The 115,343-nt window shown below is 73.8% G+C and carries 82 protein-coding genes, 1 tRNA gene and 1 pseudogene (1 of these 84 running past the window's edge); 37 read left to right on the top strand and 47 right to left on the bottom strand.

Annotation, left to right across the window (positions count from 1 at the left end; genetic code table 11):
- Positions 1-300: 300 nt before the first annotated feature.
- Positions 301-3,624 carry a S8 family serine peptidase gene (locus ACIBNE_RS19125; protein ID WP_399272986.1) on the top strand — a complete coding sequence of 1,108 codons (3,324 nt, stop codon included), beginning with the start codon at positions 301-303 and terminating at the stop codon, positions 3,622-3,624.
- A gap of 69 nt (positions 3,625-3,693) precedes the next feature.
- Here the strand turns inward: ACIBNE_RS19125 and ACIBNE_RS19130 are convergent, their stop codons facing one another.
- On the bottom strand, positions 3,694-5,178 hold the full coding sequence (locus ACIBNE_RS19130) for a M28 family metallopeptidase (protein ID WP_399272988.1): 1,485 nt from the start codon (positions 5,176-5,178) through the stop codon (positions 3,694-3,696).
- Between the two features lie 237 nt (positions 5,179-5,415).
- Between ACIBNE_RS19130 and ACIBNE_RS19135 the strand changes: the two genes are divergently transcribed.
- Positions 5,416-7,467, top strand: coding sequence for a TerD family protein (locus ACIBNE_RS19135; protein ID WP_399272990.1), 2,052 nt, complete (start codon positions 5,416-5,418; stop codon positions 7,465-7,467).
- A gap of 134 nt (positions 7,468-7,601) precedes the next feature.
- The gene (locus ACIBNE_RS19140; RefSeq protein ID WP_399272992.1) at positions 7,602-8,621 is read left to right on the top strand and encodes an aspartate-semialdehyde dehydrogenase; all 1,020 of its coding nucleotides are present in this window, start codon (positions 7,602-7,604) and stop codon (positions 8,619-8,621) included.
- Positions 8,622-8,776: 155 nt separating this feature from the next.
- On the opposite strand, the gene ACIBNE_RS19145 is transcribed toward ACIBNE_RS19140, so the two are convergent.
- Complete coding sequence (locus tag ACIBNE_RS19145) at positions 8,777-9,313, bottom strand: DUF1203 domain-containing protein (RefSeq protein WP_399272994.1); 537 nt, start codon at positions 9,311-9,313, stop codon at positions 8,777-8,779.
- A complete protein-coding gene (locus ACIBNE_RS19150; protein ID WP_399272996.1) occupies positions 9,237-10,547 on the bottom strand; it encodes an MFS transporter in 1,311 nt (436 codons plus the stop codon). The genes ACIBNE_RS19145 and ACIBNE_RS19150 overlap by 77 nt, the downstream gene beginning before the upstream one ends.
- A 111-nt stretch (positions 10,548-10,658) precedes the next feature.
- Between ACIBNE_RS19150 and ACIBNE_RS19155 the strand changes: the two genes are divergently transcribed.
- Entirely contained in the window at positions 10,659-11,540 is an 882-nt protein-coding gene (locus ACIBNE_RS19155) for a LysR family transcriptional regulator (protein ID WP_399272998.1), read from the top strand.
- A 70-nt stretch (positions 11,541-11,610) separates the two neighbouring features.
- Entirely contained in the window at positions 11,611-14,178 is a 2,568-nt protein-coding gene (pepN, locus tag ACIBNE_RS19160) for an aminopeptidase N (RefSeq protein ID WP_399273000.1), read from the top strand.
- Between the two features lie 165 nt (positions 14,179-14,343).
- Here pepN and alc read toward each other — a convergent pair whose 3' ends face one another.
- The 5 genes from alc to ACIBNE_RS19185 form a co-directional block, all read right to left on the bottom strand.
- Entirely contained in the window at positions 14,344-15,477 is a 1,134-nt protein-coding gene (gene alc, locus ACIBNE_RS19165; protein ID WP_399273002.1) for an allantoicase, read from the bottom strand.
- A gap of 120 nt (positions 15,478-15,597) precedes the next feature.
- The gene (locus tag ACIBNE_RS19170; RefSeq protein WP_399273004.1) at positions 15,598-16,557 is read right to left on the bottom strand and encodes a LysR family transcriptional regulator; all 960 of its coding nucleotides are present in this window, start codon (positions 16,555-16,557) and stop codon (positions 15,598-15,600) included.
- Positions 16,558-16,566: 9 nt separating this feature from the next.
- A complete protein-coding gene (locus ACIBNE_RS19175) occupies positions 16,567-17,436 on the bottom strand; it encodes a phosphotransferase (RefSeq protein ID WP_399273006.1) in 870 nt (289 codons plus the stop codon).
- Complete coding sequence (locus ACIBNE_RS19180) at positions 17,433-18,401, bottom strand: DMT family transporter (RefSeq protein WP_399273008.1); 969 nt, start codon at positions 18,399-18,401, stop codon at positions 17,433-17,435. The genes ACIBNE_RS19175 and ACIBNE_RS19180 overlap by 4 nt, the downstream gene beginning before the upstream one ends.
- 48 nt (positions 18,402-18,449) lie before the next feature.
- Complete coding sequence (locus ACIBNE_RS19185) at positions 18,450-19,388, bottom strand: EamA family transporter (protein ID WP_399273010.1); 939 nt, start codon at positions 19,386-19,388, stop codon at positions 18,450-18,452.
- A 138-nt stretch (positions 19,389-19,526) separates the two neighbouring features.
- On the opposite strand from ACIBNE_RS19185, the gene ACIBNE_RS19190 reads away from it, so the two are divergent.
- Positions 19,527-20,048 carry a MarR family winged helix-turn-helix transcriptional regulator gene (locus tag ACIBNE_RS19190; protein WP_399273012.1) on the top strand — a complete coding sequence of 174 codons (522 nt, stop codon included), beginning with the start codon at positions 19,527-19,529 and terminating at the stop codon, positions 20,046-20,048.
- Positions 20,049-20,171: 123 nt separating this feature from the next.
- Here ACIBNE_RS19190 and ACIBNE_RS19195 read toward each other — a convergent pair whose 3' ends face one another.
- The 3 genes from ACIBNE_RS19195 to ACIBNE_RS19205 form a co-directional block, all read right to left on the bottom strand.
- Positions 20,172-20,399: a hypothetical protein gene (locus ACIBNE_RS19195; protein ID WP_399273014.1), complete on the bottom strand. Its 228-nt coding sequence runs from the start codon at positions 20,397-20,399 to the stop codon at positions 20,172-20,174.
- Positions 20,400-20,464: 65 nt separating this feature from the next.
- The gene (gene malQ / locus ACIBNE_RS19200; RefSeq protein WP_399273015.1) at positions 20,465-22,579 is read right to left on the bottom strand and encodes a 4-alpha-glucanotransferase; all 2,115 of its coding nucleotides are present in this window, start codon (positions 22,577-22,579) and stop codon (positions 20,465-20,467) included.
- A gap of 83 nt (positions 22,580-22,662) precedes the next feature.
- Positions 22,663-22,920 carry a hypothetical protein gene (locus tag ACIBNE_RS19205; protein WP_399273017.1) on the bottom strand — a complete coding sequence of 86 codons (258 nt, stop codon included), beginning with the start codon at positions 22,918-22,920 and terminating at the stop codon, positions 22,663-22,665.
- A 216-nt stretch (positions 22,921-23,136) separates the two neighbouring features.
- Here ACIBNE_RS19205 and ACIBNE_RS19210 point away from each other — a divergent pair, with 216 nt between their 5' ends.
- Positions 23,137-26,289 (top strand): beta-N-acetylglucosaminidase domain-containing protein, encoded by a 3,153-nt coding sequence (locus ACIBNE_RS19210; protein WP_399273019.1) that lies wholly within the window; start codon positions 23,137-23,139, stop codon positions 26,287-26,289.
- Here ACIBNE_RS19210 and ACIBNE_RS19215 read toward each other — a convergent pair whose 3' ends face one another.
- On the bottom strand, positions 26,290-26,826 hold the full coding sequence (locus ACIBNE_RS19215) for an HNH endonuclease (protein ID WP_399273021.1): 537 nt from the start codon (positions 26,824-26,826) through the stop codon (positions 26,290-26,292). It lies immediately after the preceding gene.
- A 254-nt stretch (positions 26,827-27,080) separates the two neighbouring features.
- Between ACIBNE_RS19215 and ACIBNE_RS19220 the strand changes: the two genes are divergently transcribed.
- From ACIBNE_RS19220 to ACIBNE_RS19290, 15 genes are all read left to right on the top strand, one after another.
- Entirely contained in the window at positions 27,081-28,172 is a 1,092-nt protein-coding gene (locus ACIBNE_RS19220) for a mechanosensitive ion channel family protein (protein WP_399273023.1), read from the top strand.
- A gap of 318 nt (positions 28,173-28,490) precedes the next feature.
- The gene (locus ACIBNE_RS19225; protein ID WP_399273025.1) at positions 28,491-29,702 is read left to right on the top strand and encodes an ROK family transcriptional regulator; all 1,212 of its coding nucleotides are present in this window, start codon (positions 28,491-28,493) and stop codon (positions 29,700-29,702) included.
- A 68-nt stretch (positions 29,703-29,770) separates the two neighbouring features.
- A complete protein-coding gene (locus ACIBNE_RS19230) occupies positions 29,771-31,108 on the top strand; it encodes an ABC transporter substrate-binding protein (RefSeq protein ID WP_399273027.1) in 1,338 nt (445 codons plus the stop codon).
- A gap of 7 nt (positions 31,109-31,115) precedes the next feature.
- Positions 31,116-32,057, top strand: coding sequence for a carbohydrate ABC transporter permease (locus ACIBNE_RS19235; RefSeq protein ID WP_399273029.1), 942 nt, complete (start codon positions 31,116-31,118; stop codon positions 32,055-32,057).
- Between the two features lie 5 nt (positions 32,058-32,062).
- A complete protein-coding gene (locus ACIBNE_RS19240) occupies positions 32,063-32,959 on the top strand; it encodes a carbohydrate ABC transporter permease (protein WP_399273031.1) in 897 nt (298 codons plus the stop codon).
- Between the two features lie 8 nt (positions 32,960-32,967).
- Positions 32,968-34,233, top strand: a complete 1,266-nt coding sequence (locus tag ACIBNE_RS19245) for a 6-phospho-beta-glucosidase (protein WP_399273034.1) — start codon at positions 32,968-32,970, stop codon at positions 34,231-34,233.
- On the top strand, positions 34,224-35,204 hold the full coding sequence (locus ACIBNE_RS19250; RefSeq protein ID WP_399273036.1) for an N-acetylglucosamine kinase: 981 nt from the start codon (positions 34,224-34,226) through the stop codon (positions 35,202-35,204). The genes ACIBNE_RS19245 and ACIBNE_RS19250 overlap by 10 nt, the downstream gene beginning before the upstream one ends.
- Before the next feature lie 307 nt (positions 35,205-35,511).
- The gene (locus tag ACIBNE_RS19255) at positions 35,512-36,861 is read left to right on the top strand and encodes a hypothetical protein (protein ID WP_399273038.1); all 1,350 of its coding nucleotides are present in this window, start codon (positions 35,512-35,514) and stop codon (positions 36,859-36,861) included.
- An 11-nt stretch (positions 36,862-36,872) separates the two neighbouring features.
- Positions 36,873-37,877, top strand: a complete 1,005-nt coding sequence (locus ACIBNE_RS19260) for a glutamate ABC transporter substrate-binding protein (protein ID WP_399273040.1) — start codon at positions 36,873-36,875, stop codon at positions 37,875-37,877.
- A 61-nt stretch (positions 37,878-37,938) separates the two neighbouring features.
- Positions 37,939-39,279 carry a hypothetical protein gene (locus ACIBNE_RS19265; protein WP_399273042.1) on the top strand — a complete coding sequence of 447 codons (1,341 nt, stop codon included), beginning with the start codon at positions 37,939-37,941 and terminating at the stop codon, positions 39,277-39,279.
- On the top strand, positions 39,276-42,020 hold the full coding sequence (locus ACIBNE_RS19270; protein ID WP_399273044.1) for a tetratricopeptide repeat protein: 2,745 nt from the start codon (positions 39,276-39,278) through the stop codon (positions 42,018-42,020). The genes ACIBNE_RS19265 and ACIBNE_RS19270 overlap by 4 nt, the downstream gene beginning before the upstream one ends.
- A 3-nt stretch (positions 42,021-42,023) precedes the next feature.
- Positions 42,024-43,466, top strand: coding sequence for a PP2C family serine/threonine-protein phosphatase (locus ACIBNE_RS19275; RefSeq protein WP_399273046.1), 1,443 nt, complete (start codon positions 42,024-42,026; stop codon positions 43,464-43,466).
- A 90-nt stretch (positions 43,467-43,556) separates the two neighbouring features.
- Positions 43,557-44,915: a VWA domain-containing protein gene (locus ACIBNE_RS19280; protein ID WP_399273047.1), complete on the top strand. Its 1,359-nt coding sequence runs from the start codon at positions 43,557-43,559 to the stop codon at positions 44,913-44,915.
- Positions 44,916-44,986: 71 nt separating this feature from the next.
- Entirely contained in the window at positions 44,987-46,843 is a 1,857-nt protein-coding gene (locus ACIBNE_RS19285; protein ID WP_399273048.1) for an FHA domain-containing protein, read from the top strand.
- Positions 46,844-46,964: 121 nt separating this feature from the next.
- On the top strand, positions 46,965-47,870 hold the full coding sequence (locus ACIBNE_RS19290) for an aminoglycoside phosphotransferase family protein (RefSeq protein WP_399273050.1): 906 nt from the start codon (positions 46,965-46,967) through the stop codon (positions 47,868-47,870).
- A gap of 101 nt (positions 47,871-47,971) precedes the next feature.
- Here ACIBNE_RS19290 and ACIBNE_RS19295 read toward each other — a convergent pair whose 3' ends face one another.
- The 4 genes from ACIBNE_RS19295 to ACIBNE_RS19310 all read right to left on the bottom strand — a co-directional run bounded on the left by ACIBNE_RS19295 (position 47,972) and on the right by ACIBNE_RS19310 (position 55,733).
- Positions 47,972-48,952 carry an ABC transporter ATP-binding protein gene (locus ACIBNE_RS19295; RefSeq protein WP_399273052.1) on the bottom strand — a complete coding sequence of 327 codons (981 nt, stop codon included), beginning with the start codon at positions 48,950-48,952 and terminating at the stop codon, positions 47,972-47,974.
- Positions 48,949-51,729, bottom strand: coding sequence for an FtsX-like permease family protein (locus tag ACIBNE_RS19300; RefSeq protein WP_399273054.1), 2,781 nt, complete (start codon positions 51,727-51,729; stop codon positions 48,949-48,951). Before ACIBNE_RS19300 ends, ACIBNE_RS19295 begins: the two co-directional genes overlap by 4 nt.
- Position 51,730: 1 nt before the next feature.
- Complete coding sequence (locus tag ACIBNE_RS19305) at positions 51,731-55,114, bottom strand: FtsX-like permease family protein (RefSeq protein ID WP_399273056.1); 3,384 nt, start codon at positions 55,112-55,114, stop codon at positions 51,731-51,733.
- A 214-nt stretch (positions 55,115-55,328) separates the two neighbouring features.
- Entirely contained in the window at positions 55,329-55,733 is a 405-nt protein-coding gene (locus ACIBNE_RS19310) for a globin (RefSeq protein ID WP_399273058.1), read from the bottom strand.
- A gap of 85 nt (positions 55,734-55,818) precedes the next feature.
- On the opposite strand from ACIBNE_RS19310, the gene ACIBNE_RS19315 reads away from it, so the two are divergent.
- Positions 55,819-56,811 carry a methyltransferase domain-containing protein gene (locus ACIBNE_RS19315; protein WP_399273060.1) on the top strand — a complete coding sequence of 331 codons (993 nt, stop codon included), beginning with the start codon at positions 55,819-55,821 and terminating at the stop codon, positions 56,809-56,811.
- A 104-nt stretch (positions 56,812-56,915) separates the two neighbouring features.
- On the opposite strand, the gene solA is transcribed toward ACIBNE_RS19315, so the two are convergent.
- The 8 genes and pseudogenes from solA to ACIBNE_RS19355 all read right to left on the bottom strand — a co-directional run bounded on the left by solA (position 56,916) and on the right by ACIBNE_RS19355 (position 67,289).
- A complete protein-coding gene (solA, locus tag ACIBNE_RS19320) occupies positions 56,916-58,076 on the bottom strand; it encodes an N-methyl-L-tryptophan oxidase (protein ID WP_399273061.1) in 1,161 nt (386 codons plus the stop codon).
- 84 nt (positions 58,077-58,160) lie between these two features.
- Positions 58,161-58,853, bottom strand: a complete 693-nt coding sequence (locus ACIBNE_RS19325) for a hypothetical protein (RefSeq protein WP_399273062.1) — start codon at positions 58,851-58,853, stop codon at positions 58,161-58,163.
- Positions 58,854-58,861: 8 nt separating this feature from the next.
- Positions 58,862-59,350, bottom strand: a complete 489-nt coding sequence (locus ACIBNE_RS19330; protein WP_399273063.1) for an acyl-CoA thioesterase — start codon at positions 59,348-59,350, stop codon at positions 58,862-58,864.
- A gap of 7 nt (positions 59,351-59,357) precedes the next feature.
- Positions 59,358-61,022, bottom strand: coding sequence for an energy-dependent translational throttle protein EttA (ettA, locus tag ACIBNE_RS19335; protein WP_399273065.1), 1,665 nt, complete (start codon positions 61,020-61,022; stop codon positions 59,358-59,360).
- Between the two features lie 147 nt (positions 61,023-61,169).
- On the bottom strand, positions 61,170-62,597 hold the full coding sequence (locus ACIBNE_RS19340) for an LAETG motif-containing sortase-dependent surface protein (protein WP_399273067.1): 1,428 nt from the start codon (positions 62,595-62,597) through the stop codon (positions 61,170-61,172).
- Between the two features lie 549 nt (positions 62,598-63,146).
- A pseudogene (locus tag ACIBNE_RS19345) lies at positions 63,147-63,527 on the bottom strand (single-stranded DNA-binding protein); the annotation flags it as partial.
- 112 nt (positions 63,528-63,639) lie between these two features.
- Complete coding sequence (locus tag ACIBNE_RS19350) at positions 63,640-65,640, bottom strand: GTPase (RefSeq protein ID WP_399273069.1); 2,001 nt, start codon at positions 65,638-65,640, stop codon at positions 63,640-63,642.
- On the bottom strand, positions 65,637-67,289 hold the full coding sequence (locus ACIBNE_RS19355) for an ATP-binding protein (protein ID WP_399273070.1): 1,653 nt from the start codon (positions 67,287-67,289) through the stop codon (positions 65,637-65,639). The genes ACIBNE_RS19350 and ACIBNE_RS19355 overlap by 4 nt, the downstream gene beginning before the upstream one ends.
- Positions 67,290-67,640: 351 nt before the next feature.
- On the opposite strand from ACIBNE_RS19355, the gene ACIBNE_RS19360 reads away from it, so the two are divergent.
- From ACIBNE_RS19360 to ACIBNE_RS19385, 6 genes are all read left to right on the top strand, one after another.
- Positions 67,641-67,713: transfer RNA gene (locus ACIBNE_RS19360), tRNA-Arg, on the top strand.
- 245 nt (positions 67,714-67,958) lie between these two features.
- Positions 67,959-69,875, top strand: coding sequence for a TerD family protein (locus ACIBNE_RS19365; protein ID WP_399273072.1), 1,917 nt, complete (start codon positions 67,959-67,961; stop codon positions 69,873-69,875).
- Between the two features lie 63 nt (positions 69,876-69,938).
- The gene (locus ACIBNE_RS19370) at positions 69,939-70,460 is read left to right on the top strand and encodes a hypothetical protein (RefSeq protein ID WP_399273074.1); all 522 of its coding nucleotides are present in this window, start codon (positions 69,939-69,941) and stop codon (positions 70,458-70,460) included.
- A 147-nt stretch (positions 70,461-70,607) separates the two neighbouring features.
- Complete coding sequence (locus ACIBNE_RS19375) at positions 70,608-71,144, top strand: two-component system response regulator (protein WP_399273076.1); 537 nt, start codon at positions 70,608-70,610, stop codon at positions 71,142-71,144.
- Between the two features lie 175 nt (positions 71,145-71,319).
- Positions 71,320-72,507: a CheR family methyltransferase gene (locus ACIBNE_RS19380; protein ID WP_399273078.1), complete on the top strand. Its 1,188-nt coding sequence runs from the start codon at positions 71,320-71,322 to the stop codon at positions 72,505-72,507.
- A 25-nt stretch (positions 72,508-72,532) separates the two neighbouring features.
- Complete coding sequence (locus ACIBNE_RS19385) at positions 72,533-73,393, top strand: GAF domain-containing protein (protein WP_399273080.1); 861 nt, start codon at positions 72,533-72,535, stop codon at positions 73,391-73,393.
- Positions 73,394-73,477: 84 nt separating this feature from the next.
- On the opposite strand, the gene ACIBNE_RS19390 is transcribed toward ACIBNE_RS19385, so the two are convergent.
- The 19 genes from ACIBNE_RS19390 to ACIBNE_RS19480 form a co-directional block, all read right to left on the bottom strand.
- The gene (locus ACIBNE_RS19390; protein WP_399273082.1) at positions 73,478-74,239 is read right to left on the bottom strand and encodes a thioesterase II family protein; all 762 of its coding nucleotides are present in this window, start codon (positions 74,237-74,239) and stop codon (positions 73,478-73,480) included.
- 17 nt (positions 74,240-74,256) lie between these two features.
- Positions 74,257-74,736, bottom strand: coding sequence for a YbaK/EbsC family protein (locus tag ACIBNE_RS19395; protein WP_399274225.1), 480 nt, complete (start codon positions 74,734-74,736; stop codon positions 74,257-74,259).
- A gap of 95 nt (positions 74,737-74,831) precedes the next feature.
- Positions 74,832-76,484, bottom strand: coding sequence for a phosphoglycerate dehydrogenase (gene serA, locus ACIBNE_RS19400; RefSeq protein WP_399273083.1), 1,653 nt, complete (start codon positions 76,482-76,484; stop codon positions 74,832-74,834).
- Positions 76,485-76,606: 122 nt separating this feature from the next.
- Positions 76,607-77,605, bottom strand: a complete 999-nt coding sequence (gene sbnA, locus ACIBNE_RS19405) for a 2,3-diaminopropionate biosynthesis protein SbnA (protein ID WP_399273085.1) — start codon at positions 77,603-77,605, stop codon at positions 76,607-76,609.
- A 27-nt stretch (positions 77,606-77,632) separates the two neighbouring features.
- Positions 77,633-78,679, bottom strand: coding sequence for a 2,3-diaminopropionate biosynthesis protein SbnB (gene sbnB / locus ACIBNE_RS19410; RefSeq protein WP_399273087.1), 1,047 nt, complete (start codon positions 78,677-78,679; stop codon positions 77,633-77,635).
- A 56-nt stretch (positions 78,680-78,735) separates the two neighbouring features.
- Positions 78,736-79,734, bottom strand: coding sequence for a TauD/TfdA family dioxygenase (locus ACIBNE_RS19415; protein ID WP_399273088.1), 999 nt, complete (start codon positions 79,732-79,734; stop codon positions 78,736-78,738).
- A gap of 16 nt (positions 79,735-79,750) precedes the next feature.
- Entirely contained in the window at positions 79,751-82,168 is a 2,418-nt protein-coding gene (locus tag ACIBNE_RS19420; RefSeq protein WP_399273090.1) for an amino acid adenylation domain-containing protein, read from the bottom strand.
- Positions 82,169-82,199: 31 nt separating this feature from the next.
- Positions 82,200-82,907, bottom strand: a complete 708-nt coding sequence (locus ACIBNE_RS19425; protein WP_399273092.1) for a 2-hydroxychromene-2-carboxylate isomerase — start codon at positions 82,905-82,907, stop codon at positions 82,200-82,202.
- Positions 82,904-83,647 (bottom strand): 3-oxoacyl-ACP reductase FabG, encoded by a 744-nt coding sequence (gene fabG / locus ACIBNE_RS19430; RefSeq protein ID WP_399273094.1) that lies wholly within the window; start codon positions 83,645-83,647, stop codon positions 82,904-82,906. The genes ACIBNE_RS19425 and fabG overlap by 4 nt, the downstream gene beginning before the upstream one ends.
- Entirely contained in the window at positions 83,644-84,246 is a 603-nt protein-coding gene (locus ACIBNE_RS19435) for a 3-hydroxyacyl-ACP dehydratase FabZ family protein (protein WP_399273096.1), read from the bottom strand. The genes fabG and ACIBNE_RS19435 overlap by 4 nt, the downstream gene beginning before the upstream one ends.
- A complete protein-coding gene (locus ACIBNE_RS19440) occupies positions 84,243-84,671 on the bottom strand; it encodes a 3-hydroxyacyl-ACP dehydratase FabZ family protein (protein WP_399273097.1) in 429 nt (142 codons plus the stop codon). Before ACIBNE_RS19440 ends, ACIBNE_RS19435 begins: the two co-directional genes overlap by 4 nt.
- Complete coding sequence (locus ACIBNE_RS19445; RefSeq protein ID WP_399273098.1) at positions 84,668-85,771, bottom strand: beta-ketoacyl synthase N-terminal-like domain-containing protein; 1,104 nt, start codon at positions 85,769-85,771, stop codon at positions 84,668-84,670. The genes ACIBNE_RS19440 and ACIBNE_RS19445 overlap by 4 nt, the downstream gene beginning before the upstream one ends.
- The gene (locus ACIBNE_RS19450) at positions 85,768-86,775 is read right to left on the bottom strand and encodes a hypothetical protein (protein ID WP_399273100.1); all 1,008 of its coding nucleotides are present in this window, start codon (positions 86,773-86,775) and stop codon (positions 85,768-85,770) included. The genes ACIBNE_RS19445 and ACIBNE_RS19450 overlap by 4 nt, the downstream gene beginning before the upstream one ends.
- A gap of 26 nt (positions 86,776-86,801) precedes the next feature.
- Positions 86,802-87,557: an alpha/beta fold hydrolase gene (locus ACIBNE_RS19455; protein WP_399273101.1), complete on the bottom strand. Its 756-nt coding sequence runs from the start codon at positions 87,555-87,557 to the stop codon at positions 86,802-86,804.
- Positions 87,554-88,456, bottom strand: a complete 903-nt coding sequence (locus tag ACIBNE_RS19460) for a beta-ketoacyl synthase N-terminal-like domain-containing protein (protein ID WP_399273103.1) — start codon at positions 88,454-88,456, stop codon at positions 87,554-87,556. Before ACIBNE_RS19460 ends, ACIBNE_RS19455 begins: the two co-directional genes overlap by 4 nt.
- Complete coding sequence (locus ACIBNE_RS19465) at positions 88,453-89,580, bottom strand: beta-ketoacyl synthase N-terminal-like domain-containing protein (protein ID WP_399273105.1); 1,128 nt, start codon at positions 89,578-89,580, stop codon at positions 88,453-88,455. The genes ACIBNE_RS19460 and ACIBNE_RS19465 overlap by 4 nt, the downstream gene beginning before the upstream one ends.
- On the bottom strand, positions 89,577-90,839 hold the full coding sequence (locus tag ACIBNE_RS19470) for a beta-ketoacyl-[acyl-carrier-protein] synthase family protein (RefSeq protein ID WP_399273108.1): 1,263 nt from the start codon (positions 90,837-90,839) through the stop codon (positions 89,577-89,579). The genes ACIBNE_RS19465 and ACIBNE_RS19470 overlap by 4 nt, the downstream gene beginning before the upstream one ends.
- A gap of 45 nt (positions 90,840-90,884) precedes the next feature.
- A complete protein-coding gene (locus tag ACIBNE_RS19475) occupies positions 90,885-91,139 on the bottom strand; it encodes an acyl carrier protein (protein ID WP_399273110.1) in 255 nt (84 codons plus the stop codon).
- 97 nt (positions 91,140-91,236) lie between these two features.
- Positions 91,237-91,455, bottom strand: coding sequence for an MbtH family protein (locus ACIBNE_RS19480; protein ID WP_399273111.1), 219 nt, complete (start codon positions 91,453-91,455; stop codon positions 91,237-91,239).
- Between the two features lie 370 nt (positions 91,456-91,825).
- On the opposite strand from ACIBNE_RS19480, the gene ACIBNE_RS19485 reads away from it, so the two are divergent.
- The gene (locus ACIBNE_RS19485) at positions 91,826-92,578 is read left to right on the top strand and encodes a thioesterase II family protein (protein ID WP_399273113.1); all 753 of its coding nucleotides are present in this window, start codon (positions 91,826-91,828) and stop codon (positions 92,576-92,578) included.
- 12 nt (positions 92,579-92,590) lie between these two features.
- Here ACIBNE_RS19485 and ACIBNE_RS19490 read toward each other — a convergent pair whose 3' ends face one another.
- Positions 92,591-93,127 carry a hypothetical protein gene (locus ACIBNE_RS19490; RefSeq protein WP_399273114.1) on the bottom strand — a complete coding sequence of 179 codons (537 nt, stop codon included), beginning with the start codon at positions 93,125-93,127 and terminating at the stop codon, positions 92,591-92,593.
- A gap of 247 nt (positions 93,128-93,374) precedes the next feature.
- On the opposite strand from ACIBNE_RS19490, the gene hppD reads away from it, so the two are divergent.
- The 7 genes from hppD (at position 93,375) to ACIBNE_RS19525 (ending at position 105,308) form a co-directional block, all read left to right on the top strand.
- Positions 93,375-94,406 carry a 4-hydroxyphenylpyruvate dioxygenase gene (gene hppD / locus ACIBNE_RS19495; protein ID WP_399273116.1) on the top strand — a complete coding sequence of 344 codons (1,032 nt, stop codon included), beginning with the start codon at positions 93,375-93,377 and terminating at the stop codon, positions 94,404-94,406.
- Positions 94,403-96,859 carry an aminotransferase class I/II-fold pyridoxal phosphate-dependent enzyme gene (locus ACIBNE_RS19500; RefSeq protein WP_399273117.1) on the top strand — a complete coding sequence of 819 codons (2,457 nt, stop codon included), beginning with the start codon at positions 94,403-94,405 and terminating at the stop codon, positions 96,857-96,859. The genes hppD and ACIBNE_RS19500 overlap by 4 nt, the downstream gene beginning before the upstream one ends.
- Positions 96,856-97,965: a prephenate dehydrogenase gene (locus ACIBNE_RS19505; protein WP_399273119.1), complete on the top strand. Its 1,110-nt coding sequence runs from the start codon at positions 96,856-96,858 to the stop codon at positions 97,963-97,965. Before ACIBNE_RS19500 ends, ACIBNE_RS19505 begins: the two co-directional genes overlap by 4 nt.
- An 82-nt stretch (positions 97,966-98,047) precedes the next feature.
- Positions 98,048-102,016: a PA14 domain-containing protein gene (locus tag ACIBNE_RS19510; protein ID WP_399273120.1), complete on the top strand. Its 3,969-nt coding sequence runs from the start codon at positions 98,048-98,050 to the stop codon at positions 102,014-102,016.
- A gap of 67 nt (positions 102,017-102,083) precedes the next feature.
- The gene (locus ACIBNE_RS19515; protein WP_399273121.1) at positions 102,084-103,301 is read left to right on the top strand and encodes a sensor histidine kinase; all 1,218 of its coding nucleotides are present in this window, start codon (positions 102,084-102,086) and stop codon (positions 103,299-103,301) included.
- A 199-nt stretch (positions 103,302-103,500) separates the two neighbouring features.
- The gene (locus ACIBNE_RS19520) at positions 103,501-104,439 is read left to right on the top strand and encodes an ATP-binding cassette domain-containing protein (protein ID WP_399273123.1); all 939 of its coding nucleotides are present in this window, start codon (positions 103,501-103,503) and stop codon (positions 104,437-104,439) included.
- A 14-nt stretch (positions 104,440-104,453) separates the two neighbouring features.
- Positions 104,454-105,308 (top strand): ABC transporter permease, encoded by an 855-nt coding sequence (locus ACIBNE_RS19525; protein ID WP_399273125.1) that lies wholly within the window; start codon positions 104,454-104,456, stop codon positions 105,306-105,308.
- 247 nt (positions 105,309-105,555) lie between these two features.
- Here the strand turns inward: ACIBNE_RS19525 and ACIBNE_RS19530 are convergent, their stop codons facing one another.
- From ACIBNE_RS19530 to ACIBNE_RS19540, 3 genes are all read right to left on the bottom strand, one after another.
- A complete protein-coding gene (locus ACIBNE_RS19530; RefSeq protein WP_399273126.1) occupies positions 105,556-106,665 on the bottom strand; it encodes an NYN domain-containing protein in 1,110 nt (369 codons plus the stop codon).
- Between the two features lie 200 nt (positions 106,666-106,865).
- A complete protein-coding gene (locus ACIBNE_RS19535) occupies positions 106,866-107,936 on the bottom strand; it encodes a hypothetical protein (protein ID WP_399273128.1) in 1,071 nt (356 codons plus the stop codon).
- 210 nt (positions 107,937-108,146) lie between these two features.
- Positions 108,147-115,343 carry the 3' portion of an amino acid adenylation domain-containing protein gene (locus ACIBNE_RS19540; RefSeq protein ID WP_399273130.1) on the bottom strand. It continues 7,710 nt past the right edge of the window, so 7,197 of the gene's 14,907 nt are visible here — the last part of the coding sequence; the start codon falls outside the window, past its right edge; its stop codon occupies positions 108,147-108,149.

The following is a 115,343-nucleotide window of genomic DNA, read 5'->3' on the forward strand; positions in this document are numbered from 1 at the left end:
GGGGGGGGGGGGGGCGGGGGCGGGGGCGGGGGGGGGGGGCCCCCCGGGGGGGGGGCCCCCCCCGGGGGGGGGGGGGGGGGGGGGGGGGGGGGGGGCCCCCCCCCCCCCCCCCCCACCGGCCACTGGACACGTCACGTTCACCCCATATCTCCCCCGTGGCGCACTCCCCGCAGTGGCGGATGTGCGCCACCGGCACATTCCGCCCCCCGGTAACCCTCCCCAAACACCCGTCCCTTGCGAAAAAGTGAGCGGTCATCCGGTAACGGATTCCGGACGCTTTCTTTCACGCAAGGGATGCCGATGACCCTCGAACCCCCCAACTCCATACCCGGGGCCATATCCGGGGCCAGACCCACGACCGCCCGTGTCGTGCGCACCGCCGCTGCCGCCGGTCTCGTCGCCGCGCTCGTCGCGGCGGGCGCCGCGCCCGCGTTCGCCGTCGACGGGCCGACCGACGTGCCGGGCAACGCCCCCGGCAAGGCCGTCGCCGCCGAGCAGAAGATCGGCGCCGCGGACGAGGCGCTGCTCGCCGAGGCCGAGGCGACCGGCGCCCCGACCGTCACCGTGATGGTCGCGACCGCGCCGGGCGCGACCGAGCAGGTCGCGGGCCAGCTCGACGCCGTCGCGGGCGCCGTCGTCGGCAAGGCCGACGACAAGCTCGGCTACGTCAGGGCCACGCTCCCGACGAAGCGCGCCGACGCCGCGCTGAAGGCCGCCGCCGCGCTGCCCTCCGTGCAGGGCATCGACCTCAAGCAGGAGATCGCGCTGGAGGACCCGACGCCCGGCTCGTCCGGCGCGTCGGACGGCGCGCGGGGCACCGCCGCGTACCCCGCGCCGAACGCCAAGACCCCCGCGAAGAACCCGTACAACCCGTCCTTCGAGACGGGCGCCGTCGACTTCGTGAAGAAGAACCCCAGGGCGGACGGCCGGGGCGTCACCATCGGCATCCTCGACTCGGGCATCGACCTGGGCCACCCCGCCCTCCAGAAGACCACCACAGGCGAGCGCAAGATCGTCGACTGGGTGACCGCCACGGACCCGGTCGGCGACGACGACGGCACCTGGCTGCGCCAGACGGCCGCCGCCCAGGGCCCGACGTTCACCTACCGGGGCCGTACGTACAGCGCGCCCGCGGGCTCCTACAAGGTCAGCCTGTTCGCCGAGGCCGCCACGCTCGGCGGCGACATGGCGGGCGACCTGAACCGCGACGGCGACACCACCGACGTCTGGGCCGTCCTCTACGACCAGGCCGCCGGTACCGTCCGGGTGGACCTGAACAACGACGCCGACTTCACGAACGACGCCGCCCTGAAGCCGTACAAGGACGGCTTCCAGATCGGCTACTTCGGGCAGGACGACCCGGCGACCGACGTCGTCGAGCGCATCCCGTTCGTCGTCGAGATCCGCAAGGACGTGCCGTACAACGCGTCGGGCGCCAAGGCCGACTACGTGTCGATCGGCGTCATCGAGGGCAGCCACGGCACCCACGTCGCGGGCATCACCGCCGCCAACGGCCTGTTCGGCGGGCGCATGAACGGCGCGGCGCCCGGCGCCAAGCTGGTCGCGTCCCGCGCCTGCACCTGGGACGGCGGCTGCACCAACGTCGCGCTCACCGAGGGCATGATCGACCTCGTCACCAAGCGCGGCGTCGACATCGTCAACATGTCGATCGGCGGCCTCCCGCCGCTCAACGACGGCGAGAACGTGCGCACCGCGCTCTACAACCGCCTCATCGACGAGTACGGCGTGCAGATCGTGATCTCCGCGGGCAACTCCGGCCCCGGCACGAACACCATCGGCGACCCGGCCGTCGCCTCCAAGGTCGTCTCGGTCGGCGCCTCGGTCTCCAAGGAGACCTGGGCCGCCAACTACGGCTCGGTCGTGACGAAGAAGTACGCGATGTTCCCGTTCTCCTCGCGCGGTCCGCGCGAGGACGGCGGCGCGACCCCGACGCTCTCCGCCCCGGGCGCGGCCATCAACACCACCCAGACCTGGTCGCCCGGCGGCCCGGTCAAGGAGGCGGGCTACTCCCTGCCGGCCGGCTACTCGATGCTCCAGGGCACCTCGATGGCCTCGCCGCAGGCGACCGGCGCCGCCGCGCTGCTCCTCTCGGCCGCCAAGCGCGAGGGCGTCGAGCTGACCCCGGCGAAGCTGCGCACCGCGCTGACCTCGACCGCGAAGAAGATCCGCGGCGTCCAGGCGCACGAGCAGGGCGCGGGCCTCATCGACATCGTCGACGCCTGGGAGTCCATCGAGGACGGCGCCACCGCCCACGAGTACGCGGTGAAGGCGCCGGTCGACACGGCGCTGGAGCAGGCCCTCAAGACGCCCGGCTTCGGCACCGGTCTGTACGACCGCGAGGGCGGCCTGAAGGCCGGCCAGCGCAAGACGTACGACGTGGTCGTCACCCGCACCACGGGCCCCAAGCGGACCGTCGAGCACGAGCTGGACTTCCGCAACGACGACGGCACGTTCCGCATCGTCGGCGACGACGAGGTCGACCTGCCGCTGAACCAGCCGGTCACCATCAAGGTGCAGGCCAGGCCGGGCACCGTCGGCGTGCACAGCGCGATCCTGGAGCTCGACGACGAGCGCACCGAGGGCGTCGACAAGCAGATCATGACGACCGTCGTGGTCGCCGAGGACGTGAAGGGCCCGGGGTACACGTACTCCGCGAAGGGCTCGGTGCAGCGCAACAGCACCAAGTCGTACTTCCTGAACGTCCCCAAGGGCGCGACGTCGCTTGAGGTGGCGCTGGGCGGGCTGGCCAAGGACAGCCAGACCCGGTTCATCTCGCTGCACCCGTACGGCGTGCCGCTGGACCCGACGGCGACGACCAACTGCTACCCGAACTACGAGAACCCGGCGAACACCTGCCGCCCCGACCTGCGTTCGTACGCGAACCCGCAGGCCGGCGTCTGGGAGATCGAGGTCGAGTCGCGCCGCACGTCGCCGCTGCTGAACAACCCGTACGCGCTGGACGTCACGCTGCTCGGCGCGGCCTTCGACCCGGCGGTGCTGACGCTCCCCGAGGCGAAGGTCGGCACCCCGGCCCCGGTGAAGTGGAACGTCACCAACAACTTCGCCGCGATCGAGGGCAAGCTCAAGGGCTCCTCGCTCGGCTCGGCCAAGACGGCGACGCCCACCATCAAGCAGGGCGAGTCGCAGACGACCACGGTCGTGCTCGGTGAGGGCGTGGAGCGCTTCGACGTCGCGATCGGTTCGCCGTCCGACAAGGGCGCCGACCTGGACCTGACGGTCTACCGGGACGGCAAGCAGGTCGGCCAGGCCGCCGACGGCGACTCCGAGGAGGCCGTCGCGCTGGTGAAGCCCGCCGCGGGCACGTACACGATCGTCGTGGACGGCTTCAAGGTGGACGCCGCCGGAGGCACGACCTACAACTACCGGGACGCCTTCTTCGCCCCGTCGCTCGGCCAGCTGAAGGTCGACGAGTCGAAGACCGTGAAGCTGGGCAACGGCGCGGGCGCGCAGCTCTCCGCCGACGTGCTGGTCGCGGGCCCGGCGCCCGAGGGACGGCAGTTCTTCGGCCAGGTGCGGCTGCTGAACGAGCGCGGCACGGTGGCCGGTTCGGGCAACGCGGTGATCTCGAAGGTCACCCCGTAGCGCTGTAGCGGTACGACGGAGGGGCGGCACCCGGCCGGGTGCCGCCCCTCTTGTCGTGCCTCTCGCCGATCAGTTCTTCAGCGAGCTGATGTCGTACGCGTAGGTGCCGACCGCGTGCGCGATGACGTCGACGTTGAGGTCGAAGATCTTCTTGTCGATGTTCTTCAGGTCGTCGCCCGCGCCGTGGTAGTTCGGGTCGTAGGCGACGCCCGCCTGGCCGCCGAACTTGGCGGCCTGAGCGGGGGTCTTGATGCCCTCGGCGCCGGTGAAGGTGCCGCCCGCCGGGATGCCGTTCTCGATGAACGGCCCGTAGTCGGAGCGGCCGTCGAAGTCGGTGCCCTCGTGCGGCTGGCCCTTCTTGTCGAGGAAGCCGTTGATCAGCTTCTCGATCTGCGCCGAACCGGCCGGACCCTCGCCCTCGCCCGTGTTGTCGGAGTTGTCGCCGTCGTAGACGAACTGCACCGGGTTGGGCGAGCCGATCATGTCGAAGTTGAGGTAGAGCTTGATCTGCTTCTTCTGCTTGTCGCTCAGCGACTTGACGTAGTGGTCGGAGCCGAGCAGGCCCAGCTCCTCGCCCGACCACCAGGCGAAGCGCACCTTGTTGGCGAGCTTCTTGCCCTTCTTGGTCTCCTTGGCGAGCTTCTCCGCGACCTCGATCAGACCGGCCGAGCCCGTGCCGTTGTCGTTGATGCCGGGGCCCTCGGCGACGGAGTCGAGGTGGGCGCCGAGCGCGACGACGCGGTCGGCGCTGCCGCCCCTGGTCTCCGCGATGACGTTGCGGGTCTGGTGCGGGACCGCCTGGGTGGCCACGTCGACGGTCGCCTTGACGTCGCCCTTGGCGACCTTGGCGGCCAGCGCCTCGCCGTCCGCCTTGGTGATGCCGACGGCCGGGATGTGCGCGTTGGCCGGGGCCTCGACGGTGCCCGCGACCGGCTTGTCGCCGGAGTGGTTGTAGAGGATCAGGCCGACGGCGCCGGCCTGGGCCGCCACCGCCTCCTTCTGCTGGAAGGTGCAGGTGCCGCGCTTCACCAGGGCGATCTTGCCGGTGAAGGTCTCGGACTTGTAGTCGTCCAGCTCGCAGCCCGGGGTGTCGTCGACCCGCGCGGCGGCGATGGAGGCGGTGATGCCGCCGGCGGGCGTCGACTTGGAGAACTCGAACGCCGTGGTCTTCAGCTCGGCGCCGTCCACGACCAGCTTCTCGCGCAGCGTCTTGGACTCGTGGATGGTGAATTCCTGGTACTTGACGTCGTACCCGGCCTTCTTGAGCTGGTTGTAGACGTAGGCCGCCGAGGCGTCGTAGCCGAGGGTGCCGGCGGCGCGGTTGCCGCCCGCGGAGTCGGCGATCTGCTGGAACTTCTGGAGGTGGCGGTAGGCGCTCTTGCCCGAGGCGTCCTTGACCAGCTCCTTCGCCAGCTTCTCGGCGCGGTGCCGGTCCTGGCGGACGTCGTGCTGCGGGTGCGCGCCCGCCGCGGGGGCGGCGGCGAGCAGGACCGGAACGGCCACTGCTGCGGTGGCGAGGGCGGATATCGCACGGCTGCGGCGGGTTGCGCGCACTGTGACCTTCTTTCGGCTGCGGACGTTCGAACGCGGCGCTCTTGGAGATCTTTTGGCTCTCGCGGAGCTTGTGGATCTTGGCGAGTTGTGACCGTAAACCGGATGGGGGTCCCGGCGGAACCCCTCTGCAGGGGCGGCAACAGTCACTTCACGCACTTGTCACGCCCCGAAGCGCCCCGCACATACCTGTGGCCTTCACATCGACTTCACACGCCCTTCACTGCCACCATGTGCCGCATGACGCACATCACCAAGGGCGCCAACACCCCTGTGCCCAGCGAGGTCCTGCGGATCGCGGTCTGTCGGCGGCACGTCCAGGGAGCACCGGCGGTCGACGCGTCGGCCCTGCTCCTCGGTGCGGACGGCCGCGTGCGCGGCGACGCCGACATGGTGTTCCACGACCAGCCGCACCATCCGTCGGGCGCGGTACGCCACTTGGGTGGCGGCGCGGGCGACGGGCAGCTCGCCGAGTGGCTGGAACTGGACCTGGCGCGCGTCGAGCCCGGCGTGGACCGCGTGGTGGTGGCGGCCGCCTGCGACGGCGGCACCTTCGGTGCGGTGCCCGGCCTGTACGTCCAGCTGCTCACCGGGGCGGGCGCGCGGGTCGCGCTGTACGCGGTGGACGGCGCGACGACCGAGACGGCGTTCGTGCTGGGCGAGGTGTACCGGCGGGGCGGGGGCTGGCGGTTCCGCGCGGTGGGCCAGGGGTACGCCTCCGGGCTCGCGGGGCTCGCGACGGACTTCGGGGTGGTGGTGGAGGGCGGACCGCAGCCGCCCGTACCCGTACGGCACGCGCCGCCCGTACCCGCACAGCCCGCGCCCGCGCCGCACGCCCCGGTGGTCCCCGCCGTGCCGCACGCCTTCGGGCCCGAGTTCCCGGCCTTCGTGCGCCGGGGGTACGGGAGCGACGTGCTCACCGTGGACGCCCCGGTGCCCGCGGGGCCCGTGATCGTCGAGGCGTGGCACGAGGACGACGGCTACTTCGCCGTCGAGACGCTGAACCACCGCAACAAGACCGAGGACCTGCTCTTCAACACCACGCAGACCGCCTTCAGGGGCCGCGCCCTCGTCCAGTACCCCGCCGACCGGCCGCTGCGGCTGAAGATCGAGGCGGACAACGACTGGACGCTGCTGGTGCAGCCGCTCTCCGTCGCGCGCCGCGCGGACGGCGGCGTCCGGGGGCGCGGCCCCGAAGTCCTGCTGTACGGCGGCCCGGTGGCCGACCTCGACGTCGTCCACGAGGGCGACGAGGACGGCGGCGGCTACTTCGGGCTGTGGAGCGCCGACCGGGCCGACCGCTTCGAGGACCGCCGCGACCTGCTCGTCAACGAGACGGACCGGTTCCGCCTGACGGTGCCGCTCCCGGACGGGCCGCTGGTGCTCGCCGTCGAGGCGGACGGCGGCTGGTCGCTGGCGCCCCGCCCGGTGCCGGGCGCGGCCCAGGGCTCCCCCGCCGCCGCGGCCCCCGTCGGCCCCGCCGCCGCCTCGGTGGTCGGCGGCCACCGGGGCGGCCCCGGCACGGTCACCCTCGTCAACCCGAACCCGGGCGTGCCCGCGCTGCTGGAGTACGCCGTGCGGGGGCACTGCCCCGTGTCCGGGTACGAGATCAAGCTGCTCGACGAGTACGACGACGAGGAACCGTTCCTGCGCGGCACGGACCACGGCTCCCGGGGCCGCACCCTCCTCTTCCGCAAGGGCGAGCCCGAGGCGCGGCTGCGCATCGAGGACGCCACCGACTGGGACCTCCAGCTCCTCACCGCCGACCGGATCCCGCCGCTCGCGCCGGTCCAGGGCAGCGGCAGCGCGGTGTTCCGGTACGCGGGGCCGCCCGCACTGCTGGGCCTCGGCCGCACCACGGCCGACGACGCCCCGCTGTCCACCCACACCGTCCAGCACGGCGGCAAGCGGGTGGTCTCCGCCGACACCCAGGGCAGGCGCCGCCCCGCCGTCGGACCGCTCTGGGTGTCGGGGGCGGGCTTCTGCTACGTCCAGGTCGGCGCGCCCGAGACCACCGGCTGGCAGCTCGCGCCGACCGACCTCGCGGCGGCGCCCGCCTTCGACGGGACCGTCTCGGGGCACGGCTACGGCGTCGTCCGCAACACCGGGCCCGAGGCTGAGATGATGCTCACCCACGAGCGCAGGGGCGCGCTCGACGTCCCGGTCGTCTGGGCCCTGGACGAGCGCCTGGAGCCGGTCAGACGGATCAGCGTCGGCTCCGGCCTGCACACCTTCCCCCACGGGTTCCTCCAGATCAGGACCGGCGGGCCGTGGAACTTCGAGGTCCGCTGAGCGCGTCTCGCGGTTCGGACTCCGGGCGTCTTGGGGTGCGAACAACGGATTGGACAAGGCGGCCGGGGACATACGCATCATGGATGCGGCATCCCGGCCGCACGGCCGCAGGCAGTACGTACAGAGGAGTCCTTGTGAAGGTCGGAATCGTCGGAGCCACCGGGCAGGTCGGCACTGTGATGCGCAAGATCCTGGCCGAGCGGGAGTTCCCGGTCGACGAGCTGCGCCTGTTCGCCTCGGCCCGGTCCGCGGGGACGGTTCTGGACGGCGTGACGGTCGAGGACGCGTCGACCGCCGACTACTCGGGCCTGGACATCGTGCTGTTCTCGGCGGGCGGCGCGACGTCGCGCGCGCTGGCCGAGAAGGTCGCGTCCCAGGGCGCCGTGGTGATCGACAACTCCTCCGCGTGGCGCGGCCACCCCGAGGTGCCGCTGGTGGTCTCCGAGGTGAACCCGCACGCGGTGGCGGACCGGCCGCTGGGCATCATCGCCAACCCGAACTGCACCACCATGGCCGCGATGCCGGTGCTGCGGCCGCTGCACGCGGAGGCCGGGCTGACCGCGCTGGTCGCCACGACCTACCAGGCCGTGTCCGGGTCCGGCCTCGCGGGCGTCGCCGAGCTGCACGGGCAGGCCTGCAAGGTCGCCGAGGCGGCGGACCAGCTGACCTTCGACGGGGAGGCCGTGGACTTCCCCGAGCCCGCGGTCTACAAGCGCCCCATCGCCTTCAACGTGCTGCCGCTCGCCGGGTCGATCGTCGACGACGGGTCGTTCGAGACGGACGAGGAGCAGAAGCTCCGCAACGAGTCGCGGAAGATCCTGGAGATCCCCGGCCTGAAGGTCTCCGGCACGTGCGTCCGCGTCCCGGTCTTCTCCGGGCACTCCCTCCAGGTCAACGCGCGCTTCGAGCGGCCGATCGGGGTGGAGCGGGCGTACGAGCTGCTGAAGGACGCGCCGGGCGTCGAGCTGTCGGAGATCCCGACGCCGCTGCAGGCCGCGGGCAAGGACGCGTCGTACGTGGGGCGGATCCGGGTGGACGAGACCGTGGAGAACGGTCTCGCCCTGTTCCTGTCGAACGACAACCTGCGCAAGGGCGCGGCGCTGAACGCGGTCCAGATCGCGGAGCTGGTCGCGGCGGAGCTGCGCGGCGCGTAGGCGCGGGGCGGGTCCGGGTCCGGGTCCGGGGTGGCGGGCCCGCCGGGCGCGGGTGGCCACCTGCCGACCGGTGGAGGCTTGCTCGCGCGGTTCCCCGCGCCCCTGAAGGGGCCCGGGGAACCGCGCGGTCTTCCGGCGCCCCGGGGGACGGCGCCCTACCTCCGTACCGCCCACTGGAAGCAGCCGTACTCCACCGCCCGTACGTGCACCCACTCCACCCCCTCCTGCGCGAACGCCTCGTCCAGCGCCGCGTCGAACCCCGCCGTCACGTCCTGCGGGATCTCCAGCAGGCGTCCCCCGACGATCCGCCCCTGGGCGTCGTAGCGCCGCAGCGTCCGCAGCGCGCCGACCCGGCCGAAGGGGTAACCGGCCCCCTCCGCACCGGCCGCGGGCCCTCCGCAGGGGGCCGCGTGGATGAAGAGCGGGCCCTGCTCGTCGTAGGCCCCCGGCTCCACCCCCGTCTCGCGGGCCCACCGCCGCAGCGGCGCGTACGAGACGAGCGCGATCCGCTCCCCCGCCTCCACGGCCCGCAGGCAGCACCGCAGCGGGCTGCCGCCCTCCGCCGCGACGAACGGCTCGCACGGCCGCCCCGCGTCGTCGGTGCGGCGCAGTTCCTCAAGGGCGGCCGGGTCGATGGGCAGCGCCCGGTACGCGGCGGCCCGGTCCGTCTTCACTTCGTACGTCGTCGTCATGACGCCAAGCCTCCGCCCCCGCCCGCCCCGCACGCTCGCGGTATTCGGACCTCGCGCTCGACGCCCCCCGAAATCCCGCGACGCCCGCCACGGCCCCCGCGAGCAGCGCCAGCGCCCCGCCCGTCCACAGCGCCCCCGCCGCCCCGTGCCCGTCGGACGCCCGGCCCCCCGCCAGCGCGCCCAGCGCGATCGCCGCGTTGAACACGCCCGCGAACAGCGCCGACGCCGCCTCCCGCGCGCCCGCGGGCGCCTCCGACAGCAGCCAGTTCTGGGCGCTGACCGACACCCCGCCGTACAGCAGCCCCCACGCCACGAGCAGCGCGGCCGACGCGAGCAGCGAACCGCCCGCGGGGACGGCCAGCAGCACCACGCTCCCCAGCCCCGCCGCGATCACCAGCAGCACCCTGCGGGGCCCGCGCGGGGCCAGCGCGCCGCCCGTGAAGTTGCCGACGATGCCCGCGACCCCGTACGCCAGCAGCAGCCCGCTGACCGTCGCGGGGCCCACTCCGTCCACCCGCTCCAGCACGGGCCTGACGTAGGTGTACGCGGCGAAGTGGCCCGTCACCAGCAGGGCGACGACCAGCAGCCCCCGGCGGACCGGGGCGAGCCCGGCGACCTCCCGCAGCGCCCCTGACGACCCGGGCTCGGGCCGCAGCCGCGGCAGCGTCGCCGCGAGGAGCGCGGCGACCGCCAGGGCCAGCGCCGCCATCGCGGCGAACGCCCAGCGCCAGCCCGCGAGCCCGCCCATGAAGGTGCCGGCGGGCACGCCGATGACCGACGCCACCGCGATCCCGCTGAAGACCACGGCGGTGGCCCGCCCCACCGTCTCCTCGCGCACCAGCCGCACCGCGAGTCCCGCCGCGATCGCCCAGACGCCGCCGATGCAGATCCCGACGACGACGCGCGCGGCGAGCAGCACGCCGAAGGAAGGGGCCAGCGCGGAGAGCGCGTTCGCCCCGGCCAGCAGGGCGAGCAGGGACACCAGCAGCACCCGCCGGTCCGCGCGGCGCGCGAGCAGCGGCAGCAGCGGGGCGCAGAGGGCCGCGACGATTCCGGGGAGCATGACGGTCAGACCGGCCGTGCCGTGGGTGACGTGCAGCCCGTCGCCGAGCGAGGTGAGCAGCCCGACGGGCAGCATCTCGGTGGTGACCACGGCGAAGGTCGCGGCGGCCAGGGCGAGGACGGAGGGGGGAAGGGCGGCCGAGGGGGGAAGGGTGGCGGAGGCACGTTTCATGGCTCCAGCCTTCGTCGCCGGGCCGCCGGGAACAACGCCGAAGATCTCATCCTTGTATGAGCGGGGCTCATCGATCTTCCGTGGGCCGTCGACCGGTGGAAGGGGCGGCGCGTGGAGCTGCGCGAGCTGGAGTGCTTCCTGGTGCTCGCCGACGAACTGCACTTCGGGCGGACCGGCGAGCGGCTGTACGTCTCGCAGAGCCGCGTCAGCCAATTGCTGCGCTCCCTGGAGGAGCGCGTCGGCGCGCGGCTCGTCGAGCGCACCAGCCGACGGGTGCGCCTGACCCCGCTCGGCGCCCGCTTCCACGCCGAACTCCGGCCCGCCTACGACGCGTTGAGCGCCACCGTCGAGGGCGCGAAGCAGGCGGCGCGCGGGGTGTCGGGGCGGCTGCGGATCGGTTTCCAGGGCACGGCGGACGCCCGGCTGATGTCGGCGATCACCGGCTTCCAGGAGCGGCACCCGGGGTGCGTGACGGAGATCGTGGAGATCCCGTTCGCGGACCCCTTCGGGGCCGTGCGCCACGGCGACGTCGACGCGGCGATCGTGCTGCTGCCGGTGGCGGAGCCGGACCTGGTGCTGGGGCCCGTCTTCTCGCGGCAGCCGCAGACGGTGGCGGTCTCGGTGCGGCACCCCTTCGCGGCGCGGACCTCGGTCGCGGCGGCCGAGTTGGCGGCGGCCCCGCTGATCTCCGCGGCGGCCCCGGCCCCCGCCTACTGGCGGGCCGCGCACGCCCCGTCCGACGCCCCAGGGCCCACGGTGCGCACGCTCCAGGAGGGGCTGACGCTGGTCGCGGCGGAGCGGGGCGCGATGCTGCTGTGCCGTCCGACGGCGGAGTACCACGGGCGGCGCGACGTGGTCTTCGTGCCGGTGGAGGGGGTGCCGGACTCCGTGCTCGGCCTCGTGTGGCACCGGGACGGGGAGACCGCGCGGGTGCGGGCCTTCGCGCGGGCGGTGGGCGGGGCGGTGCCCGGCCCCGGCGCGGAGGCCCCGTAATCCCATATCCCGCTTACCGCCCCCACGTGGAAGGATGGCCGGAAACGTCACATACCGAGGAGATGACCGCGTGCCCGGCACCAATCTGACCCGTGAAGAGGCGCAGCAGCGGGCGAAGCTGCTGACCGTGGATGCCTACGAGATCGAGCTCGACCTCACCGGCGCGCAGGAGGGCGGCACCTTCCGCTCCGTGACCACGGTCCGCTTCGACTCCGCCGAGGAGAACGCGGAGACCTTCATCGACCTGGTGGCGCCCGCCGTCCACGAGGCCGTGCTGAACGGGAAGTCGCTCGACGTCGCCGCCGTCTTCCGGGACTCGCGCATCGCGCTGAAGCACCTCAGGGCGGGCGCGAACGAGCTGAAGGTCGTCGCGGACTGCGCGTACACGAACTCGGGCGAGGGCCTGCACCGCTTCGTCGACCCGGTCGACCAGCAGGCGTACCTCTACACCCAGTTCGAGGTGCCGGACGCGCGCCGGGTGTTCGCCAACTTCGAGCAGCCCGACCTGAAGGCCTCGTTCCGGTTCACCGTGAAGGCCCCCGCCGGCTGGACCGTGATCTCGAACTCCCCGACGCCTGAGCCCGCGGACGACGTCTGGGCCTTCGAGCCGACGCCGCGCATCTCCACGTACATCACGGCCCTGATCGTCGGCCCGTACCACGCGGTGCACTCCGCCTACGAGGGCCCGAACGGGCAGGTCGTGCCGCTGGGCATCTACTGCCGCCCCTCGCTCGCGGAGTTCCTGGACGCGGACGCGATCTTCGCGGTCACCCGGCAGGGCTTCGACTGGTTCCAGGAGAAGTTCGACTTCCCCTACCCCTTCGCCAAGTACGACCAGCTCTTCGTGCCGGAGTTCAACGCGGGCGCGATGGAGAACGCGGGCGCGGTGACCTTCCGCGACCAGTACGTCTTCCGCTCGAAGGTGACGGACGCGGCGTACGAGATGCGCGCGGCGACCATCCTGCACGAGCTGGCCCACATGTGGTTCGGCAACCTCGTCACCATGGAGTGGTGGAACGACCTGTGGCTGAACGAGTCGTTCGCCACCTACGCCGAGGCCGCCTGCCAGGCGTACGCGCCCGACTCGAAGTGGCCGCACTCCTGGACGACCTTCGCCAACTCCATGAAGACGTGGGCGTACCGCCAGGACCAGCTGCCGTCCACGCACCCGATCATGGCCGACATCCGCGACCTGGACGACGTGCTGGTCAACTTCGACGGCATCACGTACGCCAAGGGCGCGTCCGTGCTCAAGCAGCTCGTGGCGTACGTCGGGCAGGACGAGTTCTTCCAGGGCGTCCAGGCGTACTTCAAGGCGCACGCCTTCGGCAACACCCGTCTCTCCGACCTGCTGGGCGCGCTGGAGAAGACCTCGGGCCGCGACCTGAAGACCTGGTCGAAGGCGTGGCTGGAGACGGCCGGCATCAACGTGCTGCGCCCGGTGATCGAGGTCGACGCGGACGGCGTGATCACCTCCTTCGCGGTCAAGCAGGAGGCGCCCGCGCTGCCCGAGGGCGCCAAGGGCGCCTCGACGCTGCGCCCGCACCGCATCGCGATCGGCCTGTACGAGCTCCAGGGCGGCGCGCTCGTGCGCACCGACCGCATCGAGCTGGACGTCGACGGCGAGCTGACCCCGGTCGACGCGCTGGTCGGCCGGGCCCGCCCCGCGGTGGTCCTGCTGAACGACGACGACCTGTCGTACGCCAAGGTGCGCCTCGACGAGGAGTCCCTGAAGACGGTCACCGAGCACCTCGGCGACTTCACCGAGTCCCTGCCGCGCGCGCTGTGCTGGGCCTCGGCCTGGGACATGACCCGCGACGGCGAGCTGGCGGCGCGGGACTACCTGGCGCTGGTGCTGTCGGGCGTCACCAAGGAGTCGGACATCGGCGTCGTGCAGTCGCTGCACCGCCAGGTGAAGCTCGCCGTCGACCTGTACGCCGACCCGGCGTGGCGCGAGGCCGGGCTCACCCAGTGGACGGACGCGACGCTGGCGCAGCTGCGCGCGGCCGACGCGGGCAGCGACCACCAGCTGGCGTGGGCGCGGGCGTTCGCCGCCACGGCCCGCACGCCGGTCCAGCTCGACCTGCTCCAGGCGCTCCTCGAGGGCACCGAGACCGTCGAGGGCCTGGCCGTCGACACCGAGCTGCGCTGGGCGTTCGTGGAGCGGCTGGCGGCGGTCGGCCGGTTCGACGAGGACGAGATCGCGGCGGAGTACGAGCGGGACAGGACGGCGGCGGGCGAGCGGCACGCGGCGACCGCGCGGGCGGCGCGGCCGACCGAGGCGGCGAAGGCCGAGGCGTGGGCGTCGGTCGTGGAGTCCGACAAGCTGCCCAACTCCCTCCAGGAGGCGGTCATCGCGGGCTTCGTCCAGACCGACCAGCGCGAGCTGCTGGCCCCGTACACCGAGAAGTTCTTCGCGTCGGTCAAGGACGTGTGGGAGTCCCGCTCGCACGAGATGGCACAGCAGGTCGCGGTGGGCCTCTACCCCTCGCTCCAGGTGACCCGGGAGACGCTGGACACGACGGACGCGTGGCTGGCGTCGGCCGAGCCGAACGCCGCGCTGCGGCGGCTGGTCTCGGAGTCGCGCTCGGGCGTGGAGCGGGCGCTGAGGGCGCAGGCGGCGGACGCGGCGAAGTAGCCGGTACGGCTGGTACGTCCGCTGCGTACGGAGAAGGGGCACCCCGTGTCGGCGAGGTGCCCCTTCTCCGTGCCCCCCCGGGCACTCCCCCCTTGTTTCCGCCCGGCGGACGGGCGCGGACCGCTGCCGTCCGCCGGGCGGTGGCCGTGGTGGCTGCGGTGGTGGTTACTCGGCGGCGCCGAAGCGGGCCTTGAGGTCCGCCCTGCCCTCCTCGGTGAGGACGCCGTGCAGCCGCATGCGGGCGACGCCGCCGTCGGGGAAGGCGTCGAGGCGCACGTGGGTGGCGACCGCCTGGGCGGGCAGCTTGAAGCGGTGCAGGGTGTCGGGCTGGAGGCGGGTGCGCGGGATGATCTCGAACCAGTCGCCGGTGTCGCCGTTGCGCCCCTGGAGGGCGATCCATCCGGCGGAGTTGCCCTTGAGGTACGCGGTGTCTATCTCCACGGCGCGTATCGCGCCCTGCGCGACGAGGCGGAAGCGGACCCAGTCGTTGGTGTCGCGCACCCGGCGGCGGCGGTTCTCCCAGCCGTCGTCCATCTTCTGCGAGGTGCCGGGCAGGATGATCTGGGTGGGCGACGAGTAGAACTTGTCGGACGCGTCTTCGTACACACCCCCGTTGAGTACGGAGACGAGGTCGACGGTCCCGAGGAGGTCGAGCCACTCGGGTTCGGGCAGCACCTCGCCGTGGACCCGGAGGCGGGCGATGCCGCCGTCGGGGTGCTGGCACAGGCGCAGGTGCGTGAAGCGGCGCCCGCTGGTGATCGTGAAGCCGTTCTCGGCGTGGCCCCTGACGGGGGTCGGCGGAACCAGCTCCTCCCACTTCACGTCGTCGGCGAGCAGCTGCTCGGGGCTGGGCGAGCCCGCGACGGCGGTGGCCTGGACGCTGACGCGCTGCGGGTAGTTGCCGCGGAAGTGGGCGGTGTCCACGACGATGCCGCGGACGAGGCCGGGGGCGCCGAGACGGACGATCGCCCAGTCGTGGTCCTCGGGCGCGGGGAACACGTTCTGCGCGTCCGCGCCCCTCCTGCGGCGGGTCTCCCAGCCGTCCATGATCTTGCCCTTGTGCCCGAAGTGCTCGGGGTCGAAGACCGCGGGGTGGCGGAGGAGGAGGTTCTCGCGCTCGGCGAAGAACTCGTCGTTCGCGGCGACGACGGCGCCGCCGAGACGGCGGTCGGCCAGGTCCACGAGGTCGGTGAAGCCGAAGTCCCCACGACGGTAGTCGGCGTAGGGGTCGCCGCCGGGGTAGGGGGCGGCGTCGTTGGCGTGCGGGTCTTCCCGGGAGGGCGTCGTCGTGGTGGTCATGGCCTCGACTCTCGCGGTCGCGGACCGCGCACGTCCATGGAAAGTTTCCGCACGGCATGTTCAGCTGAACTTAACGGTCGGGGCCGGGCACCCCGTGGCGCCCCCTCACCCCCACGCCCCTCACCCCCGTACCCCTGCCGCCCCCCGCAACGCGTCCAGCACGCGCCCCACCCCCCGCGCGCCCTCCGCGCCCCGCCGCACCGCCGCCACCACGTGCCGCCTGGGCTGGTCCGCCTCCAGCACCCGCATCACCACACCGCCCTCCGCGGGGACCGCACCCCCCGTACCCGCCGCGCCCCCCGCACCCGCCACGGTGCCCCGCACCATGCGGGGCACCAGCGCCACCCCCATACCCGCCTCCACCATCGCGAGGATCGCCGTCCAGCCGGACGCCGAGTGGGCCTGTTCCGGGACGAACCCCGCCGCCTCGCACGCGGTCAGCGTGATCTGGGACCAGGGCCCGCTGCCCCCGAAGATCCACGGCTCCCCGGAGAGGTCGGCGAGCCGCAGGCCGGGCAGCGCCGCCAGCGGGTGCCCGGCGGGCAGGGCCACGTCCAGGGGGTCGACCAGCAGGGGGACCCGCGTGAACCGGGGGTCCCGCGCCGGAGGCGCGTGCGCCGCGAGGGACAGCGCGAGGTCCACCTCCCCCGCCGCCAGCAGCTCGTACGCCTCCGCCGCCTCCGCCTCCCGCACCCGCACCTCGAGAGAGGGGTGCGCCGCGCGCAGCTCCCGCACCGCGGGGACGACCAGCGCGGGGACGGCCGTCGAGAAGGCGCCGACCCTGACCTCGCCCGCCTCCCCCTGGAGGTACCCCGCGAGGTCCGCGTCGGCGCGCTCCAGCTGGGCGAAGACGACCTCGGCGTGGCGCAGCACGAGGTGCGCGGCGTCCGTGAGCCGCACCCGCCTGCCGTGCGCCTCCAGTAGCCGTACGCCCAGCTGCTTGGCCAGGTTGGAGAGCTGCTGGGACACCGCGGACGGGGTCATCAGGAGCGCGTCGGCCGTCGCGGTGACGGTCCCGCGCTCGCTGAGGGTGCGCAGGATCTGGAGCTTCTTGATGTCCCAGTCGGTGGTGGTCGCCATGGCCGCAACCTAGCAACGCAGCGCGTGGAAGGCCTTGACCTGGTCGTCAGTGTACGCGAGCTGCTCGGCGTCGAGCACGGCGCCCCTGGTGTGCGCGGCCCGCGCGTAGCTGATCTCGGAGCGGAGGTGTTCGCGCACGAGGCCGCGCAGCGTGGCGTCGTCCACGGCCGTGCCGTACGCGGCGAGGAACTCCCGTGCCCCCTCCAGCCCTTCGTACAGGCAGTCGCCCCACTCCCACGCGGCGTGCACGGCCTCGCGCAGCGCGGAGCCCTGGTGGGCCTCGTCCCAGTCGAGTACGGCGACGACCGCGCCGACCGGGTCGAGCAGCACGTTCTCCACGTGGAAGTCGCCGTGCACGGGCTGCCGCTCGGCGCCGGGCCCGGCGTCGAACCCGGCGAGCCAGCGGTCGAGTTCGGGGTCGGCCACGTCCGGCGCGTCGGGCCGCGCGGGGCGCCGCGCGGGCCGCTCGCCGAGCGCCGGGGCGGCGCGCAGCGCGCGGTGCGTCCGCGCCAGGACCCGGGCGGCCGCGGCCCGGTGCACGGGGTCCTCCTCGTCGCCCCACTGCCCCGCGACGTACGGCCAGACGCTGACGAGCAGGCCGTCGGCGGGGATCGCGGTGCGCCCGTCGCGCGCGGCGAGCGGCGCGTTCGCCTCGGGCACCGTGCGGTGCGCTGCGGTCGCGACGGCGTGGCACCACTCGGCGTCGGCGGCGTCCCGCCCCGCGCCCCCGATCCGCACCACCGCGTCCCCGAGGCGGTAGGCGGCGGACTCCTCGCCCCCGGCCAGCCGTTCGGGGGCGGCGTCGGTCGGCATCTCGTAGTGGGCGTGCAGGAGTTGGCGTACGGACGGGGTGAAGGGGAGGGTCGCGTGGGTCGTCACCGTGCCAACGTAGCCGCACGCCGTCCTCGTCCGTGCGGGCGGTCCCCGCGTCCCGCGCCCAGGACCACGCCGCCCAGGATCAGGGCCGTGCACAGCAGGTCGGCCGGGCCCGTCGTCTCGCCGAGCACCGGGTGGGCGAGGAGGGCGACGCAGACGGGCTGGAGGTAGTAGACGGCCCCGGCGCGGGCCGCGCCGACGAGGGCGACGGCGCGGTTCCAGGCGAAGAAGGCGACGGCGGAGGAGAGGACGCCGACGTACAGGAGCGGGCCGACGGTGCCGGGGGTGGGCGCGAAGCCGCCCTGGAGCGCGAGGCTGAGGGCGTACGCGGGGGCCAGCATCAGCGCGCCGAGCGCGAAGGTGGCGAGGAGGAAGGGCAGCGGCTCGATCGCGGCGGGCTTGCGGCGCAGCAGCGCGCTGTACGAGGCGAAGGCGAGCGCGGCGGCGAGCATCCACAGGTCGCCGGTGGTGAGGTCGTCGGGTACGGGCGAGCCCTTGCCGACGAGGAGCAGGACCCCGGTGCAGGCGATCGCGACGCCGAGTGCGCGACGGCCGCCGACGCGGGCCCCGCCGAGGCGTTCGTAGCCGGTCATGAACACCGGCGAGGCCGCCATGATCATGCCCATGTTCCCGGCGGACGTGGTGAGTCCGGCCTGGTGGACGAGGGTGTTGTAGAGGGCGATGCCGAGGAACGCGGCGAGCGCGGTGTACGGGAGGTGGCGGCGCAGCAGGTGCCGCTGCCGCCAGGCCGGGCGGAGCGCGAAGGGGGCGACGGCCGCGACGGCGACGATCCAGCGCCAGAACACGGCCTGGACCGGGGGGACGGTGTCGTGCAGGGCCCGGGTCGCGACGAAGCTCCCGGACCAGACGACCGTCGCGACGGCCGCGAGGGCGATGCCGGGCCAGGTGGCCGGCTTCGCCCTCGCGGTGCTTCGCGCTGTCGTACGGATGGGGTCCAGGAGTGCCACGGTGGCGCCCGCCTTCCTCCCCGTCGCCGGGGGTCTCGGTCACGGGCCCTACCGTCGCACCGCTCCATTCACCAGGTCCATCGAAACGTTCTGACCGTTCTTTGTAGTAATGCTGAACGTTTCGAGCTTCTTGGCGCGCGGCGCCCACTGGCCGAAGAGCGTGGCCCCGAAGGCGATCCCCATGCCGAGCAGCTGCACGGGGCCGAGCGCCTGGCCGAGCGCGATCCAGCCGATGACGGCGGCGGTGATCGGCGAGAGCGGGCCGAGCAGGGTGACCGAGGTGGCCGAGAGCCGGCCGATGCCGCGGAACCAGAGCCAGTAGCCGATGGCGGTGTTGGCGACGGCGAGGTAGAGGTAGCCGAGCAGGTTCCGGCCGTCCAGCGCGGGCGGCGCGCCCTCGACCAGGAAGGCGATCGGGGCGATCAGCAGGCCGCCCGCGGTGAGCTGCCAGCCGGTCATGGCCAGCGGTCCGACGCCCTCGGGGCGGCCCCAGCGCTTGGTGAGCACGGTGCCGGCGGCCATCGAGCCGGACCCGGCGAGCCCGGCGAGCACGCCGAGCAGATCGAACCCGGCCCCCGCCTTGAGCACCACCAGGCTGACTCCCAGCGCCGCGGTGACGGCGGTCAGCACGGCCCGCACGGTGGGCCGTTCGCTCAGCAGCAGCGCCGCGAGGCCGATCACGAAGAGCGGGCCGACCGAGCCGACGACCGCCGCGATGCCGCCGGGCAGCCGGTAGGCGGCGAGGAAGAGGAGCGGGAAGAAGGCGCCGATGTTGAGCGCGCCGAGGACCGCCGACTTCCACCACCAGTCGCCGCGCGGCAGCGTCCTGGTGATGCCGAGCAGCAGGAGTCCGGCGGGCAGGGCGCGCATCAGGCCGGTGAAGAGCGGCCGGTCGGGCGGCAGGAACTCGGTGGTGACGGCGTAGGTGGAGCCCCAGGAGATCGGGGCGAGCGCGGTGAGTGCGACGACTGCGGCTTTGCGGGACATGGCAGGTCTCCCGGGGTGGAGGGGAAGCGGCTCGACTTGCTCGATGGAAAGTAGCTTACCTCTAAGCTACTTTTCGTCAAGCAACTTACTCGCATGCAAGTTACTTGCGTGCGGTCGGTTCGCTGGGATACTTGCGCCATGACCGAAGCGCAGGGCAGCCCCCAGGACCCCGTCGACGCGATCACCGCACAGTGGTTCGCCGTCCGGCCCGACCTCGAAACCGGCCCCATGGCCGTGTTCGGCCGCATCTGGCGCATCGAGACCGCGATGGCCGCGCGCATGGAGAAGACCTACGGGCGGTACGGGCTCTCGCGCGGCGAGTTCGACGTGCTGGCCACGCTCCGGCGCGCCGGAGAGCCGTACACCCTCTCACCGCGCCGCCTCGCGACCACGATGATGCTGACGACCGGCGGCATGACCGGACGGCTGGACAAGCTGGAGAAGGCCGGACTGCTGCACCGCAGCCCCGACCCGGACGACCGGCGCGCGCTGCGCGTCACGCTCGCCGAGCGCGGCATCCGGCTGATCGACGAGGCCGTGGCGGCGGGCCTCGAAGTGCAGGCCGAGGTGATCGGCGCCGCGCTCGACGAGGAGCAGGTGCGGCAGCTCAACGACCTGCTGCGGCCGCTGCTGCTCGGGGCGACCGGCCAGACGCCCTGAGAGCCGGCGTCAGAACCCGTTCGCGGGCAGCACGAAGGGCGCCCCGGCGTCGCGGTACGTCCGTACCGCGCGCGGGGCGCCCTTCGTGTGAACGAGCGGGTCGGCGCTCCGGAGAGCTCCGGGTCAGACCTTCTTGGACTTGTCCAGCACCATCACCAGGCCCGCGATCACCGCGAACAGGGCGATCGGCGCCACGACGAACAGCCCCAGCGTCTCCATCACGCTCAGGCGGGGGGCCGGGTCGTCACCGTCGTCGGCGACCGCGGCGAGCGCGGGGGACGACATGAGCAGCATCATCAGCGTCGTACCGGCCGCGACGGCGCCGGCGCGCAGGGCGTTCTTCTTGTCCACGGAGCAAACGTAGCGAACGCCCGAGGAGGCCGCGCGCCCGGGGTGCCCATACGAGTGCGTCCCCATCACCGGAACCCCCCGCCCGCCTCCTGGAACACCGCCATCAGCGCGTGCAGCCGGGGCGAAGCGGCCAGCTCCTCCAGCGTCACGGGGCGGCCCAGCGCATCGGCCACCGGCAGCCGCCAGTTGGGGTACTGGTTCCAGGTGCCCGGCAGGTTCTGCGGGCGCCTGTCCCCCACCGCGTCCGGCAGCCAGACCCCGACCAGCCGGGCGGGCGTGCTCAGCAGGAAGCGGTAGACCGCGCGGATCCCGCCCTCCTCGTCGCCCTCGCCCTCCGGGAGCAGCCCGAGCCGCGCCAGCGCGCCCAGCCACTCGTGGACGTCGGCCGCGTCCGCCGCCTGTTCCTCCGGCAGCGGGCGGGCCAGCAGCCCGAGCCGGTACCGCAGCTCCACGTGCCCGCCGGTCAGCCGCGCCGCCGTCGACGGCAGGTCGTGGGTGGTCGCGGTGGCCAGGCAGCCCGTGCGCCAGGCGGCGGGCGCCAGCGGCCGGCCCGTCCCCGTCCAGTCCCGCTCGAACCAGAACACCGAGGTGCCCAGCACCCCGCGCCGCTCCAGCGCCTCGCGCACCCCGGGCTCGACCGTCCCCAGGTCCTCCCCGATGACGACCGCGCCCGCCCGCTCCGCCTCCAGGGCCAGCACCGCGAGCATCGCCTCCGCGTCGTGGCGCACGTACGTGCCCTCGGCGGGCGCGTGGCCCTCGGGCACCCACCAGAGCCGGAAGAGCCCCATCACGTGGTCGACGCGGAGCGCGCCCGCGTGCCGCAGCAGCGTGCGCAGCAGTCCCCGGTACGGGGCGTAGCCGCGGGCCGCAAGTTCGTCGGGGCGCCACGGCGGCAGCCCCCAGTCCTGGCCGTGCGCGTTGAAGGCGTCGGGCGGCGCCCCCACCGAGATGCCGTCGGCGAGCGTGCCGCGCTGCGCCCAGGCGTCGGCGCCGCCCGGGTGGACGCCCACCGCCAGGTCGTGGACGAGGCCCAGCGGCATGCCCGCGTCGCGCGCGGCGCGCTGGGCGGCGGCCAGCTGCTCGTCGGTGAGCCAGGCGAGCCAGGTGTGGAAGTCGACGCGCTCCATCAGCTCGCGCCTGGCCCGTGCGACGCGCTCGGAGCGGGGGTCGCGCAGCTCCTCGGGCCAGCGGTGCCAGTCGGAGCCGTAGACCTCGGCGAGCGCGCACCAGGTGGCGTGGTCCTCCAGCGCTTGGCCCTGGTCGGCGATGAAGTCGCAGTAGGCGGCGCGGCGGCCGGGGCTCTGCGGCACGGCGCGGACGGCTTCGAGCGCCTCGCGCTTGAGCGCCCACACCGCGTCCCTGTCGATCAACCGGCCGCCGGTGAGGACCCCTTGGCGCAGCGTCTCGGCCCGTTTGCGGTACTCGTCGAGGGCGGCGTACGCGCTCTCGGGCACCGCTTCGACGCGTAAGTGGACCGGATCGGGGAAGCGGCGCGAGGACGGCCGGTAGGGCGAGGGGTCGGTCGGTTCGCCGGGCACCGCCGCGTGCAGCGGGTTGACCTGGACGAAGCCGCAGCCGAGCGTCCGGCCCGACCAGGCGGCGAGTTCGGCCAGGTCGGCGAGGTCCCCCATGCCCCAGGAGCGTTCGGAGAGCAGCGAGTAGAGCTGGACGAGGAAGCCGTGCGCTCTGCCCTGCGGCTGCGGGACGCGGGCGGGGGCGACGACGAGCCAGGCCGCGGTCTCGCGGCCGTCGGGCGTGCGGGCGTGCAGCCGGTGCACGCCGTGCGGCAGCGCGTCGAGGCCGTGGGCGCCCTCGCCGGGACGCGGACCGTCCGGGGGCCGTACCTCCGAGTGCCGTACGGCCTGGGGCCTCGCGTCCAGGGGCTGTTCGTCGCCCTGTTCGGTCTCCACGCGCAGCGACGTTCCTTCGGGGAGCCCGGTGAGGGACTCGGGCGGCGGTGCGCCCGCCCAGTGGACCACCGTCGGCGGCAGCACCCGCGCGGTGGCGGCCGCGCGGGCGGCGGCGAGCGCGTCGCGCACCGCCCCCGGGGTCCCCGCGTCGACGCCGAGCGCGGCCAGCACGGCGACGACCGTGGCGTCGGGGACCGTGAGCATGACGCCCGGGGACGGGGAGTAGGAGGTGGCGACGCCGTGCAGGGCTGCGAGCCGGACGAGGCTCATGCTGGCTCCTTGGGGGCTTCCTGGACCCTGGGGCTCCCGGCTGCTCCCGGGACGCCCCTGGCCGCTCCTTCGCGGGTTCCGCCTCAGGTTCCCGGGTGGCCGAGGCCGCCCGCCGCGCCGGTCGCGGTCTGTTCGCTGGTCAGGGGCGCGGTCCCGGCGAGCGGCGGCTCACTGGTCAGCGGGGCCGTGCCGAGCAGCGGCGGCTCACTGGTCAGCGGCGCGGTGCCGAGCAGCGGCGGCTCGCTCGTGAGCGGGGCCTGGGGGGCCTGCGGGGCCGAAGTGCGCTGCTGCGGCACCTGTTTGGAGAGGAGCGGGGCGGATGCGGTCACGGTGACTCCCATGCGGAGGGACTGCGGGGTGTACGGGACACAGCAGCCCTACCCAGCCCGAGCGGACACACGCAGGACTCGGCGAGAAGCCGCCGGAGCGCCCCCGTGGGCCCCGCCACGCCCTTCCCGGCATTTCGGGCGCAACGGCCACCCTCATTGACACGCGTGCGCCGGGGTGGTGGGCTCGCCCCGATCGTTTCGAACGGGCGGCTGAGCAGGAGGGCACGCGTGCGGCTCGGGCACGGAAAGCGGGCTGCGGCCGTCGCCGCCGCCGTCGTCGGCGGGCTGCTCGGCCCCGTGGCCCCCGGCGCGTCGGCCGCCCCCGGCGCACCCCCTGGCCCCGACGGCGCCCCGCCCCGCGCGGCCGCCGCGGCACCCCGTACGGCCGCCGCCCCGCCCGCCGTGTGGCCCAGGCCCCAGTCGCTGACGTCCGCGGGCCGCGCCGTGCCGCTCACCTCCGAGGTCACGCTCGACGTGGCGCCAGGCGCCGACCCGTACGCCGTCGCCGTCGTCCGGGACGTGCTGCGCGGCGCCGGGGTGCGCACGGTCCACACCCGGCTGCCGGGCCGCGGCCCGCTCGTCGCCGTCGGCGGGCCCCGGGCCGACGCCGCGCTGCGCGCCCTGCGCGCCGCCGGGCTCGGCGACCTGCCGTCCGGCGGCTACCGCCTGGCGGCGGGCCCGGTCGCGGGCCGCGCCACGGTCGCGTTCGACGGGACGGGCCCCGACGGCCTGTTCCACGCCGCGCAGACCCTGCGCCGCCTGGTCGGCGACGGCCGTGCGGTGCCCGGCGTCCTCGTACGCGACTGGCCCGGCTCGGCCGTACGCGGCATGACGGAGGGTTTCTACGGCCGGCCCTGGACGCACCGACAGCGCCTCGCGCAGCTCGACTTCATGGGCCGTACGAAACAGAACCGCTACCTGTACGCGGCGGGCGACGACCCGTACCGCCAGGCCCGCTGGCGCGACCCCTACCCGGCCGCGCAGCGCGCCGACTTCCGCGCGCTGGCCGGGCGGGCCCGCGCCAACCACGTGACGCTCGCCTGGGCGGTCGCGCCCGGCCAGTCGATGTGCCTGGCGTCGGACGGCGACGTCGAGGCGCTGAAGCGGAAGGTCGACGCGATGTGGGCGCTGGGGGTGCGCGCCTTCCAGCTCCAGTTCCAGGACGTCAGTTACAGCGAGTGGCACTGCGGGAAGGACTCCGACACCTTCGGCCGGGGCCCACGGGCCGCCGCCCGCGCGCAGGCCCGCGTCGCGAACGCGCTCGACCGGCACCTCGCCGAGCGCCACCCGCAGGCGGGCCCGCTCTCGCTGATGCCGACCGAGTACTACCAGGACGGCGACACGGAGTACCGCGCGAAGCTCGCCGACGAGCTGGACGCGCGGGTGCAGGTCGCGTGGACCGGCGTCGGGGTCGTGCCGAGGACCATCACCGGGCGCGAACTGGCCAGGACCCGCGACACGTTCGAGCACCCGCTGGTCACCATGGACAACTACCCGGTCAACGACTGGGCGCAGGACCGGCTCTTCCTCGGCCCCTACACCGGCCGCCAGCCCGCCGTCGCGATCGGCTCGGCCGCGCTGCTGGCCAACGCGATGGAGCAGCCCGCCGCCTCCCGCGTCGCGCTCTTCACCACGGCCGACTACGCCTGGAACCCCCGGGACTACCGCCCCGGGGAGTCCTGGCGCGCCGCGCTCGACGACCTCGCGGACGGCGACGCGGCGGCCCGCGAGGCGCTGGGCGTGCTGGCGGGGAACGGCGCCTCGTCGGTGCTCGGCGGGGCCGAGTCGGCGTACCTGCGGCCGCTCGTCGCGGAGTTCTGGCAGTCCCGTACGGGCCCGGACGCGGCGGCCCGCGACCGGGCGGCGCGGGCGCTGCGGGCCGCGTTCACCGCGATGCGCCTGGCGCCCGACCGGCTCGCGACCCCGGCCGACGGGCAGCTCGCCGACGAAGTGCGGCCCTGGAGCGATCAGTTGGCGCGCTACGGCCGCGCCGGAGAGCTGGCCGTCGACCTGTTGCAGGCCCAGGCGAGGGGCGAGGGGTCCGCCGCCTGGCGCGCCTCGCTGGCCCTGGAACCGCTGCGGGCCGCCGCGAAGGAGAGCAGGGCGACGGTCGGCAAGGGCGTGCTCGGGCCGTTCCTGGACCGGGTGCGCGCGGAGGCCGACGCCTGGACGGGCGCGGCGCACCGCACCGGCCTGGCGTCCCGCGAGCCGGACCGCTTCACGCTGCGCCTGGACCGGCCGCGCCCCCTCGACGCGGTCACCGTGATGACCGGCCCGGACCCCGACCCCACCGCCGCCGAGCGCCCGGGGGCGGTGCTCCAGGCGCACGTGCCGGGCGCGGGCTGGCGTCCGCTCGGCCCCCTCTCCCCCACCGGCTGGACCCAGGTCGCGGCGCGCGGCCTGCGGGCGGACGCGCTGCGCGTGGCGTGGCCCGCGTCCGACACGGCCCGGCAGGTGCACGGCACGGCCAGGCAGGTGCACGGCGTGGTCCCCTGGTACGGCGACGGCCCGGCGGCCCGCTTCGACCTGGCGCGCGCCGAGCTGGACGCGGAGATCGGCGGGGCGCCGCAGCGGGCGCAGGCGCGGCTGGCCGCGAGCAGGCCGGGCGAGGTGCGCGGCGCGCTCACCGCGAAGGCCCCCGCGGGCATCCGGGTCGCGGTGCCGAAGCGGACGACGGTGCCGCGCGGCTCGCTGCGCACGGACGTGCCGGTCGAGGTGAGCGTCCCGGCGGGCACGCCCGCGGGCACGTACGAGGTGCCGCTGGTCTTCGCGGGCGAGGAGCGCGTGCTGACCGTGCGGGCCTATCCGCGCACGTCGGGCGCCGATCTGGTGCGCGGCGCCGCCGTGTCCTCGTCGGGCGACGAGACCGCGGACTTCCCGGCCCCGGCCGCGGCCGACGGCGACCCGGCGACCCGCTGGTCGTCGCCCGCGGCGGACGGCCAGTGGTGGCAGGCGGAGCTGACGGAGCCGGTGCGGCTCGGCCAGGTCGTGCTGCGCTGGCAGGAGGCGTACGCGGCGAAGTACCGCGTCCAGGTGTCGTCGGACGGCGGCGCGTGGCGGACGGCGGCGACGGTCCGCGACGGGCGCGGTGGACGCGAGGCGGTCCGGATGGACGCGAAGGACGTGCGGTACGTGCGGGTGCGGGGGGACGAGCGGGCGACGCGGTTCGGGTACTCGCTGTGGTCGGTGGAGGCCTACGCGGTGGCACCGGCGGCGCCGGAGAAGGGAGCGCCGAAGAAGGAGGCGCCGAAGGCCCCGGGAAAGGGGGCTCCGGAGAAGTCCGGGCCCGGCTCCCCGCCCCAGGACTCCCCTGACCAGGGCTCCCCCGCCCTCCCCGACCTCCCCGACGACGCCCCGGACAAGCAGAAGCCCGGATCGTAGTCAGGCGGTGATGCCGTCGATCCGGGCCAGGGCGTCGTCCGCGCCGAAGGGTTGGAGGTACGGGAGCCAGCGCGGGTCCCGGTGGCCCGTACCGATGATCCGCCAGGCGAGTCCGGAGGGCGGCGCGGGCTGGTGCCGCAGCCGCCAGCCCAGCTCCAGGAGGTGCCGGTCGGCCTTGACGTGGTTGCAGCGGCGGCACGCCGCCACCACGTTCTCCCAGGCGTGCTGTCCGCCGCGGCTGCGCGGGATGACGTGGTCGACGCTGGTCGCCACGCCGCCGCAGTACATGCAGCGCCCGCCGTCGCGGGCGAAGAGCGCCTTGCGGGTCAGCGGAACGGGCCCCCGGTAGGGGACCCGCACGAAGCGCTTGAGCCGTACGACGCTGGGCGCGGCGATCGCGCGGGTCGCACTGTGCATGAAGGAGCCGGACTCCTCCAGACAGATCGCCTTGTTCTCCAGGACGAGGACGAGCGCGCGGCGGAGCGGTACGACGCCGAGGGGCTCGTACGACGCGTTGAGGACCAGGACGTGCGGCACGGGTGCCTCCTTGTGCGTCGGCGGCGCGTGGCTCGCGCCGGGACGATCTGCTCTCAGTCTCTCCTCAGGGCTGGTCGAAGCGCCACCAGGTCCGCGTAACGGGCTGGAAGTGTTTTCGACCACACCCTCTTCATCCCCGGGTGAGGCTCGTCTCTCCCTCGAACAGGACAACGGACCACGGACCCCGCCCCGTTAGTGTGGAAGCTTCGCTACCGCATTGCCCGTACTGCCCGTTCTTGCTGGAGGTCCTTGTCGTGTCCGGTCGTTGGTCGTCCGTCCTTGGGGCCGCCGATCCCTCACCGTCCTCGAACGAACCGCCGGTGGTCACGCTGGACGAAGCCGCCAAGCAGGCGGGGGACGCCGCCGGATGGGTGGAGGAGAACTGGTCCACCTGGCTCAACACGAGCCTGCGGATCCTGCTGATCGTCGCGATCGCGGTGACCCTGCGGATCCTGGTGCGCCGCACCATCACCAAGCTCATAGAGCGGATGAACCGCTCGGCGCAGGCCGTGGAGGGCACCGCGCTGGGGGGTCTGCTGGTCAACGCCGAGCGGCGCAGGCAGCGCTCGGAGGCGATCGGCTCGGTGATGCGGTCGGTGGCGTCGTTCCTGATCCTGGGGACGGCGGGGCTGATGGTGCTGGGCGCGTTCCAGATCAACCTGGCGCCGTTGCTGGCGTCGGCGGGCGTGGCGGGCGTGGCGCTCGGCTTCGGCGCCCGGAACCTGGTGACGGACTTCCTCTCCGGCGTCTTCATGATCCTGGAGGACCAGTACGGGGTCGGCGACTCGATCGACGCGGGCGTGGCGTCGGGCGAGGTCATAGAGGTGGGCCTGCGGGTCACGAAGCTGCGCGGCGACAACGGCGAGATCTGGTACGTGCGCAACGGCGAGGTCAAGCGCATCGGCAACCTGAGCCAGGGCTGGGCGACGGCGACGGTCGACGTCCTGGTCCGCCCGACGGAGGACCTGGACAAGGTCCGCGAGGTCATCGGACAGGCGGCGGACGCGATGTCCAAGGAGGACCCCTGGAACGAGCGCCTGTGGGGCCCGGTGGAGATCCTGGGCCTGGACGAGGTGCTGCTCGACTCCATGACGGTCCGCATCTCGGCGAAGACGATGCCGGGCAAGGCGCTGGGCGTGGAGCGCGAGCTGCGCTGGCGCGTCAAGCGGGCGTTCGACGCGGCGGGCATCCGCATCGTGGGCGGCCTCCCGCTGGCGGTGGAGGACGCCGCGTCCCCCGACCCGACGGCCGGCATGTCGGCCCCCTCGGCCTTCGCCTCGGCCACGTCCCCCCAGTCCCTGGCGACGACCCCGATACCGCCGTCGAACCCGAACCTGGCGAAGTAGCCCCGTACACCTGCGGAAACGGCCCGCGCCCCTCGGGGCGCGGGCCTTCGCACATCCGGGCGGGCGCACCCTGGTCGACACCGGGGAATGAGCCAGCCGCTTCCCGGAGGAGGGGAGCGGGGCCGAGCGTCGCGCCGGGGCGGGACGGATCGGATGGCACCATGGCCGGAGCGGAATCCATAACTCTTTGACAGTTCTCCGCCCGGCGCCCATTGACGGCTTCCTGCCGTACGCCCTACGTTCCTCTCACAGAATAGGAAACTTTCCTAACAGTACAGCTCGGGCGAGCGACAGCCGAAGGGCAGGTGCACAGGCTCCATGGCCGGAAACACCCCGGGGACACCGGGCACCCCGCGCGTGCTGCGCGCCATGAACGACCGGGCGGCCCTGGACCTGCTGCTGGAGCACGGGCCGCTGTCGCGCACCCGCATCGGCAAGCTCACCGGGCTCTCCAAGCCCACCGCGTCCCAGCTGCTGGCCCGGCTCGAAGCCGCCGGGCTCGTCGTCGCCACCGGGACCACCGAGGGACGCCCCGGGCCCAACGCCCAGCTGTACGCGGTCAACGCGCGCGCCGCGCACGTCGCCGCGCTCGACGTGACGCCCGACCGGATCCTCGCCGCGGTCGCCGACGTGACGGGCGCCGTCGTCGGACGGTTCGAGCTGGTCACCCCCGGGCGGCGCGCCGAGTCCGCGGTGCGCCGGGTGACCGAGGCGCTGGACGGGGCCGTGAAGGCCGCCGGGCTGGTGCGCACCGACGTGCACCGCGTCGTGATCGGCACGCCGGGCGCCTTCGACCCGGGCACCGGACGGCTGCGGTACGCCTCCCACCTGCCCGGCTGGCACGCGCCCTCGCTCCTGGACGAGCTGGCGGCCGAGCTGCCGATGCCCGTGGAGTACGAGAACGACGTGAACCTCGTCGCCGTCGCCGAGCAGCGGCTGGGCGCGGCGCGCGGCCACGAGGACTTCGTCCTGCTGTGGAACGAGGAGGGCCTGGGCGCCGCCCTCGTCATCGGCGGCCGGCTGCACCGCGGCTGGACCGGCGGCGCGGGCGAGGTCGGGTTCATGCCCGTGCCGGGCGCGCCGCTCGTGCGCCAGGTCACCAAGGTCAACTCCGGCGGCTTCCAGGAGCTCGCGGGCAGCCAGGTCGTCACCAAGACCGCCCGCAAGCTGGGCATCCCCGTGCCCCCCGCCCCCGGGTACGTGGAGGAGGCCGTCGCCCTGCTGGGCGCGGCGGGCGCGGCGGACGGCGGACCCGAGCGCGAGCTGCTCGAACGGTTCGCCACCGGCCTCGCGACCGGCCTCGCCTCGATGGTCGCCCTGCTCGACCCCGAGCTGATCGTGCTCACCGGATGCGTGCTCGCCGCAGGAGGAGAGCCCCTGCGCGAGCTGGTCCAGGCGGAACTCGCCGAGCTCGCCGCGCCCCGCCCCCGGCTCGTCGTCGGAGCCGTACAGGAACAGCCCGTGCTGCGCGGGGCGCTGGAGAGCGCCCTCGCCGCCACACGGGACGAAGTGTTCGACACCTCCCGCTGAGCCTCCCGCTGAGCGAGCAACACCCCCCTTCCTCCCCCGTTCCCCTGCCGACACCAGGAGAGACCGCCATGCCCGAAGCCCGTCGCACCGGGGTCGTCGCGCTCGCCGCGACCGCCGCGCTTTCCCTGCTCGCCACCGCCTGTACGGGCTCCAGCGAGAACAGTGCCGACGACGACCCGAACGCCAACACCACCATCACCTTCTGGCACGGCTGGAACGCGCCCAGCGAGGTGAAGGCGATCAAGGACAACGTCGCCCGCTTCGAGGCCGCCCACAAGAACATCAAGGTGAAGGTCGTCGGCAACATGACCGACGCGAAGATCAACCAGGGCCTGCGGGCGGGCGGTTCCAACTCCCCCGACGTCGTCTCCTCGTTCTCCACCGACAGCGTCGGCAAGTTCTGCGCGTCCGGCGCCTTCGTCGACCTCGGCCCCTTCCTGAAGAAGGCGGACGTCGACCCGGCGAAGGTCTTCCACAAGCCGCTGCTGGACTACACCCGCTTCGAGGGCAACCAGTGCTCTCTGCCGCTGCTCAACGACGCGTACGGGCTGTACTACAACAAGGACGCCTTCGCGAAGGCCGGGATCACCGAGGTCCCCAAGACCTGGAGCGAGTTCGCGGAGGTCGCCGAGAAGCTCACCAAGGAGAAGGGCGACTCCTACGAGCGGCTGGGCTTCATGCCCAACTACCACGGCTACGAGACCACTCCTGGGCACTACGTCTCGCAGTGGGGCCCGACCTACTTCGACGCCGACGGCAAGTCCAACATCGCCAAGGACCCGGCGTTCGCGAACATGATGACGTACCAGAAGGGCCTGGTCGACAAGCTCGGCGGCTTCGCCAAGCTGGAGAAGTACCGCAACACCTTCGGCGACGAGTTCGGCGCCAAGCACCCCTTCCACACCGGCCAGGTCGCCATGCAGCTCGACGGCGAGTGGCGGCTTCAGATGGCCAAGGACGCCGGGGTGAAGTTCGAGATCGGCACCGCCCCGCTGCCCGTCGCCGACGACCAGAAGGCCGACCACGGCAAGGGCTACCTGTCCGGCACGATCATGGGCATCGCCGCCACCAGCAAGAAGCAGAACGCCGCGTGGGAACTGGTGAAGTACATGACGACCGACACCGAAGCGGTCGTCGCCTTCGCCAACGACATCCACAACGTGCCCTCCACGATCGCGGCGCTCGAATCCCCGAAGCTCAAGATCGACCCGGCGTTCAAGACGTTCATCGACATCGCCAAGCACCCCAAGTCCAACACCACGCCCGCCCACGTCGACGGCGGCACCTACCAGATCACCCTCCAGGACCTCGGCTACCGCTACGAGGCGGGCAAGGTGAAGGACCTGAAGGCCGGTCTGGAAGAGACCGCGAAGCAGATCGACACGGACATCGCGAAGGCGAAGTAGACCGGCCATGACCACGCACACCCTGCGGGCGAAGCGCCGCCGCTCGGCACTGCGCACGGCCGCCTTCATGTCGCCCTGGCTGATCGGCTTCGGCGTCTTCTTCGCCTACCCGCTGGTCTCCACCGTCTACTTCTCCTTCATGGACTACGACGGCTTCCGGCCGCCGGAGTTCAACGGCCTGGAGAACTGGTCGTACGTCTTCGGCGAGTACCCGCTGTTCTGGCCCGCGATGCGCAACACGCTGTGGCTGGTCGTCGTCATGGTGACCTGCCGGGTCGTCTTCGGCCTCGGCATAGGCCTGCTGATCACCAAGATCAAGACGGCTACGGGGGTCTTCCGCACCCTCTTCTACCTGCCCTACCTGGTGCCGCCCGTCGCCGCGACGCTCGCCTTCGTCTTCCTGCTCAACCCCGGTACGGGACCGGTCAACTCGATCCTCGAATCGATCGGGGTGCCCGCCCCCGCCTGGTTCACCGACCCCGCCTGGTCCAAGCCCGCGCTCACCGCGCTGGCCCTGTGGGGCATCGGCGACCTCATGGTGATCTTCATGGCGGCGCTCCTCGACGTGCCGACCGAGCAGTACGAGGCCGCCGAGCTGGACGGGGCGTCGGCCTGGCAGAAGTTCCGCTTCGTGACGCTGCCGAACATCTCGCCCATCGTGCTGTTCGCCGTCGTCACCGGCGTCATCCAGACGATGCAGTACTACGCCCAGCCGCTGGTGGCCGGGAAGGTCGCCTCCGGCATCCTCGGCAACAGCGGGCAGCAGCTCGAACCCGGCTACCCGGAGAAGTCGACGCTGACGCTGCCCCAGCTCGTCTACAACCTCGGCTTCCAGCGCTTCGACTACGGCTCGGCCGCCGTCATCGCGCTCGTCCTGTTCGTGCTCTCCATGGCCTTCACCGCCCTCCTGATGCGGCGGCGCGGGGGCCTCATCCAGGCGGGTGACTGACTGCCATGACCGACGTACTCGACAAGCCCGCACCGGTGGCGTCCGCGCCCCGGCCCCCCGCCGAGCGCACCGCGCGCCGCAAGGCGGCACTGCACTGGATCGCCGTGCACTCGCTGGGGATCGCCGCCGCGCTCTTCTTCGTCCTGCCGATCGTCTTCGTGGTCCTCACCTCGCTGATGAGCGACAACCAGGCGATGACCAGGGACCTCGTCCCCACGACCTGGGAGTGGGGCAACTACTCCCAGGTCCTGCACACCGACGGCTTCCTGACCTGGTGGCGCAACACCCTGCTGTACGCGGGTCTTGGCACCGTCCTGACCCTGCTGTCGTCGATCCCGGTGGCGTACGCGCTGGCGAAGTTCCGCTTCAAGGGGCAGCGGCTCGCCCTGATGCTGGTCGTCTCGATGATGATGCTGCCGCCGCAGGTCGTCATCATCCCGATGTACCTGTTCTGGGCCAAGCAGATGGACCTCGCGGGCACGCTGTGGCCGCTGATCATCCCGATGGCGTTCGGCGACGCGTTCTCCATCTTCCTGCTGCGCCAGTTCCTGCTGACCATCCCGAACGAGTACATCGACGCGGCGAAGGTCGACGGCTGCGGCGAGTTCAAGGCGCTGGTGCGGGTCGTGCTGCCGATGGCCAGGCCCGGCATCGCCGCCGTCGCGCTCTTCCAGTTCTTCTACGCCTGGAACGACTACTTCGGGCCGCAGATCTACGCCTCGGAGAACCCGGCCGCCTGGACGCTCAGCTACGGCCTGGAGTCCTTCAAGAGCGCCCACCACACCAACTGGAACCTCACCATGGCGGCGACCGTGATGGTCATGGCGCCGGTGATCATCCTGTTCTTCTTCGCCCAGAAGGCATTCGTCGAGGGCGTCACACTGACCGGAGTGAAGGGGTAGTGACAAGCATGAAGCTCGCTGTCGTGGGGGGCGGTTCCACCTACACGCCCGAACTCATCGACGGATTCGCCCGATTGCGCGACACGCTGCCCATCGAGGAACTGGTCCTCGTCGACCCGGCGGCCGACCGCCTGGAACTGGTCGGCGGACTCGCCCGGCGGATCTTCGCCAAGCAGGGCCACCCGGGCAGGATCGTCACCACGTCCGACGTGGACGCCGGGGTCGCGGACGCCGACGCCGTCCTGCTCCAGCTGCGCGTCGGCGGCCAGGCCGCCCGTCTGAACGACGAGACCTGGCCGCTGGAGTGCGGCTGCGTCGGCCAGGAGACCACCGGCGCCGGCGGCCTCGCCAAGGCGCTGCGGACCGTGCCCGTCGTGCTGGACATCGCCGAGCGGGTGCGCCGCACCAACCCCGACGCGTGGATCATCGACTTCACCAACCCGGTCGGCATCGTGACCCGCGCCCTGCTGAACGCCGGGCACAAGGCCGTCGGGCTGTGCAACGTGGCCATCGGCTTCCAGCGCAAGTTCGCGAAGCTGCTCGACGTCACGCCGGGCGAGGTCCACCTCGACCACGTCGGCCTCAACCACCTGACGTGGGAGCTGGGCGTGCGCGTCGGCGGCCCCGAGGGCGAGGACGTCCTGCCGCGGCTGCTCGCCGAGCACGGCGACGCCATCGCCGCCGACCTGCGCATGCCGCGCGAGATCGTCGACCGGCTCGGCTCGGTGCCCTCGTACTACCTGCGCTACTTCTACCAGCACGACGAGGTCGTGCGGGAGCTGCGCACCAAGCCCTCGCGGGCCGCGGAAGTCGCCGAGATGGAGCGGCAGTTGCTGGCGATGTACGGCGACCCGGCGCTGGACAAGAAGCCGGAGCTGCTGGCCAAGCGCGGCGGCGCCTTCTACTCGGAGGCGGCGGTCGACCTCGCGGCGGCCCTGCTGGGCGGCTCGGGCTCGCGGCACCAGGTCGTCAACACGTACAACAACGGCACGCTGCCCTTCCTCCCCGACGACGCGGTGATCGAGGTCCAGGCGAAGGTGGACGGCAAGGGCGCGACCCCGCTGCCCGTGCGGCGCTTCGACGCGCTGTACGCGGGGCTCATCGCCAACGTCACCGCGTACGAGCACCTGGCCCTCGAAGCGGCCCTCCAGGGCGGCCGGGAGCGGGTCTTCAAGGCGCTGCTCGCCCACCCGCTGATCGGGCAGTACGAGTACGCCGAGAAGCTCACGGACCAGCTGGTCTCGCACAACCGGGAGCACCTCGCGTGGGCGTGACTCCTTCGGTCCTCGCCGTCGACGCGGGCAACAGCAAGACCGACGTGGCCGTGATCGCACCGGACGGCACCGTCGTCGGCACCGCGCGAGGGGGCGGCTTCCAGCCCCCGGTGGTCGGAGTGCGGGCCGCGGTCGACGCGCTGGCCGAGATCGTGGCGCGGGCGCTCGCCGAGGCCGGGGCCGACCGCGTCGAGCAGGTGGCCGCCTGCCTGGCCAACGCCGACCTGCCGGTGGAGGAGGAGCAGTTGGCCGCCGCCGTCGCGGAGCGCGGCTGGGGCGACGCCGTCGACGTGCGCAACGACACCTTCGCGATCCTGCGGGCCGGGCTGCCGCAGGGCGCCGAGCCGCGCGGCGTGGCCGTGGTGTGCGGCGCGGGCATCAACTGCGTGGGCATGCTGCCGGACGGCCGCGCCGCCCGCTTCCCCGCCATCGGCCGGATATCCGGCGACTGGGGCGGGGGCGGCGGACTCGCCGACGAGGCGCTGTGGTTCGCCGCGCGGGCCGAGGACGGGCGCGGCGAGCCGACCGGGCTGGCCGAGGCGCTGCCCGCGCACTTCGGCCTCTCCACGATGTACGGGCTGATCGAGGCCCTGCACCTGGGGCGCGTACCGCTGGTGCGCAAGCACGAACTCACCCCGGTGCTCTTCGCGGTGGCCGCCGCGGGCGACGCCGTGGCGCGCGGCCTGGTCGAGCGGCAGGCCGACGAGGTCGTGGCGCTGGCGTCGGTCGCGCTCGGCAGGCTGGACCTGCTGGCCGACGAGACGCCGGTGGTGCTCGGCGGCAGCGTGCTGGCCGCCCGCCACCCGCTGCTCGACGACCGGATCCACGAACGCCTCGCGGCGCGCGCCCCCAAGGCCGTGGTGCGGGTCGTGACGGAGCCTCCGGTGCTGGGCGCCGCGCTGCTCGGCCTGGACCGGGCGACGGGCGCCGACCCGGGCGCCGAACTGCGGCTGCGGGCGCACTACGCCTGATCCGCGGCCCCCGGCCGCACTGCCGCCGCCGCCCGCGCCCGGGTTGCCCCGGGCGCGGGCGGCGGCTTCGGCGTGCCCGGGGCCCGGCGGGTTCTTCGGCCGGTGAGGGCACGGCGACGACCGGGAACCGAACGGGCGTGCAAGACGTGTTCCAGTTGGGGAGATCGGCACCGCGCGGGAACGTCGTGCACATGATCCAGGCAATCGTGGTGTGGATGTCAGCCCCTGCGGCCATACTGCTGGCCGGGCAGTAGTTCTCCGTACCGTCGGGGAACGGGCCACCGTCAGTGACCGAGGGGGAGGTCAAGTGACACACGCGCCGAGCGAGCCGTCCGCGCCGCCCGCCGTGCCGCGCCGGGGGGCGTGGGACGTGGGCAGGGAGCGGCTGCGGACGGCCGCGACGACCGAACCCGGCAGACTCCGGATCATCGGAGCCGTCGTGGCCGCCCTGGTCGTGGTGTTCGGGGCCGTCACGGCCTTCGAGGTCGCGGACCGCGCCTCGTCGGCCGACGACGTGGTGAACCGCAGCCAGCCGCTGAGCGCCGACGCGGCGAGCATCTACCGCTCGCTCGCCGACGCCGACACCACCGCCGCGAACGGCTTCCTCGCCGGGGCGACCGAGCCCCGCGCCATCACCGACCGCTACGACCTGGACATCAGACAGGCCGCCCAGCTGCTGGTGAAGGCCGCGGCCACCACCGACGGATCGTCCACGTCGGGGCAGCAGATCACCCTCCTCAACGAACAACTCCCCCGCTACACGGGGCTGATCGAGCGGGCCCGCGCCAACAACCGCCAGGGGCTGCCGCTGGGCGGCGCCTACCTGCGGTACGCCAACCAGGTCATGAGCAAGGAACTGCTCCCGGCCGCCGAGAAGCTGTACGCGGCCGAGACCGCCCGGCTGGACGAGGACCACGACGCGACCCGCGCCTGGCCCCTGCTGTCCCTCGCCGCGGGACTCGTCGCGCTCGGCGCGCTCGGCTGGGCGCAGCGGCGCAACTACCGGCGCACGAACCGGGTCCTCAACCACGGGCTGCTCGCCGCGACGGCCGCGACGACCGTCGTGCTGCTCTGGCTGGCCGTGGGCCACACGGTCGCGCGGGCCGACCTGCGGGACGCGAAGGTGCACGGACAGGAGTCGCTGGACGTGCTCAACAAGGCGCGCATCGACTCGCTGAAGGCGCGCGCCAACGAGAACCTGACCCTGGTCGCGCGGGGCGCGGTGCTCACCAAGGGCGGCGAGGACCTGTACGAGACCCAGTACGCCAAGGGCATGTCCTCCCTCGTCGAGGAGCTGGCGCGGGCGAAGGACCGCGCGGACGACTCTCCGGGGAGGGATCCGGTGGCCGCCGCCCTGTCCGGGGTGACCAGGTGGCAGGCGCTGCACACCGACGCCCGAGCCACCGACGACGCGGGCAACTACGAGGGCGCGCTGAAGCTGGTGACCGGCGCCGAGCAGTCGACGGGCAGTGCGTTCTCGAAGGTCGACAAGGCACTGGCCGATGCGATAGCCCATGAGCAGCAGGAGTTCACCCGGGCTGCGGAGGACGGGCGCGGGGCGTTCGACGGACTGTCGATCGGCGCCGCCATCCTCGCGGTACTGGGCGCGGTCGGCACGGTCCTCGGCATCAACCGCAGGCTCTCGGAGTACCGGTGAGAGGGGGAGCGATGGGTTCCAGGCTTCGCGGCTGGGGCGGCGTGGGCGCCATGGCCGTCGCCTGCGCGGCGAGCGCCGCGCTCCTGCTGCCGCTCGGCGGCAGCGACGGCGGCGGCTCCGACGGGGCACCGCGCGGCGGACCCGGCGCGGGCAGCGCGCTGCCCGCGGTGGCCGACGACTGCGCGACCCCCGAGGCGAGCCTGCGGCCGGGCGGGGCCGAGGGCGCGGCGATCAAGCGGATCAAGGACCGGGGCAAGCTCGTCGCCGGCGTCGACCAGAACAGCTACCGCTGGGGGTACCGCAACCCGCAGAACGGCGAGCTGGAGGGCTTCGACATCGACCTGGTGCGGGCGATAGCCAAGGACGTGCTCGGCGACGAGAACGCGGTGATATTCCGGGCGATCCCCACCAACCAGCGGATCCAGGCGCTCCAGAGCGGCAAGGTCGACATCGTGGCGCGCACCATGTCGATCAGCTGCAAGCGCCTCAAGGACGTCTCCTTCTCCACCGCCTACTTCCAGACGGGCCAGCAGCTCCTGGTGCCCAGGGCCGTGCCGAAGAAGGAACTCAGCGGCTACGACCGGACGTTGAAGGGCAAGCGGGTCTGCTCGGCGGAGGGCTCCACCGCGTACGACAAGCTGGCGTCGAAGTCCTACGGCGCGGTCTTCCAGGACGAGCACGACGGCACCGACCTCGACCCGGACCTGATCACCGTCCCCAACCAGCTGGACTGCCTGGTGCGGCTCCAGCTCGGCGAGGTCGACGCGGTGGTCACCGACAGCGCGCTGGCCGCCAGCCAGGCGGCCCAGGACCCGGCGGTGGAGCTGCGCGGGGCGCCCTTCACCACCGAGTACTACGGCGTCGCCACCAAGCTCGGCAGCGACGACCTGGTGCGCCGGATCAACCGGGTGCTGGACGACTACCGCAAGAGCGCCTGGATGAAGTCGTACGAGAAGTGGCTGGAGAAGGGGCTGCCGGGGATCACCGCCCCGCCCGCCCCCAAGTACCGCGACTGACGCGGGAGCACGGCACTACAGGCACGCGGCGGACGCGACAGCAACCACGGAGAGGTGATCGATGAGCGTCACGGGTCCCACCGGTCCCGTCATGGACCGGGACGAGGTGGACCGTGCGCTGGCGCGCCTCGGCGCGGAGCACGAGGCGATCGAGACCTCGCTCCTGGCCCTCCAGGACCACGCGGGGCGCAGGTTGCTGGAAGGCGCGAGCCTCACCGGCGTGACCAAGGAGCGCTGGACCGCGGTCGAGCCCACGATCACCCTGCTCTGGGAGTACTTCGACGCGTACTCCGCCGCGCTCGACCGGGCGCGCGAGCTGCGCGCCAGGCGCCGCTGGCCGGGGGAGAGCGAGCTGGCCGAGCTGACCGAGCGGCTGCGCGGCCGGTCGGTCGCCATCGCGGGCGCCGTCGTCCGGCCCGCCGCCCTGACGGGCCCCGCGAAGCTCTCCGAGCGGTACTCGCTGGAGGAGCTGGTGGCCCGGATGAACGAGCTGTACGCCCGCTCGCTGGACCTCGTCGTCACCGCGGACACCGTCTGGTCGGCGCTGCCCGCCCGGATAGACCTGCTCGCGGCGGAGCTCGGCCGGGTCCGCTCGCTCGCCCACTCGGTGGGCGTGCGCCCCGGCGAGCACCCCGCGGGCGACGAACTCGAATCGATCACGCACGAGTTGGCGACGCTCCGCGCCCAGGTGGTCTCCGACCCGCTCGCCTTCTGGCGCCCAGGCGTCGGCTCGTCCGCGCCGGGCGGCGGCCGCCCCGACACCGAGCGGTACGACAGGGCGGCGCTGGGCCTGGAGGACATCCGCCGCGAGATCGAGGCGGTGCTCGGGGTCAGGCAGGACGCCGAGCAGCGGCTCGTACGGCTGCGGGACGTGCTGCTGCGCGCGGACCGCACGCTCACCGAGGCCCGCTCGGCGCGCGGCGAGGTCCTGGCGAAGATAGCCGCGTCCGAGGTGCCCGTGGTGAGCGGCCCGCCGACCGCGCTCCAGGAGCGCCTCCAGGCCGCCGCCGAGTACCGCAGGCACGCCCAGTGGCACCGGCTCTCGCCGCTCCTGGAGTCGCTGGAGCGGGAGGCCGAGCTGGAGCTGGAGCGGGCGCGGGCCTCGCTGACGGCGGTCACCGCGCCGCTCGCGGTCCGCGCGGAGCTGCGCGGCCGCCTCGACGCGTACAAGGCGAAGGTCGCCCGGCACGGTCTGGCGGAGGACCCGCTGCTGATGGAGCGGTACGACGCGGCGCGCCGGATGCTGTGGAGCGCGCCCTGCGACCTGCGGGTCGCCGAGCAGGCGGTGCTGCGCTACCAGCGGGCGGCGGCCGAGGCGTTCGCCCAGGGCCGCCCGGACGCCGCGGGGCACGCAGGACAGGCAGGGCCCGTAGGACCCGAGGACCGCAGGGGGGATTCATGAGCGAGTCGAAGAAGTGCCAACGCCCCGGCTGCGAGGGGGCGTACGAGGACATGGGCGGCGGCGAGCTGTACTGCGACACCTGCGGCCTGGCGCCCGTGGTGGCGCCGGACGGCCTGCTCGGCTCGCCGCCCACCGGCATCGCGGGCGGCGGGCGCGGCTCGCGCGGCTCGGGCAGCGCGCGGGGGTCGAACAGCTCGTCCGTGCGCAGCGGCAGCGCCCGTACGTCCACCGGCTCGTCCCGCTCCTCGACGTCCAGGCGTTCGGTGTCGGGCCGACTGTCCCGCTCGCTGTCCGGCGCGGCGTCCGCCCGCTCGGTCTCCGTGCGGGCCACCGGCTCGTCGACCGCCTCGTCGGGCCGGGGCAGGCTGGGCGCGGGCCTGGTCGTCGTCCCCGACGTGCCGCGCCCCGACCCGCGCGTCGCGGTGATGGAGAACCCGGAGGTGCCCGAGCGCAAGCGGTTCTGCTCGCGCTCCGACTGCGGGGCGCAGGTGGGCCGGGCGCGCGGCGACCGCCCGGGGCGCACCGAGGGCTTCTGCACCAAGTGCGGCCACCCCTACTCGTTCGTGCCGAAGCTGCACGGCGGCGACATCGTGCGCGGGCAGTACGAGGTGGTGGGCTGTCTGGCGCACGGCGGCCTCGGCTGGATCTACCTCGCCGTCGACCGGGCCGTGTCCGACCGCTGGGTGGTCCTCAAGGGCCTGCTGGACACGGGCGACCAGGACGCGATGGCCGCGGCCATCATGGAGCGCCGCTTCCTCGCGGAGATCGAGCACTCGAACATCGTCCGCATCTACAACTTCGTGGAGCACCTGGACCAGCGGACCGGCTCCATGGACGGCTACATCGTCATGGAGTACGTCGGCGGCAAGTCCCTCAAGGAGATCGCCAACGACCGCCGCACGCCCGCAGGCAAGCGCGACCCGCTGCCGGTCGAGCAGGCCTGCGCGTACGGCATCGAGGCGCTGGAGGCACTGGGGCACCTGCACAGCCGCAACCTGCTGTACTGCGACTTCAAGGTCGACAACGCGATCCAGACGGAAGACCAGCTGAAGCTGATCGACATGGGCGCGGTGCGCCGCATGGACGACGACGAGTCGGCGATCTACGGCACGGTGGGGTACCAGGCGCCCGAGGTCGCCGAGGCGGGGCCTTCGGTCGCCTCCGACCTGTACACGGTGGCGCGGACGCTGGCCGTGCTGACGTTCGACTTCCAGGGGTACACGAACGTCTTCGTGGACTCGCTGCCCGATCCGGACAACATCGAGGTGTTCCGGCAGTACGAGTCGTTCTACCGCTTCCTCGTGCGGGCCACCGACCCCGATCCGGCGCGGCGGTTCGCCTCGGCGCAGGAGATGGCGGAGCAGCTGACGGGGGTGCTGCGGGAGGTGGTCGCGCTCCAGACGGGCTGCCCGCGGCCGTCGCTCTCCACGCTGTTCGGCGCGGAACTGCGGGTGACGGACACGGAGCTGTTCGGCGAGCCGACGGGTGAGGTGTCGCGCCTGGGGGTGCGGAGCGAGGCGGACGCGGGGGCCGCGGGCGGTCTCGTCGGACGCCTGTTCGGCAACGGGCGGCACGCCGGGGGTACGGCTCCCGCCGCGGCCGCGATCGGCTCGGGCACGGTGCCCGGTGCGGGCGCGGTGCCCGGTGCGGGCGGTACGGGCGGTGCGGGCGGGGGCGGTGCGCTCGTGGAGGTGGGCGGGAACACCAACGCGGGCGCCGGGAACACCAACTCGGGTACCGGGGACGCCCCGCACGGTGACCACGGGGGCGGTGCCCCGGAGCACGGTCCCGGCCTCGCCGCGCTGGACGCCCGTACGGCCGCACTCGCGCTGCCCGTCCCCCGGGTCGATCCCGGCGACCCCAACGCGGGCTTCCTCGCCGGCCTCCTCACCTCCGCGCCCGCCGAGCTGATCGCCGCACTCCGGGCGGGCCCGGCCGGCTCCGTCGAAACGCGGCTGCGCGAGCTCCGCGCCCGCCTGGAGATGGACGAACCGGCCGCGGCCGCCGAGGCGTTGACCGCCCTTGAGCTGGACCACTCGGACGACTGGCGCGTCGTCTGGTACCGCGGCCTCTCCTCGCTCGCCTCGGGCGACAACGAGACCGCCGCGCTCTCCTTCGACGCGATCTACGACGCGTTCCCCGGCGAGCCGACCCCCAAGCTGGCGCTCGGCGTCTGCGCCGAGGTGCTGGGCCAGTTGGACAACGCCGCCGAGTACTACCGCCTCGTCTGGGCGACCGACCCCAGTTACGTCAGCGCCGCGTTCGGCCTGGCCCGCGTGCAGGTCGCGGCCGGTGACCGGGGCGGAGCCGTACGCACCCTGGAGTCCGTACCGGAGTCGTCGATCCACTACACGGCTGCGCGGGTCGCGGCCGTACGGGCGCGGCTGCGCGGCCGGTCCCCGCGGGAGCCGCTGCTGGACGACCTGTCCGCCGCGGCCGGGCAGGTCACGGCGCTCCAGCAGTTCGGCCTCGACCCGGTGCGCCGGGCCCGGTTGTCGACCGAGGTACTCGGTACGGCGCTGGACTGGGTACTCTCCGGAAGTCCCGGAGCCGTACCGCCGCAGACCGCGGCCCCGGCCACGGCGAAGCCCGCCCTGCTCGGCAGCGAGCTGGACGAGCGCGGGCTGCGCTTCGGCCTGGAGCGCTCGTTCCGGGTGCTCGCCCGGCTCGCGCAGCATGGCGAGGAGAGGATCGACCTGGTGGAGCGGGCCAACCGCCTCCGCCCCCGGACGTGGGTGTGATTGATGTCCCAGATGGACCAGTTGTCCGCCTGTCCCCGCTGCGACGAGCCCCTGGAAGCGGGGGACTTGTTCTGCGGTGACTGCGGGTACGACCTGTCGACCGCCCCCGCGGCCGGGCCCGGCTCGGACCAGGGCGACCACCCCACGGTCGTGATGGGCACCGCCGTGCCCGCGCCGCCCGCGCCGGACGGCGCGCCCCTGGACGTCGACTGGCCCGAGGCCGCGCCCGGCAGCACCGGCTCCCAGGCCCGCACGCTGCGCCCCGGCGACGTGCCGGGCACGGACTCCACGGGCGACCCGCTGTCCGGCAACACCGGCCACCACCCCGTCCCCGGGGCCCAGGCCGCTGCCGGACCGCACGCCGCCCCCGGCGCGCGCCCCGTCGGTGAAACCGCCGCCGGGAACGGCGACTTCGAGCTGGCCGCCCCCGACCCCCGGATGGCCGCCGCCCCTTCCCCGGCCGCGGCCCCCGCCTCTGCGCCCGCACCCGCCACGCCCCCCGCCGGCACCAGGCTCTGCGTCGCCTGCCGCGCGGGCCACGTCGCCCCCGACGGCTACTGCGAGAACTGCGGCCACGCCCAGCCCCGCGAGCGCGACCACATGGAGCGCGAACTGGACGCGGTCGCCGCCGTGAGCGACAAGGGCCTGCGCCACCACCGCAACGAGGACGCGTTCGCGATCTCCACCACCGCGCTGCCCGACGGCTCCCCCGCCGTCGTGGCGATCGTCTGCGACGGCGTCTCCTCCGCGACCCGCCCCGACGAGGCGTCCGCCGCCGCGGCCGCCGCGGCCAACGAGTCGCTGCTGGCCGCCCTGCCGCGCGGCACGCACCCGCAGACCGCGCTGCACGAGGCGATCGTCGCCGCCGCCGACGCCGTCAACGCGCTGGCCGACGCGCCCGCCGGCGCACAGGAGCACGACCCGCACCGCCACCACCACCAGAACGCACCCGCCTGCACCATCGTCGGCTCGGTCGTCGCGGGCGGCCTGCTGGTCGTCGGCTGGATCGGCGACAGCCGCGCCTACTGGGTGCCCGACGACCGCAGCGGCCCGCCCGCCCGGCTCACCGAGGACGACTCCTGGGCCGCCCAGATGGTCGCGGCGGGCCTGATGAACGAGGCGGAGGCGTACGCGGACGAGCGCGCCCACGCCATCACGGGCTGGCTCGGCGCGGACGCGTACGAAATCGACCCGCACACCGCTTCCTTCAAACCCGACAGGCCGGGTGTAGTGGTGGTGTGCACCGACGGCCTGTGGAACTACGCGGAGGCCGCGGAGGAGATGGCCGCGGCGATCCCGGCCGACGCCGCGCTGCGCCCGCTGCACAGCGCCCGGGTGCTCGTGGGCCACGCCCTGGACGGCGGCGGGCACGACAACGTAACAGTGGCCGTGGTGCCGTTCGCGCTTCCGCCGCGAGGGGCAGGATCGGCCTACGGCGAGGCGTGAGCCCGGCCGGAACGCGCTGCCCGACCCACCGTGCCGCACCGATCCCGTGCCGCCTTCATCCGTTGTGTGGAGCATTGAGGAGCCGACCACATGGCTAATTTCTCCAAGTCGAACGTGCCGCAGTTCTCCGTCGACGTCTACCAGAACGAGTACCTGCCGGAGGGCGGCCGCGAGGTCAGCGCGATCGTCACGGTCACCTCGACCGGCGGCGGCACCACCGGCGGCGCACCCCTGACCGGGGCCTCCGCGTCACCGTCCGGCATACCGGCGCGGGGCGCGAACGCCGCCGTCGTGATCATGGTCGACTGCTCGGGCTCCATGGACTACCCGCCCACCAAGATGCGCAACGCCCGCGACGCCACCGCCGCCGCGATCGACACCCTGCGCGACGGCACGCTGTTCGGGATCGTCGACGGCACGCACGTGGCGCGCGAGGTCTACCCGGGCAACGGCCGCCTCGCCACGGCGGGCGCCGCCACCCGTGCGCAGGCCAAGGAGGCGCTGCGCAGGCTGAAGGTCGGCGGCGGCACCGCGATCGGCACCTGGCTGCGGCTGGCCGACCGGCTCCTCGCGGACGCCGACGTGGCCATCAGGCACGGCATCCTGCTGACCGACGGCCGCAACGAGCACGAGTCGCCGGACGCCCTGCGGGCCACCCTCGACGCCTGCGCGGGGCGCTTCACCTGCGACGCGCGCGGCGTCGGCACCGACTGGGAGGTGAAGGAGGTCACCGGCATCGCCTCCGCGCTCCTGGGCACCGCCGACATCGTCGCCGACCCGTCCGGACTCGCCGCGGACTTCACGCAGATGATGGAGACCGCGATGGGCAAGGAGGTCGCGGACGTCGCGCTGCGGCTGTGGACACCGGTCGGCGTGGAGATCCAGTTCGTGAAGCAGGTGGCCCCCACCGTCGAGGACCTGACCGCCCGGCGCACCGAGGCGGGCCCCAGGGCCGGGGACTACCCGACCGGCTCGTGGGGCGACGAGTCGCGGGACTACCACGTGTCCGTACGGGTCCCCGAGGCGGGCATCGGCCGGGAGATGCTGGCCGCCCGGGTCTCGCTGATCCTGCCCGACGCCGCGGGCGGCGCCCCGCAGACCCTCTCGCAGGGGCTGGTGCGGGCGGTCTGGACGGACGACATGGCGGCCTCCACGCGCATCAACCCGCAGGTCGCCCACTACACGGGCCAGGCGGAGCTGGCCCAGGTCATCCAGCAGGGCCTGGACGCCCGCAAAGCGGGTGATTTCGACGGGGCGACGGCCAAACTGGGGCGCGCCGTGCAACTCGCGTCGGCCTCCGGGAACGCCGATACGGCGAAACTCCTTTCGAAGGTGGTAGACGTCGTCGATGCCGCGACGGGTACTGTGCGATTGAAGGCGAAGGTCGCGGAGGCGGACGAGATGACGCTCGAAACCCGCTCCACCAAGACGGTTCGCGTGAAGAAGTGACAGCTCGTACCGATTTGTCGCTGTAGTACAGCAAAGCACCGCCGAAGAACGATGAAGGGGGACGCGTCTCCATGCCGACCTGCCCGAACGGACACCAGTCGGACTCCGACGACTGGTGCGAGGTCTGCGGCCACCGCATGGCCGGGGCGGGCGCGCCCGCGGGTGCCGTGCCGCCGCCTCCCCCGCCGCCGGCGGCCCCCGGGTACGGCTATCCGCCGTCCGGCGACCCGAACGCGACCGCCCAGGCGGAGCTGTGCCCGCAGTGCCGTACGCCGCGCGAGGCGAACGCTCCCTTCTGCGAGGAGTGTCGCTGGAACTACCTGACGAACATGGCGACGTCGTACACCCCGCTGGCCCCGCGCCACCCCCTGCCGGGGAGCCCGGGAGCGGGTGGCCCCGGCGGGCCCGGCGGACAGCGGGGTCCTGGTGGGCCCGGCGGTCCTGGTGGGCCTGGCGGTCCTGGTGGGCCTGGCGGTCCTGGTGGGCAGGGCGGCTTCAACGGTCCTGGTGCGCCCGGGGGCCCCGGCCCGAACGGACCCGGCGGCTTCAACGGCCCCGGCGGCCAGGGTGGGCCCGGCGGCCCCGGCGGCTTCAACGCTCCTGGTGGGCCCGGCGGCCCGGGTGGACCGGGTGAACCCGGCGCGTTCAACGGCCCGAACGGCCCCGGCGGCTTCAACAACCCCGGCGGACCGAACGGACCCGGAAACTTCGACGGACCCGGCGGCCCCGGCGGCCCCGGCCCGCACGCTCCCGGCGGCTTCAACGGCCCCGACGGACCCGGCGGCTTCGACGGGCCCGGCAGTCCCGGCTACAACGGCCCCCGCACCCCGGTCAGCCCCAACGCCCCCGGCGGCTTCAACGGACCGGGACCGAACGGCCCCGGTGGCTTCAACGGCCCCGGCGGACCGAACGGACCCGGCGCGTTCAACAACCCCGGCGGTCCCGAGGGCCCCGGCGGCTTCAACGGCCCGAACGGCCCCGGCGGACCCGGCGGCTTCGACGGCCCCGGCGGGCCGAACGGACCCGGCGGCCCCGAAGGGCCCGGCGCGCCCGGCCCCTCCGTACCCGGGCTCCCGCTTCCCCCCGGTTTCCAGTCCCAGCAGCCCGGCGGCGGCCTCGCCCAGGGCCCGCAGGGGCAGTCGCCCACGTCCGGCGACTCGTTCGACTACCAGAGTTCGAGCCCGTCCCGGATGAACCGGGGCGCCGAGCCGCTCGCCCCCGAGCAGTCCGCGCCGCCCGCCCCGCCCGCCTCGCAGCAGGCTCCCCAGCAGACCCCGCCGCAGGGCCCGCCGCCCCCGCCCGCCTTCCCGCAGCCGCAGCCGCAGGGGACGCCCGGCGGCGGCGAGGACGACTGGATGCTGCCGCCGCCCTCGCAGCAGCACCCCCAGTCGGCCCCCCAGCAGGCTCCCCCGCAGGCGCCGCACCCCTCGCAGGCACCCCACCAGCAGCACGGGGTCCCGCAGCACCAGCAGGAGCACCAGCACCAGCCGCCCCAGGCCCCGCAGCCGTACCCGTCGCCCTCCGCGGGCTGGACCGCGGTCGTCGGGCCCGACAGGGAGTACTTCCTGGCGATGATGCAGCGCAGCGGCCCCGAGGCCTCGGGCCTCAACCTGCCCGCGTACTCCCCCGAGCAGCACCTGCCGCTCCAGGGGAACCAGGTGACGATCGGCCGCCGCAGGCACTCCACGGGCGAGTCCCCCGACATCGACCTGTCGGTGCCGCCGGAGGACCCGGGCGTCTCGCACCAGCACGCGGTGCTCGTGCAGCAGCCGGACGGCTCCTGGGCGGTCGTCGACCAGAACTCGACGAACGGCACCACGGTGAACGGCGCCGAGGAGCCGATCCAGCCCTACGTCCCCGTACACCTCCAGGACGGCGACCGGGTGCACGTCGGCGCCTGGACGACGATCACGCTCCGCCGGGGCTGACCCGTACGGAACCGGACACCCGCGACGCCGCCGCCTCCCTGGACCCGGGGGCGGCGGCGTCGCACCGCCGTCCCCCGGAAACTCGCTGGCCTCCCGCGCCCCCGGCGTCCAGACTTCCGTCGTGACGCTCCACCAGAACGAGATCCACTCGGACGAGGCACTCGTCGGATCGCTCGTGAGAACACAGTGCCCCCAGTGGTCCGACCTGCCGTTGTCCTTCGCGGGCGCGGGGACGGACAACACCATGTACCGGTTGGGTGACGAGCTGCTCGTACGGCTTCCGCGGACCGCCGACACGGCACGGTCGCTCCGGAAGGAACAGGAGTGGCTGCCCCGCCTGGCGCCCCACCTCACGCGCCGCGTCCCCGAGCCCGTCCACGCCGGGACGCCGACCGGCGCCTTCCCGCTCCCCTGGTCGGTCTACCGCTGGATCGACGGCGACGTGCCGGGACCCGGCACCGTCGCCGACTGGGCCGCCTTCGGGGCGGACCTCGCGACGGCCGTGCGCGAGTTCCACGGCATCGACCTGATGGGCGCGGTCCGCGCGGACGACCTCAGCTGGTACCGCGGGGGCGACCTGAGCGAGTGCGACCCGTGGGTGGGCGACCGCCTCGACGAGTGCCGCGCCCTGGTGGGCCACGAACTCGACGTGGACGCCCTGGCGGAGATGTGGCGGGCCGCACGCGCCCTGCCCGCGTCCACCGCGCCCCACGTGTGGCTCCACGGCGACCTCAAGCCCACCAACCTCCTGGTGCGGGAGGGCGGGCTGCACGCGGTCATCGACTTCGGCTGCCTCTCGGTCGGCCTGCCCGACGCCGAGCACTCCACGGTCTGGGACCTGCCGCCCGAGGCGCGGCGGGCCTACTGGAACGCGCTGGACCTGGACACCGCGACCTGGTCCCGCGCTCGGGCCTGGGCGATCGCGGTGGGCGTCAACGGACTCACGTACTACTGGCACACCTACCCGGCCTTCGTGGCCGACTGCCGAGCCCGCCTCCAAGCGGTCCTCACCACCCCGACCGGCTGAGGGCCTGGGTCCGGACCTGGGTCGGATCGGCGCGGCCCCCAGGTCCGGACACAGGCTCTGGGGCTCCCCGCTCCCCTCGCCCCTCGTCGATCGCCGCGGCCTCAGCCGCCGTTGCCCGCGGGCCCGTCCGCTCCGTCCGGCCACACGCCGATGTGGTCCTGTTCCAGTTCCAGCATGACCCGGTCCCGCATGCCCAGCGTCTGGGTGTACTCCGCGGGGAGCTGGAGGCGGCCCGCCCGGTCGAGCATGGCGTACTCGCGGGCCACCAGGGACTCCTGGCCGGTCGTCGCGTCGACCTCGGTGCGGCGCAGGACCTCGGACGAGGTGCGGCCGTCGCGGATGGCGACCGTGCGGCGCACCTCGTCGGCGACCGCCTGGTCGTGGGTGACGATCACGATCGTCGTGCCCAGCTCCTCGTTCGCGCGGCGGAACGCGGCGAAGATCTGCTCGCCGGTCGCCGAGTCCAGCTCGCCGGTCGGTTCGTCGGCGAGCAGCACGGAGGGCGCGTTGGCCAGTGCGACGGCGATCGCGACCCGCTGCTGCTGGCCGCCGGACAGCTGCTGGGGGCGGCGGTCGCGGCAGTCCGCGATGTCCATCATCCGCAGCAGTTCCTCGGCCCGGTCGGCCCGGTCCGCCTTCTTCACCGCGCCGCCGCCACCGCTCTTGCCGCGCAGTTGCATCGGCAGCATGACGTTCTGGACCGCCGTCATGTACGGCAGCAGGTTGCGCGCCGTCTGCTGCCAGACGAAACCCACCACGTCCCGCCGGTAGCGCAGCCGTTCCTTCGCGCCCATGGCGAGCAGGTCGCAGCCCCCGACCTTCGCCGCGCCCGCCGTGGGGACGTCGAGCCCGGCCAGGATGTTCATCAGGGTCGACTTGCCGCTACCGGACGCGCCGACCAGGGCCATCAACTCGCCCTCCCTGACGAGGAGGTCCAGGCCCTGGAGCGCCTGCACCTCCACTCCGTCCGCGCTGAAGATCCGGACCAGCCGGTCACAGGTGATCAGCGCGTCGTGCCCGAAGGAAGGTCGGTCCCGCCGCTCGGCGGCCCGCTGCTCAAGCTCGGCCAGCGTCGTCATCATCGGTTGTCTCCCGCCCTCAGTTCATTGATGGGGCCGCGCCGTCCGGTCCACCAGGCCTGCCCCGCGGCCACCGCGGCCGCGAGCACCAGCAGGCCCAGTGCGGGCAGGCCGAGTGACCAGGCGTCGGTGCGCAGCGAGGCGTCCGCCAGCAGTTCGGTGGTCGCGCCCGGCGCCTGGGACAGGGCCAGCCGGCCCAGGTCGATTCCGGGGTCGAGCAGGGCGATGGTCGCCCAGCCGACCAGGACGCCGCCGACCGCCGCGAGGAGCGCCTGCGGCAGCGCCTCGTAGATCAGCAGTCGTCGGCTCTGTCCGCCGGTCAGGCCCATGGTGCGCAGCCTGGCCAGCAGGGTGGTGCGCTCGCCCGCGGTCTGGAGCAGGGAGAGCAGCAGGGCCAGTACGGCGTAGCCCGCGCCGGCCCCGATGGCCGCGGTGTAGATGCGGCGGGCGCCCGACTGCATCTGCGAGTCGCGGTACTGGGCGCGTTCCTCTGCGCGTGCCAGGACCTTGAAGCCCTTGGCCGCGGCGCGCAGGGCGGCCGGGTCGGCGCCGGGGCCGGAGACCAGCAGCGTGGTGGTCTGCCGGTGGACCAGGCCCGCGGTGTTGACGACGAGGAAGCTGCGGTCGCGCACGGCCGCGGTGCGGTGGCGGACGGCCACCACGCGCACGGTGAAGTCGCCCGCCCGGGTGAGGAGTTTGCGCGGTGCCGTGCCGAGCCGCCGGGCGACGTCGGGCGAGGCGATCGCGGTGAGCGTCCGGTCGGCGGCGTCGCCGTTCGGCTTGCCCGCCGCGCTGCCGGTGGCGGTCAGTTCGCGCGCGGGGACCGGGCCGATGTCGGCGTCGCGGGAGATCCGCTCGTACGACGTCGGCTCGACGCCCACGAGGGTCAGGCTGGCGCCGTCGGTGGACTGGTCCTCGGTGAGCACCGGGACGCCGTACTCGATCAGTACTGGCGCCACGGCCCGTACGCCCGCGGTGCCGCGGACCTCGTCGACGGCGGCGGGCGGGATCTCCAGGAGGTCGGCGGGGCCGGAGATCCGGGCGTCGGCGCCGGTGGTGAGCGTCGCGGTGCGGTCCCGTGCCTGGTCGATCCCGGCGAGCACGGCGCCGCCGAACGCGGCCGTGGTGAGCGCGGTGAGCAGGGCGAGCAGCGGGAGCGCGCCGTTGCCCGCCGGGGCGCGGCCCGCCCTGGCCAGCGAGAGGAAGCCGACGGCTCCCCTGGTCCTGGCGGAGGGGCGGGCGGCGAGCCGCAGCGGCAGCGGGTAGAGGCGGACCAGGACGAGGGCGGCGATCAGGCCGACCAGGACGGGGGCTGTGCTGACCAGCAGGTCGGTGGAGCCGCCCGTGCCGCGTCGGCGCAGTGCGGCGACGGCGCCGACGGCGAGGACCAGCAGGGCGAGTTCGGCGACGGTGCGGCGCTTGGAGGGGCGGGCGGAGACGACGTCCTCGCGGCCGCCGTGGGACTGCGGCCTGCGGTGGGCGAACACGGCGCGCAGCGGCAGGGCGAGACAGCCGACCAGGGCGAAGGCGCCCGCGCCGACGAGCGAGGGGCCGGTCCTGCCGTCGCCGACGGTGAGCAGCGCGAGGAGCAGGCCGAGTGCGGCGGCGGGCAGGACGACGACGGAGGTCTCGGCGAGCAGCCGGCCGCCGATGCCGCGCAGGGAGCCGCCGCGCGAGCGCAGCAGGGCCAGTTCGGCGCGGCGGCGGGCCGCGGCGAGGCCGCCCGCCATGGCGATGACGATGGCGGCGACGGCGCCGACTCCGCTGGCGGCGACGGCGATGATCGGGGTGAGCGCGCCGCGCGTGTCGTCGAAGGCGTTCAGCCGGTCGTCGAGGTCGGTGGCGAGGTCCGCGTTGTCGCCGCCCGCCTCGCGCACGGCGACGAGTCCCGGCCCGGATTCGAGGGCGGCGACGCGCTCCTTGAGCAGGCCGATGTCGGTGGCCCGCACGCGGCGCGCGTCGGGCACGTAGTCCCAGTACATCTCGACGGAGCCCTGGAAGCGGTTGAGCCGCAGCACGGCGGGGCCCGCCTCGGGGGGCAGCAGCAGGGCGCCGGTCCAGAAGTAGAGGGGTGGCGGCTTGGGCGTGGCCTTGGGGGCGAGGGTCGGGGTGTGCAGCAGCGGGTCGACGGACCAGTAGGGGCTGCCGGGGTCGACGGGGTCGACGATGCCGGTGATCCGTACGGCCAGGCCGTCGGCGACGCCGAGGTTGACCACGGAGCCGGTCTTGATGTGCAGGGCCTTGGCGGTGGCGGAGGTGAGGGTGCCCTCGATCTCCCGGGTGCCCTCGCCGACGGCGCCCTTGACGACGGGCCAGCGGCCTTCGCGGAGCTTGGCGTGCTCGCGCAGGCCCGAGCGGGCGTGGAGGGTCAGCTCGGGGTCGACCCGGTCGGGGCGCGGCAGGTAGGGGTCGGGGGAGGCGACGGCGTGGGTGTTGCGCGTGCCGTGGGCGGACTGGGCGGGGTCGATGGCGAGGGGCGCGTCGAAGAGGGCGCGCAGCTTCTCGTCGCGTTCGGCCAGTTCGGGGGCGCGCAGGAGCTGGTCGGCGTTGCTGGGGTCCTGGCCCGCCTGGTAGGGCGGGTTGCTGACGCGCAGGACGCTGCGCATGGGGAAGGCGTCGATGTCGGCGCGCAGTGCCTTGGTCTCGTAGCTGTCGACGGCCCTGGGCAGGGCGGCGGCGAGGAAGCTGCTGAGCAGGACGAGCAGGGCCAGGGCGAGGGCGGCGCCCGGCGCGGTGCGCAGCCTGGTGCGTACCCAGGGTGCGGCGGCTGGGTTCTTCATGTCAGTTGCTCCCCTGGCGCAGCGTGACGACGGGATCGGTGCGGCGCAGTGCGATCGCGGCGACGATCAGCAGCGGTGCCAGGGTCACTCCGGCGATGAGCAGGGCGACCTGCCCGACGGGGAGTTCGACGAGGACTTCGGGGACGGGCTTGGTGGCCTGTCCGGTGAGGACGATGAGCGGGACGACGGCCCGGGTGAGTACGGCTCCGATGGCGAGGCCGACGAGGGAGCCGATGGCGATCAGCACGGTCTGTTCGGCGGCGATCATCCGGGCGAGCTGCCTGCCGGGGGCGCCGATGGCGCGCAGGACGGCGAATTCGGCGCCGCGTTCGCGGCGGCTGCCCACCGCGCTGACGCCGAAGCCGACGGCGGCGAGCGCGGCGGCGACCACGGCGACGGCGAGCAGCGCGGAGCGCGGTCCGGCGCCGAGCGGGTCGCTGGTCAGTGCTTCGGCGGCCCGGTCGCGGACGTGGACCTGGCTGGGCTCCTGGTCGGGGCGGGCGAGCACGGCGGCGGCGGCTTCGGCGGACTTGCCGGGGGCGGCGCTCAGCCACCATTCGCCGGGGAAGAGGCCTGCGGTGTCGCTCCGGGCGAACAGCTGGTTGAGGGCGCGCAGGTCGAACAGGAGCGCCCCGCCGTCGCGTTTGGCGGCCTCCCCGGTGCTGTCGGGCGGTGGTCCTCCGGCGGCGGGTCCCGTGGTGGGCAGGTGCCGTACGGACTTCACGAGGGTCGCGTTGACGCTCTCGCCGTTGAGGGTGACCGTGATGCGCTGGCCGACCTTGGCGCCCGCCGCCTTGAGGTAGGTGTCGGTGGCGACGGCCTTGAGCACGGTGGGCGTCTTGGGGCGCTGGGCCTTGACGACGACGTTGACGGTGGCGGGTTCGACCCATTCGAACTCGTTGGGGTCGGGGGCGTTGCCGGTGTCGTAGGAGACGGAGAGCGGGGTGCTTCCGGTGCCGACGGTGGTCAGCGGGGCGACGTCGTCCCCCCTGCTGGTGCTCTGCTCGCCGCGCCAGGTGCCGGTGGCGGCGGACGTCAGGGGGACGGGGCGCACCGCGCCGTCGGTGCCGACCGCCCGTATCGCCTCGATCGTCAGCTGCTGGCGTTCGGCGGTGCCCACGGGCTCCAGTTGGTCGACCTCGAAGCCGGTGAGGGCGAGGCCGCCCTGGGGGCCGACGTCGAGCGGGAAGGTGTGGCGGCGGCCGTCGGCGGGGACGGGGCCCAGGAGGACGCGGTACGGGATGCCGTAGCGGTCTTCGAGTGCGACGGTCACCAGGGGTTCGGCCCGGGAGGGCGAGACGCCGCGCGGCGCGCCCTGGACGGCGATGCGCAGGTCGATGCCGAGCTGCCGGGTCTTCTCGGGGATCCGCAGTCCGGCGCGGGGCGCTTCGGCAGGCGCGACGGCGGCGAGGACGTCGCGGGCGGTGTCGTCGCTGAGGTCGTCGCGCAGGAGCAGTCCGTCGGCGGCGTTCGCGGTGTCGACGGCGAGGAGGGTGGTCTGGCGGTTGCCGGACAGTTCCTCGGTGGTGCGGTAGGCGGGGGCGGCGGCCCTGACGCCGGGGACCGCGGTGAACTCGCCCGCGTGGGCGATGTCGCCGATGTGGCCGCCGGTGACGCGGATGTCGGCGCCGGAGGCGAAGTCGGCCTGGTCCTGCTGCGAGCGGTCCCAGGAGGCGGCCTGGCCGATGGCCAGCATGCCCATCGCGACGGCGAGGACCAGCAGCAGGACGGGGCCCGCGCCGCGCAGCGGGCGGCGGCTGAACTGCCATCCGGCGAGCGCGGCGGGCAGTCCGCGGCCGCCGGCGGCGCGCCGTTCGGCGAGCTTGGCGGCGGGCGGCAGCAGCCGCAGGGTCAGTACGGTGCCGGCGAGCAGTGCCAGGGCGGGCGCGGCGACCAGCAGCGGGTCGATGCCGAGGCTGCCGGAGCGGTCGCCGCTGAGCGCGCCGCCGCCAAAGTCGCCGGTCTGCCGGTCGAGCTGCCAGTAGGCGACGCCCGCGATGGCCAGCAGCGCGATGTCGGCGCCCGCGCGCACGGGTCCCGGCAGCGTCGCGGTGCGTCCCGCGCGGGCGGACGTGGCGGTGAGGGCGGGGGCGACGACGGCGAGCGCGCAGCCGAGCGCGGTGCCGACGGCGACGAGCCAGACGGTGGCGGTGTCGCCGCCGCCGATGCGCAGCCCGAGGTCGGTCAGGCCGCCCCGGTCGGCGAGGAGTTCGGTGAGGGGGCCGGCCAGGAGCGGGGCGCCGAGGGCGGCGGGCGCGGCGATGAGCAGGGCCTCGATCGCGGCGAGCGCGGTGATGCGGCCGCGCGAGCCGCCGCGGGCGCGCAGCAGGTCGGTCTCGCCCGCGCGTTCGGTGGACAGCAGGCGGGCGACGAGGAGCAGCGCGTAGGCGGCGAGCAGGACGAGCTGGACGGCGACGATGGTCAGCGTCGAGCGGGACACCAGCAGGGCGCGCTCGGCCTGGTCGAGGACGTTGGGGAGTTCGGTGCGGGCGGTGACGGCGCCCTGGTAGTCCTTGGTGCTGGTGAGGGCCGCTGCGGTGCTCTTGGCCGCGGCGCGCAGGGAGTCGATGCGGTCGGTGGTGAGGGTGCGGAAGTCGGCGGTGGCGATCCAGGACCGGCTGCCGTCGGTAACGCGGCGCGCGTCGAGCACGGAGGGGTCGGTGAGCAGCGGCCCGTAGGTGGTGAAGGTGAGGGAGCGCATGCCGCGCCCGCCGAGGTCGTCGAGCTGCCAGTACGGGTCGGTGCGGTCGACGGGCTCGTAGATGCCGGTGAGGCGGACCTTGACGGTGGCGTTCGGGCCGCCGACGCGGTCGGTGAGCGGGAAGGCTGCGCCGGGCTTGAGCGCGAGGCGCTGGGCGGCGGCGCGGGGCAGGGCGACCTCGACGGTGTCGCCCGTGGGCTTCTTCGGCCAGGTGCCCGAGGTGAGGCGGACGCGGCTGCGGTCGACGGCGGCGAAGTGGGTGAGGTCGGGGTCGCCGGCCTTCTCGCCCTTCTTGTCCGTGCCGCTCCGCGCGCCGGGTTTCGTCCCCGGTTCCGTTCCGTCCTTCGCGTCGGTCCTCTGCAGGCCGCGCGGCAGCGCGTACGGCCCCGAGACGGCGAACTCGCGCAGGGCGACGGGCAGTCCGTCGAACGCCCGGGGCGCCTTTTCGGCCACGTCCTTCTTCGCCCGCGCGGCCAGCTCGGGGTCGCTGAGGTGGGCGCCGACGACGAGCGTGGCCTCGGCGGCGGCGCGGTGGGTGAGCGTGTGGCGCAGGGCCGCGTCGCCGATGGAGCCGGAGAAGGCGGTGAGCGCGGCGAGCACCGCCGTGGTCAGGAGGACCGCGAGCACCGCCGCGGCCAGCAAGAGCCGGTGCGCCCTCGCGCGCAGGAATACGAACCCCGTCACCGGTCCCCCTACAAACAGCTGGTCTTCGCCCCCGCGCCCCCCGGCGTTCCGGGGATACTTTCAGAGGGCATTGGCCGAAGGAAACCGTTTGCGGACCGACCTTGATGGGATTGTGACCGTTATTCGATAACGGACCACCGAATTCCGTACATGCGGCGCTACACAGCGTTTTGAACGGAACGCAGCGCGGCGGTCCGTGACACCGCGTGACGCGTCAGCCCGCGGTGTTCACCATGGAAGCGGCCGCGTACGTCAGGTAGTTCCAGAGCGTCCGCTCGTGCTCCTCGTCGAGCCCCAGCTCGTCGACGGCCGCCCGCATGTGCTTCAGCCAGGCGTCGTGCGCGGCCCGGTCGACCTGGAACGGCGCGTGCCGCATGCGCAGCCGCGGGTGGCCCCGGTGGTCGCTGTAGGTGCGCGGCCCGCCCCAGTACTGCATGAGGAAGAGCACGAGCCGTTCCTCGGCGGGGCCCAGGTCCTCCTCCGGGTACATCGGCTTCAGCAGCGGGTCTTCGGCGACCCCCTGGTAGAAGCGGTGCACCAGGCGTCGGAAGGTCTCCTCGCCGCCGACCTGCTCGTAGAAGGTCTGCTCCTGAAGCGTGTCGCGCGGATTCTCAGTCACCCCTCCATGGTCTCAGACCACCCGGCCGAGTACCCGAGGCGTAGGACCACTCGCTTCCTGGGCTCCGGAGCAGCACAGTGGGTGCATGGGTGCGCCGCAGCGGGATCCGTACGCCGAGTCGGCAGCCGACGCGCGGTGGCAGCTGGTCCGGGCGATCGCGGCGGGCGGGACGCTGGAGGACCGGGCCTGGCGCACCGCGTTCGAAGAGGTGCCCCGCCACCTCTTCGTGCCGTACTACTTCGTGAGCAGGCCGGGCGGGTACGAGCGGCTGTGGTGCGACGACCCCGATCCGGTGCGCCGCGCGCGCTGGCTGCGCGGCGCGTACTCCGACGGGCCGCTCGCGACGCGGGTGCGGGACGGCGAGCTGGTCTCCTCCAGCAGCCAGCCCTCCCTGATGGCCCGGATGCTCCAGGCCCTTGAGGTGCGGGACGGGGACGCCGTCCTGGAGATCGGCGCGGGCACGGGCTACAACGCGGCGCTCCTGTCGCACCGGCTCGGCGACGACCTGGTCACCACGGTGGACCTCGACCCGGAGATCGCCGAGGCGGCCAGGCGGCACCTGGCGGCGGCCGGGTACCACCCGGCGGTCGTGACCGGGGACGGCGCCCGGGGGTGCCCGGCGCGCGGCCCCTACGACCGGATCGTCGCGACGTGCACGCTGCCGTCGGTGCCGCCCGCGTGGCTGGCGCAGTGCGGAGAGGGCGCCCGGGTGCTCGCGCCCCTGGCGAACGGGCTGATCGCGCTGACCGTGACGGTGGACGCGGCGGGCGCGCGGCGGGCCGAGGGCCGGTTCCTGCCCACCCCGGCCTACTTCGTGCCCCTGCGCGGCGGGGCGGCGGCGCTGTGGCCGGGGGTGCCGCACGTGGGGGGCCTGCCGCGGCGCGCGGTGGAGGACGAGCTGTTCCGCTTCCTGCTGGCGCTCACCGCGGGGCGCCTGGATCCGCACGAGGCACTGTCCCTGTGGCAGGGCGAGGCGCGCCCGGCACGCGAACGCTTCGGGGTGACGGTCACCGAAGCGGGCGCCCAATGGGCCTGGCTGGACGACCCGGAGGGCCCGTACCTCTGGCCGTTGGGGTGAGGGGCGCCGAGGCGAACGGGCGCCGCGGTGAGGGGCGCCGAGGTGAACGGGCGTCGCGGTGAGGGGCGTCGCGGTGAGGGGGGCGCCCGCGTCGGACGGTCCGCTCACCCCGGGCCCTGCGGCGGGAACCGCCCCGCCGCGAACAGGCCGACGGGATGCCCCGTGGCCCCCTCAAGCGCGAGGTCCGCCAGGATCTCCCCCACGACGGTCACGAACTTGAAGCCGTGCCCGGAGAACCCGCACGCGACCGAGACCCGGTCGGGGCAGGCCGGATGCCGGTCGATCACGAAGTGCTCGTCGGGGGTGTTGGAGTACATGCAGGTCACCGCCCGCAGGAACGTCCCGGGCAGCCCGGGGACGAACCGCGCGGCGTGCCGCGCCACCGCGGCGACCTCCTCCGCGCGGACCGTCCGGTCGACGGTCTCGGGCGTGCAGGGGCTCCCGCCCTCGCGGAAGAACGCGACCTTGACGCCGCCGTCCGGCCCGTCGATGGCGGGGAAGCCGTAGGACTGCACGCCGTCGGAGTCCTCCCAGATGTGGATCGGCTGCCGGTCGGGCGTGTAGGCGGCGGTGCCGCCGCGCGGCTCGAACCAGTACGTGACCTGCCGCTGCGCCACGATCGGCACCCCGACGTCGGCGAGCAGCGCGGGCGCCCACGCACCGGGGCAGACCACCAACTGCCCTGCCGTGTAGGCCGCTTCGGCGGTGCGGACGCGGACCCCGTCCCCGTACGGCTCCCAGCCGGTCGCCGGTTCCTGGAAGTGCAGCGCGGCGCCGTGCCGCGCGGCCAGCGCGAGGTGGGCCGACACGGTGTTCTCGGGGCGCAGGAAGCCCGCGCGCGGCTCGAAGAGCCCGACCTCGTCGGCGGCGGGGGCGAGCGTCGGGAAGCGGCGCCCGATCTCCTTGGCGTCGAGCAGTTCGTGCGGCAGGTCCCACTGCCGGGCGGAGAGCAGGGAGCCCGCGACGGTCCGCGCGTCGGGCCGGCCCGCCATCAGCCCGCCGCACAGCGTGACGACGTCGCGGCCCGTGTCGCGCTCCAGCCGCTCGTACAGCTCGAAGGCGCGCAGCAGCAGCGGTACGTAGTCGGGGCCCTCGAAGTAGGACTGGCGCGTGGCCCGGGAGCCGCCGTGGCTGGACCCCCGGTCGTGCGCGGGGCCGTACCGCTCCAGGCCGAGCACCCGGGCGCCGCGCTCCGCGAGGTGGGCCGCGGCGGCACTGCCCATGCCGCCGAGGCCCAGGACGATCACGTCGTACGCGCGTGCCATGCGTCCTCCCGGCCGGCCGCGGACTCTCCCTGGCCCCGCCATGGTGGAAAGACCCGGGCGCCCCGTCAAGGGCCGCGCACCGGGTCAGACGGGGGTGAGGCCCAGCCTGCGCGCGTCGCCGATCCCCGCCGTGCGCAGCGCGACGGAGCCGAAGGGCGTACGGAGCCGGAGCCAGGAGCCCGCGCCGAGCAGCGCGACGGGCACGCCGGGGCGGAGGAAGCCCAGCGACTGCGCGGCGTGCACCGCGCGCAGCGGCAGTCCGGTGGACCCCAGCTCGCGCGACCAGATCTCGCGCCCGATGAGGTCCCGTTCGGCGCGGGTGCGCCGCTCGTCGGGCAGCGCCTCGTCGCGGGCGCGGAACTCGCTCACGGCGGCGGCGACGGCCGCCCGCATGTCGTCGGCGCCGGGCAGCCCGGCGACCTCCTGCCAGCCGCCGCGCGGCGGGAGCACCCCGGCCCACGGCGGCCCGGTGACGGCCTGGGGGACGCCGAACTCCCGCTCGTCCCCGATGCCTTCGAGCAGTTCCCCGGCGGAGACCGTGCGGTCGAAGACCGCCGCGTCCCCTCCGGGGCCCGACGCGTCCGCGTCGAGCCGTACCGCGCGGACGGCCAGCACCTCGAAGGAGGGCGGCCGTCCGAACACGGCCAGCGCGCCGCCCAGGCCCTGCAGCCTGACGGCCGCCGCCCGGTCGTAGTGGATCAGGCGGCCGAGGAAGGCGGCGAGGTCCGCCGCCTCCCCGGCATCCGCGAACCGCAGGGTCTGTACGGGCGCTGTCATCGTCTTCCTTACGCCGCGAGGGCGCCCCGGCCCCGGCCGGACCCGGCGGTGGCGTCGCCGTCACCTTCGGCCCCGCCGACACCGTCGGCCCCGTTGTCCAGGTAGGCCTGGAGGAAGCTGCGCTCCTCCGCGGAGATCCTGCGGGGCCTGGCCGCTTCCAGGTCGTAGGGCACGACCACGGTCGACGCGGCCACGTAGACCTGGTCGGCGTCCTTGATCTCGTAGGCGATGGTCAGGGACGCCGCGCCTATCTTCGTGACCCAGGACTCGACGGTCACCGGCTCGTGCCGGTGGACCAGCGGCCGCTTGTAGTCGATCTCGTGGCGGGCCACGACGGACCCGCCGGAGAACGACGGCGAGCCGTCCCCCGGCGCGAGCCGGAACATGAAGTCGATCCGCGCCTCTTCCAGGTACCGCAGGAAGACGACGTTGTTGACGTGCCCGAAGGCGTCCATGTCCGACCAGCGCAGGGGGCAGCTGTAGATGTGCCGGGCCATCGTCGCCTCAGCCCCGGGTGAGCTTCTTGTACGTGGCGCGGTGCGGACGGGCCGCGTCGGCGCCCAGGCGCTCGATCTTGTTCTTCTCGTACGACTCGAAGTTGCCCTCGAACCAGTACCACTTCGACTCGCCCTCGTACGCGAGGATGTGCGTCGCCACCCGGTCCAGGAACCAGCGGTCGTGGGAGATGACCACGGCGCAGCCGGGGAACTCCAGGAGCGCGTTCTCCAGGGACGACAGGGTCTCGACGTCGAGGTCGTTGGTCGGCTCGTCGAGGAGCAGCAGGTTGCCGCCCTCCTTGAGCGTCAGGGCGAGGTTGAGGCGGTTGCGCTCACCGCCGGACAGCACGCCCGCGGGCTTCTGCTGGTCCGGGCCCTTGAAGCCGAAGGCGCTGACGTAGGCGCGGGACGGCATCTCGACCTGGCCGACGTTGATGTAGTCCAGCTCGTCGGAGACGACGGCCCACAGCGTCTTCTTGGGGTCGATGTTGGCGCGGCCCTGGTCGACGTAGCTGATCTTGACGGTCTCGCCGATCTTGATGTTGCCGGAGTCCGGCGTCTCCAGACCCTGGATCATCTTGAACAGCGTGGTCTTGCCCGCACCGTTGGGGCCGATGATGCCGACGATGCCGTTGCGCGGCAGGGTGAAGCTGAGGTCGTCGATGAGGACCTTGTCGCCGAAGGCCTTGGAGAGGTTCTCGACCTCGACGACGATGGAGCCCAGGCGCGGGCCCGGCGGGATCTGGATCTCCTCGAAGTCCAGCTTCCGCATCTTCTCGGCCTCGGCCGCCATCTCCTCGTACCGGGCGAGACGGGCCTTGGACTTGGTCTGCCGCCCCTTGGCGTTGGACCGCACCCACTCCAGCTCTTCCTTGAGGCGCTTGGCGCGCTTCTCGTCCTTCTTGCCCTCGACCTTGAGGCGGGCGGCCTTCTTGTCGAGGTACGTGGAGTAGTTGCCCTCGTAGGGGATGGCCCGGCCGCGGTCGAGCTCCAGGATCCACTCGGCGACGTTGTTCAGGAAGTACCGGTCGTGGGTGACCGCGACGACGGCGCCCGGGTACTTCGAGAGGTGCTGCTCCAGCCAGTTCACCGACTCGGCGTCGAGGTGGTTGGTGGGCTCGTCGAGGAGGAGCAGGTCCGGGGCCTCGATGAGGAGCTTGCAGAGCGCGACGCGGCGCTTCTCGCCACCGGAGAGGTTGGTGACGGGCCAGTCGCCGGGCGGGCAGCCCAGGGCGTCCATGGCCTGCTCCAGCTGACCGTCGAGGTCCCACGCGTTGGCGTGGTCCAGGTCCTCCTGGAGCTTGCCCATCTCCTCCATCAGCTCGTCGCTGTAGTCGGTCGCCATCAGCTCGGCGACCTCGTTGAAGCGCTTGAGCTTGCCCATCAGCTCGGCCGCGCCGTCCTGCACGTTCTCCAGGACGGTCTTCGACTCGTCGAGCTTCGGCTCCTGCATGAGGATGCCGACGCTGTAGCCGGGCGAGAGGAAGGCGTCGCCGTTGGACGGCTGCTCGATGCCCGCCATGATCTTGAGGACGGTGGACTTACCGGCGCCGTTCGGGCCGACCACACCGATCTTCGCGCCGGGCAGGAAGTTCAGGAAGACGTCATCCAGAATCACCTTGTCGCCGTGCGCCTTGCGCGTCTTGCGCATGGTGTAGATGTACTCAGCCAAGAGAAACCGTCCGGCAGATCGTGGGGTGGGCAGATCCATCCCATTCTGCCGCACCCGTGCCCCCGGACGGAAACGGCCCCCGTGCTCCCCCGACGGAAACGGCCCCGGCGCACGGGCACACCGGGGCCACTCTCCGCTCACGCGCGGTTACTCACCGCCGTCGTTCTCCTTCTTCCTGCGGGTCAGCACGACCGCCGCGCCGCCGACCAGCAGGAGCGCGATCGCCGCCGCCGCGATCATCGGGGTGGTGCTGGAGCCGCCGGTCTCCGCGAGGTTCTCGCCGCCGCTGCGGACCGCCGGGAGGCCCGCCGCCTCGCCGGGCGCGCTCTGCCGCGTCAGCTGAGCGGACATGCCGCCGGCGGGGCTGCCGCTGGTGCGGCAGTCGAGCACGCCCTCGAAGTTCCTGGACAGGCCGCCGGGCCCGGTGATCGTGAAGTCGTACGCCTGGTCCTCGCGCACCGGGACGGTGGCCGTCCGCGTCAGGCCGGCCGGGATGGCGTGCTCGGTGTCCAGCAGCTCGAAGGTGAAGGGCTGGTCGCCCTTGTTGACCGCGGTGATGTCGACGCCGCCGTCGGCGCAGTTCTTCCTGGCCGTCAGCGCCGGGATGGCGCCCTCCTTGGCCCAGGTGGCGGAGGCCCGCGCGGTGACCGTGGACTGGCTCGACCCGGCCAGGATCTGGGTCTGGCTCTTGGTGAGCCCGGCGAAGACGCGGCCCACCGGCACGGAGGCGGTGGCCTGGACGGCGAGCGACGCGGTGCCGTCCACGGCGGTGGAGGGGACGTCGAAGAAGAGCTGCGCGCCGTTGGCCGCGGCCTTGACCGGCCTGCCCTTCTTGTCGACGACCCGGATGCCGTTGGCCGCGGCGTCGGCGGGCGGGGCGACCGCGACGCGGCGCGCGGTGGTGCGGACGGTGACGGGGCCGAGGCGGTGGCCGGACTTCCCGGAGACGGCGGCGGGCTCCAGGGTGAGGGACGCGCGGGGCTCCTGGGCGGTGCGCGCCTTCTTCTGGAGCCAGTCGGCGAGCTTCTCGGCCTGCGGGTCCAGGGCCTCGACCGCGGCGTTGTCGGAGTACCGCCAGACGGCGACCTGGGTTCCGGCGGCGGCTGTCTTCTCGCTGAGCGGCCCCGTGCCGGCCTCCTTGGCGAGGCCCACGAGGTCGTCGACCTGCGGGTAGGAGTGCTGGAGGATCCAGCGGATCTTCCCGGCGTTCTTGTTCGCGCCGAGCGAGGTCTGCGCCCAGGGGGTCTCCAGGTACTTGGCCTGGTCCTGGGTGGGGTTGTGGACGTCGATGCCGTACGTCTTGAGCTTGCCGCCGCCGTCGACGGTCATCTCGAAGAGTCCGGCGGGCAGTTCCGTGACCTTGGCGGGGGCACCGTTCTCGGCCGGTGTGCGGAGCACGGCCCTGTCGTAGGTCTTCAGCCCGTCCAGGGTGGCGACCGCGCCGCTCTGGTCGTCGGGCGCGTCCAGGGCTGCCGCGGCGCCCGCCCCGGATATCGCACCCGCCGCCACCAGGCCGGTGACGAGGACCGCTGCGGACAGTCGGCGGGCCAGGCCCCGCCCCCGTTGAGCAAACAACAGACTTCCCCTCCGGGCGAGGCCCTAGCGCGTGGTGCGCACGTGGGGAGTGCCTCGCCAGCAGACTCAAGTGCCCCATGAGTACCCGGGAATCCTATGAAGGACGTTGATCACCGACCCCCAAACCTACAGTCAGATAACCATTCCGAATCGGAATCGTTATCAGTGAAGTCGCCGCGCCCCTTGCTTTCTTCACAGTGCCTGCACCTCTCGTGAACGCTGCGTAATTCCCGCGGTCCGCGCGGCCGCCGCGGCCTTTCGGGGGCCGCGCGCTTCGCCGTTGTCCGGCGCGGCCCGGCCGCCGCTTCCGCCGCCGACCGGGTCGCGCGTTCCGACCGGGTCGCGCGTTCCGGCCGGTTCACGTGTTCCGGCCTGGTGCGAGGCGCCGCCCTGGTCCTCGCCTCCGCCCGGGTGCTCGCCTCCGCCCGGGTGTCGGGTCCCGCCCGTCTCGCGGGTCCCGTACGCCTTCCTGGCCTCGTACGCCTCCCTCGCCGCGAGCGCCTCGCGGACCGAGTACGCCTCCCTGCCCGCGTACACCTCCCTGCCGCCGCGCTCGGTCAAGGCCGGATCCGCCTTCGACACGCGGCGGAACGCGGCCGTGCCGCGCGACAGGTCGTGGCCCACCGCGAACGCCTCGATGTCGACGAACGTCCTGCGCTGCCCGTCCCGCTCCTCCTCGCGCACCTTCAACCTGCCGTGCACCACGAGCGGTTCGCCGACCGTGACCGAACCCGCGAGATTGGCCGCGAGGGAACGCCAGGCGAACACCGTGTAGAAATTGGTGTGTCCGTCGGCCCAGAGCTGTTTCTCGCGGTCCCAGCGGCGCGCCGTCGCCGCGAACCTGAATCGTGCCATCGAGCCCGTCGCCGTCTCGCGGAACTCCACGTTCGTGGCCACGTTCCCCACCACGGTCACCATCGTCTCGGACACAGGTCTCCCCCTTCCACGGACCGGGCCCCGCCCGGAATCCGGCCCCGGCCCCCCGTCGGTTCCGGTGATTCCATGGTGGGCCCGGTCCGCGCGTCCCGCCGCGGCCTGTGGACTACCGGCCGGTTGTGGACAACCCCGTCACCGTCGCGTACTGCTCGCGCACCTCCCGGTACCGCAGCAGCTCCGCCGCGACCGGGTCGAGCACCTTCGCCCGCCCGCACCCGGCCGCCGCCTCCCGCAACCGCCGCTCGGCGTCCTGCCCGTACCTGCGCGCCGGCCCCCGCGCCGCCACCGCGCACGACCACTCCACCAGCGGCCCCCCGACGATCCCCGCGAGCATCACCAACGCGGGCGCGGCAAGACCCGGTTCGAGCACCCCGATGATCTGGCCCGCGAGCCACAGCGCGCCGAAGACCTGCAACAGCGTCATCGCGGCCTGCGTCAGCACCGCGGCGGGCCACCACGCGGGCCGCGGCGGTCTGGCCCCCACCCTCCCGACCGCCCCCACACCCGTCTCCCCCGTCTCCCCCATCTCCTCCGTCTCCCCCGCCGCCTTCCCGACCGCCCTTCCGACCGCCCTCCCGACCGTCTTACCGCCAGGCCTCCCGCCCTGCCTCCCGCCCTGCCTGCCGCCCGACGCCGCCTCCCGCTCCGCGAGTTCGTCCAGCGCCTCCGGCAGGCCCTCGGCCCCGCGCACCGCCGCCTCGTGCACCGCCGCCGCCCACGGCGCGGGCAGCCCGCGCGACGCGTCGTCCGCGACCTGGCGCACCGCCTGCTCGACACGCTGACGCGCCGTCAACTCGTCCTCCACGGGAGCCGCGGCCCGGGGCGAGACGTCGGCGCCCGGGGTGCGCGTCCGCTCGTACCACCGCCAGAGCCGCAGCCAGGGCGTGCCGCACGCCTTCCCCGCGTTCCTGCGCCACTCGCGCTCCGCCGCCTGCCCGGCCGCCGCCGCGCCCACCGCGGCCGCCAGCCGGTCGCCGAACTCCTCGCGGGCCCGCTCGTCGAGCCCCGGCCGCCCCTCGGCGACGTACACGGGACGCAGCCCGGCCGCCGCCGCGTCCACGTCGGCGGCGAGCCTGCGGGCCGCCGCCGTGCGCTCCCGTACGAAACCGCCCAGCAGTTCGCGCAGTTCGCCGAGCCCTTCGCCGGTGAGCGCGGAGAGCGCGAGCACCGTGGCGCCCGGTTCGCCGTGCTCGCCGAGCGCCATGCCGTCCTCGTCCAGGAGCCGCCGCAGGTCGTCCAGGACCTGGTCGGCCGCGTCGCCCGGCAGCCGGTCGATCTGGTTGAGCACCACGAACGTCACTTCGGCGTGCCCGGCCAGCGGCCTCAAGTACCGCTCGTGCAGCGCCGCGTCCGCGTACTTCTCCGGGTCGACGACCCAGATCACCGCGTCGACCAGTGCCAGCACCCGGTCCACCTGGTCGCGGTGCGCGGTGACGGCGGAGTCGTGGTCGGGCAGGTCGACCAGGACCAGGCCGTCGAGCCCTTCCAGTCCTTCGACGGTCTGAAGGGGCCTGCGCCGCAGTCGTCCCGGGATCGCGAGCCGGTCCAGCAGTCCGGCGGCGCCGTCCGTCCAGCTGCACGCGATGGGCGCGGCGGTGGTGGGGCGCTTCAGTCCGGTCTCCGAGATCGACGATCCGGCCAGTGCGTTGAAGAGCGTCGACTTGCCGCTGCCCGTGGCGCCCGCGACGGCGACGACGGTGTGCCGGGAGGAGAGCCGCTGCCGCGCGGCCGCCTCGTCGAGCACCCGTCCGGCCTCGGCGAGGGTCGCGCCCTCCAGCCGGTTCCTGGAGAGGCCGACCAGCTCGCGCAGCGCGTCCAGCCGGGGCCGCAGGGCGGTGCCGCAGGGCAGGGCGCTGTCCACCGGGGCGTCGCGGTGCTGTTCGGCGGTGATGTCCCGGACGGGGGGCAGCTGGGTGGCCCTGCGCCGGATGATCCCGTCGTCCCAGCGCGCGTCGCCCTTGCCGGGCGGGGCGCTCTTGTCGTGCGCCGCGCCCTTGTCGGGCGTTTCGGTCGGGGCACCGTCGCGCCCCTCCTCCCCGGCCCTCTCCGCCCTCTCGGCCCTCTCAGCCTTCTCCATGTTCTCGGTCCGGCCGGTCACGGCAGTCATCGCTGCCACCTCTCCTTCTGAAGTACGGACAGCGCGGCGATCAGTTCGGCCTGGGGTTCGGGGCTGACGTCGAGGGCGTCGACGGGGGCGAGCCGCCGGTCGCGCTCGCCGTTCAGCACGCGTTCGATGTACGCGGCGACCAGGGCGCCGCCCTTGTCACGGAGCCTGAGCGCGCCCTGGACACCGATCCGTTCGGCGAGCTGTTCGCCCGCCGCACGGGCCCGGCGTCCGCCGAGCAGGGCGGCGGCGAGGAGAGCGGCGACGGTCTCGGCGTCCGGCAGGGTGCCGCGCTCCGCGTCCCGCACCTCCTCCTCGGCCAGCTCTTCCAGTACGCGCCGCCAGCGCCGTACGGCGAGCCCGATGCGCCCACCGGCATCACCGGCCTTCCCCCCGACCCTTCCCCCTTCTCCATCCCCGCCCCCGTCCCCGTCCGCTTCCGGGAAGGTCAGCCCGGCGGCGGCCGGGTCGCGCGCCCAGTTCCCCCGTACGGCCTCGTCGGCGGCGGCCACCGCGCACACCAGCAGGGCGGCCAGGCTCTCGGCGAGCGAGTCGAGGAGTTCACCGGCCGAACTGTCGAGCGGATAGCCGCGCCACCGGGTCCTGGCGTCGCCGGAGAGCACGGCGCCGCTCCGCAACTGCCGCTCCACGCGTTCGCCCTCCCTTTCGTACGCCTCTTCCACCGCACTGTTCAGCCGTACGGCGGCGGCGTGCTGTGCGGCGACGGCGGCGGCGAGTTCGGGCATGCGGCTGTTCAGCGAATCGACGACCCCCGCGGCGGTGCGCCCGACGGCCTGCTGCCGGGCGGCGGGGTCCTGTGCGCGGTGGGCGAGCCACGCGTACAGCGGGGCGACGGCGGTGGTGGGCAGCAGCCCGCTGCCGCCGCCCGCGGATTCGGGGAGTTCGGGGATGGTGAAACGGGGTACGTCCCCGAGTCCGGCCCGGGTGAGCAGCGCCCCGTACTGCTGCGAGACCTCGGCGACGAACTGGTGGGGCACCCGATCGAGGACGGTCACGAGCGAGGCGTCGTACTCCTTGGCGGTACGGAGCAGGTGCCACGGGACGGCGTCCGCGTACCGCGATCCGGTGGTCACCATCACCCATACGTCGGCGGCGCAGAGCAGTTCGGCGGCGAGCAGTCGGTTGTCGGCGACGAGGGAGTCGATGTCGGGGGCGTCGAGGAGGGCGAGTCCGCGGGGCAGCGATTCGGCGGTCTCGACGCGCAGGGTGCTGTCGCGGCCGTCCTCTTCGCCGTCCCCCTCCTCGGCCTCCACCCCGGGCCTGGGCAGCCAGACCCGGGTGAGCTGCGGCAGCACGCGGGGGCCCGCGAACCAGTGGTGGTCGTCGGGGTGGCACACCAGTACGGGGACGCGGGTCGTGGGCCGGAGCACCCCGGCCTCGCTGACGCACCGCCCCACCAGCGAGTTGACGAGCGTCGACTTCCCGGCCCCGGTGGACCCGCCGACGACCGCGAGCAGCGGCGCTTCGGGGTCCTTGAGCCGGGGCACCAGATAGTCGTCGAGCTGCGCGAGCAGTTCGACCCGCGTCTGGCGCGCGCGTGGCGCACCCGGAAGAGGAAGGGGGAGGCGCACGGCGGCGACCCGGTCACGCAGGGCGGAGAGTGCGTCGATCAGCTGAGGCCGTACATCCATGGTCACCACATGCGAAGAATGCCCAATTTTGGCGCCTTTTTGAAGCGTATGGGCACCCTCTGCGCGCCGGTCGGATACCGGGAACAGACGGGACGAGTGGGGCGCAGGCATAACGAGTGCACAACACCCGTGGCCTGAGACGCAAAAAGCGCTGCGGGAATCGCACTCGCCTGCGATTATCGGTTCGCTTCACCGAACCTCCACATCGTGCCACGCAGGTGAAGCAACCGGGTCAAGGCGATCGGAGCCCTATCCTTGTCCCGGCAAGGTCACGGACACGGGTCACGCACCACGACCCACCCCGCCGACCTGCCCAGCCCGGGGCTCCCGGCCACCGCGGCCACCATCCCGGCCCCCGTAGCTCAGTGGATAGAGCAGGCGCCTTCTAAGCGCTTGGCCGCAGGTTCGAGTCCTGCCGGGGGCGCACGATCGGACCCTCCTTCGGGAGGGTCCTTTTTGCTGGTCGGGAAGCCTAGCGGGGCGCGCGTAGCGGCCGCGTAAACGCCGCGGCTCACCGGCGCCGGTGCGGGCGGCGGGCTCCGCGCCCGCTCTTCCGGCAGCCGTTCAGCGGGCCCGGGGCGGTGGATGTGGTGGGCTTGGGGAAAATGTGGGTGGGGAAAATGGGGATTCGGTTGATGGAGCGGGGGGTTCCGCAACATCCTTGCCCGCATGAGTCTCGTCAGTGCGGCTGTCGGTCTGCCCGACATGCGGGAGTACGCCCATGAGTGGGCCCTGGTGGATGTGGAGACCTCCGGGCTCGTCGCTCGGCGCGATCGGGTGCTGTCCGTTGCCGTGGTGACGCTCGGGGCCGACGGGGAGCAGACCGGGGAGTTCAGCACCCTGCTCGATCCGGGGTGCGATCCCGGGCCCGTCGAGGTGCACGGGCTGACCGCCGAACGCCTGCGCGGGGCGCCCGGGTTCGGGGCGGTCGCCGGGCGGATCGCGGCGCTGCTCGAAGGGCGGGTGCTCGTCGCGCACAACGCCCAGTTCGACTACGACTTCCTCGCCCACGAGTTCGCCCGCGCCCGCACGCCCCTGCCCGTGACCCGGCGGCTGTGCACCCTCGCGCTCAACCGGCAGATGGACCCGCCCACGGAGGACCTGAAGCTCGGCACGCTCGCCGCCCACTACGGCGTACCGCAGACCCGTGCGCACGACGCGCTCGACGACACCCGGGTGCTCACCGGGATCCTGCGGGCCTCCCTGCGCGAGGCCGCGCGCCTCGGGCTGCCGCTGCCGTTCGTCTCCTGCCCGCCCCGGCAGGACGTGCGGTTCGCTCCCCGGGCGCCCAAGACCCCCTGCCCGTACCGCAATCCGGGGCGCATGGCCCCCGGCGGGCCGTTGCTCCAGGGCATGAAGGTCGCCGTAACCGGCAGCACCGACCTCTCCCGCGCCGACCTCGTCGAACGCGCCGTCGCCGCCGGGCTCAACGTGGTGTCGTCCGTCAGCCGGCACACCAGCGTGCTCGTGACCAACGAGCCCGCCTCCACCTCCGCCAAGGCCCGGCGCGCCGCCGCCGAGGGCGTGCCCGTCCTCGACGAGGCCGCGTTCCTGCGCCTGTTGGCTGAGGTCGGGGGCGGGGAGCGCCACGGGGAGAGCGGTGGGGCGAGCGTTGGGGAGGGTGTTGGGGAGGGTGGGCCGGAGAGCCGTGGGGCGAGTGGGCCAAAGAGCGGTCGGGAGGGCAGTGGGGGGCTTCCTGCTCCTCGGGGGCCTCTGGATCAGGCTCCGGTTCCGGCCCAGGTCCAGACTCCGGCACCGGCCCCGGCCTCGGCCCCGGCCCGCACTTCCCCCGCCGACCGTCCCCTCCACCGCCGCCGCGTCCTCGTGCTCGGCGGTACGCACCCCGTGGCCGTCGCCGCCCGTACGCGCGTCGTCGAGCTCGGCGGGTCCGCCGCCGTCAACCTCTCCGCCAGCGTCACCGACGTCGTGCTCCTGGCCGACGGCGAGCGCGACCGCCGCATGCGCCGGATCACCGCACTCGAAATCCCCGTGCACGACACGGACTGGCTCGACGCGCCCACTCCCGTCGCCCCCACCGCCTGGGCGGCCGTCGCGCGGGCGAGCGAGCCCCAGGTGCTACCGCGCGGCGGCGTCGTCGACCTGCCCCCTGGGCAGTGGCACGTCACCGCGGGCTGGGTGCCGCCCGTCGGCTGCGAGATCGACGTGGTGGCGTTCGCGCTCGACGGGGACGAACAGGTCCCGTTCGACGAGGACTTCGTCTTCTACGGCGCCCCCGAGAACCCTTCGGGGACCGTACGGCTCCTCACCGACGGGCCCGCCGAGCAGACCGTCGTCGTCGACCTCCCCTCCCTCGCCCCCTCGGTGCGCAAGCTCGTCGTCGCGGCGGCCGTCGACGGGCCCGCCACCTTCGGGGACGTCGGCGCGGTCCAGGTGGCCGCCGCCCCGGGCACCGGATCCGCGCCGCTGGCCCGCGCCACCCTGGACGCCGCCACCACCGAACGCACCCTGCTCCTCGGCGAGTTGTACCGGCGCGGGCCCCTGTGGCGGTTCCGGGCGGTCGGGCAGGGGTACGACCACGGGCTCGCGGACCTCGCCCGGGGGTACGGGGTCGACATCGCCGAGTGAAGGCGGCGCCACATGGCGCCATCATGGGTTGTAGTGGCGTCACACTGGTGCCATGATGGCGCTATGGACCTCACGCCCCATGTCGACCGCCTCAGGCAGGAACTCGTCCTCGCCGCGGAGGCGCGCGGCGAGGACGCCCGCGACCTGGCCGAACGGCTCGCCGCTCCACTGGAGTCGGCCGTCCGGCTCACCCTCCTCGACGCGCTCTCCGCGGCCATGAGCGAGGTCACCCGCGAGCTCGCGCCCGGCTCGGTCGACGTGCGACTGCGGGGCCTCGCACCGGAGTTCGTGGTGACACCACCGCCCCGGGACAGACCGTACGAGAACGCCCCCGCGGCCCCGACCCCGGCCGCCACCACCGCCACCACCGCCACCACCGCCGCCATGGATGACGACGGAAGTGTCGCGCGCGTCAACTTCCGGCTCCCCGGGCACCTCAAGTCCCGCGTCGAGAGCGCCGCGAGCCGGGAGGGCCTGTCGGTCAACGCCTGGCTCGTTCGGGCCGCCGCCGTCGCCCTGGAACCGGGCGGTGCCGCTCCCGCACACCGCGCCGACGCGGACGGCCTCACCTGGTGGGCCCGCTGAATCCCCGCCCCGGGGCCGGAACCGGTGCCGGTGCCGCGTCCGGCGCCCGCACCGCACGCCCGGGAATCGGGGAGCATCGGAGCGCGCGGAGCCGTGCAACGGGCGCCGGGCCCGGGTAGGGGAGATGACAGAGGCAAGGGGAACGCGATGGCGGGCACCGGCAGCATCCTTCTGGTGGACGACCAGGAGGACAACCTCTTCGCTCTGCACAGCGTGCTGGAGACGCTCGGCAGGCCCATCGTCCGGGCGTCGGACGGCGAAGAGGCGCTGCGCGTCGCCCTGCGCCAGGAGATCTCGGTCGCGGTCCTCGACGTGATCATGCCGCTGATGGACGGGGTGGAGGTGCTCCGCTACCTCAAGCGCCTCGAACCCACCCAGCACATCCCCGTCGTGCTCCTCACCGGCATCGGCCGCGACGACACGCTCGCCGCCAAGGCGTACGAGTACGGCGTCGCCGACTACCTGGTCAAGCCGATCGACCCCTGGTCGCTGCGGGCCGAGGTGCGCGCGCTCGCCGACCTCTGCGACCGTACGGCCGAACTCGCCAGGGAGAACCGGCAGTTGCGGGAACAGGTCTCCCACCTGGTCGCCGTGCCGCGCCAGCCCACCCCCGCCGAACGCGCCAGGCTCACCGAGGAACTGCTCCGCTCGGGCCACCTCGCCCCCGGGCACCGCACCTCCTGACCTCCCCCTCCTCCCCTCCCCCACCCCTCTCCCGACGGGTCCGAAGGGCACGGGAATTCACCGGGCATGCCCCACGCGGCTCTGGGTACGGGCGCAGTGGGCCTCGTACTGCCTCTGGAGGAGATCGCGGAGGTGATCCGCGGACTTCTGGGCACCAAGAGGTCTTGGGGGACCGATGAGTGAGCCGTTGGAGGCGCGGGGCGCACGGAACGCACGGGATGCGCGGGATGCGCGGGATGCGCAAGGTGCGCGGGACGCGCCGGGCTCCGGGGCCGACGAGGATCTCGACGACCTTCTCGGATTCCTCCGGGACGCCCGGGGGTTCGACCCCGCGCGCCGCGACCGCCAGCTCCTCGGGCGGCGCCTGCGCGGGCGCATGGTCCACGCCGGCACCGCCGCCTACGCGGACTACCGGGCCCGACTCGCGGCGGATCCGGCCGAGTTGAGCGCCCTCGTCGGCGCGCTCCTGGCCGGGCCCGCCGTCTTCTTCCACGACCCCGGCACCTGGGACCTCCTCCGGCGCGAAGTGGTGCCCGCGGTGCTGGAAGGGCCCGACTGCCGCGATGAGGTGCGGGTGTGGAGCGCGGGCTGCGCCGGGGGCGAGGAGGCGTACGCGCTCGCGATCGTGTTCGCGCAGGCGCTGGGCGTCGGGGAGAGCCTGCGCCGCGTCAGGATCCGCGGCACGGACGTCGACGAGGGGGCGCTGCTGCGCGCCCGCACCGGGCTGTACGCGGCCGGGGCCCTGGCGCCGCTCGACGCCGGGCTGCGCGACGAGTACTTCGCGCGGGACGGCGCCCGCTTCCGCTTCCGCGCCGACCTGCGCCACCAGGTGGTCTTCGAGCGGCACGACCTGACGCGGGACGCCCCGCCCTCCGGGCTCGACCTGCTGGTCTGCCGCGACACGCTGGTGTACTTCGACGCCGGGGCGCAGGGCCGGATCATGGGCCGGTTCCACCGCGCGCTGCGCGAGGGCGGTCTGCTCTTCCTCGGCGGGGCCGGGCGGCCGCTTGCCGGCGCGGAGCGGTTCGAGGCGTCCGACGCGCACGAGAGGTTCTTCCGCCGACCCCACGAGCACTCACGGGGCCGTTCCCGCGAGCGCCACGGAGAGCGTCACGGCGAGACGGGGACCGACGCGGAGGCCGACGCGCTCAGGGCCCGGATCGCACGCGTCCGGGAGGACCTGGAGAGGGTGTACGGAGAGCTGTGGACAGCCAGGAGCGAGGAGGACAAGGGTGAACTCCGGACCGTGATCGAGCAGTTGGAGATCCTTGACAAGGAACTCCATTTCACCGGGGAGGAGTTGGAGGAGACCAGAAGGGACGTCCGACTGCTGGAGGAGGGCCGGAGCGACGGTCCGGGATGACCCCGGCGGGCGTACGCTGTCGGGCATGGAGCCCAGCGAGAGCCGCGCGGCCCGTGCCGCGGTCGCGTGGGCCCGCGCCGAGCGGGCCCAGGCGCGGGCGCGGCGCTGCGAGGAGACCGCCGAGCAGCACGAACGGCTGGCCGCCGAGACCGGGCTCGACGCCCATCTGGACCTGGCGCGGCTGCACAGACGGGCGGCCGCCTGCCACCTGTCGTCGGCCGCGATCCAGGAGGCGTACGCCCGCCGCATGACGCGATGGGCAGAGGGCGACGGAGTGCGGCCGCTCTTCATGAGCGGGGTCGCGGAGGCGTGCGGCACGCCGAGCGCGGCACTCACCCTCGTCGGCGCGGACCGCAGCCAGCTGGCCTTCGCCGCGTCCGACCGACCGGCCCACCGGGCGCAGGACTTGGAGTACACGCTGGGCGAGGGCCCGGCGGTCGACGCGGCCGCCGAACGGCGGGGGCTGTACCTGGCGCGGGCCGAGTTCGAGGCACGCTGGCCGGGCTACGGGCCCGCGCTCACCTCGCTCGGCATCGCCCGCGTCGCCGCGACGCCACTGCTGGCGGGCGACGAACCGGGGCCGTGCCTGGGCGCGTTGGCCGTGTTCGACCCGGAGCCTGGCGTGGTGGAGTCGGGGGCCTTCGCCAGGGTCGCGGCGGCCCTGGTCCGCACGGTCCTCGTCGGGCTCGACGCCGAGCCCGAGCTGTACGGGGGCGTCGACCACCGCGACGTCGTGCACCAGGCTGCCGGGGTGCTGTCCGTGCAGTTGGAGTGCACGGTCGCGGACGCGCTGGCGCGCATCAAGGCCCGCGCCTTCGCGGAGGGCACGACCTCCGACGCGCTGGCCCTGCGCGTCGTCTCGGGGGAACTGCGCATCGGCCGCTGAACCCCTCGGGTCCGGCGGCCGACGGCATGGGCACGGCACGGGCACGGCATGAGCCCGGCACGGGCAGGGGACCGCGCGCGGCGCTCAGCCGCTCGCGCGCACCGCCCAGCTCTCGGCGATCGCGGACGTCACGGCGTCCTGCTGCTCCACCAGGTAGAAGTGGTGGCCCGGCAGGACCGTCAGCCGGAAGCCGCCGGGTGCCACGTCCTCCCAGGCGGCCATCTCGTCGGGCGGCGTCGACTGGTCGGCGTCGCCGATGTACGCGTACACGGGGCAGCCGACGGGCGCGGCGTCGCGCGGCCCGTAGGTGCCCACGATCGTGAAGTCCGCCCGGATCGCGGGCAGCACTATCTCCCTGAGGTCGGGGTCGTCGAAGAGGATCCCGTCGGTGCCGCCGAGCCGGCGGACCTCGGCGATCAGGGCGTCGTCGCCCTGGAGGTGCAGGGTGCGCGGGACCAGGCGGTGCGGCGCCCTGCGGCTCGACACGTGGAGCGCGGCGGGGGTCGTCCCGTGCCGCTGCTCCAGGCGCAGTGCCACCTCGTAGGCGAGGGAAGCGCCCATGCTGTGTCCGAAGAGGGTGACCGGGACGTCCAGGAAGGGCAGCAGCGCCTCGGTGACGTTGTCGGCCAGCTCCTCCATGCTCTCGACGCAGGGGTCGGTCAGCCGGTCGTGCCGCCCGGGGTAGCGGGCCACCAGCACTTCCGTCGCGCTGTCGAAGGCGGTGCCCCAGGTGTGGAAGAAGCTCGCGCTGCCGCCCGCGTGCGGCAGGACCACCAGTCGGCGGGCGGGCGACGCCGTCACGGCGTACTTGCGGAACCAGCGGTTGCTGTCGATGGCTGTGCTCATCCTCGGGGCACCTCGTGTCAGATTCGGGTGGAGACGGGAATCCGCCGGGCGACGGGCTCCACCCGCGGATCGGCCAGGGTCAGGTAGTCGGCCGTGGCCAGGGCGACCGACCGGTCCAGCCTGGCCGCGTTGAAGTAGATCACGTCGTGGGACAGCAGGCCGGGGTCGGCCACCAGCTCCAGGTCGGGGTGGAACGCGAACGGCATGACCGATCCGCTCACGCTCCCCGCGAGGTCCTCGGCGACCGCGCGCGTCGCGAACGACGCCTCCGTACCCGAGTACAGCTCGCACAGCCCGTCCAGGTCCACCTGGCGGTTGCCCGGGACCACGGCGAGGACGTAGCGGCGGGCGCGGCGGCCCAGCGCCACCCGGACCACGATGCACTTGGCGGCCTGGGACAGGGAGTGGCGGCGCAGCAGGCTGGCGTGCTCGGTGCGGCCCTCGGCGGGGTGGTCGATGAGCCGGTAGCTGGCGCCCGCCCCGTCCAGGAGGTCCATGAGCCTGTCGTACGCGCTCGTGGCCGTGCTCGTGCCGGTACCGGTACCGGTGTTGATGCCTGTGCCTGTGCCGGGCGCGATGCTCGTGTCGATGGTCATCGGGGCAGCTCCAGGGACCAGGACGCGGTGGCCCCGATCCGGTCGGCGGCGTCGGCCAGCACCTCGGGGGCGACCGGGCCCGCCAGGCCCAGCGCCACCAGGACCTCGCCGGGCCTGGCGGGGTCGCGGCCGATCTGGAGGGCGCCGATGGCGACGCCCGCCGCGCCGAGCGTCTCGCTGACCCCGCCGATCACCCCGGCGCCCTCGGGCGCCCTGAGGAACGCGGTGCTGCCGCTGAGCGGCAGGTCGAGACCGAACCCGCAGACCTCCACGAGCCGTTCGCCGCCGCCCAGCGCGGTCAGCGTGCCGGAGACCGAGACCTCCGTGCCGCCCGGCAGCGTGCCGGACACGGAGACCAGCCCGGGGTGCGCGGACCCGGCGGACACCGCGGACCCCGCAGGCACCGCGGACTCGGCGGGCACGTCGGACTCGGCAGGCGCGTCGGACTCGACGACCAGTTCCGTGGCCAGCCCGCGCTCCTGGGCGATCAGCGGCGCGTTGACGTAGCTGGCCGACTCGACGACGCCGCCGAGCACCCCGGTGAGGGCGGCCAGTTCCAGCGGGGCCGCGTCCAGGCGGCCGATCCCGCCCGTGACCCGCACCCTGATGCGGCCGGGCAGGCCGTCGGCTGACGCGGTGAACAGCCGTCCGACCCGCTCGGTCAGGGTGAGCCAGGGGTCCAGTCCGTCGTCGACCCGGCCCATCCGGACGTTGACCGCCTCGGGTACGAACCGCCCGGCGAGCGCCTGGCGGACGGAGCGGGCCACCGAGACCCCGGCGCGCTCCTGGGCCTCGGCCGTGCCGGCCCCCAGGTGCGGGGTGACGACCACGTTGGCCAGCTCGAACAGGGGCGAGTCGGTGCACGGCTCGCTGGCGAAGACGTCGATGCCCGCGCCCGCGACCCGGCCCTCCTTGAGGGCCGCGTACAGCTCGGCCTCGTCCACGATGCCGCCCCTGGCCGCGTTGACGATGCGGACCGTGGGCTTGACCTTGTGCAGCGCCTCGAAGCCCAGCAGGCCCGCGGTCTCCGGGGTCTTGGGCAGGTGGACCGTCAGGAAGTCGGCCCGGGTGAGGAGTTCGTCGAGTTCGACGACCTCGACGCCGAGCCGGGCCGCGTACTCCGGCTGCACGTAGGGGTCGTAGGCGAGCAGCCGCATGCCGAACGCCTCCATGCGGCGGGCGACCAGCGAGCCGATGCGGCCGAGGCCGACGATGCCCAGCGTCTTGTCGGCGAGTTCCACGCCGGTGAACTGGCCGCGCTTCCACTGGCCGCCCTTGAGCGCGGCGTCGGCCTGCGGGATGTTGCGGGCCACGGAGAGCAGCAGTCCGACGGTGAGTTCGGCGGCGCTGACCACGTTGGAGGTCGGCGCGTTGACCACCATGACCCCGGCACGGGAGGCGGCGGCCACGTCCACGTTGTCCAGGCCGACCCCGGCCCGGCCGATCACCTTGAGGCGGTCGGCCGCGGCCAGGGCCTCGGCGTCCATGCGGGTGGCGCTGCGCACCAGGACCGCGTCGGCCCCGGGAAGCGCCGCGAGCAGGGCCCGCCGGTCGGCGCCCGCGCAGTGCCGGACCTCGATGTCCGGACCGAGGGCGTCGACCGTGGCGGGTGAGAGCTCCTCGGCGATGAGTACGACAGGTTTGTCCATGACTCGCTTCCTTGCTTCACGGGGCGGTCGGAAGGGGCGGGGGGCGAGGGGCGGGATGCGCCGCGCGGGCGACGGCCGCGCGGGCGGTGCCGTGCGGCCGTCGCCGGTGACGGCCGCACGGCTCAGCCGCTGGTGACCAGCCGGTCCGGGGCCACGGCCCCGCCGTCCCAGGTCTCGGGGGCGCCGAAGTGCTCCTTCACCCACTCGGGGTCGTACAGGGAGTCGAGGTAGCGGTCCCCCTGGTCGGGCGAGAGGGCCACCGCGGTCAGCCGCTCCCCCTCCGGCCTGGCGGCGAGCCAGCGCAGGGCGCCGCTGACGACGGTCCCGGTGGAACCGCCGAACAGGAAGCCCTGCCTGGCCATGACGTGGCAGCTCTCCAGGGTGTCGCGCTCGGTCACCATGACCACGTCGTCGACGAGGCCCTCGTCGAGCATCTGCGGCCGCACGCCCGCGCCGAGGCCCGGGATGTGCCGGGTCAGCGCGGGACCGCCGAAGGTCACCGAGCCCACGCTGTCGACGGCGACGATCTTCACGTCGCGCTCCTGCTCCCGGAAGTAGCGGGCGCAGCCCATCAGCGTTCCCGTGGTGCCCGCCCCGACGAACAGCACGTCCAGTTCGGGGAACTGGGCGGCGACCGCGGGGGCCGTGGTGCGGTAGTGGGAGAGCCAGTTGTGCGGGTTGACGTACTGGTTGAGCCAGACGTAGTTGGGGTCGAAGTCGCACAGGCGCCGTACGTAGGCGATGCGCGCGCCGAGCAGTCCGTGCTCCTTGTCGGGGCGCGAGATGACCAGCACGCGGGCGCCGAAGGACTCCATGAGGCGGCGGCTCGCCGGGTTGCAGCGGGAATCGGTGACGCAGACGAACCCGTAGCCCCGGTGGGCCGCGATCATGCTGAGGGCGATGCCGAGGTTGCCCGACGAGGACTCGACGAGGACGTCTCCCGGGGAGAGGATGCCGTCGCGCTCGGCGGCCGTGACCATGGAGAGCGCGGCCTTGAGCTTGACCGATCCGGCGAGGTTGAGCCCCTCGTACTTGAGGTAGAGCGGTACGTCGAACACGGACTTGAGGTCGACGAAGACGTCGTCCGTGTTGATCTCGTACGGGGCGGTTATGACCGTCACTTCATCACCGATTTCGTGTCCGTGCCGCTATTTGGCGTTGGTGCGCCCGTAGCGGTCCAGTTCGTGGAAGAAGCCGTCGACCACTCCGAGGCGACCGGCGTCGCGGAGCTGGTCGTGGACGTAACGGCCGAGCGCGATGTCCAGCACGCCGAGGCCGAAGGGGGAGAAGACGACCGGTCGGTCGTCGGGGAGGTCGACCCGGCCCTCCAGGACGTCGTACAGGGTGCCGTCGATGAAGTCCTGGTTGCCGGTGAGCTGTTCGGTCAGGTGCGGGGAGGTGTCCGCCTTCAGGCAGTGCTCGACGTCGTCGAGGATGTTGGTGGACGCCAGCAGGATCTCGGGGGCCAGGTCGCGCAGCGACACGTTGAGGACGAGCGGGTTGTGGGCGAACCACGACGGGTCGTGGACGTGCGGGGAGCCGGCGACCGTGGCGAAGACGACCAGGTCGCTCTCCTTGATCAGCTCCTCGGCGGTGGCGTGGACGGTGACCGGGGCGTCGCCCGCGTGCTCGCCGAGGTAGCCGGCGAAGGACCGGGCGTGCTGGTCGGACAGGTCGTGCACGCCGAGCTGGTCGAAGGTCCAGTCGGTGGCCGCCAGGTAGTGGTGGATGTAGCGGGCGATGAGCCCGGTGCCGATGAAGCCGACGCGGCGCGGGCGGCTGCCGCGGCTGAGCCGGTCGGCGGCGAGCGCGGCCGACGCGGCGGTCCGCGACGCGCTGATGATGGAGCTCTCCAGGCAGGCGAACGGGTAGCCGGTGGCGTGGTCGTTGAGGATCAGCACGGCGGAGGCGCGCGGGATGCCCGCGGCGACGTTCTCCGGGAAGCTGGAGATCCACTTCAGGCCGTCGGTGGCCTTCTCGCCGCCCACGGACGCGGGCAGGGCGATGATCCGGGATGAGGGGCGGTCGGGGAAGCGCAGGAAGTACGAGGGCGGGTTGACGGTGTCGCCGCCGCCGTGGAGTCGGTAGACCTCCTCGACCTGCTCGACGACCTGCTTCTCACTGCCCGTGAGGACCTCCGCCACCTGGGCGCCGGTGATGACGGCGAAGGGCGGCACGAGCGGCTGGGAGGACATGCGGGACTCCATCTCTGGGAGGGGGCTGTGCGGTACGGGGGCGGGGCGGGCTGCGGTCAGGGGTGGGCGGGGAGGGTCACCGGGTCGCCGAGTACCACGGCGATCTCGCGCTCGCCCTCGTACGCCTCGCGGCTGTGCGCCATGCGCAGGTTGTCCACGAGCATCAGGTCCCCGGCCTGCCACGGCTCGCGGAGCGTGTGCTCCTCGTAGACGGCGTTGATGGTGAGGACGGTGTCCTCGTCGAGGCCGGAGCCGAGCCCGTACTTGCTGTTGAAGGGCAGGCCGTCGTCGCCGAACTCGAACTTCAGGTACTCCCTGATCACCGGGTCCAGGGTCCACTCGTTGAGGAACGCGATCTGGTTGAACCAGCCGCGCTCGCCGGTCACCGGGTGGCGCAGCACGGCCGCGGCGCGCTGGCGGGTGCGCAGGTCGCCGTTGGCCTGCCAGACGCATTCGATGTCGCGGGCGGCGCAGTACTCCTCGATGCCCGCCCGGTCGGCGGTGCCGAAGGCGGCCTCGGGGCTGACGCCGACGGTGTCGGTGTAGTTGCGGTCGAGCAGCCAGCCCTCGGTCTCGAAGCGGGCGACCAGGGGGGCGGGCAGCGCCCGGAGGACGGCGGCGGAGTCGCTGACGCCGGTGACGCCGCCGGACTCGGGGGCGGTCAGGCAGGAGAAGAGCAGGGTGGCGGGCACCTCGCGGGCGTAGCTCAGCTCGTGGTGCATGCACATCGGCTGGTCGACGGGCCACTCGGAGGAGGAGTGGACACCGTCGGCGAGCACCCGGCGGGCGGCGAAGCCCTCGCGCTCGGTGAGGACCGAGTCGAGGAGTTCGCCGGCGACCCGGCCGACGGTCCGGGCGTCGGCGATGCCCAGGCCCCGCACGAGGACCGCGCCGTGCTCGGCGAGGGTGGCGCGCAGGGCGGCGCGGTGCTCGGCGGCCCAGGCGACGGGGTCGGCGACGGTGCCCGCGGGGAGCTGGAGGAGGGCGGGGCGGCCCTCCGTGAGGACCACGTCGAAGGGGGCGGTGAGGGGGGCGGTGTCGGTGGTCACGGCCATGGGACGGGACTTCCTCTTATCGGTCGGTGGGTGCGGGCAGCAGCGCGGCGAGGTCCGCGAGGACCGGGTGCTGGTGTACGTCGCGCAGGGTGAAGGCGCGCTCCATCAGGACGACGAGGCGCACCGCGGTCAGCGACGTGCCGCCCTTGTCGAAGAAGTTGTCGCCGCGGCCGACGCGCTCGGCGGGGACCTTGAGGAGCTGGGACCAGGCCTCGGCGAGCCGCCGTTCGGCGTCGGTGCGGGGCGGCTCGTGCTCCTGTTCGGCGGCGGACTCGGCGAGTTCGGCGGCGAGGGCGACCAGGGCGCGCTTGTCGGTCTTGCCGTTGGGGGTGAGCGGGAGTTCGTCGAGCCGCTCCAGCCTGCTGGGCACCATGTAGGCGGGGAGGCGCTCGCGCAGCCGGGCGCGGAGCACGTCGGGGGCGTCGTCGGAGCCGGTCTGGAAGCCGACGAGGTGGCGGCCCTCGTCGGAGCTCTCCACGACGACGACGGCGCCGTCGCGGACCCCGTCCAGCTTCAGCAGCTGGTTCTCGATCTCGCCGATCTCGATGCGGAAGCCGCGGATCTTGACCTGGGCGTCGCGCCGGCCGAGGAACTCCAGGGTGCCGCCGGGCAGCCAGCGGCCGAAGTCGCCGGAGCGGTAGAGGCGTTCGCCGGTGCGGTGCGGGTCGGTGACGAAGGCGGCGGCGGTGCGCTCGGGGTCGTTGATGTAGCCGCGGCCCACGCACACCCCGGAGAAGACGATCTCGCCGGGGGCGCCGAGCGGCACGGGGCGCAGTTCCTCGTCGACGATGTAGACCGTGACGTTGCGGACGGCGGGGCCGAGCGGGACGGAGTCCCAGACGGGGACGCCGGTCATCACCTCGTGGTTGGTGTCGTCCGAGGTCTCGGTGAGGCCGTAGGCGTTCATCAGGGCGATGTGCGGGAAGCGGGCGAACCAGCGCTTGGTGAGCTCCTTCTTGAGCGCCTCGCCGGTGACGGACACGCAGCTGAGGGCGGGGAGTTCGCGCGGGTTCTCCTCCAGACGGGTGAGCAGCACCTCCAGGTAGGAGGGGACGGCCTGGAGGACGGCGACCCCGCCCTGCTCGATCGTGTCGAGGTAGCGGTCGACGTCGAGGACGGCGTCCTGCTCGACGATGAGCGTGCGGCCGCCGACGACGAGCGCGCCGACCAGCTGCCAGAGCGAGATGTCGAAGGACTGGGGCGCGGTCTGGGCGACCACCGTGCCTTCGCCGATCGACTGGTCCTCGATCTTGGCGTAGAGGTGGTTGACGAAGCCCGCGTGCTCGCACATGGCGCCCTTGGGCTCGCCGGTGGAGCCCGAGGTGAAGTAGAGGTAGGCGAGCTGGTCGGGGCCGACGGCCACGCCCGGGTCGGTGTCGCCGTGCCCCTCGGCGTACGCGGCGGCGACGGTGAGCAGTTCGACGCCGGGCCCGGCGGCCTCGCGGACGTTGTCCGGGCCGCCCTCGTCGGTCAGGGCGAGGCGGACCTCGGCGCGCTTGAGGGTGCGGGCCATCCGGTCGGCGGGGGCGTGCGGCTCGATCGGCAGGTAGGCGGCGCCTGCCTTGAAGATGCCGATGACCGAGGCCATCCAGTCGAGGTTGCGTTCGGTGACGACGGCGACCACCGCTTCGGCGCCCAGTTCGCGGGCGAGCAGCGCGCGGGCGACGCGGTTGGCGCGGGCGTTCAGCTCCGCGTACGTCCACCGCTCGTCCGCGCACACGGCCGCGACGTCGGCGGGCCGGGCGGCGACCTGCTCCTCGAACAGCTCGTGGAACCTGCGGTCGGGCAGTTCGCGGGCGGGGCCCGAGAGCCCGTTGAGCTGGTGGTCCAGCTCGTCGGCCGAGAGCAGCACGGCGGAGCGCGCGGGCGCGTCGGGGACGTCGGCGAGGCGCTGGAGCGCGGTGACGTAGTAGCCCGCGATGCGCCCGGCCGCTTCGGCGTCGAGCACGTCGGTGCGGTGGCGCAGGGTCAGTACGGGCCCTTCGGGGCCGTACCGCAGCGCGGTGGTGAGGACGGTGTCGGCGGCGTCGGTGTCGACTCCGACGGGTGCGGCGCCGAGGTCGAGCACGACCTCGAACGCGGCGTCCGACGGCTGCGTCACGGCCTTCTCGGACGCGGTCAGCAGCTCGCGCCAGGTCTCGCCCTCGACCCCGAGGCCGAGGGCGAGCGGGGCGGCCCCGGTGCCGTCGGCGGCCGGGGGCACGTAGCCGGACACCAGGGCGCGCTCGCCGCTGAGGGCGGAGAGCACGGCGGTGTGCGCGGCGATCAGCACGGCCTCCCAGCCGGCCCCGGAGCGCCGGGCGAGCAGCCGGGTGCGGGCCGCCAGGCGGACGGGGACGTCGCGGGTGAGTTCGGCGCGGGCCGCCGGGGCCTGGGCGGCCGTCGGCGGGATCCAGCGCGGGATCAGCCGCTGTGGTGCTCCAGTGGTGGTCATCGCTCTCTCCATGCTCTCCATCTGCGGCCCGTCAGGCCGATCGGCTGCCCTCGGGCACGGTGAACGGGGCGTCGCTCTCGCCGTCCCAGGCGACCCCGCGCACGGCGGCCGCGAACGCCGACACGCGCTCGGCGCCCCAGTAGGCCTCGCGGCCGTGCACGAAGAACGGCACGCCGAAGGCGTCGTCGTGGTACGCGGAGATCAGGCACTCCAGGCCCTTGATGCGGATCTTCGGGTCGTCGAGCGCGTCGCCGAGCGCCGGGTCCAGGCCCAGTTCGAGGGCGATCTCCGCGACGGTGGCGCGGTCCGACAGGTCGCGGCCCTCGTGCCAGCGGGCGCGGTAGGCCAGCCGTACGAACTCCCGTCCCTTGCCCGCCTCTTCGGCCGCGAGGTAGCCGAGGTGGGAGACCTCCCAGTGCGGGGCGCGGTCCACCGGCCAGGTGACGTTCCAGCCGCGGGCGTGGGCCCAGCGGCGCGCGTCGCGCAGGATGTAGAAGTTCTTGGAGCGGTGCATGTCGCGCACCGGCAGGTCGACCCCGGCCTCGGTGAGCAGCCGGGTGGACTCCGCGTCGGGCTCCCAGTACGGGATCCACTCGATGGCGTCCAGCACGTCCGGGTACTTCTCGGTGAGGTCGCGGTAGGCGAACCAGGAGTACGGCGAACGCAGCGAGAAGTACCAACGCGGGCTGCGCTTGCGCCGCTTGGCCCGGGTGACCAGGTTCTCCAGGTCTTCGCTCACAGTGATATCCCCCCGTCGATCTGGAACACGGATCCGGTGACGTAGGCCGCCTTGTCGCCCGCGAGGAAGGCGACCATCTCGGCGACCTCCTCGGCGGTGCCCATGCGGCCGAGCGCGACGCCCTTGAGCGCCTCGTCGCGGGCCTTCTCGGCGACGGCCGCGACCATGTCGGTGTCGACGAAGCCGGGCGCGACGGTGTTGACGCGGATGCCGTAGCGGCCGACTTCCTTGGCCAGGGAGCGGGAGAAGCCGATGATCCCGGCCTTGGACGCGGCGTAGTTGGTCTGCGTGGCGTTGCCGTAGACGCCCGCGACGGACGAGATGTTGACGATGCTGCCCGAGCGGCGCTTCATCATGGCGAAGGCGACCGCGCGGCAGACGTGGAAGACGCCGTCGAGGTTGGTGGCGATGACCGACTTCCAGTCGTCGTCGCCCATCATGATCAGGGCCTTGTCACGGGTGATGCCGGCCGACGTGACGGCGGTGGCCACGGGGCCGAGGTCGCGCTCGGTGGTGGCGACCCAGTCCTTGACCTCGGCGGCGGAGCCGACGTCCACGCGCTGGTGGTGGGCGCGGGCGCCGAGCGCCTCGACCTCCTTGGCGAGGACCTCGGCGGCCTCCTTCTGGGAGTGGTAGCAGAAGCTCACGTCGTAGCCGTCGGCCGCGAGCTTGAGGACCACGGCCCTCCCGATGCCCCGGGAGCCGCCGCTGATGAGTGCCACGGGCCTGTTCTCGGTCATCGGGCGGCCTTTCGGGTTGCTTCGGTTGCGTCGGTTGCTTCGGATGCTTCGGATGCTTCGGTTGCGGCTTCCGCGGTCTCGGCCCCGGCCCCGGACTCGGGCCTGAGCTGCCCGGCCGGGCGGAAGGCCATGACCATGCGGGTCACGGTCATCACGGTCTCGTCGCCCCGGTGGCAGGACCCCTCGAAGATCACCGAGTCGGTGAGGGAGCGGCTGATGCGCACCCGGTGCTCGACGGTGTCGCCGGGCAGCACGGGCAGGTGGAACTCGGCGTCCGCGACGGAGCCGAAGAGCATCACCTGGCCGACCGGGGCCTCGGCGACCGCGGAGGCGAGGAGCCCGGCGGTCTGGCCCCAGGACTCGACCAGGAGCGTCTGCGGGTAGGCGTAGTCGAAGTCAGGGGCCTCGGAGAGTCCGGCGTACCAGGGCTCGTTGAGGGTGACGGACTTGATCGCGCGGATGGACTCGCCGGGGACCAGTTCGAGGACCCGGTCGACCAGCAGCATCGGGTACCGGTGCGGCAGCAGGTCGCTGGGGCGCGGCAGGTCCCGCGCCGGTACGGGGGTCGCCGCGGGGGCTTCCTGGACGGGGGCGGTCACCGCGCACCTCCTGGTTCGGTGTAGCGCAGCCGCGCGGACGCGGCCTTGCCGCGCTCGGTGGTCGCGGTGGCGTCGCACCGCAGTCCGCCTTCCACGCGGCGCCACTTGAGGGTGAGTTCGAGGGTGTCGCCGGGGTACACGGCTCCGGCGAACCTGGCCGACTCGACGGCGGCGAGGTCGCCGGGGCGGGGGCTCGCGCCGCCCGTGGTCGCCGCGCGCTGGACGCACTCCAGCACGCAGACCCCGGGGAAGATCGGGAAGTCGGGGTAGTGGCCCGCGAAGACGGGCTCGGCTCCGGTGATCTCCACGCGGGCCGCGGCCGGCAGCCCCTCGTCGGTGGTGGCGGTCACCACGACGTCGGCGGCGACGGAGGTGGCCCGGCCGGTCGGGTGCGCGGTCGGGTGCGCGGTCACGGGCGCGGTCATGACGCCGCCAGTCGCAGTACGGCGCAGGCCAGCGAGCCGTCGCGGTCGGCGGACGTCACCACGGCGACGCGCCCGGCGGACGCGGGGTCGTGCGCGGCGACGGCGAGCGCCTGGGCGAGCTGGAAGGAGCCGGACGCGGCCGAGGTGTCCCCCAGCCTGCCGACGGCGGGCACCGTCTCCAGCGCCTTGGGGCCGAACAGCTCGCCGAGCACCTCGCGCTCCAGGTGGCCAAGGCGGCCGGGCGCGTCGCTGCCGCCCGCGGCCCACACCTCGTCGGGCGTCACGCCCGCGCTCTCCAGGGCGTCGCGCACGCAGCGCTCCAGCGCGGGGCGCACGTCCTTGCCGGTGGCGACCCGGGACCTGACGGCCAGGATCTCGGCGAGCGCGGGGCGCTCGGGGGTGACCGTCTCCAGCGGCTGGACGAGGAGCACGGCGGCGCCCTCGCCGAGCGCGATCTCCGGTGCCTCCGCTCCCCTGCTGTGCTTCTCCAGCCAGTAGCGGGCCGGGGAGAACTCCTCGGCGGCCGCGCACAGCACGGTGTCGGCGCGGCCCGACGACAGCAGCCTGGTCGCGTAGTTGAGGGCGAGCAGACCGGCCGCGCGGCCGCCCGCGAGGGTGGTGTTGGGGCCCTTGATGCCGTACCAGATGGCGCACTGGCCCGCCGCGCAGTTCATCACCGCGTTGGGCATGACGGCCGGGTCGACGTCGTAGGGCCTGGCGCCCTCCAGCGAGCTGCGCGTGAAGTCCATCATGCTGGCCGCGGAGCCGGTGGTGGTGGCCAGGACCAGGCCGGCGCGCTCGCCGGTGCCCGCGGCGCGGGTGCCGTCGGACTGTTCGAGCAGCGAGCCGACGGCCGAGACGGCGAGACCGGTGACCCGGTCCATGGAGCGGGTGCCCTTCTTGCCGAGCACTTCGCGGGTCTCGAAGCCCGGCACCAGGTGGGCCCTGGTGGCCGGGACGTTCCAGCGCCCGGTGTCGACGGGGGCGATGGTGGTGCGGTGCGCGCGCACCCCTTCGACCAGGGTGCCGGCCCCGATGCCGTACGGGGAGACCGCGGACCAGGCGGTGATGACGGGCCGCACGCCCGCGGGCGCGCTCACGCCCCCGCCTTGCGGGGCGTGTTGAGGGCGGCGACGGTGGACTCGTCGAACTCGGCCATCTCCCACTGGTTGGGGGCGCTCTCGACGAGGTAGCCGTGGGTGATGGTGCCGGTGGCGGTCTTGACGAGCTTGCCGTCGCGCAGGACGTAGCAGTCCATGCGGGTCGAGTACAGGAGGGTCTTGAAGACGTTCTCGACCGTGTAGACGGTGTAGAGCTCCTCCTCCATCACGGTCTCGTCGAGGATCTCGATGCGGGACTGGGTGACGACGGGGATCCAGCCGCGGGTGTCCAGGACGCGCTTGATGGGCAGGCCGCGGTCGGCGAGGAACAGGTCCTCGACCTCTTCCATGATCCGCAGGAAGCCGGACATCTGGACGCGGTCGTTGAAGTGGCAGTAGAAGTACGGCATCCGCCAGCGCCAGCCGAACGCGTTGGTGTCGCCGATGAGTTCGGCGAGCACCGGGTCGGTGCTGGTGCCCCGGCCCTCGCTCAGGGAGCCGTACGGGACCGGGGCGGCCGCGATCTCGCGGGTCTCGCCGGTGCCGAGCCGCTCGGCGGCGAACCGCTCGATGCCGGCCGGCCACTCCTCCTCGGCCTTGATGTGGCCGTCGACGCGCAGGGCGACGCGGACGGTGGAGGTGGCGCACTTGACGCGCTCGCCGTCGCGCTGGACGAACTGCGCGACCTTGAACTTCAGCGTGCCGTCGCCGTCCTTGACGGCCGGGGTGACGACCGCCTCGACGTCGTCGTCCACGGCGAGCAGCGCGGCGAGCCTGGAGTGGATGTCCACGATGTCGAAGCCCAGGCCGAACCTGCGGTAGAGGTCGCCCGCGGCCAGGCCCGCCTCCTTGAAGTGGTTGAGCACGGCCGCTTCGGAGACGTAGTTGATGTGCTTGAAGCCGATGGCGAAGCTGATGTTGTTGCCCTCGAACAGCGGGCGCAGCCGCGCCGTCGTCGTGGTCTCCAGCAGCGCCTTCACGGCGGTGTCGGGCGTGGGGCCCATCGCGGACTCCTTCTACGTGTCGGGTTCTAGAGACCGGCCGTCGGGCCGACCCGGTCGGGGACTCGGTCGAGAAAGGCGTGCACCGCACCGACGAACCGGCCGGGCATTTCGAGCATGGGGAAGTGGCCGCACCCGTCCTCGACCAGCTCCTCGCCCCTGGGCAGCAGGGCGGCGAGGTCGCGGGCGTGGTCCACGGGCGCGGACCGGTCGAGGCCGCCGCCGAACACCAGCGCCGGGGTGTGGACCCGGTCCACGGGGAACAGCGGGGTGCGCAGGTAGGCGTCGAAGAAGCGGAGCCAGCCGTAGGGGCCGATCCACTCGGTCATGCGCCGCGCCATGTCGGCGAGGAGCTCGGCGTCGACGGGGCGGCGCAGCGACCGCAGCCGGATGGACTCGGCCATGGTGCGGGGGAAGTCGTCCAGGGTCGGCCCGATCATGTCCCAGTGGAAGGCGTCGGCCGACGCCTTGTAGAACGGGTTGACCAGGACGACCCCCGGCACGTCGAGCGGGTCGGCGGCGGCCGCCCTGCGGCTGAGCAGGTCCAGCAGCAGGATGGAGCTGAAGGAGTGCGCCACGACCAGGTCGGGCCCGCCGGGCACCGCGTCCAGCGCCCGCTGGACGTGCCGGGCGGAGTCCGTCTCGTGGCGCCACGCCGCGATGCCCTCGCTGTGCCAGGGCAGCCGGGGCGCGTGCACCTCGACGTCGGAGCGCCAGTGCGCGGCGAGGCCGGACCAGATGGCCTCGTTGTTGCCGAGGCCGTGCAGCAGCACCACCCGTTTCATCGCGGCTGCCCCGGGGCGGTCAGGGCCAGTCCGGTGCCGCCGATGAGCGCGTACGCGGGGGCGCGGTGCCCCTCGTCGAACCAGCCGGTCGCGGCGGCGGCCTGCACGACGCCCCGGGCGCCGGAGAGTTCGCCCCAGCCGTCGAGGGTCCGGACGTCCGCGCCCTGGGGCAGCAGCGCGCTCTCGGCGCTCTCGGCGGTGAGCCACAGGCCCGCGTCCGGTGCGGCGGCGACGAGGCCGTCGACGGTGGTCGCGGGGCTCGCGGTGCGCAGGACGGGGCCGAGCAGGGCGCGCGCGGTGCCGGTGCCCTCGCGGGACAGCACGAGGGCGGCGCCGCCGTCGGCGACGGGTCCGTCGACGAGCCTGCGGGTGACCTCGTTGTCCGGCTCGACGCCGATGACCAGGACGTGGTCGGCGCGGTGCGAGCGGAGCAGCAGGGCGGCCCAGCGCAGCGCGTCGAGTCCGGACGTGGCGCCGTTGCAGACGGTGAGGTTGGGGCCGCCGAGGCCGAAGCGGATCGCGGTCTCGGAGGCGATGATGTTGCTGGACGCGTTGGGCGTGTCCATCGGGCTGAGCCCGCTGGTGGTCTCCTTGGCGATGGTCTCCACGGCCTTGCAGACGGTGTCCGCGTTGCCGAGGTTGGAGCTGACGACCACGCCGATCCGGGCGCCCTCGGCCTTGAGTTCCGTACCGTCGAGGAGTCCCGCGTCGTGGAGCGCCGCGTACGCGAGGTGGAGGCCGACGCGGGTGGCGCGGTCCTTGAACCGCAGGCCCTTCTTGCCGATCAGCGACGCGGGGTCGACGGGCTCGGCCGAGGGGTCGGGGGCGGTCAGCAGCGCGGCGGGGGCGGCGGCCCCGGGGAGCGCGACGGCCGCGCCCGTGACGGCGACGGGGCTCATGCCGCACCCGCCACGATCGCAACGGCGTTGACGCCGCCGAAGCCGAAGCTGTTGACCTGGGCGACGCCGAGGGGGCCCGAAAGCGGCTCGCCCGCCACGAGGTTGAGCCCGGCGCCCTCGGGCAGCGGGTCGGTGAGGCCGGCGATCGGCGGCACCACGCCGCTGTCCAGGGAGTCGAGCGCCACGATGAGGCTGAGCAGCCCGGCGGAGCCCGAGGTGTGTCCGGTCAGCGACTTGATGCCGGTCAGGGCTGGTCGGGTGCCGTCGAAGACCTTGGCGGTCACGGTGGCCTCCGTCTTGTCGTTGAGTGGGGTGCCGGTGGCGTGCAGGACCACCAGGTCGACGTCGGCGGGGGCCAGCCCGGCGCGCTCGTGCGCCTCGCGGACGGCCGCCTCGACGCCCGCCGCGTCGGGCGCGGTCTGGTGGTGGGCGTCGCAGTTGACGGCCACCGACCGCAGCCAGCCGCGGACGGGGCGCGTGCCGGGCTCCCGGCTCAGCACGACGGCCGCCGCGCCCTCGCCGAGGATGGTGCCCTGACGGTTCTCGTCGAAGGGGCGCACGGACGGCGGCGGGTCGAACTGGACCCGGTCTGCCTGGCCGAACATCGACTCGGTGACCGCGTCGCAGCCCGCCACGATGACGGTGTCGGCCTCGCCCTGCTCAAGCAGGTCCCAGGCCAGGGCCAGGGCGTAGAGCGAGGCGGAGCAGGCGCCGGCGAGGGTGTGGGTGTCGACGGCGCCGAACCGCTCGCGCAGCGCGGCGCCGAAGTCGAGCCCGTCGACGTCGAAGGGGACGCCGTCGCGCCACCACAGTTCCAGGGTGCGCAGCTCGCGCAGGCCCGTGCCGACGAGGACCGGGATGCCGCTCAGGTCCTCGGGCAGTCCGGCGTCGGCGGCCGCCTGCCGGACCGCTTCCAGCAGGAAGCGGGTGGCGCGGGCGGGCTCGTCGACGCCTTCGGCGGCGCGGTCGTCGATCTCGAAGAGCTGCTGGGCGTTGAAGTGCTCGCGCCGGAAGGCGCGCAGCGGCGCCAGTCCGCTGCGGCCGGTGCGCAGGCTCTCGAAGATCTCGCCGGGCGTCGCGCCGATGCTGGCGACGGCGCCCGTGCCGGTGATGGCGTAGCTCATGCCGCCGCCCCGTCCAGGGCCGGTTCGGCCGCGGCGTCGTACTTGCCGAGGATGACGACCGCGTTGTTGCCGCCGAACGCGAGGCCGTTGTTCTGCACGACGCGCAGGTCGGCGTCGACGGCGTGGTTGGGCACGCAGTCGATCTCGCACTCGGGGTCGGTCTTGTTGTGGTTGATGGTCGGCGGGATGAAGCCGTGGGTGATGGCGAGGCCGCAGGCGATGGCGCCGAGCGCGCTCGCCGCGCCCATGGTGTGGCCGAGCATCGACTTGAGCGAGATGGTCCGCGGGGTGTCCTCCTGGAACACCTTGCGGATGGCGCCCGCCTCGGTGATGTCGTTGGCCTTGGTGCCGGTGCCGTGCGCGGAGATCAGGTCGACCTGGGCGGGGCTGACCCCGGCGTTCTTCAGGGCGATGTCCATGACCTGGGCGACGCTGTCGCCGTTGGGCGCGACCTGGTGGTACGCGTCGCAGTTGAGGCCGTAGCCCAGCACCTCGGCGTAGATGGTGGCGCCGCGCTCCAGCGCCGACTCCAGGCTCTCCAGGACGAGGACGCCCGCGCCCTCGCCGGTGAGGATGCCCTTGCGGTCGACGTCGAAGGGCTGGCAGAACTCCGGCGCGATGGTGCCGAGCCGGTAGAAGCCGGTGAACGTCTTGCGGCACATGGCGTCGGCTCCGCCGCACAGTGCGTACTCGACCTCGCCGGAGCTGACGGCGTCGTACCCGTAGCCGATCGCGTAGTTGCCCGCGGAGCAGGCGGTCGCGATGGTGGGGGCCTCGACGTCGCTGAGTTCCAGCTCCTGGGCGATGGCCGTGGACAGCCGGGCCGGTGAGACCCGCCGTACGATCTCCGGGTCCATGTTCTCGGGACCGTCGGCGAGTTCACCGGCGACCAGCTGATCCAGTTCGAAGGACTCGCCGTCCGTGGTTCCGACGGAGATCAGTCCCCGTCGGTCGGCGAGTTCCCGGGGATCCAGACCGGCGTCCTGCACGGCCATCCGCGCCGCCGCGACGGCGAAGCGGCTGGCCCGCCCCAACTCCCGCACCGGGGTGCGGGAGATCCACTGCTCGGGCTCGAACCCCTTGACCTCGGCCCCGTTGACGTGGGCGAAGCCTTCGACGTCGAACACGGAGATCGGGCTGACTCCACTGCGGCCCGCTCGCAGGCTCGCGGTGAACTCCTCGGCCCCGATGCCGATGCTCGATATCACTCCGAACCCGGTGAGGACCACTCGCCTCTTACCGGGGCGTACTGAGGACATGCTGTCTCCCCTGTCAGACCGACTGAACGGCTGGTTCGGAACCGCTCAGCGGACGGGCGCCGCCGCGACGACCTGGTAGACGCTCTCCAGGTTGACCATCTGGCTGAGCTCGGACTGCTCGATGGTGATGCCGAACTCCTTCTCCAGCGACGCGAGGATCTCGATCGCGCGGAGCGAGTCGGCGCCGTGGTCCTCGATGAAGAGGCTGGTGTCGGTGACCTCGTCCTCCTCAAGCTCCAGGATGTCGCAGACGATCTCCTTGACGGCAGCGCGGCGCTCGTCGGTGATGGTGCTTGGCATTGTTTTCTCCTAGGCGTTTCTCGGTCGTTCTCAGTGGTTTCCGCAGTGGTTTCCGCGTGGTTTTCGCGGTGGTCCCCACGGTGGTTTCTACGGTGGTTCAGGAGGCGCTGTCGGCCATGGCCGCCGCAAGGCTGCGGGGGCGCATGTCGACCCAGTTCTCGTTCACGTAGTCCAGGCACTCCTGCCGGCCTGCCGTGCCGTGCACCACGTTCCAGCCTGCTGGGACCTCGGCGAACGCGGGCCAGACGGAGTGTTGACCCTCGTCGTTCACCAGTACGTAGTACTCGGCGTTGTCGTCCTCGAACGGGTTAGCCATCGAGTTGCCCTTCCTGGCGCGGTAGCCCAATTCCGGTCGACCTTAAGCACCGGCGAATCTCCGCGACAAGAGTTTCCAGCCCATCTCGGCCGACCGACGTTTGAGAGATTGCAATGAGAAGAATTGAATAAGGCGTTGCGGCGCCGTCCGCCGTGCGCAAGCCCCCGACGCCGACGGGCGGGTCGCGGGCGTTCCCCGGCCCCGGGGGCCCGCCGCCGCCACTGCCGGTCACCTTCCCCGTACGCACCGGCACCCAGGGTCACTTCCGGGCATCGAAGAATTCTTGGCGGCCCCGGCGCGCACCGGCCGCGCACCGGCCGCAGCTAGTACGGTCGCCGTGCCATCCACCGTGTGCAGGAAGGGAGTTCGGGTGTCCGGAGCACTGATCCGACCCAGGCCGCGGCCCCGCGCGAGCCGGACGCTGCTGTGCCTGAGTTTCTGCGGGGGCGGGACGGCGCCGTTCCGCTCCTGGGCCGACGCGCTCCCGGACGACGTGGAGCTGGCGCTGTACTGCTACCCGGGCAGGGAGGCGCGGTTCACCGTGCCGTTCGCCCGGGACTGGGAGGAGCTGCTGGGGGACGCCGTGGCGGCGGTGCGCACCGTCGCCGCGCGCCCCTACGTGCTGTTCGGCCACAGCATGGGCGCCTGGGTCGCCTTCGACCTCGCGCGGCGGGTGGAGGGGGCGGGCGCGTTCGCCCCGCCCCTGGCACTGGTCGCGTCGGCGGCCGAGGCGCCGTCCCGCGTGCGGGCGGGCGCGCACACCACCCCGTGCGTGCACGACACCGACGCCGCGCTCCTCGACTGGATGGGGACGTCGGGGCAGTTGCCCGAAGCGGTGCGGGCCGAGCCCGAGATGATGCAGATCGCCCTGGAGCTGTTCCGCGCCGACCTGCGCGTCGTGGACACCTACCGGTTCGCGCCGCACGACCGGGTGCGCACGCCGGTCCAGGTGCTGTACGGCGAGGACGACGACGTGGACGCCGGAGCCGTGGAGCGGTGGCGGGCGCTGACCGACGGCGGCCTGACGGCGGACGCGCTGCCCGGCGGCCACTTCTACACGCCGGGGGCGTGGGCGCGGCTGCCCGGCCGGCTGGCCGCGCTCCGCCCGGCCCGGCTGGGCTGAGCGGAGCGCGGGTCAGCCGCGCCCGCTCTCCCGCCGCACCCTGCGGCGGATCGCCCGCAGCATGGACATCCGCGTCAGACCGCTGCCGAACCGGATGAGGAGCCAGTACGGCAGGAAGTTCTTCCTGGTCCGTTCGTCGGTGGCCAGGATGCGCGTCTCGGTGGTGAGCGTCCCCCGCGCGTAGCGGACGTTCATCCCTATCTTCAGGATTCCCGGGTCCCCGCAGTCACGAATGATCTCGGACACGGCACCCGGCGGCCTGGGAATGTCGTACGGCGACTGCACGCCGGCGAAGAGGAACTCCGTCCCACCGGACGGGATCACCTCTCCCATCCCCCCGAGGAAATCGGGGACGATGCGCCGCCCCGCCGACACGTCGGCCTTGGTGATCGCCATGAGCGCACGCGCCAACGGAGCCTCGGGCCAGGTGGTCTCGTACACCGCCCGCATGACGTCCTCCTCGGCGCCCTCCACCGCTATCCGATGCAATTCCCTGAAGTGCCACTCAGGCAGCAGCTCATCGAGTCCCGATCCGCTTTCACCAGGCATTTCACCCTCCTTTCCGGCAACTATGGAACCGCTATCGCGGCACATCCTACGAAGCTTTCCGCAGCACCCGGCAGAAAGTTTTCACCATGGCAGCCACCTGCCATCAAAAATGGCCGTCGGCGACTTAAACGGAACTCCCCCGACCCAATTTTCAGGAAGCTGCCCACTTGCCTCCAGCGAACCCTTGCGCTCCATATCTGACGAGTTCAATTGAAAACATCCAGCCAATTACCGGATGGGGTACACCATGACCGCGCACGACGTCGAGTACATCGAGATCTACACCAGCGACCAGCAGCGGACGGCCGACTACTTCGTCTCGGCCTTCGGCTTCCTGGAGAAGGCCCGCTCGGGCACCGCCGGGCTGGACTCGGTGCTCCTCCAGCAGGGCAGCAACCGGCTCGTGGTCAGCTCGGGGCCCGCCGCCGCCGACTTCCTCGCGGCCCACGGCGACGGCATCGTCGACATCGCCTTCGCCTGCGAGGACCCGCTCGCCGCCCGTGACGGCGCCCTCGCCGCCGGGGCCCGCGACCTGACGGCCGACACCGCGGCCGAGCCCGTCGTCTCCGGGTTCGGCCCGGTGCGCCACACCCTCGTCCGGCGCTCCGCGGGCGCCCCCGCCGCGCTCCCCGCAGGACGGCACTGGATCGCCCCGGCCCGGTCAGCCGCCCCGGCGGGCGAGGTGCCCGAGCTGCGCGCGCTCGACCACATGGCCGTCTGCCTGGAGGCGGGCACCCTGCGCGACACCGTCCGGTACTACATCGACGGGTTCGGCTTCGAGGAGTACTCCAGCGAGTACGTCAGCGTCGGCGAGCAGGCCATGGACTCCATCGTGGTGCGCAGCCCGTCCGCCGGGATCACCTTCACGATGATCGAGCCCGACGCCTCCAAGAAGCCGGGCCAGATAGACGAGTTCCTCGGCCGCAACGGCGGCCCCGGCGTCCAGCACCTGGCGTTCCTCGTCGACGAGATCGTCCCCGCCGTCCTGGAGTTCGAGGCGCGCGGCGTGGAGTTCCTCCAGACTCCCGGCACCTACTACGACGTGCTCGCCGAGCGGATCACCGACCTCGACGAGGGCATCGCCGAGCTCCGCAAGACCAACGTGCTCGCCGACCGCGACGAGTGGGGCTACCTGCTCCAGCTCTTCACCCGCTCGCCCTTCGCGCAGCGCACGCTCTTCTTCGAGCTCATCCAGCGGCACGGCGCGCAGGGCTTCGGCAGCTCCAACATCCGGGCCCTGTACGAGGCCGTCGAGCGGGCCAGGGCGGCGACCTCGTGACCCGTGAGCCGACGCCGTCCGGCCCCCGCGCGCCGCTCTCCCTCGCGGAGTACGCCGCCCGCGCACGGGCCACCACCGAGGGCCCCGTCTGGGACTTCGTCGAGGGCGGCGCGGGCGACGAGCGCACGCTCGCGGCCAACGTGCGGGCCTTCGACGAGGTGCGGCTGCGCACCCGCGTGCTGACCGGCGCGGGCGAGCCCGACCTCGCCGCCACCGTCCTCGGCAGGCGCTGGGCCGCGCCCCTCGGGGTGGCGCCCATGGCATACCACACGCTGATGCACCCGGAGGGCGAGGTCGCCACCGCGCGCGCGGCGGACGGCGCCGGACTCCCCTTCGTCGTCAGCACGTTCGCGAGCCGCACCTTCGAGGACGTCGCGGCGGCGACGTCCGCGCCGCTCTGGCTCCAGGTCTACTGCTTCCGGGACCGCGCCGTGACCCGGGCGCTGGTCGAGCGGGCCGAACGGGCCGGGTTCGAGGCCCTGGTGCTGACCGTGGACACCCCCCGGCTCGGCCGCAGGCTGCGGGACGTCCGCAACGACTTCCGGCTGCCCGACGGAGTGGTTCCGGCCAACCTCCCCCAGGAGGACGCCGATTACTCCTCCCCGTCCGAGCACGGCCGCACCGGACTCGACCCCGCGCTCGACTGGTCGGTCGTCGACTGGCTGCGGTCCGTCAGCTCCCTGCCCGTCCTGGTCAAGGGGATCCTGACGGCCGACGACGCCCGCCGCGCCCTGGCGGCGGGCGTGGACGGCATCGTGGTCTCCAACCACGGCGGCCGCCAGCTCGACGGCGCCCCCGCCACCCTGGACGTCCTCGCCGACGTCGCCGCCGAAGTGGCCGGCGGCTGCGCGCTGCTCCTGGACGGCGGGGTGCGGCGCGGCCGGGACGTGCTGGCCGCGCTGGCGCTCGGCGCCGACGCCGTCCTGCTGGGCCGCCCGGTGCTGCACGGCCTGGCCGTGTCCGGCGCGCGCGGCGTGTCCGGCGTGCTGGACACCGTCGTCGAGGAGCTGGCGGAGGCCATGGCCCTGACGGGCACGCCGGACCTCGCGTCGGCGGCCGACGCCCTGCTGTCGCCGCGCCCGCCGGCCCGCGGACCCGCTCCGGCGGCCGCGCGGCCGACCACCGCCGCCGGGGCCGTTTCCGGGGCCGGGCTGCGCAAGGAGGAGCTGCACGCCAGCGTCAGCGACCCGGTGCTGGACACCATGAACTTCCTCAACGAGATCACGGGACGCTTCCCCGACGCGGTCTCCTTCGCCCCCGGCCGCCCGTACGAGGACTTCTTCGAGACCGAAGAGATCTTCGACCACGTCCGCCGCTACCTGGACCACCTCTCCGCGCGCGGCGCGTCCGCCGACACGATCCGCACGCTCATGTACCAGTACGGCCCGACCGCGGGCATCATCCGCGACCTCATCGCCGACTCGCTCAGGGCCGACGAGGGCATCGAGGCGGAGCCGGAGTCGATCGTCGTCACGGTCGGCGCGCAGGAGGCCATGCTGCTCACGCTGCGCGCCCTGTTCGCGGGCCCGTCCGACGTGCTGCTGGTGGCCAGCCCCTGCTACGTCGGCATCACCGGCGCCGCCCGGCTGCTCGACATCCCGGTCGGCCCGGTCGACGAGGGCGCGGACGGCGTCGACGGCGCCGCGCTGGAGGCCGCCGTCCTCGCCGAGAAGGCGCGCGGGCGCAGGCCCAGGGCCTTCTACCTGGTGCCCGACCACTCGAACCCGACGGGCAGCACCGTCTCCCTGCGGGCCCGCGAGGAGCTGCTCGACGTGGCGGCGCGGCACGACCTGCTCGTGCTGGAGGACAGCCCCTACCGGCTCGTCAGCCCCGGCACGCAGCAGCCCACCCTCAAGTCGCTGGACCGCGACCGCCGGGTGGTGCACATCGGCTCGTACTCCAAGAGCGTCTTCCCCGGGGCCAGGATCGGGTTCGTCGTCGCCGACCAGCGGGTCACCGACGCGTCGGGGGCGACGACCCTGCTCGCCGACGAACTCGCCAAGATCAAGAGCATGGTGACGGTGAACACCCCGCCGCTCGGCCAGGCCGCCGTCGCGGGCGCCCTGCTGGCGTACGAGGGACGGCTCACCGACCTCAACTCGGTGCCCGCCAAGCACTACGGGGAGGCCCTGCGCGTCACCCTGGAGCAGTTGGAGCGGCACTTCCCCGAGGAGGAGCGCCGCGCGCTCGGCCTGAGCTGGAACTCGCCCAGCGGCGGCTTCTTCCTCACCGTTCGCGTCCCGTTCGCCGCGGACAACGAGGCGCTGCTGCGCTCGGCGCGGGAGTACGGCGTCGTCTGGACGCCGATGGCGTACTTCTACCCGCAGGAGGGCGGCGAGCGGGAGCTGCGGCTCTCGGTCAGCTATCTGGACCTGCCCGAGATCGAGCGGGGCATCGGCCGGCTGGCCGCGTTCCTCAGGGCCGAGGCGCTGCGCTCCGGAGGCAGGCCGTGAGGTCCGCCGTGGTGGTGGGGACGGGACTGATCGGGACCTCCGTCGCGCTGGCGCTCAGCCGACGGGGGGTACGGGTCCACCTCGACGACGCCGACACGACGGCCGCGCGGGCCGCCGAGGCCGTGGGGGCGGGCACGCTGGACGCCCCCGAGGGCAAGGTCGACCTCGCCGTGCTCGCGGTGCCCCCCGCGCACATCGGCGCGGTGCTCGCGCGCGCCCAGGCCAACCGGCTGGCCCACGCCTACACCGACGTCGCCAGCGTCAAGGAGCGGCCGCACGACGAGATCCGCGCCGTGGGCGGCGACCCGTCCAGCTACATCGGCGGGCACCCGCTCGCGGGCGGGGAGCGCTCGGGGCCGCTGGCCGCCCGCGCCGACCTGTTCGAGGGCCGCCTGTGGGTGCTGACGCCGTCGGCGCGGACCGACCGCGAGGTGCTCAACAGGGGCCTGGAACTCGTGTCGTTGTGCGGCGCCGTGCCGGTCCTGATGGACACCGACGCGCACGACCGGGCCGTGGCCCTGACCTCGCACGCCCCGCACCTGATCTCCTCGCTGATGGCGGCGCGGCTGGCGGACGCGGAGAGCGAGCTGGTCCGGGTGTCGGGCCAGGGGCTGCGGGACATCACCCGCATCGCGGCGGGCGAGCCCGCGCTCTGGAGCGACATCCTGGAGGCCAACGCGGAGGCCGTGGCCGACGTCCTGGACGCGTACGCCGCGGACCTGAACCGGGTGACGGCGGCGCTGCGCGCCCTGGACAGCAGCAGGCCCGCCGAGCGCGCGCGGGCCGCGGCCGATCTGGACGACGTGCTCAGGCGCGGCAACCAGGGGCACGCCAGGGTGCCCCACAAGCAGGGCACGCGGCCTGCCGAGTACCTGCCGGTGCCGGTGGTGATCCCGGACCAGCCGGGGGCGCTGGCCCGGCTGTTCTCGGCGGTCAGCGCGGCCGGGGTGAACATCGAGGACGTGCGCATCGAGCACTCCCACGACGAGCCCCGCGGCCTGGTCGAACTGCTCGTGGAGCGGTCCGCCGTGGCACAGGCGCTGCGCGTCGTCGACGCGAACGGCTGGTCCCTGCGGGAGGAGGAACCGCTGCCCGCGAACCCCTAGAGGAACCGCTTCCCGTACAGAGCAGGACCGTTGGGCGCCGTGCCGGACCGAGCACGCCGCTCAGGAGGAGTGTTGAGTGAGCATGGCTCGTACCTTAGGCATCCGAGCAGCGACGGGGGTCACCTCGATGGCCGTGGCCGTCACGCTGCTCGGCGCGGAACCAATTGCGGCCGCCCCGCACGGGGCGGCCGTCCATGCTGTCCGGACGCTGTCCAGCCCCCCGGGGCAGCCGTTCGCACCCGTGCGCCAGGGGGACCGGGGGGACCTGGGCGCGGCGCGGTCGTCCGGCGCGGGACCGGCCGACGGCGCCGTGCTGGCCGACGACCGGCCGGTGCTCGCGGCGCGGCGGGCGGCGGGGGCCGCGGCCTACGAATTCGTGGTCGGTACGGGGGACTCCCCCGCGACCGGCCGGACGGCGTCCTCCGGCTGGACCTCCCGCCCCGCGTGGCGGGCGCCCGCCGGGACGCTGCGCACCAAAGAGCGGTACACCTGGACGTACCGCACCCGTGACGGATCGGGCCGCGCGGGCACGTACGCCCCGGCCAGGTCCTTCACGGTCGACCTGCGGCTGGGCGCGCAGCCGGGCGGACCCGTGCCCCTCGACTCCCTGGGCCCCGTGTCGGTGGACCTCGCCACCGGCAACGTGTCGGCCTCGGTGAGCACCCCGCAGACCAACACCTCGGCGGGCCCCGTCGGCGCGACCTTCCGCTACGACTCGCGCGCGGTCGGCGCCACCGGGCTCTCGGCCGCCTACTTCGCGGGGGACTCGGCCACCGGCATCGGCGGGACCGAGCGCCCCGCGGCCGAGCGCACCGACCCGCAGCTGAGCTTCGCCTGGGGCGCCGCCGCCCCCTACCCGGGCGCCGAGCCCGGCGCCGCCTTCCGCGCCCGCTGGTCGGGCCGGCTCCAGGTGCCCGACACGGGCCGCTACCGGCTGGGCGCGACGTACGACGAGGGGCTGCGGATCTGGCTCGACGGCGCGCTCGTGCTGGACCGCTGGCAGCGCCCGGCCCGCGGCGCGGCGCGTCCCGCGCTCGCGCCGGAGACCGTGCTGGAGGCGGGCCGTTCGTACGCGCTGCGGGTCGAGTACCGCAGGAGCGCGCCCGGCGGGGGCGCCGTGCTCTGGGCGCGGCGCGCGGGCGACGCGGGCGGGCCCGTGCCGCCCTCCTGGCTGACGCCGTCCGGCGCCGTGCTGCCGCCGGGCTGGAGCGTGACCCCGGGCGCGTCGGCGCCCGAAGCGGACGCGGGCACGGACGCGGGCACGGGCACGGCGCCCGTGGCCGGTGCCGTTCCCGCACCCGCGCCGCTCGCCCTTCCCCGTACCGCCGGAACCCGTACTGCTGGGACCCGTACTGCTGGGACCCGTACCGCCGGGGCCGCCGCTCCCGGTGGCGGCGCCGCGCAGCTCAAGGCGCTCGCCGACGACGGCCTGCGGTTCTTCCACGCGGGCAGCCCGCGGTGCGCCGACGCGACGGCCCCCGCCGGGTACGTCTGCGCGGTGTCGGTGCCCGGCGCAGGCCTCACGCGGCTGGTGTACGCGAACGGAAAGCTGGCCCGCGTCGTCAACCCCGGTGACGAGACGACCGACTTCGGCTTCACGGCCGACCACCGGCTGACCGGGGTCCGCACGCCCCTGGTCGTGGACTGGATCGCGGTGGACCCCGAGCGCCGCGACACCGAGGTCGTCCGGTACCGGATCGACTACGCGGGCGCGTCGGCGCGCGCCGCCTCGGTGACCGGCCCCGAGCCCGGCGGGCACGCCGCCGTGCCCACGCTGCGCGCCCGGCACGACTACGCCTACGCACCGGGCCGCACCGAGGTCACGGTGGCCGGGGTGAGCACCCCGCGGGGCTGGGCGCGCCGCACGACGCAGGACGCGGCCGGCACGCTGCTCACCGACACGGACGGCACCGGGCGCACGGTGCGCACCACCTGGACGGCCACGGGCGCGCCCGCTTCGGTGACCGACGCGGGCGGCCGCACGTCGACCACGGTGTACGACCCGGCGACGGGGATGCCGAGCGGGTCCTACGGCCCGGGGCCGCGCCGGTGCTTCGGCTCCGACCTGCGCCCGCTCGACCCGGCGCCCGCCGGGTGCGGCAGGGTCCCGGCCCGCACCACGGCCTACGCGCCGGACGGCATCACCACGGTCCGCGCGGACTCCGACGGGGTCCCGGCGCGGAAGTCCCTGGTCCGGCTGGACGGACTGGGCCTGCCGGTCGCCGACGTGGTCGACCCGGACGGGCTGGACCTGCGCACCACGTCGACGTACGACTCCGCGAACCGGCTGACCGGCAAGGTCCTGCCCAACGGGGCCGAGCAGAAGCTGAGTTACTTCGGCGACGACGAGAGCGCCGACAACCCCTGCACCGAGGAGCACGACCCGGCGCCCCAGCGCGGCCTCTGGAAGACGGTGACGCTGCCGACCCCGGCGCACGGCCCCGGCCGGGTGAACAAGAACGTCTACAACGCGCGCGGGGTGCCCGTCGCCCAGAACACCGGGGCGGACGGCTGGATCTGCCTGACGTACGACGCGCGCGGCAGGACCACCCAGATGCGGATGCCGAAGACGCCCGCGCTGCCCGCCCGCACGGTCGACTACGACTACGCGTTCGGCGGCGACCCGCTCACGCTGCGCGGCTCCGAGCCCACCGACCGGGTCACCAGGACCGTCGACCTGCTGGGCCGCCAGGTCCGGTTCACCGACGCCCACGGCACGGTCACGCGGACGGCGTACGACCGCGCGGGCCGGGCCGTCGAGGAACGGGTGACCCCGCCGGACGCGGCGGACCGCACGCAGGTGAAGCGCACCGGGTACGACGCGGCGGGCCGGGTCGCCGAGGTGTCGCTGGACGGCAGGACCCTGGCGGTGGCCGGGTACGACGCGGCGGGCGGCCTGGCGACGGTGCGCTACGGCAACGGCACCGGACTGACGGTGTCCCGGGACCCGGCGGGCCGGATCACGGCCAAGAAGTGGCGCATGTCCGACGGCCGCGAGGTGGCGAGCGAGGTGGTCAGGTCGCGGTCGGGCACGGTCGTCGACGAGGTCACCGCGGGCGAGGACCCGGGCGAGGGCCGCCCCAACTACCGCTACGACGGGGCGGGACGGCTGGTCGAGGCCGCGGTCACGGGCCACGTGTACGGCTACGACTTCACCTCGCGGTCGCCCGCCGACTGCCCCGCGGGCACGCTGCCCGGCGCCGGGTCCAACGGCAACCGGGTGCGCCTGCTCGACCGGACGGCGTCCGGCACGGAGGTGACCGGCTACTGCTACGACGCGGACGACCGGATCCTGGCGGCCACCGGCTCCCGGCCGCTCTCCGGGTTCGCGTACGCGCCGAGCGGCAACCTGTCCGAGTACGTCGAGGGCGCGGCGGGGACCGAGGGCGCGGTGAAGGTCACCCGGCGCTACGACTTCACCGAGCGGTACCTGGGCGGCAGCGAGCGCGGCACCGAGGTCACGTACCTCCAGGGCCTCGGCGACAGCCTGATCCGCCGGGACGTCACCGAGGGGACGCGGCACGAGACCCTGCTCTACGGCCAGAGCGCGCTCAGCGACCTGGACCACGACCTGGTGCTGCGCGCCGACAAGCGGCTGCTGACCCACACGGTCGAACTGCCGGGCGGCGTCGTGCACATCGCCGACGGCACGGTGCACCGGGGCCGCGCGGCGTGGAACTACCCCACCGTGCGCGGCGACCTGTTCCTCGTCGCGGACCGCGACGGCAGGCAGTCGGGCGACGTGTACCGCTACACCCCGTACGGCGAACCCCTGGCGGCCGACGGGACCGTGGACACCGACCTGGTGCCGGACAACCAGCCGGGCGACCTCGACTACGGCTGGCTGGGCCAGTACCGGCGCGGCTACGAGCACGCCGGGAGCTTCGCGGCCGTGGTGCTGGAACTGCGGACCCTGAACACCCGCTTCGACCGATTCGAAGTCGGCTTCTGGCAGGGGCAGTTCCTCAACTCGTACGAGTACGCCTACGGCGACCCGGTGAATCACGTGAGTCTGAACGGGATTTTCCTGAAACCGGCGGACGGGGAATGAGCCGAATCGGCGGCGAACTCCCGGACACCACTGAATTCCACCGGGCCCCGCGCTTAGACTGGGCCCGATGATCAAGGACAAGTGGCGTCGCCGCCAGGGTCCCGCGCTGCGCGTGCTGTGCGGGATCCTGGCGGTCTGCGCGATCGCGGCGGGACTGCTCACGGGGCCTTCGACGGGATGGCAGTCGGCCCTGCCCATGATGGCGTCGGCCGTGGCCGCGCTGGCGCTCACCGGCTGGCGGGAGCGGCTGGGGCTGGTGCCCGTGGCCGCCGGTGCCGCCGCCGTCTCGGCCGCCGCGACCCTGCTCGGGCGCACCTCGGACGAGTCGCAGTCGGCGGGCGTGCTCACCCTGGTCGAGATCGCCGCGCTGCTGCTGCTGGTCCACATCACCGCCAGGTTCGCCCCGCCGCGCCAGGCGCTCGCGCTCGGCACGGTGCTGGGGCTGCTGGCGTCGACGGCGATGCTGCGCGTCCTGCTGCCGCCGACGCTCCTGGAGGCGGCGGCGCAGAGCGCGTTCTTCGCGCTGGGTGCGGTCGCGGCGGCCGGGGTGGGCAGTTACCTGCGCGTCCTGGAGGCGCGCAGGCTCCGCTCGGTGCACGAGGCGCGCCGCAACCAGCGCCTCCAACTGGCGCGCGACCTGCACGACTTCGTGGCGCACGACGTCTCGGGCATCGTGGTGCTCGCACAGGCGGCGCAGGTGGTGGTCGCCGCGCAGCCGCAGCAGGTGCTGCCGCTGCTCCAGCAGATCGAGGCGGCCGGCCTCCAGGCACTGGGCTCCATGGACCGTACGGTGCGGATGCTCGACGGCACCGGCGAGCCGTCGGGCTCCGGCGGCGGCCCCGACGGGGTGCAGACCCATCAGCTGAGCGACATCGTCGACGTCGTCGACCGCTTCCGGGGCACCGGCAGGGCCGAGGTGGTCCTGGACGTCGACCTGACGCCCGAACACGTGGCCCGGGTGCCGCGCGAGGTGGCCGCCACCGCCTGCCGGACGGTCGTGGAGGCCCTCACCAACATCAGGCGGCACGCGTCCACCACCCCGCTGGTGACGGTGACGGTCGTACCGGCGCCGGACGACGCCCCCTCCCCCGCCCTGACCGTCCGGGTGGCCAACAGCGCGCCCTCGCTCAGCGAGCAGGGGGCGCTCGGCGACCGGGGCCGACGCGGCGGCACGGGGCTGATCGGGCTGACCGAGCGCGTCGAGGCGCTCGGCGGGACGCTGGAGGCGGGACCTGACGGGGCGGACGGCTGGCGGATCACCGCCGTGCTGCCGCTGGCCGGCTGAGCGCCGCCGAAAGCCGTTCGTAGCACCCGCGAATAACGCCTCGCAATCCCACTTCGACGATTCTTATGCTCCCCCCTCGATGGCGGAAATCACCGCTACCGTAGCCCCATAGGCGACGGCCCGAGTTATCCATTTCGGTCATTCCTGAAAGGCGCTCGACGACCGGTGGCGGGCTCCCGGAATCGAGCGAAGGAAAGCAATGGGAAGCACGATGATCGAGGTCTCCGAGATAACGAAGACGTTCGGGACCGCGAAGGCGCTGGACGGCGTCAGCCTCAGCGTCCCGCAGGGCACGGTCCTCGGACTGCTCGGCCACAACGGGGCGGGCAAGACGACCCTCGTGAACATCCTGAGCACGCTCTCGCGCCCGACGGCGGGCCGGGCCAGCGTCGCCGGACTGGACGTCGCCAAGGACTCCGACGAGATCCGCCGCCGCATCGGCCTGACCGGCCAGTACGCGGCCGTCGACGAGACCCTCTCCGGGCGCGCCAACCTGATCCTGATCGCGCGGCTGCTCGGGGCGACCCGGGCCCAGGCCGCGGACAGGGCCGACGAGTTGCTGGAGCTCTTCAACCTCACGGAGGCGGCGCCGCGCAAGGCGAAGGAGTACTCGGGCGGCATGCGCCGCCGCCTCGACCTCGCCGCCAGCCTGGTCGGGGACCCCGACGTGATCTTCCTGGACGAGCCGACCACCGGCCTCGACCCCTCGGCCCGCCGCGCGCTGTGGGACATCGTCGAGCGCCTGGTCGAGAACGGCACCACCGTCCTGCTGACCACCCAGTACTTGGACGAGGCCGACCACTTGGCCGACTCCATCACCGTGCTCGCCGGCGGCCGGGTCATCGCGTCCGGCACGGCGGACGAGCTGAAGGCGAAGGTCGGGCGGCGGACCGTGTCCGTCACCGTGCGCGACGCGGCCGACCGGACCCCGGCCGTGGAGTCGCTGCGGCGGGCCGGGCTCGTGCCCGCGCACGAGGAGGAGGGGCTGGTCCTGACGATGCCCGTCATGGACTCCACCGACCTGGCCAAGGTCGTCCGGGCCACGGACGAGGCCGGGGTGGACGTCGCCGGGCTCGCGTTCTCCGAACCCTCCCTGGACGACGTGTACATGGCCCTGAACCACTCCACCGGACGCTAGGCAGGGAATCCCCGATGACCCTCACCACCACCCACCGGCCGGCCGACGAACGTCCGGCCGCCGCCCCGACCGCGCCCCGTCCCGCCGCCCGGTACGGGGGCACGGGCGTGCTGAAGCAGATCCAGGTCCTGTCCGGCCGGTCGCTGCGCTCCCTGCGGGAGCCCTCGCTGGTCCTGCCGGGCGTGCTGGAGCCCATCCTGATGCTGCTGGTCTTCAGCCAGGTCTTCAAGAGCATCTCGCAGACCAGCTCGTTCCCCGCGGGCGTCAGCTACATCGACTACCTGCTGCCCGCCTTCCTGGTCACCGGGTCGATCTCGGCGGGGCTCAAGTCGGGCGTCGCGCTGACCACGGAGCTCAACAACGGGATCATCGCCCGCTTCCACTCCATGCCGATCCACACGGGCTCGATCCTGGTGGGCCGCAGCATCGCCGACACCGTGCTGAACACGGTGAACATGCTGGTGATGCTGGTCGCCGGGGCCCTGGTCTTCGGGTTCAGCCCCGACGGCGGGGTGCTGGGCTCGCTGGGGGCGCTGCTGGTCGCGATGGTCCTCGGCTGGTCCCTGGGCTGGGTGTTCATGGCCCTGTCCGCCTGGCTGCGCCGCCCCGAGGCGCTCCAGCCCATCGGCGGCATCTTCAACATGGTGCTGCTGTTCGCCTCGAACGCCTTCGTGCCCACGGACGGGCTGCCCACCTGGCTCAGGGCCTTCGCCGAGGTCAACCCGATGTCGCACGCGATCACCGCGACCCGCGAACTGGCCCTGGGCGACGCGCACCTCACCACGGTGCTGGCGCCGCTGGGGATCTGCGTGGTGCTGGTGGCCGTGATGGCGCCGCTCGCGATCCACAGCTTCCGCCGGGCCAAGTAGCCGCACGGCGCGGAAGGACCGCGCGGCCGCGGGCCGTGGGGGGGGGGGGGGGGGGCGGGCGGCGGGGGGGGCGCGGGCCCGCCCCCCCCCCCCCCGGGCCCCGCGGGGGGGGGGGGCCCCCCCCCCCCCCCCCCGGGGCCCCGGGGGCCCCCGGGGGGGGGGGGGGGGGGGGGGGGGGGGGGGGGGCGCCCCGCGCCCCCCCCCCCCCGCGGGCCCCCCCCCCCCCACGGCGCCGGGACGCCGGAGCTCAGCCCCGGCCGCACTCCCCGCAGCTCCCGCGGCGGCGGACGTAGTAGAGCAGCGTCGCCGCGCCGAGCGCGACGCCCCACACGACCCAGAAGATCGCGGGCCCCATCGTCCCCCAGGAGTCCGCCTCCACGCCCCTGACGGCCATCAGCCCGGCGGGGATCAGCACCACCGCGACGACCGAAGCGGGGACGATCGCGGTCGCCGGGTGGACGGGGCGGCCCTTCTTGAACCACACCCAGCGCGGCCACACCTCGCCCCAGCGGCAGACCAGGCCGTGCATCAGCAGGCTGCCCAGGGTCGAGGCGACGCCCAGCGCGAGGCCCATCTCCAGCATGTGCGGGGTGTCCTGCATGTCCTTGAGGAACGCGTCCGAGATGCCCAGCGGCCAGCCGAAGTACCAGGCGATCCTGGTGATGTCGTACGGCAGCGTGGAGAGCACCGCCGTGTACACCGCGACGCGCCCCCAGCGCAGCGCCCGGTCGGGCCTGGTCCACGCGGCGGCGCCGTGCGGGCCGCGCCCGCAGCGCACGCACAGTCCGGCGGAGCGCCGCTGGTGGGCGAGGGTGGCCGCGGCCCACAGCAGGCCGCCGACGAAGACGAAGATGATGTTGATCCGGTGCCAGTACAGGATGTCGCCCAGCTCCTGGGGGCCCGGCACTCCCGTGAAGGCGAAGACCAGCAGGACCGGCGAGAACACCAGCAGGCCCAGCAGCGAGTAGTCGGGGATCAGGAACATCAGCACGCAGGCCGCGGTCCAGCCGAAGGCCACGACGCGCCCGCGTCCGCCGCCCGTCCCCCGCCCGCGGAGCATCGTGACGCCGACGACGACGGCCGCGGCGCAGAACAGCGCCAGCACCGGGGCGACCACGTCGGCCCTGCTGGGCTCCAGGAGCGAGCCCGACGACCGGTCCTCGTGCACCCGCTGGAAGGGGTACCCCTCGCCGCCGAGCGCCCAGTAGAGCATGGCCGCGCCGTAGAGCGCCGACCACACCACCGCCAGGGGCGCCGACCAGTCGGGCCACCTGGACCACCAGCGCCCGTGCCGTACGACGTCCGCGGCGGCTTCGGCCGTGTCCCGCGGCTTCCTGTCCGTGGCCGGGTTCGCCATGTCGTTCTCCTTCTTCGACCGTTGGCAAGGATTCCGTTGTAGGAAGGTGGCCGGCGCGTTTTCCAGCCCGTATCGAATACTTGCGACCGCGCCCGCGCGTTTCGGCCCGCGTGACGCGTTCGTGCGCGAGGGCGCAGCAGAAAGGGCCGGCCCCGGATCGTTCGCACGTTTCCGGACCGGCCCCCCGCGGGTTCCTCGCGTCACCCGCGGCCGCACTGGCCGCACGTCCCCCTCCGCCGGAAGTAGTAGGCCAGGGCCGCGGCGGCCAGGGCGACGCCCCACACCGGCCAGATGGTCTCGGGGACCGTGGCGCCCCAGTCCTCCTTGGGGTTGTCGAAGCCGCCCGTGAGGTGAAGCCGGATGTACATGATTCCGGCGATGGTCACCATGAGCGCGACCAGCGAGGCCGGGACGATGGCCAGCGCCGGGGGCACCCGCTTGCCGCGCAGCCCCACCATCCAGCGGGGGAAGACCTCGCCCCAGCGCTGGACGAGGCCCAGGGTCAGCAGCGAGCCGAGGGCGCCCATGGTGGCGAGGGCGGCGCCGGCGATCCACAGGTGGTCCTCCTTGCCCTCCTCCCACAGCTCGTCCGAGATGCCGAGCGGGAAGCCCAGCGCCCAGGCCCAGCGCGTGGTGGCGTAGACGAGCGGGACGGCGACCGCGATGTGGACGGCCTTCCTGCCCCAGCGGGCGGCCGACTCGGGCGAGGTCCACTCGGCGCCGCGCTCGCCGCGGCCGCAGTTGCCGCAGGCGCCGGTCGTCCGGCGCTGGTGGGCGAGGGCGGCGACCACCAGCAGCGACACCGAGGCGACCGCGAACAGCTGGTTGATCACGGTCCAGTTGATGGCGCTGAACTTCAGCATGAAGACGTAGGCGAGGTTGCCGAGGATCCGGAAGTCGGCGAGGGTGCCCAGCACGGCGACGACCGCGAACGCCGCCGTCCCGTACAGCGCCTTGGCGGGGACCCGGTGGCGGCCGGGCAGCGCGAGCAGCAGCGCGGCGGCCGAGCCGAGCAGGAACCCGGCGGCCAGCCAGGGCGCCAGCCGCGCGCGGCCCACGTGCTCGAAGGCCGAGTACTCGGGGTTGGCGTCGTCGGCACCGAAGGGGAACCCGCCGCCGCCCAGGGCCCAGTACGTGTGGGCGAGCCCGTAGAGGAACAGCGCGAGGAACGCCGCGTAGCCGATCCACTCCGGCCAGCGCGCCAGCAGGCGTGCCTTTCCCGATGACCGCACCGATCGCGGGGCGATCGCACTGTCGGTTGCCTGTGCCATGGTCCTGCCTCCTTCGTTCTCCACGTTCAGGATCGCTTCCGCGGCCTTCGCGCACATCTGCCGATCGGCAGATCCGCGGGGCCCGGTCCGGCTCCGGCCGGAAGGGGCCCGGCCGGGGTCGTCCGGGCCCGTACGCCAGGACGGCCCGGCGCCGTCCCGCTGTCCGTGAGGAGAGCGGGACGGCGCCGGGCCCCGGCGGGGTGCTCCGGCTCAGCCGCGCGCCGCGCGCAGCGCGCGGAGCCGGTCCCGCAGCGCCGCGCCGACCGCGGCGACCGGCACGGGCTGGAGCAACTGCCGGTGCTCGCAGTCGATCTCTACCGTCTCGACCGTGCCGGAGACGAACGCCCCGAGCCTGGCGGCCGAGTGCGCGGCCTTGCCCTCGGGCCGCTCCTCGTCCTGGGTCGCCACGAAGAGCAGCACGTCGCCCTCGAAGACGTCCGGTTCGAAGTCGACCGTCAGGGACCAGTTGTTGTTGTTGACCTGGCCGATGCGCAGGATGTCCGCGTCGTCGAAGGTCGCCAGCGCGCTGCCCTCCTCGCGGAGGACCGCCATGACCCTGTCGCGCTCCAGGGGGCCTTCGCCGAACATCCCGGGGTCGCGGCCGACGAAGTCCAGCAGGACCGCGAGGACCTTCTGCTCGTCGGCGGCGACGTACTCGCCGCCCAGTTCGGCCGTGCTGATCGGGGGCTGGTCGAGGTTGGCCAGCAGGGCGACCTCCTCGCCCTGCCGCTGGAGCTGGACGGCGACCTCGTGGGCCAGCATCGCGCCCATCGACCAGCCCAGCAGGTGGTAGGGGCCCTCCGGCTGGACCTTGCGGATCTGCTCGACGTAGTCCCGCGCCATCTCCGGTACGGAGCCGGGCAGTTCCTCGGCCCTGGCCAGTCCCCTGGCCTGGATGCCGTAGAGCGGGCGGTCGCTGTCGAGGTGGCGCATCAGCCCCGAGTACATCCAGCTGACGCCGCCGACCGGGTGCAGGCACCACACCGGCTCGGCCGTGCCCTCCGTACGCAGCGGGAGCACCACGTCGAACCCGTCGTCGCTCTGTCCGCCGCCGCCCAGCAGGTCCATCAGGGAGGCCACCGTGGGCGCCTGGAACACCGCCCGGTTGGAGAGTTCGACGCCGAAGAGCGCGCGGACCCGGCTGGTGAGCTGGATGGAGACGATGCTGTCGCCGCCCAGTTCGAAGAAGTTGTCGTCGATGCCGACGCGCTCCAGCTTGAGCAGCTCGGCCCACAGCCCGCAGAGCAGTTCCTCGCGCGGGTTGCGCGGCCCCCGGCCGCCGGCCGCCGGGCCGAAGTCCGGGGCGGGCAGCGCCTTCCTGTCGACCTTGCCGTTGGAGTTCAGCGGCAGGTCGTCCAGGACCACGAAGGCGGAGGGGACCATGTAGTCGGGGAGCCTGGCCGCGACCTGGTCGCGCAGGCCCGCCGGGTCGGCGCCCGCCGTCGGGACGACGTAGGCGACGATCTTCTTGTTGCCGGGCTGCTCCTCCCAGACGGTCACCAGGTTCCTGGAGACCTGCGGCTGGTCGTCGATGACGGACTCGATCTCGCCGAGCTCGATCCGCAGGCCGCGGATCTTCACCTGGTGGTCGGCCCTGCCGACGAACTCGACGTGTCCTCCCGCGTCCCAGCGCACCACGTCGCCGGTGCGGTACATCCGCTCCCCCGGCTCCCCGTAGGGGTTGGCGACGAAGCGCTCCGCCGTCATGCCGGGCTGGCCGAGGTAGCCGCGGGCGGTGCCCGCGCCGGCCAGGTACAGCTCGCCCGCCACTCCGCGCGGGGCGGGCCGCAGCCGGTCGTCCAGGACGTAGGCCCTGGTGTTGTCCATCGGGCGTCCGACGGGCACGCTGCGGCCGGTCCTGTACGGGGCCTTCAGCGGGTGGCAGGTGGCGTAGACGGTGGTCTCGGTCGGGCCGTAGACGTGGACGACGCCGGTGTCGGGGCAGGTGTCGAGGACCCGCTGGAAGGCGGCGGGCGAGACCTGCTCGCCGCCGGTCCAGATCTGGACGAGGCCGCCGAAGCAGCTCGGGTCCTCCTCGGCCAGCAGGTTGAACAGGGCGGTGGTCATGAAGACGGCGGTGAGCCGCTCCCCTTCGACCAGCTTGCGCAGCCCGGCCGCGTCCAGCTGCCCCTTGGGCGCCACGACGAGCTGGCCGCCGCCCAGCAGGGGCGTCCACATCTCGTACGTCGAGGCGTCGAAGGCGTGCGGCGAGTGCAGGAGCACCCGCTCGTGCCCGCTCGCCCAGCGGCGGTCCGCGGTGAACGCGACGATGTTGCGGTGGGTGATGCCGATGCCCTTGGGCTTGCCCGTGGAGCCGGAGGTGTACATGACGTACGCCAACTGCTCGGGGTGGCAGGCGGCTTCGGGGGCGCCCGGGTCGGCCGCGGTGCCGTCGTCCGGCTCCGCGTCGACCACCAGCACCCGGGCGTCGTGGCGGAACTCCACGTCGGACAGGGCCCGGTCGACCAGGAGGACCGCGCTCCGGGTCTCCTCGACGATGAGTTCGAGGCGCGGGATCTGGTAGCGGACGTCCAGCGGCACGTACGCCGCCCCGGCCTTCAGCACCGCGAGCGTGGAGACCACGAGGTCGGCGCTGCGCTCCTGGAGGATCGCCACCCGGGAGCCGGGGGTGACCCCGGCCTCGATCAGGCGGTGGGCCAGCCGGTTGGCGCGGGCGTCGAGCTGCGCGCGGGTGAGGGCCGTGCCGTCGGCGGTGAGGACCACCGCGTCCGGGTCGGCGGCCGCCCGCGCCGCGAACAGCTCGTGGACGGTGCCCCGCGGGACCTCCCCCGCGGTGTCGTTGACCTCGTCGAGGAGCAGGGTGCGCTCCTCGGGCGAGAGCAGGTCGACGGAGCCGACGGGCAGCTCGGGGTCGGCGACGGCCGCGGTCAGCAGCCGGACCAGCCGGTCCGCGAAGGCCTCGGCCGTGGCCCGGTCGAACAGGGCGGTGTTGTACTCCAGTTGGCCGCCGATGACGGTCGCGGCGCCGCCCTGCGGGCGCTCCTCGCCGAAGTTGAAGGACAGGTCGAACTTGGCGATCTGGGCCGTGACCGGCTGGGGCGCCAGGGTGAGTCCGGGCAGTTCGAGCGAGGCCTCCTCGTTGTTGTCCAGGCTGATCGCCACCTGGAAGAGCGGGTTGCGCGCCAGGGTCCTGACCGGGTTCAGCTCCTCGACCAGCCGCTCGAAGGGCACGTCCTGGTGGCTGAAGGCCATCAGGTCGGCCGTCCTGACCCGCTCGACCAGCTCCTTGAAGCCGGGGTCGCCCGAGACGTCGGCGCGCAGCACGATGGAGTTGACGAAGAAGCCGACGAGGTCGTCGAGCGCCTCGTCGCCGCGGCCCGCGACGACCGTGCCCAGCGGGATGTCCGTGCCGGCGCCGAGCCGGTGCAGCAGCGCGGCCACGGCCGCGTGCAGCACCATGAACAGGCTCGCCCCGGTCTCGCCCGTCAGCCGGTGCACCCCGGCGACGGTCTCCGCGGGGAACAGCAGCTCCACGTGACCGCCGACGTTGCCCGCCTCGGCCGACCTCGGCCGGTCCAGGGGCAGTTCGAGCTCTTCGGGCAGTCCGGCCAGGGCCGTGCGCCAGTGGTCGAGCTGCTGGGCGAAGGCGCTGTCGGGGTCGTGCTCGCCGCCCAGCACCCGCTGCTGCCACAGGGCGTAGTCGGCGTACTGGACGGGCAGCGGGACGAACTCCGGCGCCCGGCCCGCGACCCGGGCCCGGTAGGCGGTGCCGATGTCCCGGGCGAGCGGGGCCAGCGAGGAGCCGTCGCCCGCGATGTGGTGGAGCACGAGCGCCAGCACGTGCTCGCGCGGGGCCAGCTCCAGCAGCCTGGCCCGCAGCGGGACTTCGGTCCCCAGGTCGAAGTCCGCCACGGCCAGCGTGCCGAGCACCCCGTCCAGCTCCTCCTCGGTCACCGGGGAGACGTCGAGCGGGAAGTCGTACGCGCCGGGCTCCAGGACCTCCTGGCGCGGCACGCCGCCCTCGGCGGGGAAGACGGTGCGCAGGCTCTCGTGCCGCTCCACGACGTCGGCCAGCGCCAGGTGCAGCGCCTCCTTGTCCAGCTCGCCCAGCAGCCTGACGGCCAGCTGGATGTTGTACGAGCCCTCGGTGTCCTGCACCGAGTCGATGAACCAGAGCCTGCGCTGGGCGTACGACAGCGGGACGACCGCGGGCCGCTCGACGGGCTCCAGGCGGCCGCGCGCCGCCGCCGCGTCCACGGTGCGGGCGGCCAGGCCCGCGACCGTGGGCGCCTCGAACACGGCGCGCACCGGCACCTCGACCGCCAGGGCGGTGCGGATGCGGTTGACGAGCCGGGTCGCCAGGAGCGAGTGGCCGCCCAGGTCGAAGAAGCCGTCGTCGATGCCGACCTCGGGCACTCCGAGCACCTCGGCGAACAGCGCGCACAGCGTGCTCTCGCGCTCGTCGCGCGGGGCGCGCCGCTCGGCCGTGCTCCCGTAGTCGGGGGCGGGCAGGGCCCTGCGGTCGATCTTGCCGTTGGCGGTCAGCGGCAGGGCGTCGACGGCCAGGACGGCCGAGGGGACCATGTAGTCGGGCAGTTCGCGGCCCAGGTGGGCGCGGAGTTCGCCGCCCTCCACGGGCTCGTGCGCGACCACGTAGCCGACGAGCCGCTTGTCGCCGGGCCGGTCCTCGCGCACGAGTACCGCACACTGCGCGACGGCCGGGTGGCGGGCCAGCCGGTCCTCGATCTCGCCCAGCTCGATGCGGAAGCCGCGGAGCTTGATCTGGTCGTCGGCGCGGCCCGCGAACTCGACCACGCCGTCGCCGGTCCACCGGGCCAGGTCGCCGGTGCGGTACATCCGGGACCCGGCGGGGCCGAACGGGTCGGCGACGAACCGCGCCGAGGTCAGCGCGGGCTGCCGGGTGTAGCCGCGCGCGGTGCCCGCACCGGCGATGTACAGCTCGCCCGCCACTCCGACGGGGGCCGGGCGCAGCGCCGCGTCCAGGACGTAGACGCGCATGTTGTCCAGCGGCCGCCCGATCGGGACGTGGGCGGGCACGGGCTCGTCGACGGCGATGGTGTGGCCGAGCGCGAAGGTGGTCGTCTCGGTCGGCCCGTAGCCGTCGGCCACCACGGTGCCGGGGCACGCCTCGCGCACCCGGCGGACCGCGGCCGCGGGGACCACGTCGCCGCCCGTCCAGACCTCCAGGACGCCGGCCAGGCTGCCGGGGGCTTCCTCCGCCACCAGCCTGAACAGGCCCGCGGTGAGCCACAGACCGGTCACCTTCTGCTCGGCGACGACCCGCTCCAGGCCCGCCACGTCGAGGTTGCCGGGGGGCGCGACGACGACGGTGCCGCCGCCCAGGAGCGGTATCCAGAACTCGTAGGTGGAGGCGTCGAAGGCGGTCGGCGAGTGCAGCAGCACCCGCTCGTGCGCGCCGCCCCGCCAGCGGCGGTCGAAGGCGAGGTCGGCGACGTCGCGGTGGGTGATCTCCACGCCCTTGGGCAGGCCGGTGGAGCCGGAGGTGTACATCACGTACGCCAGCTGGTCGGGGTGCACGGTGACGTCCGGCGCCTCGGCGGGGACGTCCTCGTGCGCGGCGAGCACCGCGATGCCCAGCTCGGCGGCGCGGTCGGCCAGGGCGCCGTCGGTGACGACGACCGGGGCCCCGGTGTCCCCGACGACGTGCAGCTGCCGTCCGACCGGGTCCGTGTCGCGCAGCGGCACGTAGGCGCCGCCCGCCTTGAGCACGGCGAGCACGGCCGCGGGCAGCGCCGCGGAGCGCTCCATCAGCACGGCCACCGGGGTCTCGGGGCCGACGCCGAGCGCGGCCAGGCGTCCGGCCAGCCGGTCCGAGAGCGCGTCGAGCTCCCGGTAGCTGAGCCGGGTGTCGCCGAAGGCGACGGCCACGGCGTCCGGGGTGCGGGCCGCCTGGGCGCGGAACAGCTCGCCGACGCTGCCCTCGGGCACCTCGCGGGCGGTGTCGTTCCACCGGACGAGCAGGGTGTCGCGCTCGTCGGCGGAGAGCAGGTCGAGGGTGTCGACGGGGTGCTCGGGCGCGGTGGCGAACTGCTCCAGGAGCCGCCGCAGCCGCTCGCCCAGGGCGTGTGCGGTCCCGTCGTCGAAGAGGTCGGGGCGGTAGTCGATCTTGAGGGAGAGGACGCTGCCGTTGTCGGACGCGCTCAGCGAGAGCGGGTAGTGCGTGCCGTCCATGATCTCGACGTCCGCGACCTCCAGCCCCTCGGCCCGCTCCTCCTGGCGCTGTCCCCCGTCGTCGACGGGGAAGTTGCTGAACTCGGTGGAGGTGTCGAAGAGCGCTCCGGTGCCCGCGATCCGCTGGATGTCGGTCAGCCCGAGGTACTTGTGCGGCAGCAGCCCGTACTGCTGCTGCTGGAGCCGGGTGAGCAGGCCGAGCAGCGAGTCGCCGCGCTCGATCCTGACCCGTACGGGCAGGGTGTTGATGAACAGGCCCACCATGGACTCGACGCCCGGCAGTTCGGCGGGCCGGCCGTTGACCGTCTCGCCGAACAGCACGTCGTCGCGGCCGGTGAGGCCGGAGAGCAGCAGCCCCCAGGCCCCCTGGACCAGCGTGTTCTTGGTCAGTCCGTGCCTGCGCGCCTGGGCGGTGAGGGCGCTCGCCGCCGCGCCGGAGATCCGCACCGTGTGGGAGCGGGGCCGCAGCGGGGCGCGGCCGGGGTCGGCGGGGACCACCAGCGCGGGCTCCTCCAGCCCGTCGAGCACCTGGCGCCAGGCCGCCTCGGACGCGGCCCGGTCCTGGCCCGCGAGCCAGGACAGGTACTCCTTGTACGGGGTGACGCGCGGCAGCCCGGAGGCGTCGCCGCCTGCCTGGTACAGCGCGAAGAGTTCGGTGGCCAGGACGGGGCCCGACCAGCCGTCGAACAGGATGTGGTGGTTGGTCAGGACGAGGCGGTGCTCCCGGTCCGCGAGCTTGACCAGGGTGAAGCGCAGCAGCGGCGCCTGCCGGGGGTCGAAGCGCTCGGTGAGGCCCGTCGCCATCAGCCGGTCGAGTTCGGCGGTGCGCCGCTCCTCGTCCGGCCCGCTCAGGTCGACCTCGTGCCAGGGCAGTTCGACCTCGCGCGGGATGACCTGGAGCGACTGGCCCGACGCGCCGGGGCGGAACGCCGCCCGCAGGTTGTCGTGGCGCCGCAGCAGCGCGGCGGCCGCCTCGCGCAGCGTCCCCGCGTCGAGGGCGCCGCGCAGGTCGAAGGCCATGAGCGTGGTGTACATGTCCGCGCCGCGCTCGTCGTACAGGGCGTGGAAGAGCAGCCCCTCCTGGAGCGGGGAGAGCGGCAGCACGTCGGAGACCCCGCTCGTGGCGGCCTCCAGGCGGTCGATCTCGTCCTGGCCGATGGAGACGAGGGTCAGGTCGGAGGGGCTGAGCCCGCCCGCGCCCGCCGGCTGCCCGGCGTGCCTGACGATCGCCTC

It is taken from the genome of Streptomyces sp. NPDC050504, from assembly GCF_044458065.1.
In the GTDB taxonomy this organism is placed as follows: domain Bacteria; phylum Actinomycetota; class Actinomycetes; order Streptomycetales; family Streptomycetaceae; genus Streptomyces.

What these genes read in the sequence shown, in the direction of transcription:
- ACIBNE_RS19125 (WP_399272986.1), top strand. Translation starts at nt 301, where the DNA reads ATGACCCTCGAACCCCCCAACTCCATACCCGGGGCCATATCCGGGGCC.
- ACIBNE_RS19135 (WP_399272990.1), top strand. Translation starts at nt 5,416, where the DNA reads ATGACGCACATCACCAAGGGCGCCAACACCCCTGTGCCCAGCGAGGTC.
- ACIBNE_RS19145 (WP_399272994.1), bottom strand. Translation starts at nt 9,313, where the DNA reads ATGACGACGACGTACGAAGTGAAGACGGACCGGGCCGCCGCGTACCGG.
- ACIBNE_RS19150 (WP_399272996.1), bottom strand. Translation starts at nt 10,547, where the DNA reads ATGAAACGTGCCTCCGCCACCCTTCCCCCCTCGGCCGCCCTTCCCCCC.
- alc (WP_399273002.1), bottom strand. Translation starts at nt 15,477, where the DNA reads ATGACCACCACGACGACGCCCTCCCGGGAAGACCCGCACGCCAACGAC.
- ACIBNE_RS19170 (WP_399273004.1), bottom strand. Translation starts at nt 16,557, where the DNA reads ATGGCGACCACCACCGACTGGGACATCAAGAAGCTCCAGATCCTGCGC.
- ACIBNE_RS19185 (WP_399273010.1), bottom strand. Translation starts at nt 19,388, where the DNA reads ATGTCCCGCAAAGCCGCAGTCGTCGCACTCACCGCGCTCGCCCCGATC.
- ACIBNE_RS19190 (WP_399273012.1), top strand. Translation starts at nt 19,527, where the DNA reads ATGACCGAAGCGCAGGGCAGCCCCCAGGACCCCGTCGACGCGATCACC.
- malQ (WP_399273015.1), bottom strand. Translation starts at nt 22,579, where the DNA reads ATGAGCCTCGTCCGGCTCGCAGCCCTGCACGGCGTCGCCACCTCCTAC.
- ACIBNE_RS19205 (WP_399273017.1), bottom strand. Translation starts at nt 22,920, where the DNA reads ATGGGAGTCACCGTGACCGCATCCGCCCCGCTCCTCTCCAAACAGGTG.
- ACIBNE_RS19225 (WP_399273025.1), top strand. Translation starts at nt 28,491, where the DNA reads ATGGCCGGAAACACCCCGGGGACACCGGGCACCCCGCGCGTGCTGCGC.
- ACIBNE_RS19230 (WP_399273027.1), top strand. Translation starts at nt 29,771, where the DNA reads ATGCCCGAAGCCCGTCGCACCGGGGTCGTCGCGCTCGCCGCGACCGCC.
- ACIBNE_RS19235 (WP_399273029.1), top strand. Translation starts at nt 31,116, where the DNA reads ATGACCACGCACACCCTGCGGGCGAAGCGCCGCCGCTCGGCACTGCGC.
- ACIBNE_RS19240 (WP_399273031.1), top strand. Translation starts at nt 32,063, where the DNA reads ATGACCGACGTACTCGACAAGCCCGCACCGGTGGCGTCCGCGCCCCGG.
- ACIBNE_RS19245 (WP_399273034.1), top strand. Translation starts at nt 32,968, where the DNA reads ATGAAGCTCGCTGTCGTGGGGGGCGGTTCCACCTACACGCCCGAACTC.
- ACIBNE_RS19260 (WP_399273040.1), top strand. Translation starts at nt 36,873, where the DNA reads ATGGGTTCCAGGCTTCGCGGCTGGGGCGGCGTGGGCGCCATGGCCGTC.
- ACIBNE_RS19265 (WP_399273042.1), top strand. Translation starts at nt 37,939, where the DNA reads ATGAGCGTCACGGGTCCCACCGGTCCCGTCATGGACCGGGACGAGGTG.
- ACIBNE_RS19270 (WP_399273044.1), top strand. Translation starts at nt 39,276, where the DNA reads ATGAGCGAGTCGAAGAAGTGCCAACGCCCCGGCTGCGAGGGGGCGTAC.
- ACIBNE_RS19275 (WP_399273046.1), top strand. Translation starts at nt 42,024, where the DNA reads ATGTCCCAGATGGACCAGTTGTCCGCCTGTCCCCGCTGCGACGAGCCC.
- ACIBNE_RS19280 (WP_399273047.1), top strand. Translation starts at nt 43,557, where the DNA reads ATGGCTAATTTCTCCAAGTCGAACGTGCCGCAGTTCTCCGTCGACGTC.
- ACIBNE_RS19285 (WP_399273048.1), top strand. Translation starts at nt 44,987, where the DNA reads ATGCCGACCTGCCCGAACGGACACCAGTCGGACTCCGACGACTGGTGC.
- ACIBNE_RS19295 (WP_399273052.1), bottom strand. Translation starts at nt 48,952, where the DNA reads ATGATGACGACGCTGGCCGAGCTTGAGCAGCGGGCCGCCGAGCGGCGG.
- ACIBNE_RS19300 (WP_399273054.1), bottom strand. Translation starts at nt 51,729, where the DNA reads ATGAAGAACCCAGCCGCCGCACCCTGGGTACGCACCAGGCTGCGCACC.
- ACIBNE_RS19315 (WP_399273060.1), top strand. Translation starts at nt 55,819, where the DNA reads ATGGGTGCGCCGCAGCGGGATCCGTACGCCGAGTCGGCAGCCGACGCG.
- solA (WP_399273061.1), bottom strand. Translation starts at nt 58,076, where the DNA reads ATGGCACGCGCGTACGACGTGATCGTCCTGGGCCTCGGCGGCATGGGC.
- ACIBNE_RS19325 (WP_399273062.1), bottom strand. Translation starts at nt 58,853, where the DNA reads ATGACAGCGCCCGTACAGACCCTGCGGTTCGCGGATGCCGGGGAGGCG.
- ACIBNE_RS19330 (WP_399273063.1), bottom strand. Translation starts at nt 59,350, where the DNA reads ATGGCCCGGCACATCTACAGCTGCCCCCTGCGCTGGTCGGACATGGAC.
- ACIBNE_RS19350 (WP_399273069.1), bottom strand. Translation starts at nt 65,640, where the DNA reads ATGACTGCCGTGACCGGCCGGACCGAGAACATGGAGAAGGCTGAGAGG.
- ACIBNE_RS19355 (WP_399273070.1), bottom strand. Translation starts at nt 67,289, where the DNA reads ATGGATGTACGGCCTCAGCTGATCGACGCACTCTCCGCCCTGCGTGAC.
- ACIBNE_RS19365 (WP_399273072.1), top strand. Translation starts at nt 67,959, where the DNA reads ATGAGTCTCGTCAGTGCGGCTGTCGGTCTGCCCGACATGCGGGAGTAC.
- ACIBNE_RS19370 (WP_399273074.1), top strand. Translation starts at nt 69,939, where the DNA reads ATGGACCTCACGCCCCATGTCGACCGCCTCAGGCAGGAACTCGTCCTC.
- ACIBNE_RS19375 (WP_399273076.1), top strand. Translation starts at nt 70,608, where the DNA reads ATGGCGGGCACCGGCAGCATCCTTCTGGTGGACGACCAGGAGGACAAC.
- ACIBNE_RS19380 (WP_399273078.1), top strand. Translation starts at nt 71,320, where the DNA reads ATGAGTGAGCCGTTGGAGGCGCGGGGCGCACGGAACGCACGGGATGCG.
- ACIBNE_RS19385 (WP_399273080.1), top strand. Translation starts at nt 72,533, where the DNA reads ATGGAGCCCAGCGAGAGCCGCGCGGCCCGTGCCGCGGTCGCGTGGGCC.
- ACIBNE_RS19390 (WP_399273082.1), bottom strand. Translation starts at nt 74,239, where the DNA reads ATGAGCACAGCCATCGACAGCAACCGCTGGTTCCGCAAGTACGCCGTG.
- ACIBNE_RS19395 (WP_399274225.1), bottom strand. Translation starts at nt 74,736, where the DNA reads ATGGACCTCCTGGACGGGGCGGGCGCCAGCTACCGGCTCATCGACCAC.
- serA (WP_399273083.1), bottom strand. Translation starts at nt 76,484, where the DNA reads ATGGACAAACCTGTCGTACTCATCGCCGAGGAGCTCTCACCCGCCACG.
- sbnB (WP_399273087.1), bottom strand. Translation starts at nt 78,679, where the DNA reads ATGTCCTCCCAGCCGCTCGTGCCGCCCTTCGCCGTCATCACCGGCGCC.
- ACIBNE_RS19415 (WP_399273088.1), bottom strand. Translation starts at nt 79,734, where the DNA reads ATGGCCGTGACCACCGACACCGCCCCCCTCACCGCCCCCTTCGACGTG.
- ACIBNE_RS19420 (WP_399273090.1), bottom strand. Translation starts at nt 82,168, where the DNA reads ATGACCACCACTGGAGCACCACAGCGGCTGATCCCGCGCTGGATCCCG.
- fabG (WP_399273094.1), bottom strand. Translation starts at nt 83,647, where the DNA reads ATGACCGAGAACAGGCCCGTGGCACTCATCAGCGGCGGCTCCCGGGGC.
- ACIBNE_RS19440 (WP_399273097.1), bottom strand. Translation starts at nt 84,671, where the DNA reads ATGACCGCGCCCGTGACCGCGCACCCGACCGCGCACCCGACCGGCCGG.
- ACIBNE_RS19450 (WP_399273100.1), bottom strand. Translation starts at nt 86,775, where the DNA reads ATGGGCCCCACGCCCGACACCGCCGTGAAGGCGCTGCTGGAGACCACG.
- ACIBNE_RS19455 (WP_399273101.1), bottom strand. Translation starts at nt 87,557, where the DNA reads ATGAAACGGGTGGTGCTGCTGCACGGCCTCGGCAACAACGAGGCCATC.
- ACIBNE_RS19460 (WP_399273103.1), bottom strand. Translation starts at nt 88,456, where the DNA reads ATGAGCCCCGTCGCCGTCACGGGCGCGGCCGTCGCGCTCCCCGGGGCC.
- ACIBNE_RS19465 (WP_399273105.1), bottom strand. Translation starts at nt 89,580, where the DNA reads ATGAGCTACGCCATCACCGGCACGGGCGCCGTCGCCAGCATCGGCGCG.
- ACIBNE_RS19470 (WP_399273108.1), bottom strand. Translation starts at nt 90,839, where the DNA reads ATGTCCTCAGTACGCCCCGGTAAGAGGCGAGTGGTCCTCACCGGGTTC.
- ACIBNE_RS19475 (WP_399273110.1), bottom strand. Translation starts at nt 91,139, where the DNA reads ATGCCAAGCACCATCACCGACGAGCGCCGCGCTGCCGTCAAGGAGATC.
- ACIBNE_RS19480 (WP_399273111.1), bottom strand. Translation starts at nt 91,455, where the DNA reads ATGGCTAACCCGTTCGAGGACGACAACGCCGAGTACTACGTACTGGTG.
- ACIBNE_RS19490 (WP_399273114.1), bottom strand. Translation starts at nt 93,127, where the DNA reads ATGCCTGGTGAAAGCGGATCGGGACTCGATGAGCTGCTGCCTGAGTGG.
- hppD (WP_399273116.1), top strand. Translation starts at nt 93,375, where the DNA reads ATGACCGCGCACGACGTCGAGTACATCGAGATCTACACCAGCGACCAG.
- ACIBNE_RS19510 (WP_399273120.1), top strand. Translation starts at nt 98,048, where the DNA reads ATGGCTCGTACCTTAGGCATCCGAGCAGCGACGGGGGTCACCTCGATG.
- ACIBNE_RS19515 (WP_399273121.1), top strand. Translation starts at nt 102,084, where the DNA reads ATGATCAAGGACAAGTGGCGTCGCCGCCAGGGTCCCGCGCTGCGCGTG.
- ACIBNE_RS19520 (WP_399273123.1), top strand. Translation starts at nt 103,501, where the DNA reads ATGGGAAGCACGATGATCGAGGTCTCCGAGATAACGAAGACGTTCGGG.
- ACIBNE_RS19525 (WP_399273125.1), top strand. Translation starts at nt 104,454, where the DNA reads ATGACCCTCACCACCACCCACCGGCCGGCCGACGAACGTCCGGCCGCC.
- ACIBNE_RS19530 (WP_399273126.1), bottom strand. Translation starts at nt 106,665, where the DNA reads ATGGCGAACCCGGCCACGGACAGGAAGCCGCGGGACACGGCCGAAGCC.
- ACIBNE_RS19535 (WP_399273128.1), bottom strand. Translation starts at nt 107,936, where the DNA reads ATGGCACAGGCAACCGACAGTGCGATCGCCCCGCGATCGGTGCGGTCA.